Origin of the sequence: Lelliottia wanjuensis (genome assembly GCF_030238365.1) — a bacterium.
GTDB classification, from domain to species: domain Bacteria; phylum Pseudomonadota; class Gammaproteobacteria; order Enterobacterales; family Enterobacteriaceae; genus Enterobacter; species Enterobacter wanjuensis.
Map to the genome: position 1 here is coordinate 224,854 of NZ_JASSOT010000064.1, position 115,343 is coordinate 340,196.

108 protein-coding genes (2 of these 108 only partly in view) are annotated in these 115,343 nt (G+C 56.3%); 38 read left to right on the forward strand and 70 right to left on the reverse strand.

What is annotated here, in order from left to right; all coding sequences use genetic code 11:
* The 6 genes from cyoB to QQF33_RS17405 form a co-directional block, all read left to right on the forward strand.
* On the forward strand, nt 1-139 hold the final stretch of the coding sequence (cyoB, locus tag QQF33_RS17380) for a cytochrome o ubiquinol oxidase subunit I (protein ID WP_282492627.1). It extends 1,853 nt beyond the left edge of the window; 139 of the gene's 1,992 nt are visible here — the last part of the coding sequence; its start codon lies beyond the left edge, outside the window; the stop codon is at nt 137-139.
* The gene (locus tag QQF33_RS17385) at nt 129-743 is read left to right on the forward strand and encodes a cytochrome o ubiquinol oxidase subunit III (protein ID WP_285158309.1); all 615 of its coding nucleotides are present in this window, start codon (nt 129-131) and stop codon (nt 741-743) included. The genes cyoB and QQF33_RS17385 overlap by 11 nt, the downstream gene beginning before the upstream one ends.
* Nucleotides 743-1,069, forward strand: coding sequence for a cytochrome o ubiquinol oxidase subunit IV (locus QQF33_RS17390; RefSeq protein ID WP_100777410.1), 327 nt, complete (start codon nt 743-745; stop codon nt 1,067-1,069). Before QQF33_RS17385 ends, QQF33_RS17390 begins: the two co-directional genes overlap by 1 nt.
* 11 nt (nt 1,070-1,080) lie before the next feature.
* Nucleotides 1,081-1,968: a heme o synthase gene (gene cyoE, locus QQF33_RS17395; protein WP_100777411.1), complete on the forward strand. Its 888-nt coding sequence runs from the start codon at nt 1,081-1,083 to the stop codon at nt 1,966-1,968.
* Between the two features lie 481 nt (nt 1,969-2,449).
* Nucleotides 2,450-2,971 carry a fimbrial protein gene (locus QQF33_RS17400; protein ID WP_285158310.1) on the forward strand — a complete coding sequence of 174 codons (522 nt, stop codon included), beginning with the start codon at nt 2,450-2,452 and terminating at the stop codon, nt 2,969-2,971.
* Nucleotides 2,972-3,178: 207 nt separating this feature from the next.
* Nucleotides 3,179-4,540 (forward strand): MFS transporter, encoded by a 1,362-nt coding sequence (locus tag QQF33_RS17405; protein ID WP_285145215.1) that lies wholly within the window; start codon nt 3,179-3,181, stop codon nt 4,538-4,540.
* A gap of 36 nt (nt 4,541-4,576) precedes the next feature.
* On the opposite strand, the gene QQF33_RS17410 is transcribed toward QQF33_RS17405, so the two are convergent.
* Nucleotides 4,577-5,068, reverse strand: a complete 492-nt coding sequence (locus tag QQF33_RS17410; RefSeq protein WP_095280993.1) for a YajQ family cyclic di-GMP-binding protein — start codon at nt 5,066-5,068, stop codon at nt 4,577-4,579.
* 127 nt (nt 5,069-5,195) lie between these two features.
* Between QQF33_RS17410 and panE the strand changes: the two genes are divergently transcribed.
* The 5 genes from panE to QQF33_RS17435 all read left to right on the forward strand — a co-directional run bounded on the left by panE (nt 5,196) and on the right by QQF33_RS17435 (nt 10,210).
* The gene (panE, locus tag QQF33_RS17415) at nt 5,196-6,107 is read left to right on the forward strand and encodes a 2-dehydropantoate 2-reductase (RefSeq protein ID WP_285158311.1); all 912 of its coding nucleotides are present in this window, start codon (nt 5,196-5,198) and stop codon (nt 6,105-6,107) included.
* Entirely contained in the window at nt 6,070-6,663 is a 594-nt protein-coding gene (yajL, locus tag QQF33_RS17420; protein ID WP_285158312.1) for a protein deglycase YajL, read from the forward strand. Before panE ends, yajL begins: the two co-directional genes overlap by 38 nt.
* Nucleotides 6,664-6,886: 223 nt before the next feature.
* Nucleotides 6,887-8,155, forward strand: a complete 1,269-nt coding sequence (locus QQF33_RS17425; protein WP_285158313.1) for a PTS sugar transporter subunit IIC — start codon at nt 6,887-6,889, stop codon at nt 8,153-8,155.
* A gap of 12 nt (nt 8,156-8,167) precedes the next feature.
* Complete coding sequence (locus tag QQF33_RS17430; protein ID WP_285158314.1) at nt 8,168-9,478, forward strand: 6-phospho-beta-glucosidase; 1,311 nt, start codon at nt 8,168-8,170, stop codon at nt 9,476-9,478.
* Between the two features lie 9 nt (nt 9,479-9,487).
* On the forward strand, nt 9,488-10,210 hold the full coding sequence (locus tag QQF33_RS17435; RefSeq protein WP_285158315.1) for a glucosamine-6-phosphate deaminase: 723 nt from the start codon (nt 9,488-9,490) through the stop codon (nt 10,208-10,210).
* 28 nt (nt 10,211-10,238) lie between these two features.
* Here the strand turns inward: QQF33_RS17435 and QQF33_RS17440 are convergent, their stop codons facing one another.
* Complete coding sequence (locus tag QQF33_RS17440; RefSeq protein WP_285158316.1) at nt 10,239-10,964, reverse strand: GntR family transcriptional regulator; 726 nt, start codon at nt 10,962-10,964, stop codon at nt 10,239-10,241.
* A gap of 74 nt (nt 10,965-11,038) precedes the next feature.
* Nucleotides 11,039-12,487: a tRNA uracil 4-sulfurtransferase ThiI gene (gene thiI, locus QQF33_RS17445; protein ID WP_285158317.1), complete on the reverse strand. Its 1,449-nt coding sequence runs from the start codon at nt 12,485-12,487 to the stop codon at nt 11,039-11,041.
* 193 nt (nt 12,488-12,680) lie between these two features.
* Between thiI and xseB the strand changes: the two genes are divergently transcribed.
* From xseB to QQF33_RS17465, 4 genes are all read left to right on the forward strand, one after another.
* Nucleotides 12,681-12,923: an exodeoxyribonuclease VII small subunit gene (gene xseB / locus QQF33_RS17450; protein WP_100777420.1), complete on the forward strand. Its 243-nt coding sequence runs from the start codon at nt 12,681-12,683 to the stop codon at nt 12,921-12,923.
* Nucleotides 12,924-13,823: a (2E,6E)-farnesyl diphosphate synthase gene (ispA, locus tag QQF33_RS17455; protein WP_282492636.1), complete on the forward strand. Its 900-nt coding sequence runs from the start codon at nt 12,924-12,926 to the stop codon at nt 13,821-13,823. It abuts the gene before it with no gap.
* A gap of 26 nt (nt 13,824-13,849) precedes the next feature.
* Complete coding sequence (gene dxs, locus QQF33_RS17460) at nt 13,850-15,712, forward strand: 1-deoxy-D-xylulose-5-phosphate synthase (protein WP_285158318.1); 1,863 nt, start codon at nt 13,850-13,852, stop codon at nt 15,710-15,712.
* A 68-nt stretch (nt 15,713-15,780) separates the two neighbouring features.
* Complete coding sequence (locus tag QQF33_RS17465) at nt 15,781-16,755, forward strand: aldo/keto reductase (protein ID WP_285158319.1); 975 nt, start codon at nt 15,781-15,783, stop codon at nt 16,753-16,755.
* A gap of 131 nt (nt 16,756-16,886) precedes the next feature.
* On the opposite strand, the gene thiL is transcribed toward QQF33_RS17465, so the two are convergent.
* The 5 genes from thiL to nrdR form a co-directional block, all read right to left on the reverse strand.
* A complete protein-coding gene (gene thiL, locus QQF33_RS17470) occupies nt 16,887-17,858 on the reverse strand; it encodes a thiamine-phosphate kinase (RefSeq protein WP_285158320.1) in 972 nt (323 codons plus the stop codon).
* Nucleotides 17,859-17,935: 77 nt separating this feature from the next.
* Complete coding sequence (nusB, locus tag QQF33_RS17475) at nt 17,936-18,355, reverse strand: transcription antitermination factor NusB (protein WP_100777425.1); 420 nt, start codon at nt 18,353-18,355, stop codon at nt 17,936-17,938.
* Between the two features lie 21 nt (nt 18,356-18,376).
* A complete protein-coding gene (gene ribH, locus QQF33_RS17480; protein ID WP_095280979.1) occupies nt 18,377-18,847 on the reverse strand; it encodes a 6,7-dimethyl-8-ribityllumazine synthase in 471 nt (156 codons plus the stop codon).
* 87 nt (nt 18,848-18,934) lie between these two features.
* A complete protein-coding gene (ribD, locus tag QQF33_RS17485) occupies nt 18,935-20,038 on the reverse strand; it encodes a bifunctional diaminohydroxyphosphoribosylaminopyrimidine deaminase/5-amino-6-(5-phosphoribosylamino)uracil reductase RibD (RefSeq protein WP_285158321.1) in 1,104 nt (367 codons plus the stop codon).
* A 4-nt stretch (nt 20,039-20,042) separates the two neighbouring features.
* On the reverse strand, nt 20,043-20,492 hold the full coding sequence (nrdR, locus tag QQF33_RS17490; protein ID WP_064325018.1) for a transcriptional regulator NrdR: 450 nt from the start codon (nt 20,490-20,492) through the stop codon (nt 20,043-20,045).
* A 153-nt stretch (nt 20,493-20,645) separates the two neighbouring features.
* On the opposite strand from nrdR, the gene QQF33_RS17495 reads away from it, so the two are divergent.
* The gene (locus QQF33_RS17495; protein ID WP_095280977.1) at nt 20,646-21,185 is read left to right on the forward strand and encodes a SadB/YajI family lipoprotein; all 540 of its coding nucleotides are present in this window, start codon (nt 20,646-20,648) and stop codon (nt 21,183-21,185) included.
* 267 nt (nt 21,186-21,452) lie between these two features.
* Nucleotides 21,453-22,337 (forward strand): nucleoside-specific channel-forming protein Tsx, encoded by an 885-nt coding sequence (locus tag QQF33_RS17500; RefSeq protein ID WP_285145227.1) that lies wholly within the window; start codon nt 21,453-21,455, stop codon nt 22,335-22,337.
* A gap of 77 nt (nt 22,338-22,414) precedes the next feature.
* On the opposite strand, the gene QQF33_RS17505 is transcribed toward QQF33_RS17500, so the two are convergent.
* From QQF33_RS17505 to queA, 6 genes are all read right to left on the reverse strand, one after another.
* Nucleotides 22,415-23,800 carry a M24 family metallopeptidase gene (locus tag QQF33_RS17505; RefSeq protein WP_285158322.1) on the reverse strand — a complete coding sequence of 462 codons (1,386 nt, stop codon included), beginning with the start codon at nt 23,798-23,800 and terminating at the stop codon, nt 22,415-22,417.
* A 109-nt stretch (nt 23,801-23,909) separates the two neighbouring features.
* Nucleotides 23,910-24,881: a protein translocase subunit SecF gene (gene secF, locus QQF33_RS17510; RefSeq protein ID WP_282492643.1), complete on the reverse strand. Its 972-nt coding sequence runs from the start codon at nt 24,879-24,881 to the stop codon at nt 23,910-23,912.
* A 10-nt stretch (nt 24,882-24,891) separates the two neighbouring features.
* Nucleotides 24,892-26,739, reverse strand: a complete 1,848-nt coding sequence (gene secD / locus QQF33_RS17515) for a protein translocase subunit SecD (RefSeq protein WP_282492644.1) — start codon at nt 26,737-26,739, stop codon at nt 24,892-24,894.
* A 26-nt stretch (nt 26,740-26,765) separates the two neighbouring features.
* The gene (gene yajC / locus QQF33_RS17520; protein ID WP_064325012.1) at nt 26,766-27,098 is read right to left on the reverse strand and encodes a preprotein translocase subunit YajC; all 333 of its coding nucleotides are present in this window, start codon (nt 27,096-27,098) and stop codon (nt 26,766-26,768) included.
* A gap of 21 nt (nt 27,099-27,119) precedes the next feature.
* Nucleotides 27,120-28,247: a tRNA guanosine(34) transglycosylase Tgt gene (gene tgt, locus QQF33_RS17525; protein ID WP_100777432.1), complete on the reverse strand. Its 1,128-nt coding sequence runs from the start codon at nt 28,245-28,247 to the stop codon at nt 27,120-27,122.
* Nucleotides 28,248-28,301: 54 nt separating this feature from the next.
* Nucleotides 28,302-29,372, reverse strand: coding sequence for a tRNA preQ1(34) S-adenosylmethionine ribosyltransferase-isomerase QueA (gene queA, locus QQF33_RS17530; protein ID WP_285150170.1), 1,071 nt, complete (start codon nt 29,370-29,372; stop codon nt 28,302-28,304).
* A 91-nt stretch (nt 29,373-29,463) separates the two neighbouring features.
* On the opposite strand from queA, the gene acpH reads away from it, so the two are divergent.
* Both acpH and QQF33_RS17540 read left to right on the forward strand, forming a co-directional pair.
* Nucleotides 29,464-30,045, forward strand: a complete 582-nt coding sequence (gene acpH / locus QQF33_RS17535) for an ACP phosphodiesterase (protein WP_285158323.1) — start codon at nt 29,464-29,466, stop codon at nt 30,043-30,045.
* Nucleotides 30,046-30,172: 127 nt separating this feature from the next.
* Nucleotides 30,173-30,775, forward strand: a complete 603-nt coding sequence (locus QQF33_RS17540; protein ID WP_282492647.1) for a peroxiredoxin — start codon at nt 30,173-30,175, stop codon at nt 30,773-30,775.
* A gap of 170 nt (nt 30,776-30,945) precedes the next feature.
* Here the strand turns inward: QQF33_RS17540 and QQF33_RS17545 are convergent, their stop codons facing one another.
* The 8 genes from QQF33_RS17545 to phoB form a co-directional block, all read right to left on the reverse strand.
* Nucleotides 30,946-32,814, reverse strand: coding sequence for an amidohydrolase (locus QQF33_RS17545; protein ID WP_282492648.1), 1,869 nt, complete (start codon nt 32,812-32,814; stop codon nt 30,946-30,948).
* A 20-nt stretch (nt 32,815-32,834) separates the two neighbouring features.
* A complete protein-coding gene (locus tag QQF33_RS17550) occupies nt 32,835-33,380 on the reverse strand; it encodes an antibiotic biosynthesis monooxygenase (protein WP_282492649.1) in 546 nt (181 codons plus the stop codon).
* A 53-nt stretch (nt 33,381-33,433) separates the two neighbouring features.
* Nucleotides 33,434-34,075: a hydrolase gene (locus tag QQF33_RS17555; RefSeq protein ID WP_095280967.1), complete on the reverse strand. Its 642-nt coding sequence runs from the start codon at nt 34,073-34,075 to the stop codon at nt 33,434-33,436.
* Between the two features lie 200 nt (nt 34,076-34,275).
* Nucleotides 34,276-36,093: a maltodextrin glucosidase gene (gene malZ, locus QQF33_RS17560; protein WP_285158324.1), complete on the reverse strand. Its 1,818-nt coding sequence runs from the start codon at nt 36,091-36,093 to the stop codon at nt 34,276-34,278.
* Between the two features lie 186 nt (nt 36,094-36,279).
* On the reverse strand, nt 36,280-37,653 hold the full coding sequence (proY, locus tag QQF33_RS17565) for a proline-specific permease ProY (protein WP_282492651.1): 1,374 nt from the start codon (nt 37,651-37,653) through the stop codon (nt 36,280-36,282).
* 78 nt (nt 37,654-37,731) lie between these two features.
* Nucleotides 37,732-39,051, reverse strand: coding sequence for a branched-chain amino acid transporter carrier protein BrnQ (gene brnQ / locus QQF33_RS17570; RefSeq protein ID WP_282492652.1), 1,320 nt, complete (start codon nt 39,049-39,051; stop codon nt 37,732-37,734).
* A gap of 409 nt (nt 39,052-39,460) precedes the next feature.
* On the reverse strand, nt 39,461-40,756 hold the full coding sequence (phoR, locus tag QQF33_RS17575; RefSeq protein ID WP_282492653.1) for a phosphate regulon sensor histidine kinase PhoR: 1,296 nt from the start codon (nt 40,754-40,756) through the stop codon (nt 39,461-39,463).
* Between the two features lie 21 nt (nt 40,757-40,777).
* The gene (gene phoB / locus QQF33_RS17580) at nt 40,778-41,467 is read right to left on the reverse strand and encodes a phosphate response regulator transcription factor PhoB (RefSeq protein WP_095280962.1); all 690 of its coding nucleotides are present in this window, start codon (nt 41,465-41,467) and stop codon (nt 40,778-40,780) included.
* A gap of 187 nt (nt 41,468-41,654) precedes the next feature.
* Here phoB and sbcD point away from each other — a divergent pair, with 187 nt between their 5' ends.
* Nucleotides 41,655-42,860: an exonuclease subunit SbcD gene (gene sbcD, locus QQF33_RS17585; protein WP_285158325.1), complete on the forward strand. Its 1,206-nt coding sequence runs from the start codon at nt 41,655-41,657 to the stop codon at nt 42,858-42,860.
* Nucleotides 42,857-45,994, forward strand: a complete 3,138-nt coding sequence (sbcC, locus tag QQF33_RS17590; RefSeq protein WP_285158326.1) for an exonuclease subunit SbcC — start codon at nt 42,857-42,859, stop codon at nt 45,992-45,994. Before sbcD ends, sbcC begins: the two co-directional genes overlap by 4 nt.
* Nucleotides 45,995-46,128: 134 nt before the next feature.
* Here the strand turns inward: sbcC and mak are convergent, their stop codons facing one another.
* Complete coding sequence (gene mak, locus QQF33_RS17595) at nt 46,129-47,034, reverse strand: fructokinase (protein ID WP_285149908.1); 906 nt, start codon at nt 47,032-47,034, stop codon at nt 46,129-46,131.
* 123 nt (nt 47,035-47,157) lie between these two features.
* Between mak and rdgC the strand changes: the two genes are divergently transcribed.
* Nucleotides 47,158-48,072, forward strand: coding sequence for a recombination-associated protein RdgC (rdgC, locus tag QQF33_RS17600; protein ID WP_282492657.1), 915 nt, complete (start codon nt 47,158-47,160; stop codon nt 48,070-48,072).
* 48 nt (nt 48,073-48,120) lie between these two features.
* Here rdgC and ppnP read toward each other — a convergent pair whose 3' ends face one another.
* The 5 genes from ppnP to QQF33_RS17625 all read right to left on the reverse strand — a co-directional run bounded on the left by ppnP (nt 48,121) and on the right by QQF33_RS17625 (nt 50,886).
* A complete protein-coding gene (gene ppnP, locus QQF33_RS17605) occupies nt 48,121-48,408 on the reverse strand; it encodes a pyrimidine/purine nucleoside phosphorylase (protein WP_285145239.1) in 288 nt (95 codons plus the stop codon).
* 71 nt (nt 48,409-48,479) lie between these two features.
* Nucleotides 48,480-49,157 carry an AroM family protein gene (locus tag QQF33_RS17610; protein ID WP_285158327.1) on the reverse strand — a complete coding sequence of 226 codons (678 nt, stop codon included), beginning with the start codon at nt 49,155-49,157 and terminating at the stop codon, nt 48,480-48,482.
* Nucleotides 49,158-49,395: 238 nt separating this feature from the next.
* Nucleotides 49,396-49,587 (reverse strand): protein YaiA, encoded by a 192-nt coding sequence (gene yaiA / locus QQF33_RS17615; RefSeq protein ID WP_282492660.1) that lies wholly within the window; start codon nt 49,585-49,587, stop codon nt 49,396-49,398.
* Nucleotides 49,588-49,632: 45 nt separating this feature from the next.
* Nucleotides 49,633-50,157, reverse strand: coding sequence for a shikimate kinase AroL (gene aroL, locus QQF33_RS17620; protein ID WP_282492661.1), 525 nt, complete (start codon nt 50,155-50,157; stop codon nt 49,633-49,635).
* 270 nt (nt 50,158-50,427) lie between these two features.
* A complete protein-coding gene (locus tag QQF33_RS17625) occupies nt 50,428-50,886 on the reverse strand; it encodes a YaiI/YqxD family protein (RefSeq protein WP_285145240.1) in 459 nt (152 codons plus the stop codon).
* Nucleotides 50,887-50,983: 97 nt separating this feature from the next.
* On the opposite strand from QQF33_RS17625, the gene proC reads away from it, so the two are divergent.
* Complete coding sequence (proC, locus tag QQF33_RS17630) at nt 50,984-51,793, forward strand: pyrroline-5-carboxylate reductase (protein ID WP_285158328.1); 810 nt, start codon at nt 50,984-50,986, stop codon at nt 51,791-51,793.
* 16 nt (nt 51,794-51,809) lie between these two features.
* Here proC and adrA read toward each other — a convergent pair whose 3' ends face one another.
* The 6 genes from adrA to QQF33_RS17660 all read right to left on the reverse strand — a co-directional run bounded on the left by adrA (nt 51,810) and on the right by QQF33_RS17660 (nt 58,040).
* Nucleotides 51,810-52,925: a diguanylate cyclase AdrA gene (gene adrA, locus QQF33_RS17635; protein WP_285145241.1), complete on the reverse strand. Its 1,116-nt coding sequence runs from the start codon at nt 52,923-52,925 to the stop codon at nt 51,810-51,812.
* A gap of 89 nt (nt 52,926-53,014) precedes the next feature.
* Nucleotides 53,015-53,335 carry a phosphate starvation-inducible protein PsiF gene (gene psiF / locus QQF33_RS17640; protein ID WP_282492665.1) on the reverse strand — a complete coding sequence of 107 codons (321 nt, stop codon included), beginning with the start codon at nt 53,333-53,335 and terminating at the stop codon, nt 53,015-53,017.
* Between the two features lie 631 nt (nt 53,336-53,966).
* Entirely contained in the window at nt 53,967-55,382 is a 1,416-nt protein-coding gene (gene phoA, locus QQF33_RS17645) for an alkaline phosphatase (RefSeq protein WP_285153298.1), read from the reverse strand.
* 98 nt (nt 55,383-55,480) lie between these two features.
* Nucleotides 55,481-55,741 carry an anti-adapter protein IraP gene (iraP, locus tag QQF33_RS17650; protein WP_282492667.1) on the reverse strand — a complete coding sequence of 87 codons (261 nt, stop codon included), beginning with the start codon at nt 55,739-55,741 and terminating at the stop codon, nt 55,481-55,483.
* A 234-nt stretch (nt 55,742-55,975) separates the two neighbouring features.
* The gene (locus QQF33_RS17655) at nt 55,976-57,187 is read right to left on the reverse strand and encodes a multidrug efflux MFS transporter (protein ID WP_285158329.1); all 1,212 of its coding nucleotides are present in this window, start codon (nt 57,185-57,187) and stop codon (nt 55,976-55,978) included.
* Between the two features lie 169 nt (nt 57,188-57,356).
* The gene (locus QQF33_RS17660; RefSeq protein WP_285158330.1) at nt 57,357-58,040 is read right to left on the reverse strand and encodes an extensin-like domain-containing protein; all 684 of its coding nucleotides are present in this window, start codon (nt 58,038-58,040) and stop codon (nt 57,357-57,359) included.
* A 108-nt stretch (nt 58,041-58,148) separates the two neighbouring features.
* Between QQF33_RS17660 and ddlA the strand changes: the two genes are divergently transcribed.
* A complete protein-coding gene (gene ddlA, locus QQF33_RS17665) occupies nt 58,149-59,249 on the forward strand; it encodes a D-alanine--D-alanine ligase (RefSeq protein WP_285149910.1) in 1,101 nt (366 codons plus the stop codon).
* Here the strand turns inward: ddlA and QQF33_RS17670 are convergent.
* Nucleotides 59,246-59,482, reverse strand: coding sequence for a DUF2754 domain-containing protein (locus QQF33_RS17670; protein ID WP_285145244.1), 237 nt, complete (start codon nt 59,480-59,482; stop codon nt 59,246-59,248). The two genes, ddlA and QQF33_RS17670, sit on opposite strands and share 4 nt — an antisense overlap.
* A 248-nt stretch (nt 59,483-59,730) precedes the next feature.
* Between QQF33_RS17670 and QQF33_RS17675 the strand changes: the two genes are divergently transcribed.
* The gene (locus tag QQF33_RS17675; RefSeq protein WP_282492671.1) at nt 59,731-60,033 is read left to right on the forward strand and encodes a DUF2755 family protein; all 303 of its coding nucleotides are present in this window, start codon (nt 59,731-59,733) and stop codon (nt 60,031-60,033) included.
* A gap of 3 nt (nt 60,034-60,036) precedes the next feature.
* Here QQF33_RS17675 and QQF33_RS17680 read toward each other — a convergent pair whose 3' ends face one another.
* The 3 genes from QQF33_RS17680 to QQF33_RS17690 all read right to left on the reverse strand — a co-directional run bounded on the left by QQF33_RS17680 (nt 60,037) and on the right by QQF33_RS17690 (nt 63,019).
* Nucleotides 60,037-61,137, reverse strand: a complete 1,101-nt coding sequence (locus QQF33_RS17680) for a DUF1615 domain-containing protein (RefSeq protein ID WP_285158331.1) — start codon at nt 61,135-61,137, stop codon at nt 60,037-60,039.
* 38 nt (nt 61,138-61,175) lie between these two features.
* Complete coding sequence (gene sbmA, locus QQF33_RS17685) at nt 61,176-62,372, reverse strand: peptide antibiotic transporter SbmA (RefSeq protein WP_285158332.1); 1,197 nt, start codon at nt 62,370-62,372, stop codon at nt 61,176-61,178.
* Between the two features lie 113 nt (nt 62,373-62,485).
* Complete coding sequence (locus QQF33_RS17690; RefSeq protein WP_285158333.1) at nt 62,486-63,019, reverse strand: isochorismatase family protein; 534 nt, start codon at nt 63,017-63,019, stop codon at nt 62,486-62,488.
* A 203-nt stretch (nt 63,020-63,222) separates the two neighbouring features.
* Here QQF33_RS17690 and ampH point away from each other — a divergent pair, with 203 nt between their 5' ends.
* A complete protein-coding gene (gene ampH, locus QQF33_RS17695; RefSeq protein WP_285145248.1) occupies nt 63,223-64,380 on the forward strand; it encodes a D-alanyl-D-alanine-carboxypeptidase/endopeptidase AmpH in 1,158 nt (385 codons plus the stop codon).
* A gap of 4 nt (nt 64,381-64,384) precedes the next feature.
* Here the strand turns inward: ampH and QQF33_RS17700 are convergent, their stop codons facing one another.
* Nucleotides 64,385-65,011, reverse strand: coding sequence for a helix-turn-helix domain-containing protein (locus QQF33_RS17700; RefSeq protein WP_282492676.1), 627 nt, complete (start codon nt 65,009-65,011; stop codon nt 64,385-64,387).
* Between the two features lie 91 nt (nt 65,012-65,102).
* Nucleotides 65,103-67,901 (reverse strand): autotransporter outer membrane beta-barrel domain-containing protein, encoded by a 2,799-nt coding sequence (locus QQF33_RS17705; RefSeq protein ID WP_285158334.1) that lies wholly within the window; start codon nt 67,899-67,901, stop codon nt 65,103-65,105.
* A 462-nt stretch (nt 67,902-68,363) separates the two neighbouring features.
* Between QQF33_RS17705 and hemB the strand changes: the two genes are divergently transcribed.
* Nucleotides 68,364-69,338: a porphobilinogen synthase gene (gene hemB / locus QQF33_RS17710; protein ID WP_100777467.1), complete on the forward strand. Its 975-nt coding sequence runs from the start codon at nt 68,364-68,366 to the stop codon at nt 69,336-69,338.
* Nucleotides 69,339-69,469: 131 nt separating this feature from the next.
* Nucleotides 69,470-71,173 carry a lysophospholipid acyltransferase family protein gene (locus QQF33_RS17715; protein WP_285158335.1) on the forward strand — a complete coding sequence of 568 codons (1,704 nt, stop codon included), beginning with the start codon at nt 69,470-69,472 and terminating at the stop codon, nt 71,171-71,173.
* 78 nt (nt 71,174-71,251) lie between these two features.
* On the opposite strand, the gene tauD is transcribed toward QQF33_RS17715, so the two are convergent.
* From tauD to QQF33_RS17790, 15 genes are all read right to left on the reverse strand, one after another.
* The gene (tauD, locus tag QQF33_RS17720; RefSeq protein ID WP_285149896.1) at nt 71,252-72,103 is read right to left on the reverse strand and encodes a taurine dioxygenase; all 852 of its coding nucleotides are present in this window, start codon (nt 72,101-72,103) and stop codon (nt 71,252-71,254) included.
* Entirely contained in the window at nt 72,100-72,927 is an 828-nt protein-coding gene (gene tauC, locus QQF33_RS17725) for a taurine ABC transporter permease TauC (protein ID WP_285158336.1), read from the reverse strand. Before tauC ends, tauD begins: the two co-directional genes overlap by 4 nt.
* Entirely contained in the window at nt 72,924-73,691 is a 768-nt protein-coding gene (gene tauB / locus QQF33_RS17730) for a taurine ABC transporter ATP-binding subunit (RefSeq protein ID WP_282492681.1), read from the reverse strand. Before tauB ends, tauC begins: the two co-directional genes overlap by 4 nt.
* Before the next feature lie 12 nt (nt 73,692-73,703).
* Complete coding sequence (gene tauA, locus QQF33_RS17735) at nt 73,704-74,666, reverse strand: taurine ABC transporter substrate-binding protein (protein WP_095280932.1); 963 nt, start codon at nt 74,664-74,666, stop codon at nt 73,704-73,706.
* 138 nt (nt 74,667-74,804) lie between these two features.
* Complete coding sequence (locus QQF33_RS17740; protein ID WP_285158337.1) at nt 74,805-75,395, reverse strand: hypothetical protein; 591 nt, start codon at nt 75,393-75,395, stop codon at nt 74,805-74,807.
* Nucleotides 75,396-75,509: 114 nt separating this feature from the next.
* Entirely contained in the window at nt 75,510-75,995 is a 486-nt protein-coding gene (locus QQF33_RS17745; protein ID WP_285145255.1) for a hypothetical protein, read from the reverse strand.
* Entirely contained in the window at nt 75,958-76,728 is a 771-nt protein-coding gene (locus tag QQF33_RS17750) for a winged helix-turn-helix domain-containing protein (RefSeq protein ID WP_285158338.1), read from the reverse strand. The genes QQF33_RS17745 and QQF33_RS17750 overlap by 38 nt, the downstream gene beginning before the upstream one ends.
* Nucleotides 76,729-76,840: 112 nt before the next feature.
* Nucleotides 76,841-77,614, reverse strand: coding sequence for an EAL domain-containing protein (locus QQF33_RS17755; protein WP_285158339.1), 774 nt, complete (start codon nt 77,612-77,614; stop codon nt 76,841-76,843).
* Nucleotides 77,614-78,480, reverse strand: coding sequence for an MrpH family fimbial adhesin (locus QQF33_RS17760; protein WP_285158340.1), 867 nt, complete (start codon nt 78,478-78,480; stop codon nt 77,614-77,616). Before QQF33_RS17760 ends, QQF33_RS17755 begins: the two co-directional genes overlap by 1 nt.
* A gap of 13 nt (nt 78,481-78,493) precedes the next feature.
* Nucleotides 78,494-78,976, reverse strand: a complete 483-nt coding sequence (locus QQF33_RS17765) for a fimbrial protein (RefSeq protein WP_095280926.1) — start codon at nt 78,974-78,976, stop codon at nt 78,494-78,496.
* Nucleotides 78,969-79,553, reverse strand: coding sequence for a fimbrial protein (locus QQF33_RS17770; RefSeq protein ID WP_285158341.1), 585 nt, complete (start codon nt 79,551-79,553; stop codon nt 78,969-78,971). Before QQF33_RS17770 ends, QQF33_RS17765 begins: the two co-directional genes overlap by 8 nt.
* 19 nt (nt 79,554-79,572) lie before the next feature.
* The gene (locus QQF33_RS17775) at nt 79,573-80,328 is read right to left on the reverse strand and encodes a fimbria/pilus periplasmic chaperone (RefSeq protein ID WP_285158342.1); all 756 of its coding nucleotides are present in this window, start codon (nt 80,326-80,328) and stop codon (nt 79,573-79,575) included.
* 29 nt (nt 80,329-80,357) lie between these two features.
* Entirely contained in the window at nt 80,358-82,844 is a 2,487-nt protein-coding gene (locus QQF33_RS17780; RefSeq protein ID WP_285158343.1) for an outer membrane usher protein, read from the reverse strand.
* A 1-nt stretch (nt 82,845) separates the two neighbouring features.
* Entirely contained in the window at nt 82,846-83,400 is a 555-nt protein-coding gene (locus QQF33_RS17785; RefSeq protein ID WP_095280923.1) for a fimbrial protein, read from the reverse strand.
* Between the two features lie 88 nt (nt 83,401-83,488).
* On the reverse strand, nt 83,489-84,004 hold the full coding sequence (locus tag QQF33_RS17790; RefSeq protein WP_103949952.1) for a fimbrial protein: 516 nt from the start codon (nt 84,002-84,004) through the stop codon (nt 83,489-83,491).
* A 662-nt stretch (nt 84,005-84,666) separates the two neighbouring features.
* Between QQF33_RS17790 and QQF33_RS17795 the strand changes: the two genes are divergently transcribed.
* The 6 genes from QQF33_RS17795 (at nt 84,667) to fbpC (ending at nt 92,475) form a co-directional block, all read left to right on the forward strand.
* The gene (locus QQF33_RS17795) at nt 84,667-85,296 is read left to right on the forward strand and encodes a response regulator transcription factor (protein ID WP_285158344.1); all 630 of its coding nucleotides are present in this window, start codon (nt 84,667-84,669) and stop codon (nt 85,294-85,296) included.
* Nucleotides 85,296-86,837, forward strand: coding sequence for an MASE1 domain-containing sensor histidine kinase (locus tag QQF33_RS17800; protein ID WP_285158345.1), 1,542 nt, complete (start codon nt 85,296-85,298; stop codon nt 86,835-86,837). Before QQF33_RS17795 ends, QQF33_RS17800 begins: the two co-directional genes overlap by 1 nt.
* 85 nt (nt 86,838-86,922) lie before the next feature.
* Nucleotides 86,923-88,224 carry an MFS transporter family glucose-6-phosphate receptor UhpC gene (gene uhpC / locus QQF33_RS17805; RefSeq protein ID WP_285149887.1) on the forward strand — a complete coding sequence of 434 codons (1,302 nt, stop codon included), beginning with the start codon at nt 86,923-86,925 and terminating at the stop codon, nt 88,222-88,224.
* Between the two features lie 12 nt (nt 88,225-88,236).
* Nucleotides 88,237-89,268, forward strand: a complete 1,032-nt coding sequence (locus QQF33_RS17810) for an ABC transporter substrate-binding protein (RefSeq protein WP_063135461.1) — start codon at nt 88,237-88,239, stop codon at nt 89,266-89,268.
* A gap of 77 nt (nt 89,269-89,345) precedes the next feature.
* The gene (locus tag QQF33_RS17815) at nt 89,346-91,424 is read left to right on the forward strand and encodes an ABC transporter permease (protein WP_285158346.1); all 2,079 of its coding nucleotides are present in this window, start codon (nt 89,346-89,348) and stop codon (nt 91,422-91,424) included.
* A 4-nt stretch (nt 91,425-91,428) separates the two neighbouring features.
* Nucleotides 91,429-92,475: a ferric ABC transporter ATP-binding protein gene (gene fbpC, locus QQF33_RS17820; protein WP_282492695.1), complete on the forward strand. Its 1,047-nt coding sequence runs from the start codon at nt 91,429-91,431 to the stop codon at nt 92,473-92,475.
* A 207-nt stretch (nt 92,476-92,682) separates the two neighbouring features.
* On the opposite strand, the gene mmuM is transcribed toward fbpC, so the two are convergent.
* Together mmuM and mmuP are read right to left on the reverse strand one after the other, a co-directional pair.
* Entirely contained in the window at nt 92,683-93,615 is a 933-nt protein-coding gene (gene mmuM, locus QQF33_RS17825; protein ID WP_285158347.1) for a homocysteine S-methyltransferase, read from the reverse strand.
* Nucleotides 93,602-95,002, reverse strand: coding sequence for an S-methylmethionine permease (gene mmuP, locus QQF33_RS17830; RefSeq protein WP_285158348.1), 1,401 nt, complete (start codon nt 95,000-95,002; stop codon nt 93,602-93,604). Before mmuP ends, mmuM begins: the two co-directional genes overlap by 14 nt.
* A 411-nt stretch (nt 95,003-95,413) precedes the next feature.
* Here mmuP and QQF33_RS17835 point away from each other — a divergent pair, with 411 nt between their 5' ends.
* Nucleotides 95,414-96,523 (forward strand): AI-2E family transporter, encoded by a 1,110-nt coding sequence (locus tag QQF33_RS17835; RefSeq protein ID WP_282492698.1) that lies wholly within the window; start codon nt 95,414-95,416, stop codon nt 96,521-96,523.
* Nucleotides 96,524-97,269: 746 nt separating this feature from the next.
* Nucleotides 97,270-99,054, forward strand: coding sequence for a diguanylate cyclase (locus QQF33_RS17840; RefSeq protein ID WP_285149883.1), 1,785 nt, complete (start codon nt 97,270-97,272; stop codon nt 99,052-99,054).
* A 41-nt stretch (nt 99,055-99,095) separates the two neighbouring features.
* On the opposite strand, the gene QQF33_RS17845 is transcribed toward QQF33_RS17840, so the two are convergent.
* From QQF33_RS17845 to QQF33_RS17865, 5 genes are all read right to left on the reverse strand, one after another.
* Nucleotides 99,096-99,731: a hypothetical protein gene (locus tag QQF33_RS17845; protein ID WP_285149882.1), complete on the reverse strand. Its 636-nt coding sequence runs from the start codon at nt 99,729-99,731 to the stop codon at nt 99,096-99,098.
* A gap of 14 nt (nt 99,732-99,745) precedes the next feature.
* Nucleotides 99,746-100,507, reverse strand: coding sequence for a PDDEXK-like family protein (locus QQF33_RS17850; RefSeq protein ID WP_285149881.1), 762 nt, complete (start codon nt 100,505-100,507; stop codon nt 99,746-99,748).
* Nucleotides 100,508-100,570: 63 nt separating this feature from the next.
* Nucleotides 100,571-100,867: a hypothetical protein gene (locus QQF33_RS17855; RefSeq protein ID WP_285149880.1), complete on the reverse strand. Its 297-nt coding sequence runs from the start codon at nt 100,865-100,867 to the stop codon at nt 100,571-100,573.
* 99 nt (nt 100,868-100,966) lie between these two features.
* Nucleotides 100,967-101,572 carry a class I SAM-dependent DNA methyltransferase gene (locus QQF33_RS17860; RefSeq protein ID WP_285149879.1) on the reverse strand — a complete coding sequence of 202 codons (606 nt, stop codon included), beginning with the start codon at nt 101,570-101,572 and terminating at the stop codon, nt 100,967-100,969.
* Between the two features lie 110 nt (nt 101,573-101,682).
* A complete protein-coding gene (locus tag QQF33_RS17865) occupies nt 101,683-103,236 on the reverse strand; it encodes a peptide MFS transporter (protein ID WP_285145271.1) in 1,554 nt (517 codons plus the stop codon).
* A 687-nt stretch (nt 103,237-103,923) separates the two neighbouring features.
* Here QQF33_RS17865 and QQF33_RS17870 point away from each other — a divergent pair.
* Both QQF33_RS17870 and QQF33_RS17875 read left to right on the forward strand, forming a co-directional pair.
* Nucleotides 103,924-104,577 carry a helix-turn-helix transcriptional regulator gene (locus tag QQF33_RS17870; RefSeq protein WP_285158349.1) on the forward strand — a complete coding sequence of 218 codons (654 nt, stop codon included), beginning with the start codon at nt 103,924-103,926 and terminating at the stop codon, nt 104,575-104,577.
* 17 nt (nt 104,578-104,594) lie between these two features.
* Nucleotides 104,595-106,043 carry a capsule assembly Wzi family protein gene (locus tag QQF33_RS17875; protein ID WP_285158350.1) on the forward strand — a complete coding sequence of 483 codons (1,449 nt, stop codon included), beginning with the start codon at nt 104,595-104,597 and terminating at the stop codon, nt 106,041-106,043.
* 3 nt (nt 106,044-106,046) lie between these two features.
* Here QQF33_RS17875 and QQF33_RS17880 read toward each other — a convergent pair whose 3' ends face one another.
* The 8 genes from QQF33_RS17880 to QQF33_RS17915 form a co-directional block, all read right to left on the reverse strand.
* Nucleotides 106,047-107,411 carry a VasL domain-containing protein gene (locus QQF33_RS17880; protein ID WP_285158351.1) on the reverse strand — a complete coding sequence of 455 codons (1,365 nt, stop codon included), beginning with the start codon at nt 107,409-107,411 and terminating at the stop codon, nt 106,047-106,049.
* A 67-nt stretch (nt 107,412-107,478) separates the two neighbouring features.
* Complete coding sequence (locus tag QQF33_RS17885; protein WP_285158352.1) at nt 107,479-107,949, reverse strand: hypothetical protein; 471 nt, start codon at nt 107,947-107,949, stop codon at nt 107,479-107,481.
* An 8-nt stretch (nt 107,950-107,957) separates the two neighbouring features.
* Nucleotides 107,958-108,401 (reverse strand): type VI secretion system baseplate subunit TssE, encoded by a 444-nt coding sequence (tssE, locus tag QQF33_RS17890; RefSeq protein WP_285158353.1) that lies wholly within the window; start codon nt 108,399-108,401, stop codon nt 107,958-107,960.
* Nucleotide 108,402: 1 nt separating this feature from the next.
* Nucleotides 108,403-108,939 carry a type VI secretion system lipoprotein TssJ gene (tssJ, locus tag QQF33_RS17895; RefSeq protein ID WP_285145277.1) on the reverse strand — a complete coding sequence of 179 codons (537 nt, stop codon included), beginning with the start codon at nt 108,937-108,939 and terminating at the stop codon, nt 108,403-108,405.
* Nucleotides 108,920-110,023 carry a type VI secretion system baseplate subunit TssG gene (gene tssG / locus QQF33_RS17900; protein WP_285158354.1) on the reverse strand — a complete coding sequence of 368 codons (1,104 nt, stop codon included), beginning with the start codon at nt 110,021-110,023 and terminating at the stop codon, nt 108,920-108,922. Before tssG ends, tssJ begins: the two co-directional genes overlap by 20 nt.
* Nucleotides 109,978-111,741 (reverse strand): type VI secretion system baseplate subunit TssF, encoded by a 1,764-nt coding sequence (gene tssF / locus QQF33_RS17905; RefSeq protein WP_285158355.1) that lies wholly within the window; start codon nt 111,739-111,741, stop codon nt 109,978-109,980. The genes tssG and tssF overlap by 46 nt, the downstream gene beginning before the upstream one ends.
* A 19-nt stretch (nt 111,742-111,760) precedes the next feature.
* A complete protein-coding gene (gene tssA, locus QQF33_RS17910; RefSeq protein WP_285149871.1) occupies nt 111,761-113,338 on the reverse strand; it encodes a type VI secretion system protein TssA in 1,578 nt (525 codons plus the stop codon).
* Nucleotides 113,338-115,343, reverse strand: the 3' portion of a protein-coding gene (locus QQF33_RS17915) for an ImcF-related family protein (RefSeq protein WP_390888481.1). Its footprint extends 1,093 nt past the window's final position; only the last 2,006 of its 3,099 coding nucleotides appear in the window; the start codon falls outside the window, past its right edge — the gene reads right to left on this strand; the stop codon is at nt 113,338-113,340. The genes tssA and QQF33_RS17915 overlap by 1 nt, the downstream gene beginning before the upstream one ends.

Sequence of the window (115,343 nt, forward strand, 5' to 3'; positions counted from 1 at the left end):
CGCAGGCGTCATCATCAGCTGGATTGTGAAGAGCTTTGACGAGGACGTGGACTACTACGTACCAGTCCGTGAAGTCGAAAAACTGGAAAACCAGCATTTCGATGAGATTTCTAAAGCGGGGCTGAAAAATGGCAACTGATACTTTGGCGCACCCAACTGCCCATGCGCATGACCACGCGCACCACGATACAGGGCCGATGAAAGTCTTCGGCTTCTGGATCTACCTGATGAGCGACTGCATTCTGTTCTGCTGTCTGTTCGCGACCTATGCCGTTCTGATGAACGGCACAGCGGGCGGCCCGACTGGCAAGGACATTTTCGAACTGCCGTTCGTTCTGGTCGAAACCGCTCTGCTGTTGTTCAGCTCCATCACCTACGGCATGGCGGCGATCGCCATGTACAAAAACAACAAGAGCCAGGTTGTCTCCTGGCTGGCGTTGACCTGGCTGTTTGGTGCTGGATTTATCGGGATGGAACTCTATGAATTCCATCACCTGATTGCTGAAGGCATGGGCCCGGATCGCAGTGGCTTCCTGTCAGCGTTCTTCGCGCTGGTGGGTACCCACGGTCTGCACGTCACATCTGGTCTGATCTGGATGGCGGTGCTGATGTTCCAGGTTTATCGTCGCGGCCTGACCAATACTAACCGCACCCGTATCATGTGCCTGAGTCTGTTCTGGCACTTCCTGGACGTGGTGTGGATCTGCGTGTTCTCGGTTGTCTATCTGATGGGGGCGATGTAATGAGTCATACTAACGATCATGGCGCTTCCCACGGTAGCGTGAAAACCTACATGACAGGTTTCATCCTGTCGATCATCCTGACGGCACTCCCGTTCTGGATGGTGATGAGCGGAACGGCTTCTCACACGGTGATTCTGGGCACGGTCCTGATCTCCGCTGTGGTACAGATTCTGGTGCATCTGGTTTGCTTCCTGCACATGAACACCAAATCCGATGAGGGCTGGAACATGACGGCCTTCATCTTTACCGTGATTATCATCGCTATCCTGGTAGTCGGTTCCATCTGGATTATGTGGAACCTGAACTACAACATGATGGTTCACTAAGAGCGGCGAGTATGTTTAAGCAATACCTGCAAGTAACGAAACCAGGCATCATCTTTGGCAACCTGATCTCCGTGATCGGAGGGTTCCTGCTGGCCTCTAAGGGCAGCATCGATTACACCCTCTTTGCATCCACGCTGATCGGTGTGTCACTGGTGGTTGCGTCCGGTTGTGTATTTAACAACTACATCGACATGGATATCGACAGGAAGATGGAAAGGACCAAGAATCGGGTGCTTGTCAAAGGCCTGATATCTCCTGCCGTCTCGCTGGTGTACGCCACCTTGCTGGGCTTTGCTGGCTTTATGCTGCTGTGGTTTGGTGCCAACCCTCTGGCCTGCTGGCTGGGGGTGATGGGTTTCGTGGTGTATGTGGGCGTCTACAGCCTGTATATGAAACGTCACTCCGTCTACGGTACGCTGATTGGTTCTCTCTCCGGCGCTGCGCCGCCGGTGATTGGCTACTGCGCCGTCACGAACGAGTTCGACAGCGGTGCGCTGATCCTGCTGGCTATCTTTAGCCTGTGGCAGATGCCGCACTCCTATGCCATCGCGATTTTCCGCTTTAAGGATTATCAGGCAGCGAACATCCCGGTTCTGCCGGTCGTGAAAGGCATTTCGGTCGCCAAGAATCACATCACGCTGTACATCATCGCTTTCGCCGTGGCGACGCTGATGCTCTCGCTTGGCGGTTACGCCGGATATAAATATCTGGTGGTGGCAGCTGCAGTGAGCGTCTGGTGGCTCGGGATGGCGCTGCGCGGTTACAAAGTGGAAGATGACAAAGTCTGGGCACGCAAACTGTTTGTGTTCTCGATTGTCGCTATCACTTCCCTGTCCGTGATGATGTCCGTCGACTTTATGGTGCCAGATTCACACAATTTGCTGACTTACGTTTGGTAAGTCCGCAGATAAATCACATAAGCTTATAAAAAGTCCCGGTCGCGAGACCGGGACTTTTTTTTGCATTAGACTGTTAACCCAGAGAATCTGGCCAGACATCACCCTGTATCCTCCCCACGCAAACTTCAGGGTCTACTTTTAGATAGCGGCATGATTGAGCTGATCTGTCACCTGATGCAAAATCCCTCTCATCAAAAGAATACTTTTTCAATAACCGCAAATAGCATGGCATTGCTGATATCAGACAATAGGATTTCTTGATGCCATCGTTGCTTTAAGTGAAATTTATTTCTTTTTGATTCTAATTTGCGAATAAGCAATTCATTATCATATATATAAATTCCAACATGGTTTATCTATTGATAATGATTGGGAGTGCACACCTGCGCTTCATTGAAAAAATATATACCAAGGGAATGTCGGCTAGTATTGCGACAACAGGTATAGCCAGCCAAAAATATTGATAGGATTAAAATAGAAAATGAAATTTTTACGCTTATTTGTCTGGGCAGTAAGCCTGTTCAGTTTCCTCAACGTTAGCACTCATGCAGCGGATAACGTTACCATCAACGTTACCGGCAAAGTCGTTGCCAGCCCTTGTGTGATCAGCCCAGATGATGTTGTCAAAAATATCGATGTAGGCGATGCTATCCCGGCAAATGATGCAGTAGGACCAATATCTGCAACGCAAAATATTACGATAACCCTGACGAACTGCCCATCGGGTTCCAGCAGCGTAACAGCAACATTTAGCGGCTCGCAATCCGAACTTTTGCCCGACTTTATGTATAACAACACCGCGGCGACAAATGCTGCAGGGAATGTCGGGATTGTTTTGCAACGAAGCAGCTCATCGGGCTTGGGGAATGGCAAGACCTATAAAGTTGATATCGTGAAAGGGGAAAACCCGGTCTTCAATATGCAAACTTATGCTTATTCCAAAGGAAACTCCTCACCTGGTGATATCAGCACATCTATCGTGATGGCTCTGGAATATAATTAATCCTTGCAGTTGTCCTTCATTACAATCGGTGAGGGACAGTTTCCCGGGTGTTGCGAAATTTAAAAACCCGCCAATATGAAAGGTTTCTCAGCGCGTTTTTATTCATAGAATAAGGCACTCCAGCCTGTAATATTTATTAAACAACCAACCGTTTACCCCTACCTGCCCAGGCACTACACTAGTGCCTGCTTTTGATCAGAGGTGGTAATGAACGATTATAAAATGACACCAGGCGAACTGCGCGCGACCTGGGGTTTAGGGACTGTTTTCTCGCTGCGCATGCTCGGCATGTTTATGGTCCTGCCTGTTCTGACCACCTATGGTATGGCGCTTCAGGGCGCCAGCGAAGCGTTGATCGGTCTGGCGATTGGTATTTATGGCCTCGCCCAGGCGGTCTTCCAGATCCCTTTCGGACTCCTTTCCGATCGCGTTGGCCGTAAACCGCTGATCGTCGGCGGTCTGATGATCTTTGTCCTCGGCAGCATCATAGCCGCGCTGTCGGATTCTATCTGGGGTATTATTCTTGGCCGTGCGCTGCAAGGCTCAGGCGCGATTGCCGCCGCCGTCATGGCGCTGCTTTCCGATTTAACCCGCGAACAGAACCGGACCAAAGCGATGGCCTTTATCGGCGTCAGCTTTGGCATCACCTTCGCCATCGCCATGGTCCTCGGCCCGATCATTACCCATAAGCTAGGCCTGAACGCCCTGTTCTGGATGATAGCCGTGCTGGCCACCATTGGCATTGCGCTGACGATCTGGGTCGTACCAGATAGCAAAAATCACGTCCTGAACCGCGAGTCGGGGATGGTGAAAGGCTGCTTCAGCAAGGTCATCGTCGAACCGCGTCTACTGAAACTCAACTTCGGCATTATGTGTCTGCACATCCTGCTGATGTCCACCTTCGTGGCCCTGCCCGGCCAGCTGGCGGCAGCTGGTTTCCCGGCGGAAGAGCACTGGAAAATCTATCTGGTGACGATGCTGATATCCTTCGCTTCCGTCGTGCCTTTTATCATCTACGCCGAAGTGAAACGCCGCATGAAGCGCGTGTTTCTTGGGTGCGTGGCGCTGCTGTTAATCGCAGAAATTGTGCTCTGGGGCTCCGGCCCGCACTTCTGGGAGTTGGTCCTGGGCGTGCAGTTGTTCTTCCTTGCGTTCAATCTGATGGAAGCCCTGCTGCCGTCGCTGATCAGTAAAGAATCCCCTGCCGGATACAAAGGTACGGCGATGGGGATTTACTCCACCAGCCAGTTCCTGGGCGTCGCCATCGGCGGCTCGCTCGGCGGCTGGGTAGACGGATTATTTGATTCGCAGACCGTGTTTCTCGCGGGCGCGCTGCTGGCAATGGTCTGGCTGCTGGTCGCCAGCACCATGAAAGAGCCGCGCTACGTTAGCAGCCTGAGGGTGGAAATCCCGGACGGTATAGAGATAAGCGACACGCTGAAACAACGGCTGGAAGCCACAGAAGGGATAAGTGAAGTGTTAATCGTCCCGGAAGAGCGCAGCGCTTACGTCAAAATCGACAGTAAAGTCACCAACCGCTTCGAAGTGGAGCAGGCTATCAAAGCCTGAAAAAATGCCCGGCGTGTGTGCCGGGCATTTTCGTTTTTAATCGCGGAAGTTCTTAAACTGGAACGGCTGACCCAGGTCGCCGCCGCGCACCAGCGCCATGACCGCCTGCAGATCGTCGCGCGCTTTACCAGTAACACGAATCTCTTCGCCCTGAATTTGTGCCTGCACTTTCAGCTTGCTGTCTTTGATGAGCTTAACGATCTTCTTCTGCATCGCGCTCTCAATGCCCTGCTTAAGCTTGGCTTCTACAAACCAGGTTTTGCCGCTGTGCACGAACTCTTCCGGCACATCCAGAGACGTCCCTTCAATGCCGCGTTTGAGCAGCTTGGCGCGCAGAATATCCAGTAACTGATTGACCTGGAAATCGGACTCGCTCAGCACCTTGATGGTCTTATTCGCGTCGTTCAGCTCAAAACTCGCCTCTACGCCACGAAAATCGAAACGTGACTCAACTTCACGGCTGGCGTTATCCACGCCGTTGCGGACTTCCTGGATATCAACTTCTGAAACAATATCGAAAGATGGCATCTTTTCTTCTCCCTTTACTTTTGTTGCGTTGCATAATACCCGCAACGAGGCATAACTCAACAGAAGCTTAGCTGACGGCGCTATACTTAACCGACACGCCTGGCGTAGTTGCAGGTGAGGAGGAACAATGAAAATTACCGTGCTCGGATGCGGAGCCCTGGGCCAGCTTTGGCTCACCGCACTGTGCAAACATGGACACGAGGTACAAGGCTGGCTACGCGTCCCCCAGCCGTATTGCAGTGTAAACCTGATCGATGAAGATGGAAGTATCTTTAACGAATCGCTCACCGCCAACGATCCCGATTTCCTGGCGCAAAGCGACCTGCTGCTGGTCACCCTCAAGGCCTGGCAGGTCTCGGACGCCGTCAAAGCGCTGGCCGCCACCCTGCCCCGCACCACACCGATTGTGCTGGTGCATAACGGCATGGGTACCATTGACGAACTCAAAAGCATCCACCAGCCGCTGCTGATGTCAATCACCACCCATGCGGCCCGCCGTGACGGGAACATCATCGTCCACGTGGCAAGCGGCGTCACCCATATGGGGCCGGCGCGCGAGCAGGACGGCGATTACAGCTATCTCGCTGACGTGCTGCAGCACGTGCTGCCCGACGTGGCCTGGCATAACAACATTCGCCCGCAGCTGTGGCGCAAACTGGCGGTCAACTGCGTGATCAATCCGCTGACGGCGCTGCTGGACTGCCCGAACGGCGAGCTGAAAAATCATCCGCAGGAAGTGGCCGAACTGTGCGCCGAAGTCGCGGCAGTGATTGAGCGCGAGGGCATCCACACTTCGGCAGACGATATCCGCTATTACGTCGAGCAGATCATCGACAGCACCGCGGAAAACATCTCCTCGATGCTGCAGGACGTGCGCGCATTGCGGCACACGGAGATCGACTACATCACCGGATATCTGCTCAAACGCGCCCGCGCGCACGGCATTAGCGTGCCGGAAAATGTGCGCCTGTATGACATGGTTAAACGTAAGGAGAGTGAGTATGAGCGCGTCGGCACTGGTATGCCTCGCCCCTGGTAGCGAAGAGACAGAAGCGGTCACCACCATTGATTTACTGGTGCGCGGCGGGATTCAAGTGACAACGGCCAGCGTCGCCAGCGATGGCAATCTGACCATCGTCTGCTCACGCGGCGTGAAACTGCTGGCCGATGCGCCGCTGGTTGAAGTGGCTGACGGCGATTATGACGTGATTGTGCTGCCCGGCGGTCTGAAGGGTGCAGAGAACTTTCGCGACAGCCCCCTGCTGGTCGAAACCGTCCGCCAGTTTCACCTCTCCGGGCGGATTGTCGCCGCCATCTGCGCCGCGGCCGCCACCGTCCTGGTTCCGCACGATCTTTTCCCGATCGGCAATATGACCGGTTTCCCGGCGCTGAAAGACCGCATCCCGGAAGGGCAATGGGTCGATAAACGCGTGGTCTGGGACCCGCGCGTCAACCTGCTGACCAGCCAGGGGCCGGGCACCTCGATTGATTTTGCGCTCAAGATTATCGATCTGGTCGTTGGGCGTGAAAAGGCCTATGAAGTGGCGTCATCCCTGGTGATGGCGGCAGGGATCTACAACTACTACGAGGCCTAACCCCGCGCAGATTTTCCCTTCAGGCTGGCCCCGTGCCAGCCTTTCTTTTCTCTGTTCATTATTGCGGCAGTAATCACACTTCTTATCTTTCTTTCTGAGATGGCTTCTCATCGCATTCATTCCGTGAAAGACTCACTTCAACTGGCATATACCAGTTAGACACTTCGCCCCCTACCAACACAGATAACGGCGAAGAACAGAAATCTCTTCTGGAGTAAGCAATGTGATTACATTTCTTGAGAACAGAGTCATTCCTGTCCTGATTCGCGTCGGCGAAAACAAAATCCTGGTGGCGGTGCGTAACGGCATCGCCCTGACGCTCCCCTTCACCATTACCGGCAGCCTGTTTCTGATCCTCGCGAATTTACCGATTCCGGGCTGGACCGACTGGCTCGGCCCGTACGCCGAGAAACTGAGCGCGCCAGTTGCCGTGACTTTCGGCGCTATCGGGCTGATTTCCGCCATCGGCATCAGCTACAACCTGGCGAAAGAGTACAGCCTCAACGCTTTAACCTGCGCCATCGTCACGATGGTGGTTTTTTTACTGGCCCAGCTCAACGATAAGTATCAGCTCAATGTCGATAATCTGGGGGCCGCCGGGCTTTTCTCCGCCATTATTCTGTCGATTCTGACGGTGCAAATTGTCCGCATCTTCATTCATCATAACGTGGTGATAAAACTCCCCGACGGCGTTCCGCCGGCGGTCGCGCAATCTTTCGCAAGCCTGATTCCGGCGGCGGTGGCGATTACGCTTATCTGGTTCGTTAGGGTCATTCTTAACTTCGATATTAATAACTTCTTCACGCTGATTCTCAGCCCGCTGGTCACCGGCTTAGGTTCGCTCCCCGGCATGCTGGTATTAATCTTTTTAATTTCACTTTTGTGGTGCTGCGGCATTCACGGGGATAACGTCCTTTCGGGGATCACTGCGCCTATCTTCCTGAAATATATCGCTGAAAACACCCAGGCCTATTTGCACCACCAGCCGATTCCGCACATTACCGCCGACGGGTTTTATATCGTCTTTATGTGTCTCGGCGGCACCGGGGCGACGCTCGGGTTAGTGATGGCGATGATGCGCTCGCGCAGCAAGCTCTATAAATCCGTCGGCAAACTCTCTTTGCCCTCCGCGATATTTTGCATCAACGAGCCGGTGATATTTGGCTGCCCGATTGTCTTCAACCCATTGCTGATGATCCCTTTCACCCTCACCCCGATGATTCTCTGTATTTCGACCTACGCCCTGATGTATTTCGACATCATTGGCCGCCCGGTGCTGCAAATTCCCTGGACCATGCCGCCGATTTTCGCCGCGTGGTTCGTGACCGGGGGCAATATTCCTGCCGTGATTTGGTCGGTCTGTACCATTGCTATTTCAGCCCTCGTCTGGCTGCCGTTTTTCAAGCTCGCAGAACGCAAACAGTTAGAAACCGAAGCGGCGGAAGAACATTCGCGCCGTGAAGCAGAAAAACTTCCCGATCCCATCTTGTAAAAAGGATTCACGATGAAAAAGCTCAAAATTGTCACGATTGGTGGTGGCTCAAGCTATACGCCGGAATTGATCGATGGATTTATCAAACGCTATGACGAACTCCCGGTCACCGATTTCTACCTGCTGGATATCGAAGAAGGCAAAGAGAAGCTGGAGATCGTCGGCAAGCTCGCCCAGCGCATGGTGGAAGAAGCCGGTATTCCGATGAACATTCACCTGACGCTGGATCGCGAAGCAGCCCTGAAAGATGCCGATTTCGTCACCACCCAGCTGCGCGTCGGCTTCCTGGATGCGCGCATCAATGATGAGAAAATCCCGCTGAAATACGGCGTCCTCGGCCAGGAAACCACCGGCCCCGGCGGGTTTATGAAAGCTCAGCGCACTATTCCCGTGCTGCTCGATATCTGCAAAGCGATGGAAAAATGGTGCCCGAACGCGTGGCTGATTAACTTCACCAACCCGGCGGGCATCGTGACCGAAGCCATCACCCGCCACTCGGCGATCAAAACCATCGGGATTTGCAGCGGTGCCAACAGCATGATGATGGACATCGCCAAAGCCTATGACGTCAAAAAAGCGGATATTTACGCGCGCATTATCGGCCTGAACCACCTGATTTTTGCTGATAAAATTTACGTGAAAGGTGACGATCTTACCGATGATTTTATCGAGAAGCTGGCCGTCGGCAGCGCCAACAACTCGCTGAAAAACATCCCGGATATCGGCTTTACCGCGCGCTTCGCTCGCGCCCTGCACATGTATCCGATCTCCTATCTGAAGTACTACTTCCTGACCCGCGAAATGACGGAGACGGCGATCCGCGATTCAGAGAAAAAAGGCACGCGCGGCGAGCAAACCCGTGAGATTGAGAAAAAGCTGTTTGAGCTGTATCAGGACCCGAGCCTGAACCACAAACCGAAAGAGCTGGAGCAGCGCGGCGGCGCGTGGTACTCGGACACGGCCTGCTCGATCATCAGCTCAATTTTCAATGACAAGAAAGAAGTTCACGTGGTGAATACCGTTAATAACGGCGCAACGCCGGATCTGCCGGATCACGTCACCCTGGAAACCAACGCCGTGATCGATAAAAACGGGGCTCATCCGCTGGCCTACGGCAGATTGCCGGTGAAAATTCGCGGGCTGATCCAGAGTGTCAAAGCCTACGAAGAGCTCACCGTCGAGGCCGCCGTCACCGGGGATTACACCACCGCCCTGCTGGCGCTGAGCATCAACCCGATTGTGCCATCCGCCGCCATTGCCGAGCAGATCCTCGACGAGTATCTGGAAGTGAACCACGCTTATTTACCTCAGTACAAACGCTAAGGAACTGCGATGAACGTTGAAATTGTTGAAGATTACCCGGCGCTCAGCGCCACCGTGGCCCAGCGCGTGATGGATTCTGTGACACGCAAACCCGATGCCCTGATCTGCATTGCCGGGGGCGATACGCCGCTCGGCGTGTTTGATGCTCTTGTACGCGCCAGTGAAGAAGGAAAAGTCGATTTTTCCCGCGCGGCATTTGTCGGTCTGGACGAGTGGTTAGGGCTGGGCAAAGCCGATAAGGGAAGCTGTCGGGAGATGGTCTGGGGGCATTTTTTCAGCCGTCTGACGCTGCGCGATGATCAGATCTGCTTCTTTGACGGCTTAACCTCTGACCCGAAGGAGGAGTGCCGCCGCGTCGATCGTTTCATCCGCGAACACGGCGGGATCGAAACGATTGTTCTGGGCATCGGCATGAATGGGCATATCGGCTTTAACGAGCCGGGAGCGGCCATTGATACGGAGTGTCACGTGGTCGATCTGGACGAGGTTACCCAGTTGGTTTCGGTGAAATATTTCGGTCAGGCGCGCGAGGTGAAACAGGGGATTTCCCTGGGGATGAAAACAATTCTGGCGGCGAAGTCGGTAATTGTGATGGCCAGCGGGGAGAAAAAAGCCGCTATTGTGGCGCAAACCCTGCGCTCAGATATCGACGCCAGTATCCCGGCAACGCTACTAAAAAACCATCCGCAGGTGCAAATGCTGGTGGATAAAGCCGCCGCGACTCAGCTTTAATTGACTCTGGCAGGCGCATTCGCGCCTGTCATCTTTCAATGCGTAGATTCTTAACCCGGAACAGATCCGCGCGGTTATAGCTGATCGAATAGTTAAAGGCTTTCTTGTCGCTCAGGCGGGTAACTTCGGTAATTTTTAGCATCGCGTCTCCCGGTTTTATATCCAGCAGCGTGGCTAATTCGCGGTCAAAAAGCGCCGCTTCAATCAATGAATCCGCGTCGCTGATTTTTTTCCCGGTGTACTCTTCGATATAACCGTACAGCGATCCCTTTTCCAGAACAGACTGGGGAATATCCGCGATGGTTTGCACGGGAATATTGGTGTCCTCCACCAGCACGGGCTGACCGTCCAGAAGACGAACGCGGCGGATAAACCAGACGTCGTTGCCAGGTTGAATCTCAAGATGTTGTGAAAGCGCGGGATCGGCCTGAATGGTCGTAAAGGTGATTAAGCGGCTGGTGACATTTACGCGTCCCTGGAACTCGCGAGAAAAACCGAGAATGCTGTCGCTCTTTTCATTGTTAAGGATATAGATATTGCTGGCGGTATTTTTCAGCACGAACATGCCTTTGCCATGAATGCGCTCGATATACCCTTCCTGAACCAGGTTCGCCATCGCTTTTTGCACCGTCACCCGCGTCACGTTATACACGCTTGCGAGGTCACGCTCGGACGGAATGCTTTCCCCGATTTTATATTTCTGGTCGAGAATATCCTTTTTAAGCTTCTCTTTTATTTCCAGGTATTTATGCATGATTCCCTCGCGACGAGCCCAAAAAAAAGCCGGGTGGCGGCTGCGCCTTACCCGGCCTACATGGTACGCGATACTTACGGGCGATACACCTTCACATTAGTGAAGCCCTGCTCGCGCAGATAGAGCGCCTGCAGGCGGCTCATCACGCCGCGCTCGCACCACAGAAGATAGGTTTTGTCTTTCTCCAGATCGCCAAACTTAGTGCTCAGCTTGTAGAACGGCAGAGAGACAACTTCCACGCCCTCCACTTTCAGCGGGCTGGCGTCCTGCTCGTCAATGGAGCGAATATCCACGATCACGTCGTTGGCGCTGAAACCGGTGACAGTTTCCACTTCCACCACTTCCTGATCTGTCTGCTGGGCGATTTCACGGATATCGACGTTCGTCGCTTCGGCAACCACTCTTTCAAGAATGTCGAAATCGAAGTTCTGCTCTTCCGCTTCGATCTTCGCCTTCACCGCTTTCACGGTCGGGCTTTTCGAAATCACGCCGCAGTATTCCGGCATGGTACGGGCAAAATCTTCGGTGCCGATTTCGCGCGCCAGATCGATGATGTGCTCTTTGTCGTGGGAGATCAGCGGACGCAGGATCAGCGTATCGGAGACGTTATCGATCAAACGCAGGTTGGTCAGCGTCTGGCTGGAGACCTGGCCCAGGGCTTCGCCCGTCACCAGCGCCTGCACGCCGTAGCGCTCGGCCACTTTAGACGCAGCGCGCACCATCATACGTTTCAGCACCACGCCCATCTGGCCGTCGTCCACTTTTTCGAGGATTTCGCCGACCACAGGCTCGAAGTTGATCGCCACGAAACGCACGCGGTGGGAGCTGCCGAAGCGGTTCCACAGGTAATGCGCCACCTGACGAACGCCGATTTCGTGCGCGGCGCCGCCGAGGTTAAAGAAGCAGTAGTGTACGCGGCAGCCGCGACGCATCAGCATGTAGCTGGAAACGCCGGAGTCAAAACCGCCGGAGATCAGGGACAGTACGTCTTCCTGAGTCCCGATCGGATACCCGCCGATCCCTTCGTAGCGGCCTTTGACCAGCAGCAGGCGATCGTTTTCGATCTCCAGATTGACGGTCACTTCCGGGTTGGTCAGCTTCACGCGCGCGGTTTCAACGTGCTGGTTCAGACCGCCGCCGACATAGCGTTCGGCTTCGATCGAGCTGAATTCATGCTTGCCGCGACGCTTCACGCGCACGCAGAAGGTTTTGCCTTCGATCTGATCGCGGTACTGGGCCAGCGCCAGTTCAAAAATATTGTGCAGTGAGGTGAAAGGAACATCTTCCACATCCAGAATATGGTGAATACCGGGAATGCGGGTCAACGCATCGCGAATATCCAGACGCTTGTTTTCGTCTTTCGCGCGTACTTCAACATGATCCCAGTGACGAACCACGGCAAGGGTTTCGTCATAATCTTTTAAAACGTTACGAATGTTTCCGGTCAGGATTTTAATAAAGCGCAAACGCACAGATTGGCTTTTGATGGTGATTTCCGGGAACAATTTAATGATAAACTTCATGGCGGCAATGTTTCGTTGGCAAGCCGGTAAAGGCTTGTGATGGAAAAGAGTACAGCAGCCCACACCCGTGGCTGCATCCAGGCGCGGAAGTATACCACTATAGCGGTGCTCCTGTGCACATTGCGCGTTATTTGCTTATCCGCCCGAGTCCGCTACCATGACGGGGCTGAAAATAAGAGAGTCAATATTCACTATGCCGAAGAAAAATGACGCACCAGCCAGCTTCGAAACTGCGCTGAGTGAGCTGGAGCAAATTGTCACTCGTCTGGAAAGTGGCGATCTGCCGCTGGAAGACGCGCTCAATGAATTCGAACGCGGCGTGCAGCTTGCGCGCCAGGGGCAGGTTAAATTGCAGCAGGCGGAACAGCGCGTGCAGATCCTGCTCTCCGATAGCGAAGACGCTGCCACGACCCCTTTCACACCGGACGCTGAGTAAATGGATTTCACCCAAGCGCTTCAGGAATGTGTGGAACGGGCCAACGACGCGCTGCGCCGTTTTATCGAACCACAGCCTTTTCAGAACACTCCACTGGTTGAAGCCATGCACTATGGCGCACTCTTAGGTGGAAAGCGTCTGCGCCCGTTCCTCGTCTATGCGACGGGCAATATGTTTGGCATCAGCGACAGCACGCTGGATGCCCCAGCCGCCGCCGTGGAGTGTATTCACGCTTATTCGCTGATCCACGATGATTTACCGGCGATGGATGACGACGATTTACGTCGCGGCCAGCCGACCTGCCACATTAAGTTTGGCGAAGCCAATGCCATTCTGGCCGGTGATGCGTTGCAGACCCTGGCGTTCTCGATTCTGAGCGATGCGCCGATGGCCGAAGTGTCCGACCGCGACCGTCTGGCGATGGTCTCCGAACTGGCGATGGCCAGCGGGATCGCCGGAATGTGCGGCGGCCAGGCTTTAGATCTGGAGGCGGAAGGTCGTCAGGTTAATCTGGAACAGCTGGAGCGCATTCATCGCCATAAAACCGGCGCACTGATTCGGGCAGCCGTTCGCCTGGGCGCGCTGAGCGCCGGTGAGCAAGGTCGCAAAGCCCTGCCGGTTCTGGACAGATACGCCGAATCTATCGGTCTGGCTTTCCAGGTTCAGGATGACATTCTGGATGTGGTGGGCGATACTGCAACATTGGGAAAACGTCAGGGTGCAGACCAGCAGCTTGGCAAAAGTACCTACCCCGCCCTGCTGGGCCTTGAGCAAGCCCAACGTAAAGCCCGGGACCTGATCGATGATGCCCGCCAGTCTCTGAATCAGCTGGCCGCACAATCGCTCGATACCTCGGCACTGGAAGCGCTAGCGGACTATATAATCCAGCGTGATAAATAAACATACTAAATCTCGATGAGCCTTTGATGAGTTTTGATATTGCCAAATACCCGACACTGGCGTTGGTTGACTCCACCCAGGAGTTACGTCTGTTGCCGAAAGAGAGCCTGCCGAAGCTGAGCGACGAGTTGCGTCGTTATCTGCTCGACAGCGTGAGTCGTTCCAGCGGACATTTCGCCTCCGGGCTTGGCACGGTGGAGCTGACCGTTGCGCTGCACTACGTCTATAACACGCCGTTTGACCAGTTGATCTGGGATGTCGGCCATCAGGCTTATCCGCACAAAATTCTCACCGGTCGTCGCGATAAAATCGGCACCATCCGCCAGAAAGGCGGGCTGCATCCGTTCCCGTGGCGGGGTGAGAGCGAGTATGACGTGTTAAGCGTCGGCCACTCGTCCACGTCGATCTCTGCGGGCATCGGGATTGCCGTCGCGGCTGAAAAAGAGAACAAACAGCGCCGCACCGTCTGCGTGATTGGCGATGGCGCCATCACGGCGGGTATGGCGTTTGAGGCGATGAACCACGCGGGCGATATCAAGCCCGATATGCTGGTAATCCTCAACGACAACGAAATGTCGATCTCAGAAAACGTCGGGGCGCTCAACAACCACCTGGCGCAGCTGCTCTCGGGCAAACTCTACTCCAGCCTGCGCGAAGGCGGCAAAAAAGTCTTCTCTGGCGTACCGCCGATCAAAGAGCTGCTGAAACGCACCGAAGAACACATCAAAGGCATGGTGGTGCCGGGCACGCTGTTTGAAGAGCTGGGTTTTAACTACATCGGCCCGGTGGACGGGCACGACGTGCTGGGCCTGGTCACCACGCTCAAAAACATGCGCGACCTGAAAGGCCCGCAGTTCCTGCACATCATGACCAAAAAAGGGCGTGGCTACGAGCCTGCGGAAAAAGATCCGATTACCTTCCACGCCGTACCGAAATTCGACCCGACCAGCGGCTGCCTGCCGAAAAGCAGCGGCGGGATGCCGAGCTACTCTAAAATCTTCGGCGACTGGCTGTGCGAAACGGCGGCCAAAGATAACAAGCTGATGGCCGTGACTCCCGCCATGCGCGAAGGCTCCGGCATGGTCGAGTTTTCCAAAAAATTCCCGGATCAGTATTTTGACGTGGCGATTGCCGAGCAGCATGCGGTGACTTTCGCGGCCGGTCTGGCGATTGGCGGCTATAAGCCGATCGTGGCGATCTACTCCACCTTCCTGCAGCGCGCCTACGATCAGGTGATCCATGACGTGGCGATCCAGAAACTGCCGGTGCTGTTTGCTATCGACCGCGCGGGTATCGTCGGTGCCGACGGACAAACGCACCAGGGCGCTTTCGATCTCTCCTTCCTGCGCTGCATCCCGGACATGGTGGTGATGACGCCGAGCGACGAGAACGAATGCCGCCAGATGCTGTTTACCGGCTATCACTATCAGGATGGCCCGAGCGCGGTGCGTTATCCGCGCGGCAATGCGGTCGGCGTTGAGCTGGAACCGCTGGCGAAACTGCCCATCGGCAAAGGCCTCGTGAAGCGTCGCGGTGAAAAACTGGCAATCCTCAACTTCGGCACTCTGATGCCGGAAGCGGCGAAAGTCGCGGCATCCCTTAATGCCACCCTGGTGGACATGCGTTTTGTGAAGCCGCTCGATGAAGCGTTAATTCTCGAGATGGCGGCAAGCCATGATTCGCTGGTGACCCTGGAAGAAAACGCCATTATGGGCGGCGCGGGTAGCGGCGTGAACGAAGTGCTGATGGCGAATCGCAAGGTCGTTCCGGTGCTGAATCTCGGTCTGCCAGATCACTTTATTCCACAAGGCACTCAGGACGAAGCCCGCGCGGCGATTGGCCTGGATGCCGCGGGCATTGAAGCGAAAATTCTTAACTGGCTGGCGTAATATCCCCCCTCTTTTCCCTCCTGCTATGCTTAAAGGATGTGTTTTAAGCAATCAGCAGGAGTGGAAGCATGCAATACAATACATTAGGAAAAACAGATCTTAAGGTTTCCCGTCTTTGTCTGGGCTGTATGACCTTTGGTGAACCCGCACGGGGAAACCATGCCTGGACGCTCCCGGAAGAGAGCAGCCGTGTTATCATCAAACGCGCCTTTGACGGCGGCATTAACTTCTTCGATACCGCGAACAGCTATTCCGACGGCAGCAGCGAAGAGATTGTCGGCCGCGCGCTGCGTGATTTTGCCCGCCGCGACGAAGTCGTCGTCGCCACCAAAGTTTACTACCCGTCCGGCGATCTGACCGAAGGGCTTTCCCGCGCGCAAATCCTGCGCTCCATTGATGACAGCCTGAAACGCCTGAACATGGAGTATGTGGATCTGCTGCAAATCCATCGCTGGGATTACAACACGCCGATCGAAGAGACTCTGGAGGCGCTGAACGACGTGGTGAAAGCGGGTAAAGCACGCTACATCGGCGCGTCGTCGATGCATGCCTCACAGTTTGCCCAGGCGCTGGATTTGCAGGCGCAGCACGGCTGGGCGCGATTTGTCACCATGCAGGATCACTACAATCTGATCTATCGCGAAGAAGAGCGCGAGATGCTGCCGCTGTGCTATCAGGAGGGCGTGGCGGTGATCCCCTGGAGCCCGCTGGCGCGTGGGCGTTTGACCCGTCCGTGGGGGGAAACCACTGCGCGCTCGGTTTCCGATGAAGTCGGGAAGAATCTGTATAACGACACCGAAGCCAGCGATGCGCTGATCGCTGAACGTCTGGCAGGAATCGCCGAGGAGACGGGTGCAACGCGCGCGCAGGTGGCGCTGGCATGGCTTCTGAGCAAACGCGGAGTTGCGGCACCGATTATCGGTACTTCGCGCGAGGAACAGTTAGATGAGCTGTTGAATGCGGTGGATTTGACGCTAACGCCGGATCAGATCGCCGAGCTGGAGACGCCGTATCAGCAGCATCCGGTGGTGGGGTTTAAATAGTCAGGGTTGTGCGGCCTGATGCCCTCACCCCGGCCCTCTCCCACGGGGAGAGGGAGAAAACATAAAAAACGGCAACGATGTTGCCGTTTTGCTTTTACCTTGCGCCACCCGGCAACAGGCCGCACACACCATCACGCGAAGTGATCGTACCCTTTCCAGTCGAGCGTCACCGGGGCACCGTTTTGCACAAACTGCATCCCCTCGCTCTCCGGCATAATCTGCCCTATACAGGTGAACGGCGCGCCAAGGTTCCCCAGCGCCACATCCAGCGTACCGCGATTCAGCTCCGGCACGGTAAAGCACAGCTCGTAATCTTCGCCGCCGGACAGCGCCCAGCGCAGCGCCTGCTCAGGCTCGACGTGTTGACGAATCTGCTCTGAGAGCGGGAAGGTATCGAGATCGACGCGTGCACCCACACCGCTGGCCTTGAGGATATGGCCAAGATCGGAAATCAAACCATCCGACAAATCAATCGCCGAACTGGCACGCTCGCGCAGGGCCTGACCGTGCAGGATGCGCGGCGTCGGGCGCAGATGACGCTTCACCAGATACGCCGCGTCGTCCGCGTCTTTCACAGTAAGGCGGTCCTGCAAAATCGCCAGCCCCGCCGCGCTGTCGCCCGGCGTGCCGGTGACATAAATCCAGTCGCCCGGCTTCGCGCCCGAGCGTTTCAACGCGCGACCCATCGGCACATAGCCGTGGATCGCCAGCGTCATCGACAGCGGACCGGCCGTGGTATCACCGCCAATCAGCTGCATATCGTAATAGTTGAGTTGCTCAAACAGCGCGTCGCTGAAGGCTTCAAGCCAGGCTTCATCGACGTTCGGCAAGGTCAGTGCCAGCGTCAGCCACGCAGGGTCAGCCCCCATCGCCGCCAGATCGCTCACGTTAACGGCCAGCGCTTTGTACGCCAGATCCGCCGGATCGATATCCGCGAGGAAATGACGCCCGCACACTAAGGTGTCGGTGCTGATCGCGAGGGTCTGTTTTTCGGGAATATTAAGAAGTGCGCAATCGTCGCCAATGCCCGTTTCAACATCAAGACGGGAGGTACGAACACGGTCAAAATAACGGGCAATCAGGGAGAATTCGCCGCATGCCATACGTTATGCCTCAGCAAATAAAATAAAAAAACCGGAGCCGCACAGCCAGGCGGCGGTGCGAAACTCCGGTCTGCGGATCACTTTTTGTGGGGACGGATCGCAGGTGCGGCTTTATCCAGCACGCCATTCACAAATTTGTGGCTGTCTTCAGCACCGAAGGTTTTCGCCAGTTCGATAGCTTCGTTGATGGCCACTTTATAGGGCACATCCTGACGTTTAGACAGCTCAAACAGCGCAATGCGCAGCACTGCTTTCTCAACCTGGCCCAGCTCTTCGAGCAGACGGGACAGGTACGGCTTCATCAGACCGTCGAGATACGCGCTATTAGTCGCCACTCCCGACAGCAGTTCACGGAAGTACAGAACGTCAACGTCTTTGACGTCTTGTTCCGCCAGGAACTGGTATTCAACATCAGCGATGTCGTTCTGGGACAACTGCCAGGAGTAGAGCGCCTGGACGGCACACTCACGGGCGCGGCGACGAGCAGCAGGTTTCACGGAATTCCCCTTACAAAAAAATCAGGCCTTAATGGCTTTCAATACGTTGATCATTTCCAGCGCGGTCAGTGCAGCTTCTGCACCTTTGTTACCGGCTTTGGTGCCAGCGCGTTCGATGGCTTGTTCAATACTTTCGGTGGTCAGTACGCCGAATGCGACAGGGATTTCAGAATCCTGTGCCACGTGCGCCAGACCATTGCTTGCACCACCCGCCACGTATTCGAAGTGAGCAGTGCCGCCACGAATGACCGTACCCAGCGCAATCACCGCGTCGTATTTACCGGTTTTCGCCAAAGCGCCCGCTGCCAACGGCAGTTCGTAGGCACCTGGAACCCAAACAACGGTAATATTGTCATCTTTGACCTGGCCAATACGTTTCAGGGCGTCAATCGCACCGTCCAGCAGGCTGTCGTTGATGAAGTTGTTGAAACGCGCAATAGTGATGGCGACGCGAGCGTCCGGGGTAGCAACAGCAGCTTCAATAATATTCATACTCTTCCTTTACGGGTTCATTTGGCCCCGCAGGGGGGCGGATTTTATCATAATACTTCGCGCACTGCTTCTCTATTTCAGAAAGCCTCACGCAGGGGTTAAATGCAGGCACACGTCCGGGCCAACCTGCCGAATTTCGCTAAATTTGAGCTGCGGTGCGTCGACCAGTTTTTCAAGGCCGGGCAGCACAAACAGGCCGCGCGCATCGTCACCTAACAGTTTAGGCGCAACGTAGACAATCAGTTCATCCACCAGCCCTGCCTGCAACAGCGCACCGGCAAGCGTCGGGCCAGATTCGACCCAGATGCTATTCACCTGCTGTTTGCCGAGCAGCATCATCATCACCACTAAATCGATGTGGCCGTTATGCTCTGGCACCATGAAGCTGCGCACCGTTTCCGGCCATTCGCGGCCATCTTCCTGAGTGCGCGCAATCCAGGTTTCGCCCGGCTGCTGCACGATGCGGTGCGCGGGTGTGACGCGATTCTGACGATCCAACACGATGCGCAGCGGCTGGCGCAGATTCACTTGCGGATAGAGCGCCTGGGTGTCGGCGTCGAGCTCGTCCCAGCGCACGGTCATCGCCGGATCATCCGCCAGCACCGTTTCACTGCTGGTGAGGATAGCATGGCTTTGCGCGCGCAGACGTTGCACATCGCGCCTTGCCTGAGGAGAAGTAATCCACTGGCTTTCACCGCTGGCCATCGCCGTACGGCCATCGACGGATGCGCCCAGCTTCAGCTGGATGTACGGAAAACCGGTCCGCATGCGCTTGAGAAAACCTTTATTCAGCGCCTCGGCATCGTTCATCATCAGCCCGTGGCTGACGTCGATCCCCTCTTGCTGCAGGCGATACAGTCCGCGCCCCGCCACCTGCGGGTTCGGGTCCTGCATAGAGGTGACGACCCGCGCCACACCCGCCGCGATTAGCGCTTCGCAGCATGGCGGCGTGCGCCCGTGATGGCTGCAGGGCTCCAGCGTCACATAGGCCGTCGCGCCGCGGGCTTTTTCGCCCGCCATACGTAGCGCGTGAACTTCGGCATGCGGCTCACCGGCGCGATAGTGAAAACCTTCGCCGACGATCTCGCCGTCTTTGACAATGACGCAGCCAACGTTCGGGTTGGGATGGGTGGTGAATCGTCCGCGCTGCGCGAGCTTCATCGCTCGCGCCATGTAAATCTCATCCTGCATGGGCTTAATCCTGTAGGCGGGCGATCTCTTCGCCGAATTCTTTGATGTCTTCGAAGCTGCGATAGACAGACGCGAAGCGGATGTAGGCCACTTTATCGAGCTTTTTAAGCTGCTCCATCACCAGGTTGCCGATCATTTTGCTCGGCACTTCGCGTTCGCCGGTGCCACGCAGGTGCGATTTAATGTGATTAAGCGCCATTTCGACGTCATCTGCGCTGACTGGCCGTTTTTCCAGTGCTTTTAGCATCCCTCTGCGCAGTTTCTCTTCGTTGAACGGCTCGCGCACATCGTTACTTTTCACCACGCGCGGCATCACCAGCTCTGCCACCTCGAAGGTGGTGAAACGTTCGTTGCACACCAGACACTGCCGACGACGGCGGACCGAGGAGCCTTCACCTACAAGACGGGAGTCGATTACTTTGGTATCCACAGCGGAACAGAATGGGCAATGCATACGGTGTCCTGGCTATCTGGTTAACTGAACTCTATTTTACCCCGAACTGAGCCCACAACAAAGGAAGAGCGTTTTTGAGACAAAGGATCTATACCTGACGGCGTGTTCCTGACTACCATTAGGGCAATCCGTTATTTCAGGGAATTAAACGCAATGACAAGACGTTACCTAAGAATTCTCGTGGTGGGAAGTCTCTTCACCCTCAGCGCCTGCGCGCAGCAAAGCGAAGTACGCCAGATGAAACAGAGCGTGAACACGCTCAATACGGCGATGACGAAGCTGAACCAGGAGACGGTTAAGATCACCCAGCAAAACGCGCTGAATGCCAAATCCAGCAGCGGTGTGTACCTGCTGCCGGGCGCGAACACGCCTGCCCTGCTGAAAAGCCAGATCGGCACGCTGCGCATGTCGCTGGTGAACGTCGCACCAAACGCCGACGGCACGCGCGCGACGCTGCGTATTCAGGGCCAGTCCAACGATCCGCTCCCGGCGTTTAGCGGCACCGTCGAGTGGGGCCAGCTGCAGGGCACGACCGAGAGTTATCAGGAAGTGAACGTGCAGAATCAGCTGGTGACGGCTCCGGCCAGCGTGCTGGCTCCGAGCGATGTCGATATCCCGCTGCAATTGAACGGTACAACGCCGGAACAGTTAGGTTTCATCCGCATCCACGATATCCAGCCCGCCGTTCAGTAACATCTTCCAGCGGAACGTTTACCGCGTTCCGCTCCCCCTTACATTCCGCAAATATTGGCAACATGAATGATTGCCGTTACAATCCCCGCCGTTTAAAGTACGCAAACGTGAACGCAATCGATTACGCGCATGAGAGATATGTGAAACAACACATATTTTTGTGAGCAGGGATTCCTATAATAGGCTCCGCAGAAACACGAAATATTTAGAAACGCAAATCGCGCATCTTTCACATCCCGGAAGGGATTTTCAATCAGTGGCATGATTATGAAAAAAACATTATTAGCAGCCGGTGCAGTTCTGGCACTTTCTTCCTCTTTCGCTGTTAACGCAGCAGAAAATTCAAAACCTGAATATGTTTCCGACTGGTGGCACCAGAGCGTCAACGTGGTAGGCAGCTACCACACCCGCTTCGGACCACAGATCCGCAACGATACCTACCTGGAATACGAAGCTTTCGCCAAGAAAGACTGGTTTGATTTCTACGGTTACGCCGATGCCCCGGTCTTCTTCGGTGGTAACACCGACGCGAAAGGTATCTGGAACCACGGTTCTCCGCTGTTCATGGAAATTGAACCGCGCTTCTCTATCGACAAGCTGACGGGCGCAGACCTGAGCTTCGGTCCGTTCAAAGAGTGGTATGTGGCGAACAACTACATCTACGACATGGGCCGCAACAAATCCGGTCGTCAGAGCACCTGGTACATGGGTCTGGGTACGGACATCGACACCGGTCTGCCGATGAGCCTGTCCATGAACGTGTATGCAAAATACCAGTGGCAGAACTACGGTGCGTCTAACGAAAACGAGTGGGATGGCTACCGTTTCAAAGTGAAATACTTTGTGCCGATCACCCAGCTGTGGGGCGGTAACCTGAGCTATATCGGCTTCACCAACTTCGACTGGGGTTCCGATCTGGGCGATGACAACTTCATCGACAACAACGGTAAGCAGGCGCGCACCAGCAACTCTATCGCGTCCAGCCACATCCTGGCGCTGAACTACGATCACTGGCACTACTCCGTAGTTGCGCGTTACTGGCACAACGGTGGTCAGTGGAACGACGACGCAAGCCTGAACTTCGGCGACGGTGATTTCAGCGTTCGCTCTACCGGTTGGGGTGGTTACCTGGTTGTGGGTTACAACTTCTAATCCCAACCGCACGAACCGTAGGCCGGATAAGCGAAGCGCCATCCGGCATCAAAAGCCAGCTCAATGCTGGCTTTTTGCTATTTACAGACCAGCGCCCGCCCCTGCTCCAGCAGCCACGGACGCAAATAGCCCACGGTGTTAGACATCGGCAGCACCTCATCCGGCAGCTGAATACCGATATGCTCCGCAATGTACGCCCGGCGCGCCACCACCCGCTCCCACAGCGCTGGATACTCACTCGCAAGCGCCTGACGCAACGGCTCATCCGCCAGCGCCAGAGTATCCTCAATGCTTGCCCCGGCGTATCCGGCTCGGGAAGGAATAATGTCGATCTGCAGCAGCATCCCGCTTCGCAAGAGAGCATCTGATTTCGGGCCAATCGGCGAGCAGAGCCACTCTTCATCCGCCACCAGATGCCCCGGATTCAGGTGCCAGTGGTACTCGGCTTTCGGCAGAACCTGCTCAATCAGGTCATACATCTCCCCGCCGTGCATCCCGATGTGCAGATGTTCAAGCCAGGTCACCACCGCCTGGAAATAGGGCTTCGCTACCACGTCGAGATAGTCAGCAACCGCGGGCGCCAGCTCCGATGCATCCGCCACGACGTAAGCCGCCCGGCTGCTTAACCCGCCTTTGTAGCTGGCGGTGAGCGAGAATTTATCCCCGCGCTGAATAAGTTTGTCGCTGGGGTAGAGATTGGCAAACGCGAAACGATCGCCCGTCGCCGCGATCGTCACCACGTTGTTCGGCTGCCCTTCTGCCGCCAGCAGAGAAGCGATCTCTTTTTCGGTTTTACCGGGCGCGATGGCGTTTAACGCCGTAAGGATCGCCGAGGAAGCCAGGTTGGCGCCATATTCGTAGTGCGCGATTTCATTGGCATTGTTGGTTGTGCGGGCTCCGCCGTCAGGATCGATAAAAATCCCGGTAGCATTGCTCAAATGCGCAGTACCCTCACCCGCCTGGCGAATCGCATCGACGATAAACGCAGGCAGATCGAACATCTGATTCACGTCATCGCCCTTGCCCGTAAACAGCTTCCAGCCCGCCAACCCGAAGGTTTTACCCGCCGTCACGCCAGCGGATTTCAGCAGCGCCGGCAGCGACTGTTGATTATCCATCGGCTGATTCGGCAGCGAAAACCACGGCGCATGGACAACCCGATTCTCGAGTCGCGCATGAGCCGCCAGCTTGAGGTTTTCATTCCCCAGCACCAGAACCGCTTCGCCCGTAGAATGCAGCACCAGCAGCGCCTCTTCAAAGCGCGGAATAAAACCGGTGAGGTATTCAAAGTTGCCGCCGTGCTCTTTGTCGGCGTAGATAACCAGCGCGTCCAGCCCCTGCTGCTGCATGCGGAGCAATACTTTAGCTTTACGCTCACGCAAGGTTTCATCGCTTAGCGTAACGGAAGGGATGCCGTGCCAGACGGCAGGCTGGGGAACAGAAGAAAGGGTGACCATCGGCATTACTCCATGTCGTTTGACGTCTACAGGGAGAGTAACCAAATTGGTGGGGGCTGTAATAAAAAAATCCCGGCCTTGCGACCGGGATTCCGTTATCAGATTGCTGTTGCCGTTACGGCAGGATGGACGGCTGATCCGCCCCTTCCTTCTCAACTTTCTGCTGGAGCAGGTGCTCACGCTTCATGCCCAGTTTCAACGCCAGCGCGGACGCGACGTAGATAGAAGACGCCGTACCGATGGAGACACCGATCAGCATGGTCAGCGAGAAGCCTTCCAGCACCGGGCCACCGAAGAGGAACAGCATCAGGATAACCATCAAGGTCGTCCCGGAAGTGATCAACGTACGGTGCAGCGTTTGGGTCAGAGAGACGTTAAAGATTTCGTACGGCGTACCGCGACGGATCTTACGGAAGTTCTCACGAATACGGTCAGATACCACGATGCTGTCGTTCAGTGAGTAACCGATCACCGACATCAGCGACGCAACGATGGTCAGGTCAATCTCAATATGGAACAGCGACAGCACGCCCATCGTAATGACCACGTCGTGCGCCAGGGCGATAACCACCCCTGCCGCCAGACGCCATTCGAAGCGGAAACCGACGTAAACCAGAATCGAGATCAGCGCAACCAGCAGCGCCATCGCCCCTGTCTGAGCCAGATCGGCCCCAACGCTTGGGCCGACGAATTCGATACGTTTAACCGTCGCGTCCTGGCTGGTGGTTTCGTTAATGACCTTAACCACCTTGCTGCCCAGCTCCTGGCTGCCATTGGCATCATGAACCGGAGGCATACGCACCATGATGTCGCGGCTGCTGCCAAAGTTCTGCAGCAGCGGCTCTTCGAAGCCCGCTTTCTGCAGCGATTCGCGCATGTGGTCCATATCGATCGGTTTTTCCAGGGAGATTTCAATCACCGTACCACCGGTGAAATCCAGACCCCAGTTAAACCCACGGACACCGATAATGGCGATCGACACAATCAGGAGGAAACCTGAAATGCCGAAGGCCCAGTAGTCCCAGCGCATAAAGTCCCAGACTTTACGGCCATGGTTCAATTGTTCAACAGTATATTCCTGTGCCACAACGCACTCCTCAGATAGACAGCTTTTTGACGCGCTTGCCGCCATACAGCAGGTTCACGATGGCACGGGTGCCGACAATAGCGGTAAACATCGACGTTGCCACACCGATACCGGTGGTGATAGCAAAGCCTTTGATGGCGCCAGTACCCACTGCATACAGGATAAGAACCTTAATCAGTGTTGTTACGTTCGCATCGAAGATCGAGCTGAAGGCGCCTTTATAACCTTCATCGATCGCCTGTTGTACGGAGCGACCGTTACTCAGTTCTTCTTTAATACGTTCGTTTATCAATACGTTGGCATCGACCGCTACCGCAAGGGTTAGGACGATACCCGCGATACCCGGCATGGTCAGCGTTGCCCCTGGCAGCAGGGACATGATCCCGATAATCAGTACCAGGTTTGCCAGCAGCGCGGAGGTCGCAATCAGGCCAAACTTCTTGTAGAAGAACAGCATGAAGATAATCGACACCGCCAGACCGGCCAGACAGGCTTCCAGACCCTGAGTGATGTTTTGCATCCCCAGTGTTGGACCAATGGTCCGTTCTTCAACAATCTGAATTGGCGCAATCAGCGCACCGGCACGCAGCAGCAGAGAGAGCTGACGCGCTTCGTTCGGGTTGTTGATACCGGTAATACGGAAGCTGTTACCCAGGCGAGACTGGATGTTGGCGATGTTAATCACCTCTTCCTCTTTCACCAGAATCGCACGACCGTTGGCATCTTTCTTACCGCTGTCTTTGTACTCCACGAACAGGGTCGCCATCGGTTTACCGATGTTATCCTTCGTGAAGTTGGACATGATGTTACCACCCGCGCTATCCAGCGAGATGTTAACCTGCGGTTGGTTGTATTCGTCCTGATTCGAGGTGGAGTCGGTGATGTGGTCACCGGTCAGAATCACGCGTTTGTACAGCACGACTGGCTGACCTTCACGGGTCTGTTTCACTTCGGAATCACCCGGAACACGACCAGACGCCGCGGCGGATTGATCGACGTTGGTGTTCACCAGACGGAATTCCAGCGTAGCCGTCGCACCCAAAATCTCTTTGGCGCGCGCGGTGTCCTGGATACCCGGCAGCTCAACCACGATACGGTCAGCACCCTGACGCTGTACCAGCGGCTCAGCAACACCCAGCTGGTTCACACGGTTACGCAGGATATTGATGTTCTGCTGAACCGCGTATTCACGCGCTTCGCTCAGACGCACGTCGGTCATGACCGCGCGCAGCTGGTTGCTACCCTGACGAGAAATCACCATGTCGCGGTGACGACCAGTGAGATAGTCCACCGCCTGATCGCGCGCCGTGGCGTCACGGAAGGTAATGCTCAGACCGTAGTTATCTTCCTTACGCACGGTGGTGTAAGGAATGCCTTTTTCACGCAGATCGCTGCGCAGGCTATCAATGTTCTGTTCCTGCAGCTTGCCGAGCGCGGTATCCATATCCACTTCCATCAGGAAGTGAACGCCGCCACGCAGATCGAGACCGAGTTTCATCGGCTCTGCATTGATGGAGGCTAACCAACGCGGGGTTGCAGGAGCAAGGTTTAACGCCACGACATATTTGTCACCCAGCACGCCCATCAGCGCTTCACGTGCGCGGAGCTGCGTGTCGGTGGTGTCGAAGCGAGCAAGAATTGCGCCCTCTTCCAGTGCCACAGACTTAGCGGTAATTTTTTCTTCTTGTAACGTTTTCTGGACCTGGATCAGCGTTTGCTCACTGGCGGCGACACCGCGCGCGCCAGTGATTTGAACGGCCGGATCCTCACCATACAGGTTGGGAAGTGCGTACAGCAGGCCGACGATTAGCACGACGACCAGCATGATGTACTTCCACAAAGGATAACGGTTTAACACGGCAGTTCCCTTTGGGAAAAGTTGGATTACAGCGCCTTCATCGTGCCTTTCGGCAGTACGGCAGCAACGAAGTCACGTTTGATAACCACTTCAGTGGTATCGTTCAGTGCGATAGAGATGTAGCCAGTTTCCGCTACTTTCGTCACACGACCCACCAGACCGCCATTGGTCAGCACTTCATCGCCTTTCGCGATGGAGTTCATCAGGTTTTTGTGTTCTTTGGTACGTTTCTGCTGTGGGCGCAGGATCATGAAGTAGAAGATCAGACCAAACACCACCAGCATCAGAATCAGAGACATCGGGCTGCCCTGCGACGGAGCGCCAGTTGCTGCTACCGCATCAGAAATAAAAAAGCTCATTCAAATTCCCTCATTATTAAATTAGTCAACGTTCAAAGGTGGAACATCACGACCCTGACGTTGGTAAAAATCAGTCACGAAGCTCTCTAATTTACCCTCTTCGATAGCCTTACGTAAACCAGCCATTAAGCGCTGATAATAACGAAGGTTATGAATAGTATTGAGACGCGCGCCTAAAATCTCATTGCAACGATCAAGATGATACAAATATGCGCGAGAATAGTGACGACAGGTATAACAATCACACTCTGCATCCAGCGTGCTGGTGTCATTTTTATGCTTCGCGTTACGGATTTTCACCACACCGTCGGTCACAAACAGGTGGCCGTTACGCGCGTTGCGGGTTGGCATGACGCAGTCGAACATATCGATGCCGCGGCGCACACCTTCAACCAGATCTTCTGGTTTACCCACGCCCATCAGGTATCGTGGTTTATCCGCAGGGATTTGCGGGCAAACATGCTCCAGAATACGGTGCATGTCTTCCTTCGGCTCACCCACAGCCAAACCGCCGACAGCGTAGCCATCAAAACCTATCTCTACCAGACCTTTAACAGAGATATCACGTAAATCTTCGTAAACGCTGCCCTGAATAATGCCGAACAGCGCATTTTTGTTTTCCAGCCCGTCAAAGCGGTCACGGCTACGTTTTGCCCAACGCAGAGACATCTCCATTGAACGCTTCGCGTAATCCCAGTCCGCAGGATATGGCGTACATTCGTCGAAGATCATCACGATGTCGGAGCCGAGATCGTACTGAATTTCCATGGATTTTTCAGGATCGAGGAAGATCGGATCGCCGTTAATCGGGTTACGGAAGTGCACGCCCTGTTCGGTGATCTTACGGATATCGCCGAGGCTGAACACCTGGAAGCCGCCGGAGTCGGTCAGAATAGGACCTTTCCACTGCATGAAATCATGCAGGTCGCCGTGCAGTTTCATCACTTCCTGGCCCGGGCGCAGCCACAGGTGGAAGGTGTTACCGAGGATAATCTGTGCGCCAGTGGCTTCGACTTCTTCCGGCGTCATCCCTTTAACGGTGCCGTAGGTGCCGACAGGCATAAAGGCTGGCGTTTCTACCACGCCGCGATCAAACACCAGGCGGCCGCGGCGAGCGCGTCCGTCGGTGGTATCGAGTTCAAATTTCATTTTTTCTCCAGCGTCAGAAAAACAGTCCGACGTGTAAACCAGGCGCTGCGGAGCTTATTCCCCAACGCGTTCCTGAATAGCCGACGGATTGTACGTGATAAACATCGCGTCCCCGTAGCTAAAAAAGCGATAATTTTGTTCTACCGCAGCCTTGTAGGCATTCATGGTGTTCTGATAACCGGCAAACGCCGAGACCAGCATAATCAAAGTCGATTCAGGCAGATGGAAGTTGGTCACCAGCGCATCAATCACTTTGTATTGATAACCTGGGTAGATGAAAATCTGCGTGTCACCGAAGAAGGGCTCGATCAGATCTTTCTTAGCCGCCTGGGCTGCGCTCTCCAGCGAACGAACGGAAGTGGTACCGACGGCAATCACGCGGCTGTTGCGCGCTTTCGCGGCCAGCACGGCGTCAACCACCTCTTGCGGCACTTCGGCGTATTCGGAGTGCATGATGTGATCTTCGATAGAATCCACGCGCACCGGCTGGAAGGTCCCCGCGCCGACGTGCAGCGTCACGAACGCCATCTCGATGCCCTTCTCGCGCAGTTTTGCCAGCAGCGGTTCGTCAAAGTGCAGACCAGCGGTCGGTGCCGCCACGGCACCCGGTTTTTCGCTGTAAACCGTCTGGTACAGTTCGCGGTCGGCGTCTTCGTCCGGGCGATCGATATAGGGCGGGAGCGGCATGTGACCGATAGCGTTCAGAATATCCAGCACCGGGCGTTCGTCGTTGAACTCCACTTCAAACAGCGCGCCGTGACGGGCGGTCATGGTGGCGTTGATGCTTTCGTCGTCGCCCAGCAGCAGCTCGGCGCCCGGCTTCGGCGCTTTGGAGGCGCGAATATGTGCCAGAATACGTTTGTCATCGAGCATGCGCTCAACCAGCACTTCAATCTTGCCGCCGCTGGCTTTACGGCCAAACAGACGCGCCGGGATCACACGGGTGTTGTTAAAGACCAGCAGATCGCCAGGGTTGAGCTTGTCGAGCAGATCGGTGAAAGTACCGTGCGTCAGCGCGCCCGTTGGCCCGTCCAGCGACAGCAAGCGGCAACCACTGCGCTCCGGCTGCGGATAGTGGGCAATCAGGGATTCAGGTAATTCAAAGGAGAAATCGGCGACGCGCATGACTTATACTCGTGACTTAAAAACAGGCGGCTTAGTCTAGTGCTCACACCTCTTTGCTGCAACAACTAGCCGTATCCGGATACCAAAACGCATGAATTTTCTCGCTCATCTGCACCTCGCCCACCTCGCCGACAGCTCACTTTCAGGCAATTTGCTGGCCGATTTCGTTCGCGGCAACCCGGCTGATGACTATTCCGCCGAGGTGGTGGACGGTATTTTTCTGCACCGTCGCATCGACGTGATGACCGATAACCTGCCGGAAGTGAAAGAAGCCAAAGCCTGGTTTCGCCCTGAAACGCGCCGCGTCGCGCCGATCACGCTGGATGTGATGTGGGATCATTTCCTGTCGCGCCACTGGGCGCTGCTGTCGCCCGAGCTGCCGCTGCCGGAGTTTGTTCGCTACGCCCACTCGCAGGTGGCGCTGATTTTGCCCGACTCGCCGCCGCGCTTTGTTAATCTGAACGACTATCTGTGGTCCGAGCGCTGGCTGGAGCGCTACAGCGAGATGGAATTTATTCAGCGCGTGCTGAACGGCATGGCGAGCCGCCGCCCGCGACTCGATGCCCTACGCGACTCCTGGCAGGATCTGGACACCCATTATGATGCGCTGGAAGCTCGCTTCTGGCAGTTCTATCCGCGTATGATGGCGCAGGCGAAAAACAAACAACTTTAATAGAAGTGTGATTGATAGGTAAAAACTGGCTGAACGATTGTCCGTGCCTCTTTGTCTAAACCCTGAACACTCTCTATACTGGCCCGCGTTGCGTTCCAAATAACCTTAGTTACTACAGGAGAATCACATGGTTCTGGTTACTCGTCCGGCTCCGGATTTTACAGCTGCAGCAGTACTCGGCAACGGTGAGATCGTTGAAAACTTCAACTTCAAACAGCACACCAACGGTAAAGCTACCGTTCTGTTCTTCTGGCCAATGGACTTCACCTTCGTTTGCCCATCAGAACTGATCGCATTCGACAAACGTTACGAAGAGTTCCAGAAACGTGGCGTTGAAGTTGTCGGTGTTTCCTTCGACTCCGAATTTGTACACAACGCATGGCGTAACACCCCTGTCGACAAAGGCGGCATCGGTGCAGTGAAATACGCAATGGTTGCGGACATCAAACGTGAAATCCAGCAGGCATACGGTATCGAACATCCGGACGCTGGCGTGGCACTGCGCGGCTCCTTCCTGATCGACGCGAACGGCATCGTGCGTCACCAGGTAGTTAACGATCTGCCACTGGGTCGTAACATCGACGAAATGCTGCGCATGGTTGACGCGCTGCAGTTCCACGAAGAGCACGGCGAAGTGTGCCCGGCTCAGTGGGAAAAAGGTAAAGAAGGCATGAACGCGTCTCCAGACGGCGTGGCTAAATACCTGACCGAAAACGTCTCCAGCCTGTAATCGGCAACGGATGATAAAAAGGCTCGCAAATGCGAGCCTTTTTTTATGGTTCAGGGATAACCGTAGGCCCGGTAAGCGCAGCGCCACCGGGCATTTTTCCGCACCAATCCCCCCCTTGCGCCGGGTGGCGGCTTCGCCTTACCCGGCCTACAAAACCGCGAATTGTCACGCTAAAACGCGAAACACGAACATCCCAACACGCCCCAAAACGCCTGGTCATCCGATACCGGAATCCCCGACTGGCGCGCGATACCGTGCTGATGCCCATGCACGCCGCAGCTGCCGATGCACTGATGCATCTGCACCACAGCCCCCACGTTTGACGCCACCGGCGGCGCAGAGCGGTAATGCCCCGGCACTTTCACTACCGGCGACCACTCCGGCAGAACCGGGATTGGCGGCGGCGACAGCGGGCTAAACTGCCCGGCGGCGTACACCACTTTTCCGTCCACCACCGTCAGCACCGACTCGATGCCTTTGATCTCCTCTTCCGCCACGCTGAAGTAATCTTTCGACAACACCACCAGATCCGCGAGCTGTCCTTCGACGATGCGCCCTTTCTTGCCCTGCTCGCTGGAGAACCACGCGCTGCCCGCCGTCCACAGCTCCAGTGCGATATCGCGCGGCAGACGGTTGCTGTCGTCATACATCGACAGCCCGCCCACAGTGCGACCGGAGACCAGCCAGTAGAGCGCGGTCCACGGGTTGTAGCTCGCCACGCGGGTGGCGTCGGTGCCCAAACCCACGGGAACCTCGAGTTCCAGCATTTTCGCCACCGGCGGCGTATGTTTCACCGCCTCTTTACCGTAACGGTCGACAAAATACTCGCCCTGGAACGCCATGCGATGCTGCACCGCAATCCCGCCACCCAACGCTTTGACGCGCTCAATATTGCGCTCAGTGATGGTTTCAGCGTGATCGAAGAACCAGTGCAGGCCGTTAAACGGAATATCGCGGTTCACTTTCTCGAACACGTCCAGCATCCGGCTGATGGACTCGTCATACGTCGCATGCAGACGGAACGGCCAGCGCTGCTCCACCAGATGGCGCACCACGCGCTCCAGCTCGTCTTCCATCCCTTCTGGCAGATCCGGACGCGGCTGGAGGAAATCTTCGAAATCTGCCGCCGAGAAGACCAGCATCTCCCCCGCCCCGTTGGCGCGGTAGAAATCCGTCCCCTGCCCCGGTTTGAGCATATCGGTCCAGCGCTCGAAATCTTCCAGCTCCTGCTTCGGACGCTGGGTGAAGAGGTTGTAGGCGATGCGGATCGTCATCTGCGATTTGGCGTGCAGCTCTTCGATGATTTCGTAATCTTCCGGGTAATTCTGGAAACCGCCGCCCGCATCAATCGCGCTGGTTAACCCTAAGCGGTTAAGCTCGCGCATAAACTGACGCGTCGAGTTCACCTGCTGCTCCAGCGGCAGCTTCGGCCCTTTCGCCAGCGTCGAATAGAGGATCATCGCGTTTGGTTTGGCGATCAGCATCCCGGTCGGGTTGCCGTTGTTATCCCGCACGATCTCCCCGCCCGGCGGATTCGGTGTCTCTTTGGTGTAGCCGACGGCTTTCAGCGCCGCACGGTTGAGCAGCGCGCGATCGTAGAGATGCAGCACAAACACCGGCGTATCCGGCGCGGCATCATTCAGTTCCTGAATGGTCGGCATCCGCCGTTCGGCAAACTGGAATTCACTCCAGCCGCCGACCACGCGCACCCACTGGGGCGTCGGGGTCCGGTCAGCCTGCTCTTTGAGCATCCGCAGGGCATCGGCCAGGGACGGTACCCCTTCCCAGCGCAGTTCTAGGTTGTAATTCAGCCCGCCGCGAATCAGATGCAGGTGCGAATCGTTGAGGCCAGGGATCACCGTACTCCCTTTCAGATCGACAATTTGCGTGCCTTCGGTGGCGTAACTCATCACCCGATCGTGATTACCGGTGGCGAGGATCTTGCCGTTGGCGATAGCCACCGCCTCGGCGAGCGGATTTTCACGATCCAGGGTATGGATCTGACCCTTAGTTAAGATCAGTGTGGCAGTTTGAGACATAACGTACTCCTTTGAGCCGGTCAGGCTTTTTTCAGCCACCCGGCGAACAGGCGGGTCACGATGGGCATCCACAGCCAGACCACCAGCGCGACCACACAAGCATCGTTAAGCAAATGCAGGAAGAGAGACCCTTTCAGGCCTGGAAGCAACGCCCCGGTGAGTTGCGGCACCACCAGCGTGCTGGGGAAGATCACCATCAGCGTGACCAGAAACTGTTTCCACTGTTTCGGTTTACGCACGTGCGTTTCCGGCGGCGTAAACCAGAACGCGGCCTCGGTGCGCACTTCCGTTTTATCCCCTTCGGCCAGCAGCGGTTCAATCTCTTTCACCAGCACCGAACGGGTGTCGGACTGGGTCCAGGCGTATAAATGCTCGATGGTGTCGAAGCGAATAATGACTGTCCACAGATTCTGTCCTTCTGTCGGGCGAATGACGTTCGCGCCGAGATGTCCGGGGAATTCCGCGGCAACGGGCATGATTTTGCCGAGCCACTGTTCGTATCGCGCCGCCTGTCCTGCCAGCAAGGTATGGGTGATCACCAGCGTCACATGTGAGTTTTGCGCCATGAGGATGTCCAGGTCTGATGAAAATGGCGGGTCAAATCGACCCGCCGGGAGGGTTAGGCTTTACGCTCAGGCGCGCCGTGAACCAGGGTGTAGGCATAATCAACGCCCATACCGTAAGCGCCGCTGTGCTCGCGCACCAGATCCATCACCGCATCGTAGGTCTCTTTGCGAGACCAGTCGCGCTGGTACTCAAGCAGCACCTGCTGCCAGGTCACCGGAACCGCACCGGCCTGCACCATGCGGTCGATGGAGCGCTCATGGGCATCCACGGAGGTCCCGCCGGAGGTGTCGGTCACCACATACACTTCGAAGCCTTCATCCAGCGCCATCAGCGCCGGGAAGGTCAGGCACACTTCGGTCCACAGGGCCGAGATGATGAGTTTTTTGCGGCCCGTTGCTTTGACTGCCGCAACAAACGCATCATCTTCCCAGGAGTTCATCGAGGTACGCTCAATTGGTTTCACATCCGGGTGAACCGCCAGTAATTCCGGCCAGATATAACCGCTAAAACTTTTTGTTTCGACCGAGGTATAGATAACCGGCACATCAAATATTTTGCCCGCTTTCGCCAGAGCAACCGTATTATTCTTAAGGAGTTGGCGGTCAATATTCGCCACACCAAACGACATTTGCGGCTGGTGATCGATAAAAATAAGCGTCGAGTTTGATGGGTCAATCAGTTCGCGGATAGACATAAATGTACCTTTTAATCAATATGTTAAAAGAAAACTAAATGTGTGCTATATGAGGTCGGGCCCTGACTGATAAAGCAAATTGAGTATAGCGAGTATTGATTGACGGGATATTAAAGATATTTGTCCGCTCTGTTTAATTAAACAGAACAACATGGGGGAATATTCTGCAACGAGCGCGTTATGCCCGTTGCAGAAAAGCGTTAATTACCGAACCAGATAGAGGCGGAAATCGCAGGCAGCGACAGCACGCCTTCTTCTATATCGCCTTTCCCCTCTTTCAGTTGCCAGGTCTGGAGGTTAAGCAGCGGTGAATCGTCCAGCACCACTTCGCAGGCCTCACCGCGGTTAATCGCCACCAGCACGCGCTGCTGGTTAAACACACGGGCGAAGACCACCACGTTGTCGTGGGCGTACACCACCTGACAGCCGCCGTAGCGCAGGGCCTGACTGTGCTTGCGCAGCTTCGCCAGCCGCTGATAGAGCGCCAGCAGATTTTTGTCCTGCCTGTCGCTCTCCCAAGGGAAGGTCTTGCGGCAGAACGGATCGTTGTTGCCGTCCAGCCCCACTTCATCGCCGTAGTAAATGCACGGCACGCCCGGCCAGGTAAAGAGCCAGGTAACGGCCAGCGGCAGGCGCGCCACGTCTTTGCCCAACAGGGATTTAAAGCGCGCGGTATCGTGGCTGTCGAGCTGGTTAAACATCCGCAGCTGCTGCTGATGCGACAGGCTGGCGCGGTAGTTGTCCATCCACGCCATGCAGGTTTCGGCGTCAATGTGCTGCGGATCGTAAGAGATATCGGTATTGGCGAGGAAGCCCCAGATCGGGAAGGTAAAGCCGCGATAGTTCATCGAGGCATCTTCCGCATCGGCCTGCAGCCACTGGCGCGCATCGCCAAAATGCTCGCCGAAGACAAAAGCGTCGGGATTTGCCGCCTTCGCGGCATGAGTAATGCCAGTCACGTGCTGAAGATTATTCCGCGCACCGCCCGCTTCGCCAAGCATATGCACCACGTCAAGCCGCCAGCCGTCCATGTTCCACGGCGCTTTGAGCCAGTGGCGCACGATGCTGTCTTCCCCGCCGTAGATCTCCTCCACCAGCGTCGGCGACTGAAAGTCGAGTTTCGGCAGACTGGGATAACCCAGCCAGTCGAGCGCCCGGCCCTCTTCGTTAAAGCTGTACCAGTCGCGCTGGGCGGATTCCGGATTGTGACAGGCGCCGCCGGTGGCGCGATTGTGCCGGTCAAACCACGCGTGGGAGTCCCCGCTGTGGTTAAACACGCCGTCGAGGATCAGGCGCATCCCCTCGCGACGGGTGTTTTCCCGCAGACGCAGCAGGGCCGCGTCGCCACCAAACTGCTCGTCGACGTGGCGATAATCTTCGGTGTCGTATTTGTGCACACTCGGAGCTTTGAATACCGGATTGAGGTACAGCGCCGTGACGCCCAGCTTTTTCAGGTACGGCAGTTTTTCGCTGATCCCATCCAGATCGCCGCCGTAAAACGTTGAACCGCCCGCCTGCGCCGTCAGCGGTTCGTCCCAGGTTTTACGGATAATGTCGTGGCCCGCCGCGTGGTGGTAATAGACCTGATCCTGATCGACCGTGCGCTGCTGGCTTCGGGCAAAGCGATCGGGGAAGATCTGGTAGAAGACCTGATCGTTGACCCACTGCGGGCCGTGGTCCGGGTAATCGACGGCAAACTGCTCCAGCCGCGCGGGTGGAAAACGGCTAAAGCCCTGCGGCGTGAACCACAGCTGGCGGTTATTCCACAGCAGCTTAAAGCTGTACCGACGGCGCGCCTGGCCCTGAGAGAGATCGATATTCGCCCGCCAGGCGGTGACGCCCGGCTGCGGCTGCGCGCGCTGCTTGTGCATCTTCAGCGTCGTCTCTTCGTTATCCACTTCGGCGCGCAGCGTCACGCGCTCCGGCTGATTTTCTCCCGTCAGCCACAGCGTAATGACTAAATTGTCTTTGTTTTGCTTAACAAATGGGGCAACCGGAAGGTGCCAGGCGTTCAACATCACGTATCCCCTTTGATGAAATTGAGGCCACCTTGCCACAGCGTAGTGGAGGATAACTCATCATGAAAAGGTTTATTGGGGGGGGAGGTGGAGGGAGGAGGCATTTTGCCCGGCGGCGCTTCGCTTGCACGGGCCTACAAAATCGTAGGCCCGGTAAGGCAACGCCGCCACCGGGCAAGGGTCACATCATTGCGCTTCGGCTAACTGACGCTCGCGGCGGCGTTTAAACGCCCAGCCCACCAGCAGCAGGGCAATCCACGCGAAGCCCACGTACAGGGAGATACGCGTGTCCGGATGGTAGCCAATCAGGCCGATAATAAAGACCAGGAAGATCAGGCCGACGACCGTGGTCGGAACACCGCCAGGCACTTTAAACTTCAGCGCTTTCACCTCTTCCGGCGGCAGACGACGACGGAACGCAATCTGCGATACCAGGATCATGATCCACACCCAGACCGTCGCAAAGGTCGCGAGCGACGCAATCACCAGGAAGACGTTTTCCGGCATGATGTAGTTCAGATAGACCGAGAGCAGCAGCGCGACAGTCATCACCATCACCGTCACCCAAGGCGTGCCGCGACGCGAGGTTTTGGCGAACACTTTCGGCGCGTTACCCTGCTCCACCATGCCGTGCAGCATACGACCTACGCCAAACACATCGCTGTTGATGGCGGAGAACGAGGCGGTCAGCACCACAAAGTTGAGGATACTGGCGGCAAACGCGATGCCCAGATGCTGGAAGGTCAGCACGAACGGGCTGCCGTTGGTCCCCACCTGGTTCCACGGGTAGATGGACATAATCACGAACAGGGTGCCCACATAGAACACCAGGATACGCATCGGCACGGAGTTGATGGCGCGCGGAATAGACTTCTCCGGGTCTTTGGCTTCACCCGCGGTGATACCGATGATTTCGATACCGCCGTAGGCGAACATCACCATCTGCAGCGACATCACCATCCCAAGCCAGCCGTTGCTGAAGAACCCGCCGTTGCTCCACAGGTTATGGATCCCGGTCGGTTGCCCGCCGTTGCCAATCCCCCAGATGATGATGCCAAAACCCGCCACAATCATGATGATGATGGTCGCGACTTTGAAGAAGGAGAACCAGAACTCCAGCTCACCGAACACTTTCACGCTCATCAGGTTGACGGCGCAGATGATCAGCACCACGCTCAGCACCCATATCCAGTGCGGCACCAGCGGGAACCAGACGCCCATGTAGATGCCGAACGCCGTCACGTCGGCAATCGCCACGATCAGGATTTCAAAGCAGTAGGTCCAGCCGGTGATGTAGCCCGCCAGCGGGCCGAGGTTTTCCTGGGCGTAGCGTGAGAAAGAACTCGCGGATGGATTGTGTACCGACATCTCGCCCAGCGCGCGCATGATGATATAGGCCGCGACGCCGCCGATGATGTACGCCAGCAGGACGCTGGGTCCGGCCATTTTAATGGCATCTGCCGAGCCATAAAAAAGGCCTGTCCCGATTGCCGAGCCAAGCGCCATAAAGCGGATGTGGCGGGTGCTTAGCCCACGTTTTAGTTTGTTCGTGCTTTCCATTTAAATCTTGCCATTCAACTCGAAAAAAACAAAAAACCACGGGGCCATAAGCCCCGTGGTTACACAATTTGTCGTTGATTAATGCGCGCTGGAAGTGACCTGACGCCCTGCTGCTCGGTCCCAGATAATCGCCAGAACCATCGCAACAACGGTCGGCATTAACCAGGCCAGGCCTTGCTCTGACAGCGGCAGACGCTGTGTCCAGTCAGGCAGGATCCCACTGAAGGCGGATGCTTTAATCCCGTCAAGGATACCAAAAAGCAGGCTGATAAACATCGTTGGGGCAATAATTCGCGAGGAATTGTTCCACCACGGACGGGTAAAGCTCAGCACCACCAGCACGATGCACGGCGGATAGATCGCAGTCAGCACCGGAATGGAGACCTGAATCAGGTGGCTCAGACCGAGGTTAGAAACCGCCATCGAGAAGCCGCCGAGGATGAACACCAGCGTGCGATAGGAGAGCGGAACGTACTGAGCGAAGAACTCGGCACAGGCGCAGGTCAGGCCAACCGCGGTCACCAGACAGGCCAGGAAAATCAGTACCGCCAGCAGGAAGCTACCCGCACCGCCGAAGGTGTGCTGCACGTAAGCATGCAGAATGGCTGCACCGTTAGCATTTTGATCGACCAGGGTCGCGCTATCAGAACCCAGGCGGAACAGCGCCAGATACAGCAGCGTCAGACCGACACCGGCCATCAGGCCAGCCCAGATGGTGTAGCGGGTCAGAAGACGCGCTTCGGTCACCCCGCGAGAACGCGCGGCGTTGACGATAACGATACCAAAGACCATCGCGCCCATGGTGTCCATGGTCAGATAGCCGTTCACAAATCCGTTGGAGAAGGCCGCCGTTTTGTAGGCGTCCAGCGATTCGCTGATAGGACCGGCAGGCCACATAACTGCCGCCACGGCCAGCACGATCAGCGCCAGAATTTTCATTGGTGCCAGGAAGTTACCCACGGTATCCAGCAGTTTGCCCGGATAGAGGGAGACCAGAATCACCAGTGCGAAGTAGACCAGGCTGTAGATCAGCAGCGGCAGCGCGCCGTCGCCGGTGAGCGGTGCAATCCCGACTTCAAAGGAGACCGTTGCGGTACGTGGAGTCGCGAACAGCGGACCGACCGCCAGATAGCAGACCGTCGCCAGCAGAATACCCGCTACTTTACCGATCGGGGTGCTGAGGCTATCCACACCGCCGCCGACTTTCGCCAGCGCGACCACGGTCAGCACCGGCAGGCCCACGGCGGTAATCAGGAAGCCAATAGCCGCCGTCCAGACGTGTTCACCCGCCTGCAGGCCAACCATAGGAGGAAAAATGATGTTACCTGCGCCGACGAACAGCGCAAAAGTCATAAAGCCCAGCGCGATGATGTCACGCGATTTTAAATGATGGGTCATAGAACCTTACTGCCTGTGGATGTGGTGTTGAAAACGTTGAGATTTTCGCCATCCCAAATGGGACGATACAGCGGAAAATTTACTCAATTTCAGCGGGATATGCTCCCGTCATGCCGTGGCGAAGAATAGTTTTTCGATTTACCACGCAAATACAGTTGGTATGACACTGTATGGGGCGCAATTTAAACGCTTATAACGTTTAAAGGCAAGGAGCGATCTGAAAACCAGAACAATATGCCAGCATGAAAATTGAGACCAGAACAATCCTCTAAGGTTAAGAAAAACTCATGGCTAATCATGCGAACAAAAAAGCAACAACCGTATAAAATTCATTCGCGTTTCGCTTGACTGCAAAGCAAACAGGCCAGCAATCGCTGGCCTGTGGAAAGGAAGGCTGACACGCGCCCTGTCAGGCGCTTTTTTTGGCAATCAAACGTTCCGGGATGACAAAACTGAATCGTGTGCCTTTCCCCGGCGTGCTCTGAATATCGAGGCGGCTGTCGTGATGATTCACAGCGTGCTTCACAATCGCCAGCCCCAGGCCGCTTCCGCCTGTCTGCCGCGAGCGCGCTTTGTCCACGCGATAGAAACGCTCGGTCAGACGCGGAATATGCTCCGGCCCAATCCCCGGCCCGTTGTCCTCCACGCTGAACTCCGCGCCCGTCGGGACGTGCTGCCAGCGCACGGTAATGTGCGTCCCCTCAGGCGTATGATTCACCGCGTTGTAGACCAGGTTCGAAATCGCACTGCGCAGCTCGTCTTCGCTGCCCAGCACCTTCAGAGTGCTGTCCAGCTCGAAGGTGAACTGATGTTTTTTGTGGCTCAGGGTCTGCGCTTCGCGCTCTACCACCCGCAGCATCATCGGCACGTCGATGGTTTCGTTCAGCGCCAGTGTCGGCGCGGCTTCGATTTTCGACAGCGTCAGCAGCTGTTTCACCAGTCCCTCCATGCGATGCGTTTGCTCGCGCATGGTGTGCAGCGCTTTCTCGCGCGGCGCACCCTCGAGCGTCTGCTCCTGCATCATCTCCAGGTAGCCCTGCAGCACCGTCAGCGGCGTGCGCAGCTCATGGCTGACGTTGGCGAAGAAGTTCCGCCGCGCCCCTTCAAGCTGGTGCATCTGAGTCACATCGCGCGCCACCATCAGCCACTGCTGATCGCTGTACGGCATCACGCGGATCTCAAGATGACGACCATTGTTCAGCACCAGATTGTGCGGGCGCGTAAAGTCGCGTTTTTTCAGGTAGTGGGTGAATTCGGGGTAACGCAGGAGGTTCAGAATATTTTGACCGTTATCGTCCGGCCAACGCAGCCCGAGCAGCTGTTGCGCCAGGCCGTTACACCAGAAAATGGTCCCTTCTTCGGTGGTCAGAATGACGGCATCCGGCAGCGACTCCGCCCCGCTGCGAAAGCGTTTGATCAGGCTTCCCAGCTCGCGACGACGCTTTTTATTACGCATTTGCATCTGATGTAAGCCGTACAACAGCGGCTCCCAGCTGCCGCTACCCGGCGGCGGCGTCATGCTGCGGTCGACCCACAGCCACCAGGAAAGACGCAGTAAATTCCAGAAATGCCAGACCAGTAGCCCGGTCACTGCCGCCAGTAAAAACCACGGCAGATGACCAAAAATCGCCCCCAAAATGGCGGCGGGAATACAACATAAGATCAGTTCAAAAACGAGCCTTTTCCATGACAGACGTTCCAGCACGCGTCACACTCCTGTCATTGTTCAGAAACGGGTCGAAAAACGATAACCCGTACCGCGGACCGTCTGCACCATACGATCGTGGCCGCTGTGTTCCAGCGCTTTACGCAAGCGGCGAATATGTACATCTACCGTTCTGTCTTCGACATAGACGTTAGTCCCCCAGACGTTATTCAGCAACTGTTCGCGGCTGTAAACACGTTCCGGGTGGGTCATAAAGAAGTGCAAAAGTTTGAATTCTGTCGGGCCCATATCCAGCGGGTTTTCGCCGGTCATCACCCGATGTGAGGTCGGATCGAGGCTTAACCCCTGCATTTCGATCACCTCTTCCACCGCCATCGGTGAAATACGGCGCATCACGGCTTTGATACGCGCCACCAGCTCTTTCGGCGAGAACGGCTTGGTGATGTAATCATCCGCGCCGGTCTCCAGACCGCGCACGCGATCCTCTTCTTCACCGCGCGCCGTCAGCATGACCACCGGGATATCGCGGGTCATCGCTTCGCGTTTAATGTGCTTGATAAATTGCAGGCCAGAACCGCCGGGCAACATCCAGTCAAGCAGAATCAAATCGGGCCAGGGTTCGTTCAGTTGATTCACCGCGCTGTCATAATCTTCCGCCTCAACCGGCTGGAAGCCATTTTGTTCGAGCACGAAGCACACCATTTCGCGAATCGGAGCTTCATCTTCTACGACCAGAATACGTCTCGCCATACTTTGCCCTGTCTTATTAATGTATTAGTTTGGAATGCGGCGCCATTATGCGTCAGATTTATGACAGATTTATGAAAAACATTACCACCATGAATGGCAAACTGTTGTTTTATTACAGCGGTTATTTTCTCGTCCCTGAAAGCTTATAATCCCCTCCACTCTTTTTTGCCACGGATACGGATCTGCTATGCGCATACTTCACACCTCGGACTGGCATCTGGGTCAAAATTTTTACAGTAAAAGTCGCGCCGCCGAACATGAGGCCTTCCTGAACTGGCTGCTGGAGACCGCGCAGGAGCAGGAGGTGGACGCCATCATCGTCGCCGGGGACATTTTTGATACCGGATCGCCGCCAAGCTATGCGCGAGAACTCTACAACCGCTTCGTGGTGAATCTGCAGCAGACGGGCTGTCATCTGGTGATTGTCGCGGGCAACCACGACTCCGTCGCCACGCTCAACGAATCCCGGGACATTCTCGCGTTTCTGAATACCACTGTAGTGGCAAACGCCGGGCATGCCCCACAAATCCTGAAAAAACGCGACGGGACGCCGGGCGCGGTGCTCTGCCCGATCCCCTTCCTGCGCCCACGCGATATCGTTCAAAGCCAGGCCGGGCTTTCCGGCGGCGAAAAGCAGCAGCATCTGTTACAGGCGATCACCGATTATTATCAGCAGCAATATGCGGACGCCTGCGCGCTGCGCGGTGACGCGGCGCTGCCGGTCATCGCCACCGGACATTTGACCACCGTCGGGGCCAGCAAAAGTGACGCGGTGCGCGAGATTTACATCGGCACGCTCGACGCCTTCCCGGCGCAAAATTTCCCGCCTGCCGACTATATTGCCCTCGGGCATATTCACCGCGCACAGGTCATCGGCGGGTGCGAGCATATTCGCTACTGCGGCTCGCCGATCTCCCTCAGCTTTGATGAGACCGGTAAAGGCAAAAGCGTTCATCTGGTGAGTTTTAACGACGGCAAACTGAGCGCCGTCGAGACGCTCACGGTTCCGGTGACACAGCCGCTGGCGATGCTCAAGGGCGATCTCGCCGCTATTGCCGCGCAGCTTGAACAGTGGCGCGACGTGGAACAATCCCCCCCCGTGTGGCTGGATATCGAAATCAGCACCGATGAATACCTGCACGATATGCAGCGCAAAATCCAGACCCTGACAGAAGAGCTACCGGTTGAAGTCTTGCTGGTACGCCGCAGCCGCGAACAGCGCGAGAAAATTCTCTTAAGTGCGCAACGCGAAACCCTCAGCGAGTTAAAAGTCGAAGAGGTGTTTGAACGCCGCCTGGCGCAGGAGGAGATCGACGATGCGCAGCGCGCCCGACTTAACGAGCTATTCACCCATACCCTGCACGCGCTGCATGACGAGGAACACAACGCATGAAAATTCTCAGCCTGCGTCTGAAAAACCTCAACTCCCTGAAGGGCGAATGGAAAATCGACTTCACCGCCGAGCCGTTTGCCAGCAACGGATTGTTCGCCATCACCGGTGCAACCGGGGCAGGCAAAACCACCCTGCTCGACGCCATCTGCCTCGCGCTGTATCACGAGACGCCGCGCCTGAACACGGTGTCGCAGTCGCAAAACGATCTGATGACCCGCGACACGGCAGAGTGCCTGGCCGAGGTAGAATTTGAGGTTAAAGGCGTGGCCTATCGCGCATTCTGGAGCCAGAACCGCGCCCGCAACCAGCCGGACGGGAACTTACAGGCACCGCGCGTGGAGCTGGCCCAGTGCGAAGACGGCAAAATTCTCGCCGATAAGGTGAAAGATAAACTCGATCTCACCGCCTCGCTGACCGGGCTGGATTATGGCCGTTTTACCCGCTCAATGCTCCTTTCCCAGGGCCAGTTTGCGGCCTTTTTGAACGCCAAACCGAAAGAGCGCGCTGAGCTGCTGGAAGAACTGACCGGCACGGAAATCTACGGCCAAATCTCCGCCATGGTGTTTGAGAAGCACAAAACGGCGCGAACTGAACTGGAGATGCGTGAAGCCCAGGCCGCAGGCGTGGTACTCCTGAGCGAAGAGCAGCAACAGCAGCTGCAACAAGGTTTGCAAGCACTGACTGACGAAGAGAAAACGCTGCTGAACGAGCAGCAACAACGTCAGGCACAGCATCAATGGCTGACGCGCCGCGATGAACTCTTACGCGAACAGCAGCGTGCCCATTCCGCGCATCAGCAGGCCATCCTGGCGCAAACCGACGCCCAGCCTGAGCTGGCAAAACTGCAGCAGGCCCAGCCTGCGCTAACTCTGCGACCGCTCTGGGACCGACAGCAGGAGCAGGCCGCCACGCTCACCCGCACCCGGCAGCAGATTACTGAAGTAAACACTCGCTTACTGTCGCGCAAGGCCCAGCGGGCGCGGATCCGCAACGGCGCAATGCGGGATGACGCGCAGCTCCAGTCCCGACACAAAGAGGTCGCCCTCTGGCTGGAGGAACATCGTCGCTTCGAACAGTGGAGCCAGCACATCGGCGGCTGGCGGGCGCTGTTTGCTCAGCAGCAGCGGGACAAATCACAATCCGCAACCCTGAGTCAGCGCCTTGCCGAGTTCCAGCAAAAACTGGCCGCGCTGCCGCCTAGCTCCCTGACGTTATCTGCGGATGAGACGGCGCAGGCGCTCGAGCAGCAGGTGCAATATCGCCCGGCGCGTCAACGTCTGGCGACGCTACAGGCCCGCTATCAGCCTCTGCAAAAACGGCTGAAACAGACACGTGACGCGCAGGAAAAAGATCAGGCCACCCAGACGGGGCTTGAGCAAACCCTGGCCGCTCGCCGTCAGCAGTACAAAGAGAAAAACCAGCACTACCTGGATCTGAAAACCCTGTGCGAGCAGGAAGCATTAATCAAGGGTCTGGAAGCGCATCGCGCCAGCCTGGAAGCGGGAAAACCCTGCCCGCTGTGCGGCGCCACGGAACACCCTGCCGTGGCGCAATATCAGGCCCTGGAGCTCAGCGCCAACCAGCGTCGCCGCGACGAACTGCATGCCGAAGTGAAGCGTCTCGAAGAAGAGGGACAGCTGGTGCGCGGGCAGTTGAATGCCCTGGTCGCCCAGCGTGAGCGCGACGCCGCAGAAACCCTGACACTCACCCAGGAGGAGCAAGCGCTCACTCAAGAGTGGCAGACGGTATGCGCCTCCCTGAACGTCAGCCTGACGATTCAGGACGATATCGCCGCCTGGCTGGATGAGCAGGAGCAGTACGAGCGCCAGCTGTATCAGCTCAGCCAGCGCCAGGTGCTGCAAAATCAGCTCAACGAGCTGGAACAGCAGGTTCAACAGCTTGGGCAGCAGATCGAGGCGCAGCGCCAGTCGTTGCTGAGCACGTTAACCCCGCTCGGACTAAACACACCAGAAGACGGCGAGGAAAACGCGTGGCTGATGCAGCGCGAAAGCGAAGCTCACGACTGGCAGGAAAAACAGAAACAATTATCCGCACTTCAGGAACGTATCAACGCGCTGAAACCGCTGCTTGAAACCCTTCCGCCATCGGAAGAGGAAACCGCAGACGAGCCGGTACCGGACAACTGGCGTGAGATCCACAGCGACTGTATCTCCCTGCAAAGCCAGCTCACCACCCTGCAACAGCAGGAGCAGAGCGACCGCGAACGGCTGGCCCAACTGCAAACACAATTTGCTGCCGCGCTTCAGGAGAGCAGTTTTGCCAGTGAAGAAGCGTTCCTCGCAGCGCTGCTCGATGGCGACACCGTGCGCAAGCTGGAGCAGCTCCGGCACACGCTGGAACAGCAGCTCCAGCAATCTTCCGCGCTGGCCGCACAGGCGGATCAGCAGTTCCTGGAACACCATGGACGGCAACCGGAAGCACTTCCGGAGGATCTGGATGTGCAAACGTTGCAGGAACAATTACAGCGACTGGCGCTTCAACTGCGCGAAAACACCACACGTCAGGGTGAGATCCGTCAGCAGCTCAAGCAGGACAGCGACAATCGTCTTCATCAGCAGGGTTTGATGCAGCAGATCGAAGACGCCGCGCGTCTGGCGGACGACTGGGGATATCTGAACTCGCTCATTGGCTCCAGCACCGGCGATCGCTTCCGCAAATTTGCCCAGGGGCTGACCCTCGACAATCTGGTATGGCTGGCGAACCAGCAGCTGAACCGTCTGCACGGGCGCTATCTGCTGCAACGCAAAGCCAGCGACGCGCTGGAGCTGGAAGTGGTCGATACCTGGCAGGCCGATGCGGTGCGCGATACGCGTACGCTTTCCGGGGGCGAGAGCTTCCTGGTGAGTCTGGCCCTGGCGCTGGCGCTCTCTGACCTCGTCAGCCATAAAACACGGATTGATTCTCTGTTCCTTGATGAAGGGTTTGGCACCCTGGACAGCGAGACGCTGGATACGGCGCTCGACGCGCTGGATGCCCTGAACGCGACGGGCAAAACCATCGGCGTGATCAGCCACGTTGAGGCGATGAAAGAGCGCATTCCGGTGCAGATTAAAGTGAAGAAAATTAACGGGCTGGGGTATAGCAAGTTGGATCGGGAGTTTGCGGTGGAGTAGGTGCGGTCTGGGCCCCTCACCCTAACCCTCTCCCTAAAAGGGAGAGGGGACCGTTCGTGCCGATATTAACTTGTTTTGTAGGCCGGGTAAGGCGAAGCCGCCACCCGGCAGCAAACGCGCTCGGGCCATTTTACCTACTGCGGCCACAACCATGCCGCGCCGCGAACGCCGCTGGAATCACCGTGCACCGCTTTGCGGATCGGCGTTTCGCACTCCCCGCCGAACACCCACTGTTTCACCAGTTGCGGAACCGTGGTGTAAATCCGGTCGACGTTGCTCATGCCGCCGCCCAGCACGATCACATCCGGGTCGAGAATATTGACCACGTGCGCCAGAGATTTCGCCAGGCGCATTTCGTAACGGCTCAGCGCCAGCTCGGCCACGGCGTCCTGCTCTTCCACCAGACGCATAATCTCGTTGCCTTTGAGAGGCTTTCCGCTCAGGCGATGGTAGTCGGTGGCGAAACCGGTTCCGGAGATAAAGGTTTCGATGCAGCCCTGTTTCCCGCAGTAGCACGGCACTTCGGCGCGGTATTTGAGTTCGTCTTCATCCATCCAGGGTAAGGGGTTGTGCCCCCACTCGCCCGCCGTGCCGTTGCCGCCAATGTGCGCGCGACCGTTGAGCGCCACGCCCGCGCCGCAGCCGGTGCCGATGATCACCGCAAACACGGTCTGTGCGCCTGCCGCCGCGCCGTCGATCGCTTCCGAGACCGCCAGGCAGTTGGCGTCATTCGCCAGCCGCACTTCGCGGTTCAGGCGCGCGCTCAAATCTTTATCAAATGGTTGCCCGTTGAGCCACGTCGAGTTGGCATTTTTCACCACGCCGGTGTACGGCGAAATCGAGCCAGGAATCCCCATCCCGACCGAGCCGGTCTGCCCTGTGGCTTTTTCTGCCATCTCCACCAGCTGTGCGATGGTTTCGATAGTCTGCTGGTAGTCGTCGCGCGGTGTCGGCAGGCGGTGGCGAAAGAGCTGCTCGCCGCGATCGCTTAGCGCAATGACTTCTGTTTTGGTGCCGCCCAAATCAATACCAATACGCACAGGACTCTCCTCATTATTTTGATTATCAACAGAGTAGAAGCAGGCTACCCGATTAGCAATGCAAGCGCTGCCACAATTCGTTATCATGCCCGCTGATTTAACGACAAGGCCGTGGAAATTATCATGCTGTGGTTCAAAAATTTGATGGTTTACCGTCTCAGCCGCGACGTTTCGCTGCGTGCGGAAGAGATGGAAAAACAGTTAGCCGCTTACACCTTTACCCCATGCGGTAGCCAGGATATGGCAAAAACCGGTTGGGTTTCTCCGATGGGTTCTCAAAGCGATGCGCTGACCCACTCGACAACCAATGGTCAAATCATTCTTTGCGCGCGTCAGGAACAGAAAATCCTGCCGTCACCGGTGGTGAAGCAGGCGCTGGAAGCGAAGATCTTCAAGCTCGAGGCTGAACAGGGCCGCAAGCTGAAAAAAACCGAAAAAGATTCCCTGAAGGACGAAGTGCTGCACTCCCTGCTGCCGCGCGCCTTTAGCCGTTTCAGCCAGACCATGATGTGGATCGACACCGTCAACGGTCTGATCATGGTGGACTGCGCCAGCGCCAAGAAAGCCGAAGATACGCTGGCCCTGCTGCGTAAGAGCCTGGGCTCCCTGCCGGTGGTTCCGCTGGCGATGGAAAATCCGATCGAACTGACGCTGACCGAATGGGTTCGCAGCGGCAGCCCGGCGCAAGGGTTCCAGCTGCTGGATGAGGCCGAGCTGAAAGCGATGCTCGAAGATGGCGGCGTGATCCGCGCGAAGAAACAGGATCTGGTCTGCGACGAGATCGCGGTCCATATCGAAGCGGGCAAACTGGTGACCAAGCTGGCCCTCGACTGGCAGCAGCGCATTCAGTTCGTGATGTGCGACGACGGTTCGATTAAACGTCTGAAGTTCTGCGATGAGTTGCGCGATCAAAACGAAGATATCGATCGCGAAGATTTTGCCCAGCGTTTTGACGCGGACTTCATCCTGATGACGGGTGAACTGGCGGCGTTGATTCAGAATCTGGTGGAAGGTTTAGGCGGCGAAGCGCAGCGCTAAAACGTGAAGAAAAAGGCCGGGTGAGCGTTAACGCTACCCGGCCTTTTTTTATTTCAGATAACGACACAGATAAGAAGTCGGCTCGGCAACCTGCAGGTTAAATTCGCTGTGGCCAGGGACGTTGAAAACTTCTCCCGCGGTGTACACCTTCCACTCGGTTTCGCCAGGCAACAGCACGTTCAGCGCGCCACTGACGACCGTCATCTCTTCAGCCTCTGCGGTACCAAAGGTGTATTCCCCTTCAGCCATCACGCCGACACTGGCACGGCCAGTACTGCTGCTGGTAAAACCAATGGATTTCACTTTACCGGAAAAGTATTCGTTACTTTGAAGCATGAACTGGCCCTTATGTCTTTGGATAAAAATCCACTATAGGGGCCAGCCTCCGTGCCTGTCACGCAAAATCATCAGGCCAGTAATTCGGACGCCAGGCGCGTGACCAGTACGTTTGAGAGCAGCACCGGAACATCGAGCGCTTTTTGCAGGAGATCGCGGTGATGCTGGTGAAAACCGAGGCAATCCAGCATCAAGACGTCCGCGCCCTGCTCCAGCAGTTCACGCCCCGCTGAAATCAGTTTGGCTTCGCTGTCCCAAATCGGATTCGCCAGCGCAAACAGCGGCGTGCGTTGTAGAACTCTCCATTTGGCGATCTGATTAGCGAGAAGTTCTTCAATCGGCACAATCACCCCGACCTGATGCCCATCTACAATCGAGGCCACCAGCGGAGGAATGATTCGCATCGGTTCAAGGAGGATAGAATTTCGTGCCATAAGACCGGAAATCGGAGCGGTGCTCATCAACAGGATCACGTCATATCCCTGGTTATCGAGCACTTCAATGACACCCTGTAATGCACGTTCGATTTTGTGATGTGAAACGTGCGCTAGTTTACCGTCGCTTAACAATGTCGGCAGCGTCACCTCATCGGCGACGGGTGCGTAGTCTTCCATGACCTCTTCCCGACTCATCTTGCCCAGCAGGCTCAGATGGGTGATTTGTTGTTCAGAGACATGCTCCGTCAGGAGCGGTAAAACTTCGCTGACAGGGACCACTCCGATGGTGAGGATCGCCAATGTTGCCTTCATCTTTTTCGCCTTTCTTCACTACCACTGCGATAATACAGGCACAAGCTCAATACGCTGCGCGGTTCTTGTTTCAGCTTAAACAGGACAAAAGCGTAGCAGCATATCTCCACACCGAAATGTAAAGATCGAACGCCCGTTCTGAATCCCACTGTAATAACTAAATATTAACCCTCACTTAACATTATCGTTGAGTTAAAAGTGTGATTCAGACACGGTTATGGTGGATTTCAGATTTGTATCAGGACTTATCGGGATCTTCGTAGCGGCGTTTGGCATCCAGGGCTTCCTGCTCGCTTTCGTGTTCGCTGATCAGGGAATCGGGTTTGGGATGATCCGCACGCAATTGATACCAGGTCACGGTTTGGGTACCGGTGCCTTTTTCAACAGTGACAATGCGTGCTTCGCGTGGGTATGGCGGTCTGGTTGGCATAGTTCATCCTTTTTACGAGGGCTAAACTATGAGTATAGACGCCAGTTAGCTGGCGCAAGCCAGACGCAGGGCGGTAACAATCTGATTTACGACCTGTTCCGGCGAGAGCGAAGCGTCGATCACGTGGTGCGCCGCTTCGCGGTACAGGGCGTCGCGCTCGGCGAGAATTTCGCTCACCTCTTCGCTGATGGGCTTTCCGGTGAGCGTCGGGCGCTGCCCCTCTTCCGGGAAAGCTTCCAGGCGCTCTACCAGCGTAGAAACTGGCGCACACAGGTAAATCACAATCCCTTTCTCGCGCATAAACTGGCGATTACGTTCTGCGAGGATGATCCCACCGCCGGTGGCGACAATGGTCGAAGGTGCGGTGACAGCTTCCAGGGTTTCAGACTCACGCGTGCGGAAACTCTCCCAGCCTTCTTTTTCGACGATCTCTGCGATGGTCTGACGAGCGTGCGTTTGCAGCCAGTGATCGGTATCGACAAACTGGCTGTCACTCACGCGCGCCAGTTCGAGGCCTACGGTTGTTTTTCCGCAGCCACGGGGGCCAACTAAAAAGATGGGTTGGGTCATAGCCTGGTGTTCCCCTTGATACCGCGAGGTTGCGGCGAGTGATGTCAAAAAACGAGCAATAATACCATTAAACTAGTACGCAAGGTAACTGTAAAAATTGGATTACAACAAGAATATGTTTGCATGACAGAGAGCGTGATGAGTGAGTTTAGCGCGTAGTCTCTGTAAAGAAATCATTGCATAAGCGGGTGCGTCAACTTTACTGCAAAGCATCAGGCGATGACAACCCTGCGGTTGCCACACTATACCATAAATCAGCAATGCTTATCATTACGCGTTGCGGCGCTTCACTTCCAGCAGCCACTTATCCAGCTCAGCGGCGAATTGCTGGCGGTCACGTTGCGAGAGCGAATCCGGCCCACCGGTCTGCACACCGCTCGCGCGCAGGGTATCCATAAAATCGCGCATCGTCAGTTTTTGGCGGATCGTGGAGGGCGAGTAACGTTCACCGCGCGGATTCAGCGCCGCTGCGCCTTTCTCCAGCACTTCTGCTGCGAGAGGAATATCGGCGGTGATCACCAAATCTTCAGGGCTGCACAGGCGCACAATTTCGTTATCCGCCACGTCGAACCCGGCCGGAACGCGCATTGAACGAATAAATTTCGACGGCGGAATGCGCAAATTCTGGTTTGCGACCAGCGTCAACGGCATCTGCACGCGCTCGGCCGCGCGGAATAAAATCTCTTTAATGACATTCGGACACGCATCCGCATCCACCCAAATCGCCATAGTTTCTCCCCTGGATGACATTGGTGGCTATTGTCGCCTGCTTTTCGTTGTTAAGCTATAAATCAGAACTCACAACGCATCATAACGGAGAGACGTGATGGACAAAAAAATCGGTTTTATCGGCTGCGGCAATATGGGAAAAGCCATTCTCGGCGGTCTGATCGCCAGCGGCCAGGTGTTGCCAGGGCAGATTTGGGTCTACACCCCGTCACCGGATAAAGTCGCCGCGCTGCGTGATGAATACGGAATTAATGCTGCCGAAAGCGCACAGGAAGTTGCCCAGATTGCGGATATCGTCTTTGGCGCCGTTAAACCTAACATCATGATCAAGGTTCTGAGCGACATCACCTCCAGCCTGAACAAAGAGACCCTGGTGGTCTCCATCGCCGCGGGCGTGACCCTCGATCAGCTCGCGCGCGCCCTCGGCCACGATCGCAAAATTGTCCGCGCCATGCCAAACACTCCGTCGCTGGTGAATGCAGGGATGACTTCCGTGACGCCGAACGCGCTGGTGACGCCAGAAGACGTGGCCGACGTGCTGAACATTTTCCGCTGCTTAGGCGAAGCCGAAGTGATTGCCGAAGCGATGATCCATCCGGTGGTGGGCGTCAGCGGCTCTGCGCCCGCGTATGTCTTCATGTTTATCGAAGCGATGGCCGATGCCGCCGTGCTCGGCGGAATGCCGCGCGCGCAGGCCTATAAATTTGCCGCCCAGGCGGTGATGGGCTCCGCGAAAATGGTGCTGGAAACGGGCAAACATCCGGGCGAACTGAAAGATATGGTCTGTTCACCGGGCGGCACCACCATCGAAGCCGTGCGCGTTCTGGAAGAGCGTGGATTCCGCTCGGCGGTGATTGAAGCGATGAACAAGTGCATGGAAAAATCAGAGCAACTCAGTAAGTCCTGATGAAACGCGCCGGGCGTCAGGCCGCCACTTCGGTGCGGTTGCGTCCGGCATTTTTCGCTTTGTACAACGCCACATCCGCCGCTTTTAACCACTCCCGATAGTGACAAAACTCTTCCGTTAGCGGGGCCACCCCGACGCTGATCCGCAGTCGCACCTGCGGCGCGCAGGGCAGCGTTAAGACCGCCAGCCGCTCATGCACACGAGACATCGCCGCGATGGCACTTTCCGCCGGCGTGCCGCTCATGATCACCGCAAATTCATCTCCGCCGAAGCGCCCAATCATATCCCCGGCGCGCAGGGTTAACTGCAGCTGTCGCGTGACGGCGATAATCGCCTCGTCGCCCACGTCGTGGCCCCAGGTGTCGTTGATACTCTTGAAATGATCGATATCGATAATCAGGATCGCCGCTTCGCGATGAGCGCGCCGACAGGTGTCGTACTCATTGCGTAACAGGATCTCCCAGTGGCGGCGGTTGAACACCCCGGTCATGCCATCGCGGGTGCTCATCAACTCCAGACGGCGCTTGTGCTCTGCCAGCCGAATCGCCGTCTGGTAGCTCACCCAGGCAAAAAACAGCGGGTAGAGCACCATCACCGGCAACGCCAGCCAGAGTTCCAGCGGGGTAAGCGTAAAACCAGGAGAGACGCCGGTAAGCTGTAGCGTCACCAGGGCTGCAATCGTCGTCATGATTGCACCAGCAGTGAACAACCGGATCCCGCCCGCCCCCATCGTATTCATGCCGATCAGAATGATGAGAGCCGCGGTGGGCAGCACATTCACCCCTGTCAGCCCAATCCAGACGCCTGCGACTATGGCATCAGCCTTCAGGTTGTTCATCTCACTGACGCGCGGATCGGCGGCGCGATAGGCCAGCTGCCAGGCCAGATGCGGCCAGACAAACGCCCATCCGACCAGCAGTAACCACCAGCCTCCAGGCGGAGCTTGCGCCACCAGCGCCCCGGCGATCGGGAAAAACATGGCCGCCAGCCCGAAGATACGCGGCAGTCGAACGCGCCGCGCAAACCGGATACCGGAACGGTGATGGTCATCCTGAGAAAGGCCCTGCTGCCACTCTTCTCGCGTGACGTCTTTATTGTAAAAGTTTTCGTCATTCATAATTTTTGGGAACATTCTGAAACATTTCCCAAATTATAGAGAGGGGTGTTGCGGGGAAAGTATGAAATTTCGGGTGAGTCGGCGTGGCCGCTCACCCGTTAGGACTACGCCGCTTTCTTCAGGCAGGCGCTCATAAACTTGCTGCGGTCTTCGCCTTTGAGGGACTGTTGCGTGGCGAGGCCATTACATTCACGCATCTTTTGCTGCTGGGGCGTCAGGCTCTTTTCGCCCGGTTTCGAAGCGCTGTTTTTCAGGCAATCACTCATGTAGGTTTTGCGCGCATCGCCTTTCAGCGTCTGGGCTGTCGCCTGTTGATTGCAGCTGGTCATCCGTTGCTGCTGAGGCGTAAGCGTTCTCTCGGCGGCAGACGCGACAGACATCAGAAGCAGAGAAGAAAGCAGGGTTACAGCGAGGGTCAGTTTCATAGCACCATCCTTTTGTGAAGATTCACATTAAGTCTGGTTCGTGGCGGGAAAAATACCACCCGGCGGAAGTAATACTGGTCAGTTAAGCATCTGAGGTTATTCCGTTCACCTTATGTTCAGCAGAATATAAAACCTGTATCACCTGTGAACGTGACAAGGGGGCTGCGCGGCCCCCTTGCCATCTGACCTCCGGTTCGCCGATTTCTTCGGGGACCCACACCGGTACCACATTCAGGCGGTCGTGAAGCTGGAGGGATCGGGAGTCCGGCTGAAAATCGCCGAAGCGTTTCCTGGAGGCCGGGTCGAGGCGCAGGGAAGCGCCGAGAGGGGGCGACCTGCATGGATGCAGGATCGCGCCCGACCCGATAGCCGCAAGGAATAAGCTGAGGGCACCGCGAAGCGGCGATTTTCTTTGCCGGGAGCCCGGGTTGCCAGGGTGGTGGCGATTGAGCCACCCTGGCACGTTCACCGCAGAGTGATAGACCGGAAGCAGAGGAACGAAAGTGAACGGAACAATTCCACTGATGCCATAAAGGTCCTGGAGCAAGCAACATAATGAATTTAAATTCATTATGTTGCTTAACTGACTGGTATTACACCCGGCGGAAGGGGATTTCCGCCGGGCAATAGGTTATTTCAGACCGAGAGCGGCTTTCATGGTGTAGAACAGATCCGTTTGATCCGTCAGGCCCACCACGTTCGCAGCATGCGGGCCATACGCGGCGATACGCAACTGCGTTCCGGTATGTTCCATTGAATCGCCTTCTGAGTTGCCGTAGCTCATCACCATCACCGCACCGTCTTTGGTGTTCAGCGCCTGGGTCAGGCCCGGAGCTTTGGTATCAGGCGCCACAATCTGGCTGGCGTGGGCGTGGTCAGCGGTGACGACGACAAGGGTGTTGCCATCTTTCTTCGCGAACTCCAGCGCCTTCTGCACGGCTTCGTCGAGATCGACGGTTTCGCCAATCTGACCGCACGGATTGGCCGCGTGATCCTGTTTATCAATCGACGCCCCTTCCACCTGCAGGAAGAAACCTTTCTCACCCTTGCTCAGCAGGGAGATGGCTTTATCGGTCATCTGCGCCAGCGTAGGGACGCTGTCGTCACGTTTCGGGTTTGGCGTACAGGTGACAGCAGGTTTGTCGATGTTGCCGTGGTAAGAGGCTTTTGGCCCTTCCCAGCGCACCGGCATATTGCCGTCCGAGAACAGACCGAGCAGCGGCTTATCCTGACCCGCTTCGGTGATAGCCGCCAGCGAAGCGGCATCGCTCACCAGCTGATAACCGCGCGCCTGCGCCTGTTCACGCAGGGTTTTGCCCTGCCACTCGCCCGCCGTCGCGGTTTCCGCGAAGGTTTTCGCCCCGCCGCCGAGCGTGACATCCGCGCGGGCGTTCAGCAGCTGTTCGGTGATGGACCCTTTACCACCCTTTTCCAGCGCGTTGGTCGGGCATTTTTCGCTGGTGACGGACGGGCCATAGCATTTACGCGAGGTTACGTGCGAGACCAGTGCGGCTGGCGTGGCATCCTGCAGTTCGGCGGTAGAGACGTTGCCCGTTGCCAGCCCGGCGGCTTTCGCCATCTCGAGAATGGTCTGGTGATCTTTTTCGTGAATATCGACGCCCAGCGCGCCGTTATAGGTTTTGACGCCGGTGGTCCAGGCCGTGGCGGAGGCGGCGGAATCGGTGACGTAATCCGGTTTACCGGTTTTTTTATCCAGCGCGTAGTGGGTGTATTGTCCGGTCAACGGCAATGCATCGATGCCTTTAAAAAAGCCACCGGCCCCTTCGGCATAATTTCGCGCGGCGGTGATTTCGGAATCACCCATCCCGTCGCCAATCAGCAGAATAATATTTTTAGCGGGTTTGTCATTCAGGGATGCACGCAGCGCTTCGGTTTGATCCTCTGTCAGGCGGCGCGCGCCACCCGGCTGCGTGATATCACCCTGGGCTGCACGATTATCCAGCACGTGGGTATTCGCGGTGTCAGCATAAATGGCAGGGGTAAATAATAACGGCATTAATGCGATGAAAAGTGCGCTCTGTTTCACTTTATTTTCTCCATGTACAAATACATAAAAAATAAACAGAGCGACTATAGGCATACCAGATGACAAATCTATGACAGGCTTTTAGATTCTGTGACAGATTAACTGCGTGGATGCCGCAACAACTTTTTTACGTATTGCTGTAGCATTTCGCTATCCTGAACCGGCACTTGAGAGTCGGGCCTGGCATCCTCCAGTGCGCCCTCGATACTTCGGATCAGCGTCTGCTGATCGTGCTGCGCCATTTGCCGTAACAGGGCTGTGACGACGATTTCCAGCGCTTCAACCTGGGCAACCAGTTCTTTTGACTCTTCTTCCTTTTGGGCAAGCTTAACCAGCAACTCTGCAATGAGATTTTTCATCGAGCTATTTCCTTATCAGGTTTTTGCTGACGGTATCATTACGGTTGAATAATGCAAAGAGGCGAAAAGTATTATCTTTATGAAAAAACACGCTATGTCGCAAATAACGATGATTTAATGCCAGCGAAACGTTTTGCTATTATAAAAAGTGATTGCCTGGCGGCGAATTATTAGAAAGCAGACGCCATTATTTTTGATAACAATGGCCATGTCTGCTTAATACATAATATATCTTCAGTTTGCACTATTCGCCGCTTTCTGACGGCGGCGGCGCAAGGCAATTGCCAGCTGAATCACGTTGATCAGCACCACCACGGCTGTCGCCGCAAATACCCAGCGGAATCCTGCCATCGCCGAGACGGTCGCGCCCATCAACGGACCGGCAACATTCCCCAGATACATAAAGGACTGGTTATAGCCGAAGATGCGCCCGGTCACCTGATCGCTTGAGTATTTCACCAGCAGAGTTTGTACCGCGGGCAGCATCGCCCCATCGGCAAAGCCGAGCAGGAAGCGCAGGACGCCGAGCTGGAACGGCGAGGTGACGAAGGACATCGCGAAAAACAGCACCACGGCGATAATCAGCGTCGCCATTAATATCCGCGCCGTGCCGATGCGATCCCCGAGCTTGCCCAGGCGCGGGGCCGAGATCAGCGCCGAGACACCGGGCACGGCGGCAATCATGCCGCTGAGAAAGGCGATATTGTTACTGTCCGGCGCCATGGATTTAATAAACAGCGCCAGAATCGGCCCGATCGATCCGTTGCACAGCTGAATCACCATGGTGGTGATAAACAGGCTAATCATCAGGCCGGGATACGGCAGCGTGGCGAAGACCGCTTTGCCGCTCAGACGATCGGCTTTGCTGACGGTCGGCCGCACGCCCTCTTTAATCAGGAAGAATGTCACCAGGAAACTCACCACCAGCAGCATCGCGGTGATGAAAAAGACCGCCCGCAAACCCACGTGGTCAGCCAGAAAACCGCCCATCAGCGGGCCGCCAATCACGCCGCTGATCTGCGCGGTCGAAAGGGTACTGATCGCCCAGCCGCTGCGCTCGCGCGGAACCTGCGAGGCCACCAGCGCCATGGCGTTAGGAATATAGCCGGAGGTCAGGCCCATCAGGCCGCGCAGTAAAAAGAGCTGCCAGACGTTGGTCGCGTAAGCCTGGAGCAGGATCGCAATCGACATCCCGAGTGAAGCGCGCAGGAGCATCAGCTTGCGTCCTTTGCGATCCGCGAGGCTGCCCCACATGGGCGAGACTATGGCGGAAACCAGGAAAGTAATACTGAAGGTCAGACCGGACCACATCGACAGCGCTTCGTGCGACGTCACGCCGAGCTGGGAAACATACAGCGGCAGAAAGGGCAAAATCTGGCTGATGGCAAGGCCGGTGAAAAAACAGCCAAACCAGACCGAAATGAGGTTTACTTTCCAGGATTCCATAAGCGGCACAATCTTCATTTTTAGGCGAATTCGCCGACAGATTAGCAAGTTACGTCACATGACGTGGAACCAGAGATGCGACGGCGCACATTTTGGTGTTTTATCTCCCCAGTCATCATATTTGTGAAATAAGTCACAAAGTATCCTCTTTCGACTGGTGAAATATGCTTTAACGACAGAGGCCAAACCCGCGCATGCCGAGATGAAAATGGTTGGCGTGCGCGGCGTTATACTCCGGGCCTAACCCGTTGCCGTAATAGTCACAGCTGGCGCTGAGCAACGCCTGCAGCCAGGGCTGCGTTTTTTCGTTTCGCCAGCCGGACAGGACCGTCACCCGCTGGCCATCCGCCAGCTGAAAGCCGCTGATATCCAGCGCATCGGCGCTGGCATGTTCGCTGCGGCGCGCATCAGGCCGGTGATAGATATTACGACAGGCAAAACTCCCGAGGTGCTCAACGCGCGCCAGTTCGCTGCCCATCATCGTTTTGGTCAGAGGCCGCGCCTGCTGCTGGATAAACAGCGCGGAGCTCAGGGCCAGCGGACAGCTGGCGATAAAACTGCTGCTTAGCGTCACGGGGCCAAAATTGCGCACCCGCACCACGTCGCTCAGAGGGCAATCCCCTGCGCTGTTGGCCATCGCCTGCGTCTGAATCAGCCGTCTCTGATTCGCCTCTGACAGCAAACGAGTGCAAGCCTCGGGCGTCAGGCGACGCAGCTTAAACTGGCTGATTTTCCCCGGCGGATCGTCGAGACTCAGCGGCACAAAAGGATTGTAATACGACGGTAGCCAGCGATACCCCATCACCGCCGCTCCCGCGAGAATCACACAGATAAGCAGACTTTTCCCTCGCACATTCCCTCCTCTTTTCCACCTCAAAACATTATGGCAGAAGGCGGGGAAACCCACCGGGCATCGTGGTATGTTATAGGCTTTGATGAGTCGGACTGGAATAAAGTGAAGATGGCGAAGCAGCGGGTAGGAATTGTTTTTGGGGGAAAATCGGCAGAACACGAAGTGTCACTGCAATCGGCCAAAAATATCGTTGATGCGATTGATAAGAGCCGTTTTGATGTCGTTTTGCTGGGCATTGATAAACAGGGCCAGTGGCACGTAAACGATGCCAGCCAGTACCTGTTAAATGCCGACGATCCGGCACATATCGCGCTCAATCCATCGGAAATCAGCGTCGCCACCGTACCGGGCGTGGTGCAGGGCCAGCTGATTAACGCGGGCAATGCCCAGGCGCTTTCGCAGATTGACGTCGTCTTCCCGATAGTCCACGGCACGCTGGGCGAAGACGGTTCCCTGCAGGGGATGCTGCGCATGGCGAATCTGCCATTTGTCGGTTCGGATGTTCTCGGCTCCGCCGCCTGTATGGATAAAGACGTGACCAAACGCCTGCTGCGCGATGCCGGCCTGAACATCGCGCCATTTGTGACGCTCACCCGCGCTAATCGTCAGCAGCACAGCTTTGCCCAAATCACTTCCCAGCTTGGTCTGCCGTTATTCGTAAAACCGGCAAACCAGGGCTCTTCCGTTGGCGTCAGCAAAGTGACCAGTGAAGCGCAGTTCACCGAAGCCGTGCGTCTGGCGTTTGAATTTGACCACAAAGTGGTGGTTGAACAAGGGATTAAAGGCCGTGAAATCGAATGCGCCGTGCTGGGCAACGATTTCCCGCAGGCCAGTACCTGCGGCGAAGTGGTGCTGAACAGCGATTTCTACTCCTACGACACCAAATACATTGATGACAAAGGGGCACAGGTTGTGGTCCCGGCGGTGCTGGATCCCGAAATCAATGACAAGATCCGTGCGATCGCCATCGAGGCCTATCAGGCGCTCGGCTGCGGCGGCATGGCGCGCGTCGACGTGTTCCTGACGGCGGAGAATGAGGTGATTATCAACGAAATCAATACGCTGCCTGGCTTCACCAATATCAGCATGTATCCAAAACTATGGCAGGCCAGCGGTATCAGCTACCCGGATTTGATTACTCGCCTGATCGAACTGGCGCTGGAGCGTCACGCCGCTGACAGCGCCCTGAAAAGCTCGGTAAACGGTTAATCCGCTTTATCGGCGCTCTCAATACTTTCCGTCGTCGGCTCTTGTGGTCGACGGCGGATAATGAATCCCGCCAGCCAGAAACTGATAACCCAGGTCACCAGCCCTACCGCATAGGTTTGCCAGCCTTTCGCTTCAAATCCCAGCAGCCCGACAATACCGTTAAGAATAAAAATCAGGCCAATCGCAAAGGCGTAATAGTGCCAGTCGCGGCGTAGTTTGGCAGACAGGTTCATGGCAACTCCGACAGAATAAAAAGATATCCTCTCACAGTTTTCACACGCGGTCTGTGGCGGATACGGAAATTCTTAAATGCGAATCAATTTAACTTAAGTCAGTAAACTGTGACGCAGGACAGAAATCGATAAACCAGGAGAATTCCCTGGGCCAAATTACCACGATTCTGATATTGACAAATGTGATGACCTGTCAGACTTCACTTTGTACGACTGCAGATGGTCAGAGTGAGATATCGGAGGTTTTTATGGCAGACTTTACACTGGCGAAGCCGATTTTTGGTGATAAAAAACCAGGAACCTCCACGTCGGGAAACATCGCCTACGCCCTGTTCGTGCTGTTCTGCTTCTGGGCGGGTTCACAGCTGCTGAACATTCTGGTGCATGCCCCCGGCGTTTATGAACACCTGATGCAGGTCCAGGATACGGGCCGACCGCGTGTGGATATCGGCTTCGGCGTGAGCACCATTTTTGGTTTAGTGCCCTTCCTCGCCGGATGCGCAATCCTCGGCATCGTCGCCCTTGTTCTGCGCTGGCGCCGCTACCACTGACGCTTAGTTCAGTGACATACAGCGAGCCCGACGATCGTCGACGCGTTTTGCGAACCACGCCGTGGTGAGATTACGCGTGATCTTCGGGCTTTCGAGCTGAATGCCCGGCAAAATTTCTCGCGGCAAAGCCTTACCACTCTTCTGCTCCGCCAGCTTATAAACCTGCTGGTAAAGCTCCGTTTTCTCAAACGCCAGGCTGTCCCCTTTCTCCAGCTGATGGCGAATCTCGCTGTTGCTCATATCCAGTTTGGTGGCCAGCTTACGCACCGCCTGTTCTGTCGTGCCCGCTTCGCTGCTGCCGTAGGCAATCAGATCGCCATCCAGGGCCAGTTTCGCCCCCGTTGCGCGGTTTACCGCATTCTGGAATGCGGCGTTACGACTGGCGTACCATCCGGCGTTGAAATCGGCAAAACGATACAGCGGCGCGCTGTAGTTGGCCGGGTAGTTCAGGAGATGATAAGTACCGAACCACAATCCACCGCGCAGGGAGAACACCTCCTGGCGCACGGTGCCGTCGATTTTCCACGGATAGCCGCTGGTGTGTTTCTCGGCAAAGTCGATGCTGACCTGCATTGGGCCGCCCGTATGCACCGGATTGAGCGAGCCAAACAGCTTCTGCCCCATCGGCACCATATCGATAAAATCATCGAAAATGGCGCTCAGCTGTTTCTCGGTTTTCACCGTATCCAGCCGGTCGCTGTAGCTTTTGCCGTTCGGCGAGGTGATTTTGAGTGCCGTATGCACCAGAAAGACCGGGATGTGCATTTTTTCCGCACGCCGGTCGATCTCTTTCCAGGCAATTTTGTTGAGCCCTGGTACCGCCGGATCGGACTGATACATGGACTCCTGCTGCGCCACCGCCAGCACCGAGCAGATATTCTCCTCGGTCGGGGCGATTTTCTGACTCTCGAATGTCTTCGCAAGCACAATCGCCCAGTCGTCGCGATCTTTCACGCTGGCGGGCATTTTCTGACGCACCACGCTTGCCACATCGACAGGCTTTTCGCCCTTTTTCAGCGGCGCGGCCCCTTTCTCGGCGCATCCGGCCAGCACGAAGGCGGCCAGCAGTGATAACGGTAACGCGCGTGGTACGGCAAATGGCATAGCAACTCCCTGTTTTACCCTAATGTGTTGGTCACTTCCTACAGGTTCTGATCGTCCAACTCGCGTTCGAAGCTGCGCAGACGTTTGTAGATCGACATCAGCTCAACCAGCGTAGTCCATGAGGCAATCAGATACTGGAACGAGCCGCGAACCTGACCGAAAACGTTAGTGATCTGGGTCATCAGACCGAGCGTAATCGTACCCGCAACAATCGACGGGAACAGCAGGAACAAACCGAAAACGTTATCGACCTGCAAATATAAAATGCGCGCAATATTAAAATACATGTAGTGGAAATAGAGACGGAAATAGTTGCGACGCACTGCGCCAAACAGTTCGCGAACGGTCGGCGGCGAGGCGCGTTCCGCGTCATCTTCACCGTAGACCAGCTCTTTACGATAGGCAGCTTCCACGCGCTGGTTTTTAAATTCCAGTCCCGGCAGTTTTATCCCAACAACCGCCAGAAGACCAGTCCCCATCAGCGACCAGACGAGGGCGGCAATCACCAGGCCGTACGGCAGGTGGCCGACAATCGGCAGATCCGGCACATGGGCCGAGAGTGTGACCAGAACGGGAAGGAACGCGATGAGCGTCATGATGGCGTTAATAAAGCTCACGCCCATATCTTCCAGGGTCGAGGCAAAACGCATCGTATCTTCCTGCACACGCTGGGCGGCACCCTCGATATGACGCAGCTGCTGCCAGTGCGCCATATAGTGTTCGTTCATGGCGGTACGCCAGCGGAACACGTAGTGGCTGACGAAGAAGTTATTCATCACCCCAATAATCACCGCAATCAGCGCGATGCCGAGGAAAACACCCACTTCGTGATAGAACTGATTGATGGTGACTTTATGTGGCGAACTGAGCGCGGTCTGAATGAGATCGTAGAATGGCGCATACCAGGCGTTGACCGCGACACCCACTTCCACCAGGAACCAGGTGACAAAGACAATCAACGAGGTCCCAAGAATCGACCAGTATTGCCAGCGATGCGGCGCATAAGTGAACCAGAAAAGAGCAAAGATGCCCACGCACAAGGCGTAATACGCGTAAAACAGCAGATAGCTGCGCGACCAGAATCGCGCTGCGCTGATCGGCACATCTCCCGTTGCACCGGCCAGGCGCTCAATCCACGCGCCGCCGCCCGCCTGCCAGAACACGACGGCGATCAGCGCCCAAATAAATGCCGAGAGGAAAAAAGGCCCCGGCTTTGGGAAAAAAGACTTAAACATTGTGCTTCCTTCTTGTTGTTATGGCGTTGCTGTGTTCAACAAAATACCACACGAAAATGCCGCCACGAGCCGCTCACCGGCTCGTGCGAAAAAATAGACCTGCGGTTTATAGGTTAGTTCGCCTGCCACTCGGCGAGAATTGTTTCGGTGAGTTTCACACGCGGCGGGTTGTCCGGCGCGATGAAGGTTCGCCAGACATCGTTATAGTGGTTAATCAGTACCTGAGCCTCTGCCGCCGGGCGATGAGCGGTGGTGTGCGCGTCCTGTGGGACGGTGATGTGATATCCCCGACTGACACCGTTTTTGATCGTGGTATCGACGCAATAGTCGGTCGCGCAGCCGCAGATGACGAACTGCTTAATATTCAGTTCCGTTAACAACGCGTCCAGCGACGTGCGATAGAACGCATCGCAGGCGGTTTTGGTGACATAAAACGCGCCCTCAGGCTGATGCAGTTCAGGCAGCAGCGCAAAACCTTCGCTCCCCTCTTCCAGCCCGCCCGCCTCGGTATGCTGAATAAAAATGACCGTATCCGCGCTACGCGTGAGCTGATTGATTCGTGAAACGCATTGCTCGCGCTGAATCCGCGGGGTGGCGAACACACCCTGCTGCATATCGACCACCATGACCACTCGTTTATCCGACATCGCCGTCTCCAAAAATTGAGGAACACCTGCTCCTATCATAAGCCCGATGTCACAAAACTGGAGACAGAGTGCAACGAAATTGTTCTTATTTACCCGTGGTTACGTTTTTCACGCTATCGTTATGCAATTCGGCCCATTGCACCGCGCCGTTTAGTAGTATAAATACGCATTACTTCCTTCATTCACTTCATGGATGCTTTTCGTTGAAACGTTGTCTGCTCTCTTTCGCCGCGCTGTGTGCGGTGAGCCTAACTTCTGTCCAGGCCGCACAGCCGCTGACAGCACCCGCTTTTGCTTCTGATATTGCAGATCGCTACGCCAATCTTATTTACTACGGCAGTGGCGCAACGGGTATGGCGCTGGTCGTTATTGATGGCAATCAGCGCGTGTTTCGCAGTTTTGGTGAAACACGTCCAGGCAGCAATGTCCACCCACAGCTGGATTCGGTTATCCGCATTGCATCTCTGACTAAGCTGATGACCAGTGAAATGCTGGTGAAATTGCTGGATCAGGGTGTGGTGAAGCTCAACGATCCGTTAAGCAAATACGCACCGCAAGGCGCCCACGTGCCCACTTATCAGGGTACGCCTATCACGCTGGTGAATCTGGCGACCCATACCAGCGCCCTGCCGCGTGAACAGCCCGGCGGCGCGGCGCATCGCCCTGTGTTTGTCTGGCCCACGCGCGAGCAGCGCTGGAACTATCTGACGACCGCCACGCTGAAATCAGCGCCGGGTGCGCAGGCAGCGTATTCGAATCTGGCGTTTGATCTGCTGGCCGATGCGCTGTCTACGGCATCGGGTAAGCCTTATACCCAGCTGTTTGAAGAGCAAATTACTCGTCCGCTGGGGATGAAGGACACGACGTTTACCCCATCCCCCGATCAGTGCAAACGCCTGATGGTGGCAGAGAAAGGAGCCAGCCCGTGCAATAACACGCTCGCGGCGATTGGCAGCGGCGGGGTTTACTCCACGCCAGGCGATATGATGCGCTGGATGCAGCAATTCCTGTCGTCCGATTTCTACGCGCGAAGCAATCAGGCCGACCGTATGCAAACCCTCATCTATAAACGCACACAGCTTCATCGCGTGATTGGGATGGATGTCCCGGGCAAAGCCGATGCACTCGGTATGGGCTGGGTTTATATGGCCCCTAAAGATGGACGTCCGGGTATTATTCAGAAAACGGGCGGTGGCGGCGGGTTTATCACCTATATGGCCATGATCCCACAGTCGAATGTCGGCGCATTTGTGGTCGTGACCCGCTCGCCAAATACACGATTCATCAATATGAGTGACGGTATTAATAATCTTGTCACCGAACTGAGCGAAAACAAAGCTCAGGTCGTTCCCGCTTCCTGATTGTTTAATATTCCGCGGGCAAACGGTTGATGCTGACCAGTTTGCCCCGGTTCATATTAATATAATTCCCCTGACGTAATGCCGATAAAACTTCCGCCACGACGGAACGTGAAATACGCGTACTTCGCTGAATATGATTCATCACACCGATTTTAGCGCGCAAGCTTTCATCCCATTCCGCCATATCCAACAGCATCGCACGAATCTGACTGTAGGAATTATTCCCTACTAACTGCATATTTCGCTTCGCTAATATTCGGTTTATCCATGACAGCCAACAAAATGCGTCCTGCCAAAGATCAGATTGCTGAATAAGTTGGCGAGCTGTTGTCGCGGGAAGATAAAAACCGCTGCTGGATGACTGGGAAATTATCGTATATTTCTGCTGATGCTCCGTCATTCCCGCTGCTAAACCAAATATAAAAGGGTTAGTTACGATCCCGAGCAGAAGATCGTCTGGTTGACGATGAATAGCCACAATGCCTGTTTGTATAACAAAGGTGTATTGCTCTTTATCGAAGCATTCATGATAAATAATATTCTGCGCAGAGGCTTTAAAGGGTGTGCTTTCGGCTTTCAGACAGTGTTCGAGCCGTTTAAATTCAGAAAGGGGTTTCGCATCCGGGTTCATTCAGACCTCAAGCTATCCGTACTTATCGGTTCTGTTTCATTATTATCGTTATAAAAAAAGCGGGGAGATCACTCCCCCCGCGATTCAGGCATTACCAGGTATATTTCACACCCAGATTTGCGCCCCAGTTTTGGTCAACATCACCGCCACCGAGATAGTTAGCTTCCGTGTAGGTGCTGAAGTTTTTGGTGAAGCTGAACTGAGTGCCCAGGCCTACGCGAACAGCAGAGCCTTTCACACCATTGTCGATGCTGTCACCGTTAACGTTCGCATCGTTGCTGGAGTCGTCATAAACGTACGCCAGGGTGAAGTGCGGAGTCAGGGCCTGATCGCCACCGTAGTTGAAGGTGTAACCCGCATCAATACCCGTTTCATAACGCATGCTGTCGTATGACTGACCGTCCATACGCATGTCGTTGCTGAGCTGGTAACTGTCGCCAGACTGGAACAGACCCGACACGGCAGCGTACGGAGTCACATAACCAGAGGTGTTTGGTTTCCAGTCATAACCCAGTTTCAGACCAAAGCCCCAGGCGTCAGAGGTGGTGTTACCGTCCACGTACTGACCGTTGCTCATGGTTGCGGAGAGATCGTTATTGAAGCGAGTGTAGTTCAAGGAGCCATCAACAAAGACATTGTTAGCAAAGTACGCGGATGAGTAGATCATCGCCGTCTGGCTATCCTGATCAACCTGACCAGAGTGATCGCTCACATCGCCTTTTGCGAAGCCTGCCGCACCACCGAGGATCCATTTCGCATTGTTACCGTCAATCTGCGTATCCAGACCGACCATCACGCCGTTAACATCCTGATCGTAGTTGATTACGCCGTTATCGCCGTCGAAGTTGCCACCGAAGTAGCTCACCCATGCGCCGCCTTTATCTGCCAGGCCATGACGGCTGTTGGTCAGACGGTTGCCCACGGCATCCTGCTCCAGGTTCCAGATATTGGTGTTGGCAGAAGGAATGCTCAGCGCCATGTTGGCGTAGTCAGTCAGCTCTTCCTGATGCAGAACCACGGTGTCGCCCTGCTGCTGCGCCTGATAGGTATAAGCGCCCAGATCGGCTTTGTTGGCTGCGGTGAAGGTAGCCTGAGTATCGGCATTGTTGTCATAAACGCGAATGACTTCGTTGCCTTTATAATCAGCAACCTTACCTGCGCCTGTCGCATTATCGATACGCACTTTGTAGTTGCCAGCGACTTCGCCGTTCACCGCCAGGTGACCGTCGGAGTTCAGCGCAACCACGCCGTAGTCGTATTCAGCTTTGCTCTTATCGTTGGTGGTATTGCGTGCGTTGTTCAGATCGGAGTTCAGCACATAATCACGGCTGGCCACGTTCAGCACACCGCCATCGGTCAGCACCATTTTGTGGGTATCCACCTGGCCCAGACCCAGCGCCAGTTCGGCACCGTTATCCACGGTGATGGTGTTGGCGTAGAGTTCAGCGGTCTCTTCGGTCAGCGCAGCATGGCTGCCACTATCCAGATAGAGGCTGTTTGTTTTCACGATACCGGCATCACCAATGTTCAGTGATGAGTCGTTGGTCAGCGTGATGCTGTCAGCCTTCAGGCGAGAGCTTTCTACATTGACCTGAGACTGGTTATTTACCGCCAGCTTATCAATGTTGGAGTCATTACGCGTGTCCCACTCAGACCCATTGTCTAGCGTGACGTTGAACAGGCCGCTCTGATAAACCTGATTGCTCAGGATATGATCGTTAATAGTACTGTTAAGAGGATCAGGCCAGATGCTGTTCGGTGACAGAGTCGTCAAGTCAACGCCGGTATAACCGAGACCATACATTTGTTCAGTGGAGATATGTTCAACCTCTGAAACTGCTGCCCCCACCCACTTGCTGCCGTTGGTTAAGGTGACATCCAGTTTATCGGTACCATCCCAGCCATTGGTAGTTGGGTTATAGACGCCATCGTCCGTCGTGTTAGTCGCCGGGTCGCCGTTTACGTAGAAGTTTTTATCGAAGGTGCTCTTAAACAGAATATCGCCGGTAACCGTTGAATGATCAAACGTCGCTGTAGTTTGCATCGCGTTGTCAAAGCGGTTATCTGGATCGGTTTGAGTTCCTGATGAAACAATTAAAGCCGCATTGTCTTGCGCCGTGGCATTAGTTTCACCGTAGTCACTCGGCTTCGCGCTTTGGCCATAAAAACCGTCGGTTCCAAGATCGCTATAAGCGCCAGAAGTCAGCACCGAATCTTTAACCACCAGCGTGTCGGTAAAGACGTGGCTGCTATTGGCAACGCCCACAGTACTGTCATAAGGCGTGTTATCCGGGTAATTATAGCCCTGAGCCAGCGTAATACCCGCTACATGCGAATTATTCTGGATAACGATATCGGACTCAGTGTCCAGCGTAATGGCGTTACCCAGCGCGTAGGTATCAATATAATGAGTTTCGGTTTTATCACCATTCACTACGTCATAAGCAAAATGCTCATAGGTATCGTTAATGGTGGAATTATCTACCGTCAGGCTGAAACGATCGTATTGCTTGTGGTCAGTACCGTCCGAGTTCTGAACTTCATTGCAGTAGCCCGGCAGGCACTGGGAAGTGATCATCCCATTGACCTTGCTGTTAGAAATGCTCAGCGCATTCGCACGGCCATTGATTCCATCGTCCAGGTTGTACGTGGAAATAACACCGTTAACGATCGATTTATTGATAACCGGATAAATGTCGCCATTGTGCGCGCTGCCTGAGTAATCCCAGTCAGCGTAGCCGTTATACCAGGGGGTTGTAACGGTATTATCGTAACCGTAAGTATTGTACGTGGTGCCGGAAATATCTTTAGCATTAGCCTGAGAAGCGATAGCCAACGTGCACGCTAATGCAATTTGAGATACAACGAGTTTCTTTTTCCATGTTTGCATTGAGTCATCCCTCCTCAGGGACGTAAGCAAGTTTGTCCGTCAAAACACAAGTGCAACAAAATATATTGCGGAGCGAATTATGCAGTCTCCATTCAAAAAGGTTCAATGAATGATTCGATTAAGTCCGTTTCCAGACAATTATGTGCAATAGCCACTGAAAACATTAATAAATAAGCAAAAGACATTATAATTGCAATGAATCACAGAATGAGAAAACCTTATTAATTAATATATTTCCATGAGATATAATACTTTGAAAAATACAACCAGGAGAAACAAGAAACACCATGAATAAATTAATGAAATCGTACGGCTGTCTTTAAATATAAATAGAGCCCCAGCTGCGACATTCCGCGGCACAGACTTCATCACCTCTGCCAGCAAAACCACCACTTTCGTAAAACAGCTCAGGGCCATTTCAGGTACAATACTGCCCATTGTTCTCCAGACATCAGGCATCCCATGACCGATTTAATTGCACGTCCCCGCCGCCTGCGCAAATCCCCTGCGCTGCGCGCTATGTTTGAAGAGACAACACTCAGCTTAAACGACCTGGTGTTGCCGATTTTTGTGGAAGAAGAGATCGATGACTACAAAGCCATCGACGCCATGCCAGGCGTGATGCGCATTCCGGAAAAACACCTGGCGCGTGAGATTGAACGCATCGCCAACGCCGGTATCCGCTCGGTGATGACCTTCGGGATCTCGCACCATACGGACGCGACCGGCAGCGACGCTCTGAAAGAGAACGGTCTGGTCGCGCGCATGTCCCGCATCTGCAAAGAGGCGGTGCCGGAAATGATCGTCATGTCCGACACCTGCTTCTGCGAATACACCTCCCACGGCCACTGCGGCGTACTGTGCGATCACGGCGTGGATAACGACGCAACCCTGATAAACCTCGGCAAACAGGCAGTGGTTGCCGCCGCAGCCGGCGCCGATTTCATCGCGCCATCGGCGGCGATGGACGGGCAAGTGCAGGCGATTCGCCAGGCGCTGGACGCGGCCGGTTTCACCGACACCGCTATCATGTCCTACTCCACCAAATTCGCCTCTTCGTTCTATGGCCCGTTCCGCGAAGCCGCAGGCACGGCGCTGAAGGGCGATCGCAAAACCTATCAGATGAACCCGCTCAACCGCCGGGAGGCGATCCGCGAATCCCTGCTGGACGAAGCCCAGGGCGCCGATTGCCTGATGGTGAAACCTGCCGGGGCGTACCTGGATATCCTGCGCGACATCCGCGAGCGTACCGAGCTGCCGCTGGGTGCCTACCAGGTGAGCGGTGAGTACGCGATGATCAAATTCGCCGCACAGGCGGGTGCCATTGACGAAGAGAAAGTGATCCTCGAAAGCCTGGGAGCGATCAAACGCGCCGGTGCGGATCTGATCTTCAGCTACTTCGCACTCGATCTGGCCGAGAAGAAAATCCTGCGTTAATACGCCGGTGTGCCGGGTAGCGGTTTCGCCCTACCCGGCCTGCATTCCCACCCCACTAAACTTCACCGAACTGCAATACAAACGACATCTGGAACTTCTACTGTCTGGGCAAGAGGACAGGAGAAACCACTATGTTTAGTCTCGATAGCGTTCTTGATGATCTTTGGCCTCAGGCGAGGCCCGCACCCTGGCAAAAAAGCCTGTTAAAACGACTGTTTTACGAAGAAGAGTTTCAGCAGTTCGCCGCAAAAAACCGCCACCTGAAAGGACTCGACATGGTGGAGCAGGTTCTGGAACATCTGGATATTCTCTGCACCACCTCCGCGCACGATCTCGAACAAATCCCCGAACACGGTCCACTGGTGATTATCGCCAACCACCCCACCGGCACGCTGGATGGCCTGGCACTGCTGTATGCAGTTTCCCGCGTCCGTCGGGATGTCAAAGTGGTCACCAACCGGATGCTGACGCACCTTGAACCACTCAGCTCACTGTTTATCCCGGTGGATAACATGGGTGGTAAAACAGCGAAATCGTCGCTCTTACAGATGGAAAACCACCTGCAAGACGGCGGCGTGCTGATCTTCTTCCCGGCGGGCGAAGTCTCGCGCCCGACGCGCAAAGGGATCCGCGATAAAAAGTGGCATTCCGGCTTTATCAAACTGGCCAGCAAGCTGCGAGCGCCGCTGCTGCCGGTCCATATTCAGGCGCACAACAGCCTGCTGTTTTATGCCAGCACGCTGGTCTCGCCGACGCTCTCGATGCTGCTGCTCATGCAGCAGATGTTCCGGCGTCGTCACAGCACCTTGCCGATCAAAATCGGCCAGCAGATTGCCTTTAGCCACTGGTTTAGCGCCTCCCTTTCGTCGCGTGACATGGCCGAGCGGTGCCGCCAGCACGTGATCCGTCTTGGCAAGGGATTGCCGGGCCTGTTCAAAACCCAGTGCGCCATCGCCCGTCCGGAAGACAGAGCGACACTGAAACGCGAGCTGGCGCAGACCGAATGCCTCGGTAAAACCGCTGATGGCAAAGGGATTTATCTGTGGCAACGCAACGGGCAAGAGGATGCGCCGCTTCTGCGCGAGCTGGGACGCTTACGTGAGATCGCCTTTCGCGCCGTCGATGAGGGGAGCGGCAAACGCCGCGACACCGACGGCTATGACGATGACTATCTGCATCTGATTTTGTGGGATGAAGAGGATCTGGAGATCGTCGGCGCTTACCGCTTTATGCCGACCGCCCGACAGATCGAACAGCGCGGGCTGGACGGCCTGTACAGCTATAGCCTCTTCCACTACGACGACAACATGCAGGACGTGCTGGAGCACGGCATTGAACTGGGCCGCAGTTTTATTCAGCCGCGCTACTGGGGCCGTCGGGGTCTGGATTATCTCTGGTCCGGGATTGGGGCGTATCTGGCGCGCTATCCGCAGTATCGCTATCTGTTCGGCCCGGTCTCGATTTCCGGCGGGCTACCTCCCGACGCGCGGGACCTGCTGGTGGCGTTTTACCGCCTGTGGTTCCCGGCAAGTCATCCTCTGGCCGCGTCGCGTCAGCCTTATCCGGCGTCGTTACCCGACGTGCTGGCGCAGTTTGGCGGCGTGGATTATGTCGAGGATCTGACAAAGCTGAAATCCCTGCTCGGCAATCTGGGCTGCGGCATCCCCCCGCTCTACAAGCAGTATTCCGAACTATGCGAGCCCGGCGGCGTGCAGTTTATCGATTTCGGCAGCGATCCGGCGTTCAACAACTGCGTGGATGGGCTGGTGCTGGTGGATTTATGCTATCTGAAGGCGAACCGGTATCAGCGGTATATAGAGGTGCATTTGCGGTGATTTTTCGCCCGGTGGCGCTGCGCTTACCGGGCCTACAAAACCGTAGGTCGGGTAAGGCGTAGCCGCCACCCGACGCCCTTACCCCGCACGATAAAACGGCTTATCCCCCAAAATCGTCGCCCGCTGCATAATCCTGCGCTGCGGCAGGTAATCCGCATTGGCGTAATGCTGCGTCACGCGGTTATCCCAGATCGCCAGATCGTTTTGCTGCCAGCGCCAGCGCACCTGGAACTCCGGTTTCGTGATATGCGCAAACAGGAACCCTAACAGCGCCTCGCTCTCTTTCTCGGCCAGATCCACAATCCGCGTGGTAAATCCTTCGTTGACGAACAGCGCCTGTTTGCCCGTCACCGGATGGGTGCGCACCACCGGATGCAGCAGCGGCGGGTGTTTCGCCACCGCCTCCTGCCAGCGCTGATGCTCTTCCTCGCTTTTGCGGTACTTATATTCCTGGAAAGATTTCTTGAAATCGTGCTCCGCGCGCAAACCGCTCAGCAGCTGTTTAAGCGGGGCTGACAGCGCATCAAACGCCGCAATCCCGCTGGTCCACAGCGTATCGCCCCCGGTATCCGGCAGCAGCTTGGCCGCCAGAATCGCGCCTGCGGGCGGCGTCTCGATAAAGGTCACATCGGTGTGCCAGTTGTCGTTATCCGGCGGATTATCGTTGTGGGTATCCAGCACGATAATCTCCTCCACCCCTTCGGCATGCGGATAGACCGGGTGAATGTGCAGATCGCCAAAACGCAGCGCCAGGGCGCGTTGCTGGTGCGGCGTCACCGCCTGCTCGCGCAGGAACACCACCTGATGGCGCAGCACCGCGTGATACAGCTGCTCAAACTGGTTGTCACTCAGCGGGCGCGTCACGTCGAGGCCCGAAATTTGCGCGCCAATGTACGGCCCCAGCGGGGTAATGGTCAGACGTTCACTCATTGTATCTCTCCATGCCAGGGCGTCAGGCGGCGCTGTAACGCGCGCAGCCCCAGTTCTAAACTAAAGGCAATCACGGCGATCACCGCGATCCCTGCCAGCACCACATCCGTCGCCAGAAATTCGCCTGCCGACTGCACCATAAATCCAAGCCCGCGCGTGGCGGCAATCAGCTCCGCCGCCACCAGCGTCGACCAGCCCACGCCTAAACCAATGCGCAAACCGGTTAAAATCTCCGGCAGCGCGCCGGGTAAAATCACAAACCACAGCACCTGTGCGCGGCTGGCGCCAAGCGACTGCGCCGCGCGGATCCGCACCTGCTGGGCGCTCTTCACCCCGGCCAACGCCGACATGGCGACAGGGGCAAAAATCGCCAGATAGATCAGTAAGATCTTCGAGGTCTCCCCGATGCCAAACCAGATCACCATCAGCGGCAGATAGGCCAGCGGCGGTACCGGGCGGTAAAGCTCAATCAGCGGATCGAGGATGCCGCGCACCGTCGGGCTGAGCCCCATCGCAATCCCCACCGGGATACCGATGCTCACCGCCGCCAGCAGCGCCACCAGAATGCGCCCCAGGCTCGCCGCCAGATGCTGCCATAAGGTCGCATCCATAAAGCCCTGCGGCCCGGCGATGGAGATCAGTTTTGTCAGCACCTGAGCAGGCGGCGGCAGAAACAGCGGGCTGACCCACTGCTGCGCCGCGACGGCCCACCAGATCGCCAGCAGCACCAGCAGCGTGCCTGCGCTCAGGGTAATCTGACGAGAAAATGGCCAGCGGAAGGTGAAACGTTTTCCGGCCCGTTTTTCGCTAAAGACGATGCTCATGAGAACGCCTCCCGCTGCTCAAACACCCGGCTCAACACATATTCGCGCTGAGCGATAAACTGCGGATCGGATTTGATGCTGCGCACCGGCTCTCCTGCGACAAAGCGACGGGCAAAGTCCAGCGGCAGGCGCTCCAGCACCCGGCCCGGCCCCGGCGAAAGCAGCACCAGCTCGGTCGCCATAAACACGGCTTCTTCGATGTCATGGGTTATCAGCAGCACCTGCTTGCCGGTCTCGTGCCACAGGCGCAGGAGCAGGGTTTGCATCTGTTCGCGAGTGAAGGCGTCCAGCGCGCCGAAAGGTTCATCCAGCAGCAACAGCTGAGGGTTGGCCGCCAGCGCACGAGCAATCCCCACGCGCTGACGCTGCCCGCCTGAGAGCTGCCAGATGAAGCGTTTTTCCGCCCCTTCCAGCCCCACTTTTTTCAGCATCTGGCGCGCCGTTTCAAGGCGCTGCGCGCGCTCGGTCCCCGCCAGTTGCAGACCGAAAGCGACGTTCTCCTGCACGTTGCGCCAGGGCAGTAACCCTTCGCTCTGGAAGACCACGCCGCGCTCCGCTCCGGGGCCTTCCACCCGTTTACCTTCCAGATGAATGGTGCCGTGCTGATACGGAACAAACCCGGCGATCAGATTAAGCAGCGTGGTTTTCCCGCAGCCGGACGGCCCAAGCACCACCAGCAGCTCTCCGCTGTCCAGCGTCAGATTGATATCCTCCAGCGCGGGTTTCCCGCCGTAGCTGGCGGACAGGTTTGTTATTTGCAGCATCACGGCCTCCCGTTACTTCACAAAGCGATCGGTCACGAACTGGCTGTAATCCGCCGCTACCGCAGGCACTTTGCCCTGTTCTTTCAGGAACCCGGCAGTGTCGACAATCGCCTTATTCACCGGGCCAGACAGCTGCTGCACCTGTTGCGCAGGCGTCAGGTAGGTATTGCCTTTCACCAGCCCCGGCACGTCGGATTCAGGGACGCCGCTCAGGCGCGAGAGTTTTTCCAGATTCGCCGGCTGTTTCAGCCATTCGTCCGGATTTTCGATGTACGGCTGCTGGGCGTCGATGGCGCTTTTGGCGAAGGCTTTCACCACTTCAGGATGCTTCTCGGCAAAGTCCTTGCGAACCACCCAGACGTCCAGCGTCGGCGCGCCCCACTGGCCCACTTTTTCCGAGTCGGTCAGCACGGTGCCGTCTTTTTCCAGTTCGTTCACTGCCGGAGCCCAGACGTAGGCCCCGTCGATATCCCCGCGCTGCCAGGCGGCGATAATCGCCGGTGGCTGCAGGTTCAGAATCTGCACCTGACCGGGTTTGATCCCCCAGTGTTTGAGGGCCGCCAGCAGGCTGTAATGGGTGGTGGAGATAAAGGGCACCGCGATGCGCTTGCCGATCAGATCTTCCGGTTTGGTGATGTTTTTCTTCACCACCAGCGCTTCGGAGTTCCCGAGCTGCGAGGCGAGAAGGAAGACTTCAATCGGCACCTGCTGGCTGGCCGCTACCGCCAGCGGGCTTGAGCCGAGGTTGCCGATCTGCACATCGCCCGATGCCAGTGCCCGGACGATGCTCGCGCCGCTGTCGAACTTGCGCCAGTCAACTTTTGCGCCGCTCTCTTTGGCAAAGGTGTTGTCCGCCTGCGCGACTTTCGCCGGTTCCGCGGAGGTTTGATACGCGACGGTCACATCGACCGCCTGCGCCTGAAATGCCCACAGCGCCAGTGCGCCGAGTAAGGTAATACGCGATGAAATTGCCATAGTGTCTGCTCCCCTCTTGTTATGGGAGCAGTATTTCTGGCGCAGGAATTTTGATAAAGGAATAAAAAAGAATCTTTCATTCCAAACAGTTTTTAGATAAAGAAGTGCAAAGCAAAGTGAAAAAACGGATAACCCGATTTATCCGCGCAGCCAGGTGGTGGGGAGAAGGTATTCCCGGTTAAGCAGGTCGTGGCGAAACACATACAGGCAGACCATATAGAAGTGTTTGGCATTTAACCTCTGGCACATTTTGTCGCGTAATTTATAGACCTGCTTATAAGAGCAACACAGCCGTTGGGCGATCTCCTCAACGTCTATATCTGCCAGTAAGCTCCTGATTAACGTCGTCTCGCGCTCATTGATTTCAACATAAATTTTCCGCTGCCATTTATCGGCAGAAAACGTTTCAAGCTCGCTCAAAATGTCGCAGGCGATCTGTTCCCCGGGGGATTTCATATCGACGGCGTTATGTCGTCTTGGCATGGGCGATACCTGACAGGTTTCGCTCTCCATTTTCAGGACCAGCGCTTTGGTTTTATCGAACAGGGCGGATAACCATACATAAACATCTTCGAGATAACGTAAAGAAACCCGGCTATCTATTAACACCAAACATTCGCTGGCATGTTCTTTGGAATAGATAATCTCCTGCAAACGACGAACCGGCAGGAATTGCTTTATTCCATTATACAAATAGTTATCTTTTGTTACTAACACCATAGAAGACATTCGATTACACCATCAAGCTTATATCAGTCAGAAAAAGGCACAGGAAAACGCTGGCCCGTGATATTCACAGGGCCAGGACAGGCAATTATCAATGAAAACTAATGAGATACCGCGTTATTCAGTTTTAGCGCACACCAGTACGGTTCGCCGTAAATCGCTAATACTCCAGATTTCGTTGTGTAATTTCCTTACTTTAAAGAAAAACACTTTTTGTGCCGAGGTGAGTTTTTGTGACAGAAACTCAGGCAAGGTTTCGCCACTGTTTTTATCAATTCCTTCGCGCTGAAATTCGACAAAATTGTGGTTACTGTCATCGGAATATCGTAGCCGCACATAGCGATCGACGATATAGCGTTTGTCACCGTAATTCACTACCCCATACTCGGTAATATAGCTGCGCGCATCCGGGACAAAATGGACCACGAGATGAATTCGGGCATCCAGTTTTTCCTCGTTACTGTCCATCGTGAGATGGATATCGGCAGTACAATCGAGATCGCTTTTACTCTTCGGTACGTAAAGCAGCGCCCCCACAAACAAGACAATCAACAGCGCAACAAGACTAATCACCTTTAGTCGTGATGTAGTTTTTACATTCACCCAGAGCCCCTTTCACATCCAGCGTGCATTTTGCGACAATGATTTCAAGAAGGTCCGTTTTTTCATGGAGCTTACTGTCATCGTAATAGATATTATGTGGGGTGGCGCATTTCTGTAATAACCTTACGCCTTTACCTTCCGCGAAATAGCGTTCGACACGATCCACATTGACGTTATTGAAATAGTAAATTTTGCACGCATTCACTTGTTTGTAAAAAATGACCTCTTCACGCTTAGTAAAAAAATTGAGATACAGCGCGACCACGACGGCAATAATCATCACCAGCGTCGCACCCGCACCTATCAGCCAGCTCTTATTGACACCCGGCTCCTTATCTGGCTGAGAAATGGCCTGCATCACCATATAGTCTCTGGATTTCTCATTAAATTGCAGATCGTCAAGCATTAAGGCAAACCCCTGTTTGGGGATGGTTTTCAGGACATCGTTAATGTCGAATTCTGAAAAAATCTTGCGCAGTATGCTGACATTATTGTTCAGACTATTGCTCGAGGGCGTCAATCCAAAATCTCCCCACACCTTCTGCAAGAGATCCTCTCGCGTCATGAGCTTATTATTATTCTCCAGAAGTACCAGTAAAAGCCGACACGCCGGATTGGAAAGCAAATGCTGATCTTTATCATCCGAAATCGTCCTCTCCGCCACCTTGAAAGAGACCTTTTTGTTTATTATAAAATGCATAGCACTGTCACCAGCTCCAATATTAATCCACACTTTTTATGGCGATAATGCCAATAACCATTTTAGCGTATATGAATAAGGGTGACAAAACACCAGAAAATCAACCAAACTAATAAACCACATTGTTCCGATGGTAATATTCAATTCAGACCGCAAGGTATTGTTGTAATTGCGTTTTACTTAATGCATTTGAAAATAGATAGCCCTGTTGGATCTGAATTCCCATTTCACACAGTGCCTGCGACTGGCACGCTGTTTCAACGCCTTCGGCGATGACATCCATTTTTTGCGACTGGGCAAGACTGGCAATCAGGGAAATAATCGACGCGGAACGCGCGCCTGACGATAATCCTTCGACAAATAAGCGGTCGATTTTTAATCCATCGACATTGAATTGTTCAATGCAATTCAGGTTTGCACAGCCGGTGCCAAAATCATCAAAATAGACGGCGACATCCGCCAGCTGTAATTTCAGGATCGTCCCCGCCACTTCTGGCGTATTCGCCAGGGGCTGCGATTCGGTCACTTCCACCACCAGGCGATATTTCTCCAGCGGCAGGGCGGCAAGAAACGACAGCGTATCGAAAACAAAACCGGGCTTTTCAATTTGCGCCGGGCTGGCGTTAAAAGAGAGATGTAACCCGTCCGGCAGCAGCGCATCCAGTTCATTAATATCTTCCGCCACCTGGCGCAGCAGATGCTGGGTCATCTCTGGCATCAGCCCCTGCTCTTCAAACGCGGCAATCAGATCGACGGGCGTTGAGTCCACGTCGGCCAGCGCCCAGCGCATCAGCACTTCCAGCCCGTGAAGGGATTGGGTTCCGGCGTCAATCACCGGCTGATAATAGGGAACAATCTCCCCCATCATCAGGGCGCAGTAGAGATCGACACTGCTTAAAGACGATTCAGGATTTTTCATTATTCCACCGTGATCAGCATAATCGTTGAGCCCGAAAACTCGCCCGCTTCCGGCGTGCCATTGATGCGCAGTACCGACTTCACGACCACGTTATCCTGGGCTTCCACATCCAGGGTAAAGCCCGAGGTGCCGAGCACGTTGTCGTTCATGTAGAGCTCTGAGTAGAGACTGCCGTCGTCGCGCAGTTCCACTTTGTCGGCGGAGTAGATGTAGAGTTTCAGCGTTTGCGAGGTCGTGCAGCTGATGCTCACATTTTCACTGACTGCATGCCCTTCCAGCTCCTTGCGACTCAGCATGCCGTGATCGAGGGTCAGTACGTCCTGGTCGAAATCGCAGGAGCCGCTCGGGGCGGGGGCCGCGCCGCAGATACTGCCGGGCATGAGCGGGTAGCCCTCAAAGGTCGTCGAGTTCACCTCCGAAGAGTTGCTGCCGAGGTTTTTTCCGGCGGCATAAAAGAACCCGACGCACTCTTCGGTGGCGACCGTACTTCCGCTATGACGCGTAGTGGAGGAGTAAGGCATCGGGAAGATGGCTTTCATCTCTTTGCCGAGATCGCCCAGCGTCTGTGCCGTCAATAAAAACGGATAGACACCCGCCCCCCATGAACGGTGGGTACGCGGGCCAGACGTCCCGGCCGCGTTGTGCCGGTGACCGACAAAAATCGTGCATGCCGTTAAGCCGTAGCAGGGATTGGGGGTGGAATCCTCCTCATCCCAGTCGGCAAGGGTAAAGCTGTAGTCGTAGCAGTAGGTCGCGGTGCTTGAGCAGGTCGCAAGACTGTCAATCCAGGTCCAGATCGACGCAGACGCAGCCTGGCTAAAGGCCAGCCCTCCCAGCAACATGATGGCGTACAGCAATCGTTTCATCAGAATGTGTCCCTTACTGGTACTGAATTTTCAGCGTGGCGGAGGCGGTAAAGACCCCGGTTTCCACCTCGGTCGCGTCATCTTTCATCGGTGCGGCCTGCAACACCGGCACTTCCGGCCAGGTGAACGGCATCCAGGTGTTGAGCGGCATCGACTCGCCGTTCATGTACAGCTTGATGCCCAGCCCTTCCCGGTCGGTAGCGAGATAATCGTCGCTGAACGAAGTGGCTGTGCCTTCAAACTGCATCTCCAGATCGTTGGAGGTCAGATCCTCGCAGGCCAGCGAGTAGTCGATGTTCTGCATAAAATGCTCGCCATCGATCTGCTTCGACTGCAGGTTATTGCCGAAATCCACGTGAATGGTCTCGCCGTTGTTGATCTCGCAGACCCCTTCCACGATCACCCCTGTCACGTTCACCGTCAGGGCGGCAAAACAGACGGGTGTCAGCAAGAGCGCAGATGCGCCTGAAAGCAGGCGAAGAAAGAAACTAGTCATAGTTGAGCCTGAAGTGGATCAGCGCATGCCACGCGCCCGCCACCAGCGGGGCAGCGGTACGTTCCGGCGCGATATAGTAGAAAAGCGTGTTGCCGCCCGGCTCGAGCAGCAGCGGCTGCCCTTCGCTTCCCAGACGCACATCACGGTGATAGCGATCGGTCAGGCGCAGCGACACGCCGCTCGTCCCGGAGACTTTTACCAGGCCGGGATTCAACACCTCGCCCGGTGCCACAAAGCTGACGGTGACGGAGGGCTGATCGCGGCTCCAGAGCAGATCCCCGCTCCAGGCATCGCGGATCGTCGCGGGTGACGGGAGACAATCTTCCAGGCGGATCGCGACGCGTACCGGCGTGCCCTGATCGCCCGGTTTTTTCAGCTCACCGGTGGCGATGGTGCCCATGTCGATCTCCTGCCACGCCGACTCCATCGCCAGCCGACAGGCGCTCTCGGTCAATGCGCCATAAACCTGCAGCAGCCCGTACTCGCCGTCCACCAGCGCCACGTCATCGGCGGCGGCGGGTCCTGCGGCGAGGAGCAGCGCCAGCGCGCCCCCGTTTTTCCAGTCTCTGAATTTCATTCAGCCCTCCCGAAATCGCTTACTTTTTCTTTTCCTGCGGGACGGCTTTACACGCGTTGCCCCCGCAGCTAAAGACCAGCTTCGCTCGTCCACCAAAGTCGTTCACATAGGTCAGGACCGGCGCGCCGCCGAGTGCCGATGCGGCAGGCGCAAGAACCAGCTGCCCTTTCGGTTCGACCATCACCGGTTTAAACCCGGCCGCGGCTTTGCCGGTCAGCGTCGACGACGCATTCACCAGCGAGATGTAATACGGCGTCGGATTGGTGATGCGGTACTTATCCCCTTCGCGCGTCAGGGTGAGCTGTTCCTGGAACGGCGTGGCGTAATCCGTGCGCTTCACCTCGAGGGCCGACGGGCGATAGAACAGCTTGATACGCGTCTGGAGCGCCAGCTGCAGGGTGTTTGGTTTGGTGCTTTTTGGCGGGATCTCGCGCAGGTTGAAGTAGAACAGCGACTCCCGATCCTGAGGCAGACGCTGGATCGCGGCGGTGGATTGCACCTTGATCTGGCTCTGCTCGCCCGGCTCGATGCGCTGAACCGGCGGGAGCAACACCAGCGGATCGGTGATCTTTTTGCCCTGAGGGTCTTCCACCCAGCCCTGCGCCAGATACGGCAGGGTTTTGTTTTCGTTAGTGATCCGCAGGCTGACGGATTTCGCCGCGCCGTCGAAAATCACCCGGGTACGGTCCAGCGCCACGGCGGCGTTGGCCTGGTGCGCAATAGCGCTAAACGCCAGCGCGATGCCCGCCAGGGCATGCAATCGTACATTCGTCATCTCAAAGCTCATCTCTTGTTCGGGCCGGTTCATTCCGGCGCACAGGTTAAAAGCAGGTTATCCAGTACCTGCGGAAGAACAGGTGGCAGGTTCACCACGCAGCGGGCTTTGCCATCCCATTTCACGGTCATTTTTCCATTGGCCTGGATGCCGCTCAGCCAAACGCTCCCTTCGTCGTTCACGACGCCGGTTTCCTGATTTTTGTCATTCACGACGGAGGCGCCAAACGGCGGGTAGCTCCCGTCGGCTTTACGGATAAAGGCCATCGCTTTGCCCCCGGCAATCACATCAAACTGGCGGTAGCCGATGGCCCCTTCGGTGAGCGTGGCCTGAGAAACGGAGCGGGTGACGTCGGCGTTCTCGTCCAGTTTGTCGACGTCGATGCGGATCGGATTGCGGTAGTAGCTGTTCACATCCGCAATCACCGCCTTGCCGAAGCGGTTGGTTTTGACCGATGCGCCAAAGCCTTTCACCGGCACGCCGCTGACGCCTGCGGTATCCACCAGCACCCGGCTTCCGCCGCGCGCGTTGGAGCGATGCGCCGCCCCGCCCTCTGTGGTCATGGTCAGACCGCCGTTGAGGGTCATCCCCAGGGCGCTGTAGCTGCCGGCCTGGTAGCTGGCGTTGGCCTGCACCTGGGTGCTGTCGCCCTGCCAGGTGTAGTAGCCGTAGCCCGTCGGCCCGCTGCGCGACAGCCCGCTGCTCACCTGGAAGCTATTGTGCTCATCCAGACGACCGTAATAGCTGACGCGATGGGTGTTATCCGTGCGGTTGACGGTGGCGCCGTAGCTCAGGGAAGTGCCGTTGCCAATCGGGAGGGAAATCGACACATACGCCCCGTCGTCCTTCAGGGAGTAGTACTCGCTGCGGTACACCGACAGGGAGACGCTCATGTTTTTGAACGGCCCGACGTCGAGGTAACGCGACATCGAAAGCGTCAGGCGATCGTTGTCGGCGCTGTTCCAGTAGGTCTGGTGGCTGTAGTTCAGATAGGTGCTCAGCCCCAGCTCACGAAAGCGCTTGTTGAAGGAGAGCGTGTATTTCTCTTTCGGGCTGTGGGACGCCCCGCTGCCGTAGCGCGCGTCGAGATATTCCGACATGCTCATAAAGTCGCGCTCGGAGAAGCGATACCCCGCGAAGGTCACCTGGCTGTCGTATTCGTCGAAGGTTTTGGAGTAGCTGACCCGATAAGAGGTGCCGGAGAGCGTGCCGTCAGACGGGAGCGAGGCGCGCGACTGGGTGATATCCGCCGCCACGGCGCCCAGCAGGTAGAGGTCACGACCGATCCCCATCGACAGGGCGTTGTAGTCCCCGCCGATGACCGTACCGCCGTACAGCGTCCAGCCGTTGGCGATCCCCCAGGAAGCTTCCCCGGAGGTAAACAGCGGCCCGGTCATGCTGTGCTCCCACTCGGAGGGCTTACCCGCCGCAAGTTTGTAGCGCACCGCACCGGGACGCGTCAGATAAGGCACCGACGCCGTCGTCACCTGGAAGGTCTGCACGCTGCCATCCAGCTCATCCACGCGCACGTCCAGGGTGCCGGAGACCGCGTCATTCAGCTCCTGAATGCGAAACGGCCCCGCCGCCACCTGGGTTTCGTACAGCACGCGCCCCTGCTGGCTGATGGTCACTTTCCCGCCGGAGCGGGCGATGCCCGTCACTTCCGGGGCATAGCCGCGCAGGCTCGGTGGGAGCATGCTGAGATCCGAGTTCAGACTGACGCCGCTAAAGCGGAAAGTGTCGAATATGTCCGAGCTCAGATAGTCCTCGCCCACGGTCAGCTTGGCTTTTAGCGACGGGATGGCGCGATAGAGGTAGTAGCGGCTAAAGCTGAAATCTTTGTCGGTATTGCCGTTGCGCTTGTCCCAGTTGGTCTGCCAGTCGGCGCGGGCGCGCCACGGCCCGAGGTTGGCCCCGAACACGCCGGTTCCGCTCAGGCTCTGGCTGTCGGACGAATTGACCGAGTGCTGGGTCTGCACGTTGAGGTTGTAGTCGGCAATCCCCCCTGGTATTCCCTCATCCCAGCGCGACGGCGGGTCCCAGTTCGGGGCGGTGAATTCGAGGTAAGCCTGCGGGATCGCCAGATAGAGGGTATCTTTCGCCAGATCGACGCGCATCTCCAGCCCCTCGAGGCTGGCTTTATCCAGACACTGGCCGTCACGCAGCCAGCTTAACTCTCGCATGGCGCTGGCTTTCAGCGTCAGGCGTGAAACCAGCTCAGGTGAGAGGCAGATCAGGCTCTCCTGGCCATTTTCGCCGACCGGATAAACCACGATTTGTTCTTCTTTCAGGCTCTCCTTGTTTACCATAATGGTGAAGGTGTAGTCGCCTGGCATGACATAGCCGCGATGGGAGAAATGGCTGAGATCGATGTTGTCTTTATCCTGAGTATCCAGCACATCGGTATTGAACTGGATCTCGTCATCGGCCCAGGACGCTGAAACCGGCAGCAGCATTCCCAGAATGAGCAAACTGAGGGTCGAGCGTCTGAATCGTGGCGGAGTCTGTTTATTCATCTCAGTAATAATCCATTCTGAAGCGAATCAGCGACTGATATGTCCCTGATTTCAGCGGCTGGCCGTCGCTTACCATCTGCAGCGCATAGTGAAGATCGATATTTCCCCGGGTGACCTCTTTCGCCGGAAGCGCCACGCCGGGCACCGCGAGATTGCCGTCGGTATCGCGAATGGTGAGTTCAATGCCCTCGGCTTCACCGCGAATGGCAAAACGTTCCGTTCCGGTCATGGGATCAAAGGTGATTTGGTAATACTCAGAGTCGAACTGGCTGTTCCCTGGTGAGGGCAGCATCAGGCAATTGATTAAACGAACGGTAAAATGACGCGTTGGGCCATAGCCTTTGGTGGCTATTTCGGCGACGGGGGTTTCTCCCATATCAATCGTCTGGTCGCGGCTATCAAGATCAATGGCGCAGGGGGTATAAAGCACCTCCCCTTTAATGAATATCGCGCCGTCCCCCTGGTTTGCCGCCAGTAATGGCAGGCAATAACCAGACAGGAGAAAAAGGAAGATTTTCACGATCGGCGGTGTCGATGTAGATAATAAAAAATGCATCGCAATCCCTTTTCTCTTATTCGGTCAGAGTGGAATATCAGACGGCCAGAAAGGCCGCCTGAATAACATCGTGGAATAAGGGGAAACCTTATTCGTATGCCAGAGTCCAGTTCGTCACACCGGTGAAATCACCTTCGGTTGGCGCTTCGCCACCGATGATGTAGGCGGAGTACGCCAGGGTGTTGTCGCCGTTCTGAATGGTCTGGCCTACGGTCGCTTCACCCAGGGTGATCGCGTTGCTGTCGCCGTCGGTCATCACGATGCCCACGTCGGTTGCAGAGCCAGTCACGCCCAGTACCGCGCCGTCAACGCTGGAATCCGCGCCGGTAAAGGTGGTGGAGACGGTGTTAGCCGTATCCACAGAGCAGTTTTCCAGGTGGATGTAGAAAGGAACCGGCGTAGAGGTGCCGCCGTTTGCCACTGCGGAGCTGGAAACCTGGCCCAGATCGATGGTCTGATCGTCATCGCCCGCTGCCACGGAGCATGGCGCGTCAATCACGGAGCCGGTGAAGGTCACCACGCCGCTACCTTGATCGGCCTGAGCGCCAAATGCAGTTAAACCTGAAGCCAATACCAGAGCAGAAAAAACGTTATTCAGTTTCATAAAAGTGGTCCTGTAATTTAAGGAAATGACACACAAATAAGATTTTTGATTAATGAATCTTGAGCAAAACTCTCCCGAGCCAGATAAATGCCCTGGCTTAATTTCCTCATCAATCAAAAAACCTCTAAACATATTCACCAGCAAGTTCAAACCTGATTGCGTATTTCGGCCTGCGCCTCGCTGATGCAATAAATAGTAACCCGTAATGACTGAAAAAAAAGGCGAAATAGCCCTTCTAGTCAATAACAAACAACTCCAACAAATAAGAGATTAAATTAGAATAATAAATACAGCAGAACCGAGAATTAGATTTTAATACTAACGAAACATGAAATAATAGGTTATTGAACCACAAGATAATGATTATGCCGCGGCAGGCAGAGGTAAAATCACTATTCGCAGCAGCAATGCGTTACATCTCCGTCACCTGTTTTCACACCATGTCAATAAACAGACAAATTGATTCATATATTAACGTGCCTCTGTTTCCGCCCACTGAAAAAGACAATACCCACGCCCTGCCCTGATATCGGCAGGGATATTGGCAAAGGTTTTTAATTTATTGCATTTTTGTTACACAGGTTACATAACCGCGCTCAGCTTATTGCCACGCCCGGCGCAACAGGCATCATGGATATCAACTTCGGTAAGAGAAATAAGCAATGATCAAAGTGGTGCTGGTGGATGACCATGTGGTAGTGCGGTCTGGTTTTGCGCAGCTTTTAAATCTGGAAGACGACCTGGTGGTCGAAGGCCAGTACAGCTGCGCGGCCGACGCCTGGCCTGCATTAACGCACAGTGATATTGACGTCGCGGTGCTGGATGTCGCCATGCCCGATGAAAACGGGCTGAGCCTGCTCAAACGTCTGCGCCAGCAGCGCCCGGCGTTTCGCGCCATCATTCTGAGCATCTATGACACCCCCGCCTTTGTGCAAAGCGCACTCGACGCCGGGGCCAGCGGATATCTCACCAAACGTTGCGGCCCGGAAGAGCTGGTGCAGGCGGTGCGCTCCGTCGGCATGGGCGGCCACTATCTCTGCGCCGACGCGGTGAAAGCCCTGCGCGGCGGCCAGCCGGTGTCGAAAGTGCTGGATGTCCTCACCCCGCGCGAGCGGGAAGTGTTCGACCTGCTGGTGAAAGGCGAAAGCGTCAAAGCCATCGCCTTTACTCTCGAGCTGAGCCATAAAACCGTTCACGTGCATCGCGCCAACGTGCTGGGGAAATTACAGTGCAGCAGCACTATTGAGCTGGTGCATTTCGCCCTCGACCATCAGCTGCTGACGGGCCACTGATGCGGCGCTCCCTGCGGCACATTGTCCTCTCCCTGTTCATTATGCTGGCCTGGGGAACCGGCTGGCTGATGCTGTGGACGCTGAGTTTTTATCTCACCCACAACGGCCAGCAGGCGGTGCTGTTCCTGCCGCAGGGCGTCTATCTGGCGCTATTAATTCTTCTCTCGCGCCGCTTCTGGCCTGCGGTGGTGTTGCCGACGCTGGCCGCGATGTTGTGGCTGCACAGTGAGCAATTACTGACCAGCTATCTGATGCTGGCCGCCCCTGTGCTCGGGCTGTTCCCGGCTTACGCCGTGCAACGCTACTGGCGCCGTTTTCCCCTTTACTGGCAGCGGCTGTCGCTGCTGATTGCGGCGGTGAGCGTCAACGCCCTGCTGCAAACTCTGCTCCTCGCGCCGTTTCTGCAAAGCCCCGCCACGCTGCTCGGGCTGGCGTCGTTTACCGGCGGCGTTCTGCTGACGCCCTTTGTCTATCTGGTGTTTGAATTTTTACGCCAGCAGCACCGGTATCATCTCCTCAGGCTGGACACCACCAACCCGCCCCTGCGCACCTCGCTGATCATCTGGTGCAGCCTGTTTTTCATCATCGGTATTGGCACGCAGATGGTGCTCTCCCCCGCTCTGGAGCGGCTGCTGCTGATTGTGGTCTTCCTGCCGAACGTGGTGATGGCGTGGAAATTTGGCTGGCAGGGCGGCGTGCTCTCCGGGCTGCTCGGCAGCATGATGATCACCATTGCCCGTCAGGTGGGCGTCGGGTTTACGGATCTGCTGGAGCTGGAGATTTTTCTCGCCACCCAGTCGCTGCTCGGGATTGGGCTGGGGATCGCCATCAGCCGCCAGCAGCAGCTGGCGCTGAATCTCGACCACTATCGCCGCAGGCTGGAAGCGGAGCTGCAGGCCCGGCGTGAGCTCACCGAAAAGCTGATCCACACCGAAGAGGACACCCGCAAGCACCTGGCCCGCGAGCTGCACGACGAAATCGGCCAGAACATCACGGCGATTCAGATCCAGTCCCAGCTGGTGAAACGCGCGGGAGATACCCCGCTGGCGGTCGAAGCCGCCGGGCAGATCAACGAGCTGGCGCGGCGTATTCACCACTCCACCCGCCAGCTGTTGCGCCAGCTGCGTCCACCGGTGCTCGACGAGCTGTCGCTGAAAGAGGCGTTGCACCATCTGGTGAACGAATTCGCCTTCCCTGAGCGCGGCATTACCTGCCGTTTTGACTGGCAGCTGGACGCCCCGCCGCAAAACGAAACCCTGGTCTTTACCCTCTATCGCCTGCTGCAGGAGCTGCTGAATAACGTCAGCAAACACGCGGACGCCAGCGAAGTGAGGATCGTACTGCGCCAGCAAAATCATCGTCTGATCCTCGACGTGTCGGACAACGGCAGCGGCATTCAGCCGGATAACACGCCCGGCTTTGGCATTCAGGGGATGCGCGAGCGCGTTCACGCTCTCGGCGGGGAATTCACGCTGGAATCCCAGGGCGGCACCCGCGTAATTGTTAACCTGCCCACAATTTTGCAACAAACACCGCGCTAACCAGGAAAAAGTCTTAGCCACTCCAGACTTTCTCTCATCCCTTTTGCCTTGCACTTCCCTACAGTCAGCTCAAACGGAGAACGCCATGCACGCACTGTCTGCTGAAGAGATTTCTCAACGCTATCGGGCCCTGCGCCCACGCCTGTTGCTGTGCATGGCCGTCGGCTACGCGGCGTTTTACCTGACGCGCAAAAGCGTCAACTACATCCTGCCCGCGCTGCAAATGGATTTGGGGCTGAGCAAAAGCGACATCGGGCTTATCGGCTCGCTGTTTTATCTGAGCTACGGACTGTCGAAATTTGCCGCCGGACTGTGGCACGACCGCCACGGACAGCGGGCGTTTATGGGGATCGGCCTGCTGGCCACCGGCGTGCTGAACGTGCTGTTTACCTTCAGCGATTCGTTTGGCCTGCTGCTGTTCATCTGGACGCTGAACGGATTCTTTCAGGGATGGGGCTGGCCGCCCTGCGCGCGCCTGCTCACCCACTGGTATTCGCGCAACGAGCGCGGCTTCTGGTGGGGATGCTGGAATACCTCCATCAATATCGGTGGGGCGATTATTCCGCTGATTTGTGCCCTTGCCGCCCATCTCTGGGGCTGGCAGGCCGCGATGCTGACACCGGGGATTATCAGCATTGTGCTCGGCATTTGGCTGACCACACAGCTGCGGGGGACACCGCAGGAAGAGGGTCTGCCAACGGTCGGGGAGTGGCGCAACGATCCGCTGGAGTTGCGCCAGGAGCAGCAAAGTCCGCCGATGGGTTTGTGGCAGATGTTACGCACCACCATGCTGCAAAATCCGATGATCTGGCTGCTCGGCGCGTCCTATGTGCTGGTGTATCTGATCCGCATTGCGCTCAACGACTGGGGCAACATCTGGCTGTCGGAAAGCCACGGCGTCAATCTGCTCAGCGCCAACGCGACGGTGATGCTGTTTGAGGTCGGCGGTTTGCTCGGCGCGCTGTTCGCCGGATGGGGGTCGGATCTGCTGTTCAGCGGGCAACGTGCGCCGATGATTTTGCTCTTCACGCTGGGCCTGATGGTCTCCGTCGCCGCCCTCTGGCTGGCGCCGGTTCACCACTACGCCCTGCTGGCGATGTGCTTTTTTGCGGTCGGATTTTTTGTCTTCGGCCCGCAAATGCTGATTGGTCTTGCCGCCGTCGAATGCGGGCATAAACAGGCGGCAGGCTCGATCACCGGTTTTCTCGGCGTCTTTGCCTATCTGGGAGCGTCGCTGGCCGGATGGCCTCTGTCGCTGGTGATTGAACGTTACGGCTGGTCGGGGATGTTCAGTTTGCTCTCCATCGCCGCCGTATTGATGGGTTTATTACTGATGCCGCTGCTGATGTCGGGCATCACCGCTTCTCGCAGTCACATAACGTCTTAAAAGGGCTGAATAATGAAAACAACGCTTCTCTCTACCCTCATTGCTTCCGGGATCGCGCTCGCCACCTTAACCGGTGCCGCGCAGGCCAAAGGCCGTCTGGTGGTTTACTGCAGCGCCACCAACGAAATGTGCGAGGCCGAAACCAAAGCCTTCGGCGATAAGTACGACGTCAAAACCTCATTCATCCGCAACGGCTCCGGCAGTACGCTGGCGAAAGTCGATGCTGAGAAGAAAAACCCGCAGGCGGACGTCTGGTACGGCGGCACGCTGGACCCGCAGTCTCAGGCCGGTGAAATGGGGCTGTTGCAGCCGTACAAATCGAAAAATCTTGAGCAGATCATGGAGAAATTCCGCGATCCGGCCAAGGTGAAAGGCAACCTCTCCTCCGCCGTTTACGTCGGTATTCTGGGCTTTGGCGTCAACACCCAGCGCCTGAAAGAGAAAAACCTGCCGGTACCGAAGTGCTGGAAAGATCTGACCAAACCGGAATACAAGGGCGAGATCCAGATCGCCGATCCGCAAAGCTCCGGCACCGCTTATACAGCGCTTGCAACCTTCGTGCAGCTGTGGGGAGAAGATCAGGCGTTCGACTACCTGAAACAGCTTAACGGCAACGTCTCTCAGTACACCAAATCCGGCATCGCCCCGGCGCGTAACGCCGCACGCGGTGAAACGGCTATCGGCATTGGCTTCCTGCACGACTACTCGCTGGAAAAAGAACAGGGCGCCCCGCTGGAGCTGATCTCGCCGTGCGAAGGTACCGGGTATGAGATCGGCGGCGTCAGCATCCTGAAAGGCGCGCGCAACGAAGAGAACGCGAAGCTGTTCGTCGACTGGGTGCTGTCGAAAGAGGCTCAGGAGCTGGCGTGGAAGAAAGGCAAGTCTTACCAGATCCTGACCAATACCACCGCCGAGACCTCGCCGAACTCCCTCAAGCTCGACGACCTGAAGCTGATCAGCTACGACATGGACAAGTACGGCTCAACGGATGTGCGCAAGGCTCTGATCAACAAATGGGTCAGCGACGTGAAGATGGGTAAATAAGCCTGCGATAAGTGGTCAATGCCGGGTGGCGGCTGCGCCTTACCCGGCCTACATTTTCCTCAACACCCGGAAAACTTATGTCACACACACTCGCTCTTCATCCCGTCAAAAAACGGGATGCGGTATTCCTTTGGGTTTTACTTGGCTGGGTGGCGTTTGCGCTGCTGCCAAGCTGGAGCCTGGATTACGGCCTGCTGGAGTCGACGCGCGAAGAAATTCTCGACGCCTACAGCTGGTCCCACTTCAATATCAGTTGGCTGTGGTATCTGTTGCCGAGCCTGCTGCTGGTGCGGCCGTTTAACGAAGCGAAGCGCGAGCAGCGTAGCCGCCACTACCTCGACGCGGGCTGGGCGCTGCTGTGCATGGCCTTTATCGTCATCAGCGCGACGGTGGAAGGACGCGGTTTAGGTTTTGCCACTATCGTGCTGTTCGTGGCTCTCGGCGCGATCATGACCCTGGCGCTGACGCGGCTGGAGTGGCTGGGCGGCGACCGCTTTGTGATTGGCTCGCTGATTACCATCGTGGCGCTGATCGGCATCTTTATCGTCTGGCCGAGTATCGCCATTTTCATTCCGATGTTCACCAACGACGCGGGCGAGTTCGCCCCGCTGGCCTTTATGACCGTGCTGTCGCAGGCGCACATCGTGCAGGTGATCATCAACTCGGTGCTGCTGTCGATTGCCGTTGGCATCGGCTGTACCTTCTTCGGGCTGGTGCTGGCGATTTACACCACCCGCATCGCCAAACGCAGCGCCATCATCGGGCGCATCTTCTCGATCCTGCCGATCGTCACCCCGCCGTTCGTGGTCGGCTTAGGCGTGACGCTGATGATGGGCCGCTCCGGGTATGTCACCGAGCTGATGGTCGACTGGTTCGGCCTGACCAACACCAACTGGCTGTACGGCTTCACCGGCATCTGGCTGGCGCAGGTGCTGGCGTTCACCCCGATGGCGTTTATGATCCTCGACGGGGCGATCAAAACCATTCATCCCTCGCTGGAAGAGGCCTCTTACACCCTGCGCGCCAGCCGCTGGCAGACCTTTAACGGCGTCTTCGTCCCGCTGCTGAAACCGGCGCTGGCGAATGCGTTTTTGATCGTGATCGTCCAGTCGCTCGCCGACTTCAGTAACCCGCTGGTGCTTGGCGGCAACTTCGACGTCTTAGCGACGCAAATCTACTTCTACATCACCGGCTCGCAGCTGGATTATCAGGCCGCCAGTACCCTCGGCGCGTTCCTGCTGGTCTTCTCGCTGCTGGTGTTCTGCATCCAGTACATGTGGATCGGCAAACGGTCGTACGTCACCGTCTCCGGTAAATCCTACCGTGGCGACGTGCAACCGCTGCCGGTGACGCTGGTGTGGAGCGTGGTCGCCCTGCTGGCGGTGTGGATCGTCTTTAACGCCCTGCTCTACGGCAGCATTTTCTACGGCAGCTTCACCGTTAACTGGGGCGTGGATTACACCCTGACGCTGGATAACTTTATCAAGCTGTTCGGCCAGGGAATGAGCGACGGCGCATGGCCTTCGCTGCTCGACACCCTGCTTTACGCCGGGATTGCCGCGCCGATCACCGCCGGTTTTGGCCTGCTGATCGCCTGGGTGGTGGTGCGCCAGCAGTTTAAAGGCAAAAAGACCATCGAGTTCACCACCATGCTGTGCTTCGCCGTACCGGGCACGGTAGCGGGTGTCTCTTATATTCTGGCCTTTAACAGCGCGCCGGTTTACCTCACCGGTACCGCGGCGATTGTGATTATTTCGATGGTGATGCGTAACGTGCCGGTCGGCATTCGCGCCGGGATTGCGGGATTAGGTCAGATCGATAAGTCGCTGGACGAGGCATCCCTCAGCCTGCGCGCCGGATCCCTGCGCACCATTACCCACATTCTGCTGCCGCTGCTGCGCCCGGCGATCCTGTCGGCGCTGATCTACAGCTTCGTGCGCGCCATTACCACCGTCAGCGCCATTGTGTTCCTCGTCACGCCGGATACCCGAGTGGCGACAGCCTACATCCTGAACCGCGTGGAAGACGGCGAATATGGCGTGGCGATTGCCTACGGCTCGATCCTGATTGTGGTCATGCTGGCGATCATTTTCCTCTTTGACTGGCTGATCGGCGAGGCACGCACCTCCCGCTCTAAAGCCAAAAACCAGGCGTAACACTATGACTCAGAAACATTTCGTTGAACTGCGCAATGTCACCAAGCGCTTCGGGACTAATACCGTTATCGAGAACATCAACCTGGCAATCCCGCAGGGACAGATGGTGACGCTCCTCGGCCCGTCCGGGTGCGGCAAAACCACCGTCCTGCGCCTGGTCGCCGGGCTGGAAAAACCGACGGAAGGGCAGATTCTGATTGATGGCGAGGATGTGACGCACCGTTCCATCCAGCAGCGTGATATCTGCATGGTGTTCCAGTCTTACGCCCTGTTCCCGCACATGTCGCTCGGTGAGAACGTCGGCTACGGGCTGAAAATGCTCGGCGTGTCGCGCGCAGAAACCAAAGCGCGGGTGAAAGAGGCGCTGGCGATGGTCGATCTGGAGGGGTTTGAAGATCGCTACGTCGATCAGATCTCCGGCGGCCAGCAGCAGCGCGTGGCCCTGGCGCGCGCCCTGATCCTGAAACCGAAAGTGCTGCTTTTTGATGAGCCGCTGAGCAACCTCGACGCCAACCTGCGCCGCAGCATGCGCGACAAGATCCGCGAGCTGCAAAAGCAGTTCAACATCACCTCGCTGTACGTGACCCACGATCAGAGCGAGGCGTTTGCGGTGTCGGATACGGTGCTGGTGATGAACAAAGGCAACATCATGCAGATCGGTTCGCCGCAGGATCTCTATCGCCAGCCCGCGTCACGCTTCATGGCGAGCTTTATGGGCGACGCCAACCTGTTCCCGGCGCGTTTTAGCGAGGATTTCGTCGAGATCCACGGGTATCGTCTGCCGCGTCCGATGCATTTTGCGCAAGACGGAGAAGGCTCCGTCGGCGTACGCCCGGAGGCGATCACTCTGAGCGAGCGTGGCGAAGAGAGCCAGCGCTGCACTATCCGGCACGTCGCCTACATGGGACCGCAGTACGAGGTGATTGTGGAGTGGCACGGGCAGGAGATTTTGCTGCAGGTCAACGCCACGCGTCTGCAGCCGAACGAAGGGGAAAATTATTACCTGGAGATCCATCCGTACGGGATGTTTGTTTTGGCGGATGCGGCCTAGGGTTTGCTCCCTCTCCCTGTGGGAGAGGGCCGGGGTGAGGGCACCAGCGCGCACCTTCCCCCTCACCCTAACCCTCTCCCCATAGGGGAGAGGGGACTGTTCGGTGCGGCCTTCTTACCTGTAGGCCGGGTAAGGCGTAGCCGCCACCCGGCGATGTTCAGCGCAGTTTTGTAGGCCGGGTAAGGCGCAGCCGCCACCCGGCGATGTTCAGCGCAAAGCTTTAAGCTCAGCAATATCCTTCGGCGTCGTGCGACAGCACCCGCCGATCAGCTTCGCTCCTGCTGCAACCCACTGCGGCAAATACCCCGCCAGCGTCTCACAAGCCTCACCGTGATGGTGCCAGGTTTTACTCACCGCGTCGTAATGCTCACCGGAATTTGGATAGACCACCAGCGGCAGCGCAGTCAGGGTGTGCAGATGTTCTATCGCCGCCGTGGTGTTTTCCAGGGCGATACAGTTAATCCCCAGCGCCACAATCTGCGGATAATCTGCAAGCGTTGCCACCACGTCACGCAGCGGCGTACCGTCGCTCAGATGCTCGCTGTCGCGCAGGGTAAACGAAAACCACGCCTTCGCGCGCGGATAGCCAGTCAGCAGTTCCGCCAGGGCTTTGATCTCCGCAAAGGACGGCAGGGTTTCGCAGGCCAGCAGATCGGCCCCGGCGTCCAGCAGGGCTTCCACTCGCGAACGATGAAACTCACTAAACTCCGCCGCACTGCGAACGTAATCCCCGCGATACTCCGAACCGTCCGCCAGATACGCACCGTACGGCCCGACCGATCCGGCTACCAGCAGCGTGCCCGCCTGCGGATTTTCCGCCAGATACGCTTCCCGTGCCTTGCGCGCCAGCTCCACGCTTTTGCCGATCAGCGCACGAGATTGCGCCTCGTCATAGCCGCGTGCGGCAAAACCCGCCGCCGTCGCCTGATAGCTGGCGGTGATCGCCACCTGCGCCCCGGCGCGGAAGTAGTCGAGATGCACTTCGCGGATAAGCTCCGGGTTTTCCACCAGCACTTTGGCGGACCACAGGCTGTCGGCCAGGTGGCAACCGCGCGCTTCCAGCTCCGTCGCCATCGCTCCGTCCAGCACGATAAATGGCTGTGTTTCAAGGAGGGCGGTAAGCGGATTATTCTGCGACATGTTCAGGCTCCTGGGTTTTCGGGGTTTGAGTCAGGTAGTACGCACCATAACACAACGCGACAAACGGCAGCCCGCAGTAAAGGGCGATGCGCTGGGTCGGGTCAAACGCCAGCCCGATGCAGGCCACCAGGCACAGCACAAATCCCAGTACCGGCACCAGGGGATACCAGGGCGCGCGATACTGTATATCAGCCAGCGGTTTCCCGGCCTGAAGATGACGGCGGCGGAACATAAAATGCGAGGCGCAGATGCTTATCCACACTGCCACCACCGCAAAACCGGAAATGGCAGAGAGCGCGACAAACACCGTGTCTGGCGCGATGACGCTGGAGAACAGCGCCAGCACGCCGCCGAGCATACTCACGGAAATCGCCGTCAGCGGGACGCCGTTTTTATTGACGCGGGCAAAGCAGCGCGGCAGCGTCTTTTCATTGGAGAGCGACCACAACATGCGCCCCGACGCATACAAACCCGAGTTGGCCGCCGAGAGGATCGCCGTCAGGATCACGAAGTTAAAAATATCCGCCGCATAGGGAATGCCGACTTTCTCGAACACCAGTACGAACGGGCTTTTTTCGACGCCCGCCTGCTGCATCGGGATCAGCGCCGCCAGCACAAACACGGTGCCGATAAAGAAAATGATTAAGCGCGCGATGGTAGTGCGGATGGCCACCGGGATCACCTTGTGCGGGTTCTGCGTTTCACCCGCCGCGATGCCGATAAGCTCGGTCCCGGAGAAGGCAAAGTTAACCGCCACCATGGTCATCAGGATCGGCAAACCGCCGTGCGGGAACCAGCCTTCCGCGGTGAGGTTCGCCAGCCCCGGCGCGGGTGAGCCGTCCTGCATTGGGATAAAGCCAAAGATTGCCGCCCCGCCGAGAATAATAAAGGCGATGATGGTGATGACTTTCACCAGCGAGAACCAGAATTCCCCTTCGGCAAAAAAGCGCGTGGAGATGACGTTGAGGGCAAAAATGACGGCGCAGAACACCACGCACCAGATCCATACCGGCACCTGCGGGAACCAGTACTGCATACAAAATCCGGCGGCGGTAAAGCTCGAGCCAAGCGCCACTGTCCAGGTGAGCCAGTACAGCCACGCCACCGTATACCCGGTCGCCGGACCGAGATAGCGCGCGGCATAGACGTGAAACGCCCCGGTCTCCGGCATCGCCACGGAGAGTTCGCCCAGGCACTGCATCACCAGCCACACCACCAGCGCGCCGATGAGATACGCCAGCAGCGTCCCGGCGGCTCCGGTGGTGGAAATGATGTAACCCGTATTGAAAAACAACCCTGTCCCAATCACGCCACCCAGCGAAAGCATAATCAGGTGGCGGGTTTTCATGGTGCGTTTTAGCTGCCCATTGTCTTGTTCTGTTTTCATATTACCTTCTAAACGTATGGACATCTAAACATCCAAAGAAGGTTCGTTATACCGTGATTGTTAACAAAAAGCTAGCCGTGAACCAGCCGCAGCCGGGCGCGCCGCGCGCTGAGACGAGGGTGATTCGTGAGAATGACGTAGAGAATCGGTCGCCAGGCCATAAGCACCTCCACAGGCAGATACTTACAGCATGGCGCGAGGTGCTGACCTCTTCGGTCAGTCGAAAGTGGTATCTGCAGGCGATGAACTCATGCGCTCGTTGCCGGGCCTGCGGATTGACCGGGTTTGGTAGGCCGGGTAAGGCGCAGCCCGGCTTCTTTCACGGCAGCAATGTGATCCACCCAACAAAATTGGTAAATCTGCCAAAGGGTTCTATAGTCGACTCTGTTTCTTAGCCACCAGGACTCGCTAATGCGCTTTAACGGACTGACTAAAGGTTTCTTCATTCTTATTCTCGCCATTGTCTCAGTGGCTTTCTTTGACATCCTCGCGCCCTACTTCTCCGCCGTGCTCTGGGCGTCGATTCTGGCCGTGATTTTCCATCCGGTGAAAAACAAACTGCGCGGCTGGGTTGGCGAGCGCAACGGCGTGGCGTCGCTGCTTACGCTGGTGGTGATCTGCCTGATCGTCTTTACGCCGCTGGTGGTGATCCTCTCGTCGCTGGCCATCGAGCTGAACGTGGTGTACACCAAGCTTCAGCACACCAACCCGCAGTTCCCGGAGGTGGTGGCGAGCCTGTTTGCCCATCTGCCGGACTGGGCGCGGAACTTCCTCGTCGAGCACAATCTGGATAACGCGGCCCAGATCCAGCAAAAGCTGTCTGACGTCGCCCTGAAAGGCGGACAGTATCTGGCAGGCAGCGCCTTCCTGATCGGCAAAGGGACGTTTGGCTTTGCGGTGAGCTTCGGCGTGATGATCTACCTGCTGTTTTTCCTGCTTAAAGACGGGCCGTGGCTGGTGCGCCAGATCCTCGATTCGCTGCCGCTGTCGGATTTTGTTAAGCAGCATCTGTTTGCCAAATTCGCCGCCGTCTCGCGTGCCACCGTCAAAGGCACCGCCGTGGTAGCGGTCGTTCAGGGGATTCTGGGCGGGATCGCCTTCTACATTGCCGGCATCGACGGCAGCGTACTGTGGGGCGCGCTGATGGCGTTCCTGTCGCTCATCCCCGCCGTCGGCTCGGCGATTATCTGGGTGCCCGCCGCCATCTTCCTGTTCGCCACCCAGCAGCTGTGGCAAGGGTTCTTTATCGTCGGCTTCTTCGTGATTATCGTCGGGCTGGTGGATAACATCCTGCGTCCGCTGCTGGTCGGGAAAGACACCAAAATGCCGGACTACCTGATCCTGATCTCGACTCTCGGCGGGATGGAAATCTACGGCATCAACGGATTTGTCATCGGCCCGCTGGTGGCGGCGCTGTTTATCGCCTGCTGGAATTTGCTCTCCGGGCGCGACCACGCGGGGAACGTAGACGAAATCGATGAGGCTTTCATCGAAGAAGGGAGAAATCCTCCCGATCTGTGAATCCCGGATGATAAATAGCAAACAGGCGGCCATTGGCCTATTGCTTGCCCAAGATCTTTAGGGCATCGGTGGAATCGTTCCGTTCACTTTCATTCCTCTGCTTCCGGTCCATCTCTCTGCGGTGAACGTGCCAGGGTGGCTCAATCGCCACCACCCTGGCAACCCCGGCTCCCGGCAAAGAAAATCGCCGCTTCGCGGTGCCTTCGTCTTATTCCTTCCGGCTGACGGGGACGGGCGCAGGTAACATCCCTGTAAGTCGCGCCCTCGACGCACATCCCTGTGCGTCGCCCCTACCTCCAGTCAACGCCTCAGCGATTTTCAGCCGGACTCCCGCTCCCTCAACCTTCACAGCTGTCTGAATGTGGCACCGGTGTGGGTCCCCGCTGAAATCGGCGAACCGAAGGCCGGATGACAAGGGCTGGACGCCAGGGATGGCGGCCAGAGGCGAAACGAGACAGGAAGTCGAGTCGAGCCGACCGCAGGCAGCGGGCCGGGAGGTGAGCGCAGTGCGAAGCACCGATTTCATGGCGGGGCGCGGGGATTGCAAAGGGGGCCGCGTAGCCCCCTTTGCACGTTCACAGGTTGTGACGCGATTATATTCTGCTAAACATAAGGTGAACGGAACAACCTCAGATACTTAACTGACCAGCAATAGCCACAGGCCACCTTTTTTTGTCACGCAAAATCAGGCGTTTCCTATAATTCCAGTAACGCTATCCCACTTATGGCTGAAAAGGATCCAACAGGTGCGAATTGCCACCATAACCAACTGGGCCTACGGTGCCACGGTGTGCCTGACACTCGCCTCCGGCGTGGTCATGCTGATGGCCTCGAATGCCGATAACGCCGAGCGTCGGGCCGTTGAGCAGCGGCAGATTTTCGATCAGCTGACCGAGGAGGTCGAAACCGACGCCTGGTCGCTGTCCGATCTGGCGCGCCTGTACGTCGTGAATAAAGATCCTGATGCGCTGAAGGAGTATCAGCAGAAAGAACAATCACTTAAAGGTATCGATCAGCGCCTTTTGCGGCTCAAAGATAACGGTGCCACCGGCGAAGAGCTGGCGCTGCTGCATGAAGGATTACAGGTTGCCGATGAGCTGCAGGATGAGCAGCAGGCCGCGCTCGCCAGCATGGCGCGCGGCGAGGAGAGGCAGGCCGTCATTCTGCTGTACGGCAAGCCCTACGAGCAGGAGCTGGATCGGGTGCAGAATCAGATCGACCATTTCCGCCTGATCCTGGATCGCCGCGCCCAGAATGCCGTGGAACAGGCAACGAAAGCGTCCCGCACCCTGCGTACCCTGTCAGAAGTGATGGTCGGCCTGACCGCCCTGCTGTTTTTGTTCGTGCTCGGTTTTATTTTGAAGCGCCGCGTGCTGCGCCCGGTGGTGCGGCTCAGCGATGTCGTGCATCGACTGGCATCGCAGGATTACGCCGTGGAAACGCCGAACTTTAACCAGATCGACGAGATCGGCGATATGGCGCAGGCGATCCGTATCTTCCGCGAGAACGGCCTGGTACGGCAGCAGCTGGAGAAAGAGCGCGACGCCGACTGGGCGATCCGCGAGCTGCTGGCGCGCATGACTCAGCGCCTGCAGGGCTGTGAAAATTTCGCCGACGTAATTAACGTCGCCCAGCTTTTCGCCCCCAACATCGCGCCGGGCATTGGCGGGCAGCTCTATATCCTCGACCGCGATCCCTGGCAGATGCGCTGCGTCGCGCAGTGGCTGATCGACGATGAGAAACAGCTCCCGTTCCACCCGGACGAGTGCTGGGCCGTGCGTCGCGGTCAGAGCCATCCGCCGGTGAACGGCGAACCGGATATCACCTGCTATCATCTGCCGGAATCAGCGGCGAATCAGTCGCTGTGCGTGCCGCTGATCGCTCAGGGCGAGGCCATCGGTTTGCTCTCGTTCCAGAACATCACCCCGGAGACCGCGCCGTCCCGCGCCTATCTGGAGCTGATGGCCGAAGCGCTCGGGCTGGCGCTGGCGAATCAGCGTCTGCGCGACGCCCTGCTGGAAAAAGCGCTGTACGACCCGTTAACCGGCCTGCGTAACCGCCATCATCTGGAAGACAAAATGCAGACCCTGATGAGTCAGGCGCTGCGCAATGACGAACCGGTAAGCTGCCTGATGATCGATATCGACCACTTCAAGAGCATTAACGACCGGTTTGGTCACGAGGCGGGCGATCAGGTGATCAAAAGCGTGGCGGCGATTGTGCAGCGCGCCGTCAGCGACAACGGCATCGCCTTCCGCTACGGCGGGGAAGAGTTTCTGGCGCTACTGGCCGGGATCAGTGAAGAAGGTGCCCACGCCTGCGCCACGGAGATTTACGAAGGGGTTCGCGCGTTGTCGTTGCGCTACGGCCTGGCGGAGATTGGCCCGGTCGATGTGTCGATCGGCATCGCCAGCTATCCGCAGCACGCCCAGAGCGACAACCTGCTGCGCGCGGCAGACGTGGCGCTGTATCGCGCCAAAGAGCTGGGGCGTTCGCGGATTGTGAGTTTTGGGATGCTGGAGGCGGGGTAAAGGTGCGCCCGAACGTACGATCAATCGGGCGACAAGCGTGTTCAGTCCTTTTGCAGCGGTACCAGGATCTCGTCGAAAAGCGGCACAGCGTCTTTCAGTTTTGTCAGCACGTCAGTCAGCGGATCGAACAAAGGATGTTCCGCTGGGAATTTGCCATATTCCAGCCAACACTCTGAGAGTTGCCCAACATCCAGACAGAGCGGGAGAAAGAAATTGCCCTTCCCGTGATCTTCAAAACCCATGGCGGCTAATTTCTCGAGCACTGGGCGAGTCTTTTCATTCGCATAGTGCTTCAAATTACGCACACCGCCGTAAATACTGTTATCCAGTGTCAGACGAAAACCATATGTCGTTTTTTCGGTCGCATTATGGGTCAATACTGCCAGGAGATAGTCCTCTTCCCGGCAATCAGTCTGATAATTTTCGAACCAGCACTTACATTTGTCTTCAGACACATACCAACTTGCAGGAGAAATCCAGAGATAATTATTGTCTTCAATGTTTGATTCCCCATGCCATCCGCTTGCCAGAACAAACTGTTTGACGCGCTGATCAAATCCTTTGCAGAACGCAGGGGTTATATGATTTTCAAAAACCACAGCTGCCTGATTGAACATCTTCAGCTGAGAAAAAAGCAGCGCACCCGCCTGACGTTCCTCATCATTGTAATAGGTCATTTTGATATCCTTATTTAGAGTTGATTCATGTGATTGATAAAACTGATTGCCGAACAGGCCGCCATTAAACGTGCCGTTGATACTGGCTGCGCTGAAGCTATTTCCTGATATGTTTCAGATACTGCAGTATCAAAAGCCAAACCAAGCTGTCGCCATGAAATTGCCGGGGTATGTTCAGGTAAAACGTCAGGTCCAACCGTTTGTGATGCCCCGCCATGAGGGGTCAAATACACCACAGCCCAAGGGCGAATTCCCGCCCTTACGGCAGCCTCTTCACAGTAGCGTTGCATTTGGTTTTCCTGTTCACCCGCCCGAATTTTGACCTCGATTAACAGGAAAAATGCATCGCTATCTATTTCGATATCGACACGATTACGAGTATCACCGGTCGGATTTGTTTCAACCTGAACCCGACAATAGCGATTGAATTTGGCGGGGAATTTACCCTCACTTCGTTTGTGGAGTATTTCCAATAATGCACCCAGTGGGCCATCACCCAAGCCATGACTCCCTGCGGGGTCCAATAACCATGCTAATAGCGTCGAATTGCGGACTTCGTTGTGACCAATTCCCGCGACTTGCCACGGTTCAAAACGGAATGAATCGTGGCGTAACGCGAGGAGCGGCTTATCCAGTCTGGTAAAAAAATGCTGCAGAGCACCTGGCTCTGGAAATATGACGGGTGTTGAGCGGATATCCGATAAAAGCAGATCCTTTGGCCACTGCTGAAAAAAGGACATTAACTTCCCCGCTAAACCATGAGGGATTTGTTCCATTAAATATATTATCCGTAATAATGGTTTATATTAATGTATCGGCAAAACATCTTTAAATCTTAATTAGCTCTCGTTCTGCTCACGCCATTGTTTCACCATCTCATCCGTAACTTCATTTTTATAACAGATTGGTGCATACCCTCCGGCCTTGCTCCATGCACTGCGGCGACCGCATGAGCTTCCGTTCCTTGCCCGATTAAAAGGACAAGCACAAACACTGGGATAAGAGGCGATGGATTCTGTAATGATATTTTCTTTAACAGTCGCATCCGATACGTTATTGCTTTTCGCCATTACGCTGCCCGTCATAAAGACGCAGCACGTAGCCAAAAGCACCATCAAAAATGGTCTCGTTTTCATCTACATTGCTCATTGAAAGAAAGTGATCAGGTACACATTAGGACCAGAATGCTCAAGAAGTTATGACGTAAAACAATAAAAATTATCTGATGATCAATTTCAACTTCGCTGGCACAGCCAGACCGAATGCCCGCCGCACTCCGGATCTTCAAACATCACCTCAATGACCGTGAAGCCGTTATCCGCCAGCCGTTGCCGGTATTCATCCGGCGACAGGCTGGCGTGGTACAGCGGCTGGCCCTCAAATTCCCCCATCGCGATACCGTTATCCGTCCCGCTGGTGAACATCAACACGCTGCCTGAGTGGCTGTGACGGGCGAAAATGGGGAACATCTGACGCTGATCGTCGTGTGAGAGGTGGAAAAAACTGTCCCAGGCGATCAGCCCGTCGAAGGTCTCATTGAGCGCCATCTGGCGCATATCCAGATTCAACCAGCGCTGTTCGGGAAACGCCTGCTGCGCGCGCGCCAGCATACCGGGTGCGCCATCGAAGCCCGTTAGCTGGTAGCCGTGGCGGATAAAATGCTCCGCGATCGGCACCCCGTTACCGCAGCCGATATCCAGAATCGTCCCCTCCTCCCCGACCAGCCGGGTGAATTTATCCAGCCAGCTTTTCTCCATCAGATGACGGGAGCGCAGCTTCGCAAACGCACCGGCATGGGTGTCGTAAATCGTGAGGATGTTTTTCGCGGCGGCATCAGACATGTTGAGTCTCATTTATGCGGGTTTCTGGAATGTTTATACCCTACTCGCCAGGCTCAAAACAAAAAAACCGGCGCAGAGGCGCCGGTTTGTGAGTGCGAATAGCGTGCTTATCAGGCGTTGGTCACCGGTTTCGGCTCAGTTTTGCTCTGAGCGTTTTCCAGCATACGACGCACCGGCACAATCAGCACCGCCAGTACCGCGGCGCAGATCAGCAGCGCGATGGAGCAGCGCGCGAAGAGATCCGGCAGCATATCCAGTTGGTCAGCTTTCACGTGGCCGCCAATCAGGCCCGCCGCGAGGTTACCCAGCGCGCTGGCGCAGAACCACAGGCCCATCATCTGACCGCGCATTCTTTCCGGGGCCAGCAGGGTCATGGTCGCCAGACCAATCGGGCTCAGGCACAGCTCGCCAAGAGTCAGCATCAGAATACTGCCCACCAGCCACATCGGGGAGACGCCCGCGCCGCCGTTGCTCAGGACATTTTCCGCCGCCAGCATCATCAGGCCAAAGCCCGCCGCCGCGCACAGAATACCGATTACGAACTTAGTGATACTGCTCAGGCGCACGCCTTTCTGGGCCATCATCGGCCAGGCCCAGCTAAAGACCGGTGCCAGCAGAATGATAAACAGGGCGTTGATCGACTGGAACCACACGGCCGGGATTTCAAAATCGCCGATCATGCGGTTGGTGTAGTCGTTCGCGAACAGGTTGAAGGAGGTCGGCTTCTGCTCAAACGCAGACCAGAAGAACGCCGCTGAAACCAGCAGGATAAAGCAGACCAGCAGTCGCGCGCGCTCTTTGCGGTTCAGCCCGGCAAAGACGAAAAGATAGATGAAGTACAGCGCCACGGAAGCCGCAATGATGTACACCAGCGTGCTGGCCACCGCGACCGGGTTGATCACAATGATGCCCTGGGCAATCAGCGTCACGACGACCGCCACACCGACGGCCAGCGCCAGCAGCCACGCGCCAACGCCGTTTTTCTTCGCCACCGGGTTGTTCCAGGTGGAGTCCAGACCAACTTCGCTGTCGTAGCGTTTCATCGACGGGACGGCAAAAAGGCGGAAGATCACCAGCGCCACCAGCATCCCGATACCGCCGATGCCAAAGCCCCAGTGCCAGCCGTGAGTTTTAATCAGCCAGCCGGAGATCAGCGGCGCGATAAACGACCCCATGTTGATGCCCATGTAGAACAGCGAAAAGCCGCCGTCACGGCGCGCATCGCCTTTCTTGTAGAGCGTACCGACCATCACCGAGATACAGGTTTTGAACAAACCGGAACCAAGAACGATAAACATCAGGCCGATAAAGAACAGGTTGTTGCCCATAAACGCGGAGAGCGCGATCGACAGGTGGCCGAGCGCAATCAGGATCGAGCCGTACCACACCGCACGCTGCTGGCCGAGCCAGTTATCCGCCAGCCAGCCGCCCGGCAGTGCCGCCAGGTACATGCTACCCGCGAAGATACCGACGATCGCCGAGGCGTTTTCACGCGCCAGCCCCATGCCGCCGTCGTAGACGGTCGCAGCCATGAACAGGATCAGTAGCGGACGAATGCCGTAGAACGAGAAGCGCTCCCACATTTCCGTGAAGAACAGCGAGCCAAGGGGATAAGGATGACCGAAGAAAGTTCGACTTTCTTTTTGATTAACAGAGGATTGCATAATTCTCCCGAAGAGGTGTGTCGTGTTGCAAATCACCACCAGATTGTTTGCCGACCCTCAATCCTGAGAGCCGAACCGTTACATCCAGCGAAATATTATTTAACCATTTGATAACCGGACGGTGGTTTTGTCTAGTGCCCGGAGGGGGACTTTAAGATGAAAATTCGACAGATGTCTAGTTTTGTAGACTTTTAGTTTGATGAGAAAGGGTAAAGATTGACAAGAATGCAGAAGGCACGACCTGATTTTCGTCCCAAAATAACCTCTTCATGTCCACCCTTTCTCAAGAGATTTCCGGGTTATTTTCTTACGTTTTCCATCTTCAATAAACGCAAAATCGCCAGCAGAGTTAAAAGCGAAAAATAACTCGCCCGTGCGTTTAAGTGCAACCTGTCGGGTTATATGCGAAAAATCTCACACCAGATAGATTAATTCCCATCAGGTCTACAGTTAGACCCAGATAAAACTTGAGCAAAAGATGCCCCGTGGTTAAAAATCCTCTGTCACTCTAAGAAAAAAACCAAGGATAAAAGCATGTATCTTTTATCAAAAATAATGAAAGTCATAATCGTATTGATATTGATTAGTTCGGTTGTCTGGGCATTTATTCCTGAAGCAGAAGCCGCTATTTATTTACACTATCCGTGAGCGTCGTCATCTGGGATCGACTCTCTTTTCAGGTTTACTATGATAAATATTATTCTCAATGACCGTGATAGTTTTTATCGCCTCGGCATGCAGACGCTGTTTAGCGCCCTTTTTCCGGACGAATTTGATAATCGTATCGCCTTCACTCATGACCTGAACCCACAAAGCGTGGCGGTCGCTGATGTGATTGTGATGGGGCTTTCCCATGGGGAAATCAGCATCTGCCATCCCGTGCTTCATGCCCGCAAGCAAAACAGCCTGATAATCGGCCTGTATGAAGGGAATGCGCCCCCGCACTGCGACCCACTCCCACTCTGTTTTAAGAATATTATTTTCGTCAATCGTACAGAACCCTTGCCCGAGATTAAAAAGCGGTTTTTACGCAGTTGGGAAAATTGTCGTATTCTGCCGATGATACCCCGGCAATGGAAATGTCAGGATTGTCGTCATAAAACACTTTCACCACAGCAAATTAACGTCGCCAATCATTATTATCAGGGTGCCACCGCCGAGCAAATCTCGCAAATTCTGTGTATCAGTATCAAAACGGTATTTACTCATAAGCGAATGATCATGGGTAAATTTAATTTACATTCAGACTTTCAACTCTTCACGTTATTTAACGTGATAAAAGCGCTGAATAACGACACCCCAGATTTCCTCACGGCACACCGGGAGCTGAAGCGGGCATAATATCGCAGAGGATGCGTATGAAATACGTCAAAAACGGGCTCCGGGCATGCTTCATTTTATGTCTGGCCAGTGGCCCATGGCACGTCTATGCCGGGGGAATTGTATTAAGCGATAATCAGCTTCGAAGCGATCTCACATGGCTGAATAACAATAATATTATTGCCATTAATCTCTCCACCTGGCCGCTCAGCCAGGATGACATTGCCCGGGCCCTCGCCGGGGCAAAGCACAGCGACAACCTGATGGCCGGACAGGTCATCAACCGGATGCAGCATCGACTTCGCGAAATAAAATCGCCGGTCAGAGTGAAAACCTGGGCGCAGTCGATCCAATCCGCATTACCGCCTGGGTTTAGTGATTCCAGAGCCAGCGCCCACGGTGTCAGCGCGGCGCTGGAAATGGGCGGAGAAGCCTGGGACATTAATCTGCAGGGACAACAGGAGCATCACCAGTACATCAACGATGTGACCCATGGGAATCTGAACGGAGCTTACGCCGGAATAAACCTCTTCAACCAATGGATCGCCTTCGGCGAGATCCCGCAGTGGTGGGGGCCGGGCAATGACGGGAGCCTGATTCGCTCTGACGCAGCGCGACCGGTGGTGGGGTTTTTAATGCAACGGGCAGAGCAGTCGCCGTTTGATACTCCGTGGCTTGCCTGGCTGGGAAGCTGGCAGTACCAGCTTTCCGCCGGACAACTGCGCCAGTATCACAGCCCCGAAGAGGCCAAACTGATGGGAGCGCGCGTGACGTTCGCGCCTGCCGCCTCTCTTGAAACGGGCTTTTCGAGCATGTTGATGTGGGGAGGAAAAGGTCGGCCAAACCATCTGGCGTCGTTTCGGGATGCCTTCCTGGGACGTGACAATACCGGCAGCCGGGATCGCGATCCGGGGAATCAGATGGCTGGTTTCGACGTTAACTGGAAACTCTTTAGCCTCACCGGGCTGCCGATCGCGTTTTACGGGCAGGCGATCGGAGACGATCAGGCGGGTGTTTTACCCTCGCACAACGCGTTCTTAGCCGGTTTGCAGGGCAATCATTCCTGGGGCAATCAGCAGGTTAACTGGTACGTGGAAGGCGCAGATACACGCGCGGGGATGAAAACCACGGGGAACACCTACTATCACTATTGCTACCACGAAGGTTACTACCAGCAAGGGGCTTCCCTGGGGGACGCGATGGGCGGAGACGGTACGCGCTATTCGGTAAAAACTGACGTCGTACTGGAAAATGAACAGCACCTGAGCGCCAGGCTAATGTGGGCCAGAGTCAACCGCGACTCGCTGCGGATTAACAAAGCCTATCCACAGGCGGATACGCTGAAAGGTGCAGAGCTGGGGTGGTCGGTGCCTGTATCGCCACGGGTAACCGTCGGGAGTACCGTCTGGTTTACGGACCGCGACTCCGCCAGTCTCGATACCGGAGTCGCGGTCACACTCAGCTTTTTCTCCGGAGAAATTCGCTAGAGCTTATTTCGGCTGGGCGTCTACCCCCTCCAGCTGCGAATAAGAGACAATCGATCGTTTCAGATGCTCTTCAACTCTCTGACGCTGGGCGATGCTATCCGCGCCTTGCGTCGGAGAACTCGCGGCCTGGCGGAGCTGTTCTTCCACCGGAACCGTCTGGCGAAAACTGTTCATCATCTCGTAAACGTTTGATTTCAACTCGCTCACGGTAATGTATTTCCCTTTCTGCCCGTCCAGCGCATTGAGCCGATCTGCCAGCATCTGAAGCCGCTGCATGCCCTCGTACCAGCCGGTCAGTGAATTCGCGGGAAGCGTATTGGCCGCGAGACGCTGCTGCCAGTTTTTTTGCATCTGCCCCATTTCCGGGTTTTCCGGCCAGAGGGTTTTCCCCTGATTCAGCAGCGCGTTGCCATATTGAACTGTCCAGCCGGGCGGCAATGCAGCCAGGGCATCAAGCTGCTCCGACGCGCGTTTTAACCAGCGCGCCGGATCGCCGTTAACGCGATCAGGCTGGCGCAAACCCTGGATTTGATCCGGCGTGAGTGCCTGGGGTAATGGCGCGACAGAAGCCTGCAGCGCGAGCGACAGTTCATCCGCCCGATGGGCAAAATTCCAGCCCCACAACGCCATCGCGCCAACCACCAGCGACGAGCAGGCTCCGGCGAGAAACACGGGCCAGCGTCTGGGCGGCGGCAGCGTTTCGTGGATGACTTCGACATTCACCTCCGGCTCAGGACGAATCACATACACCAGGCGGCTCACCGGCGCAGATTCCGCATTTGCAGGCAGTGACGCCAGGGCCTGAGCGGGAAGCGTAATGGCGGGCGACAGGCTCTCCTGCGATGAACTGTTTTCCAGCCGGGTCAGCGCAGCGCGCACCTGCTGCATCAGCGGTGCCGTCTGACAGGCGTGCTTCAGTGCCTGCCGCGCCAGAATATCGTCCATCGCCTCAATCAGCTTCTCAGCCTGCTCCAGCGCGATAAGATCGGCCGGGTTGAGCGAGTAAGTGCGAAATATTTTCTGTAAGCGCTGGAACAATCCGTTGAGGATCTCGGCGCGGGCATGGACCGGCTGCGGCCAGAGTTGGGTCCACTGATGGCTGAGCAGCGCATTCAGGATCGCCAGCCCTTCATTGATCCCGTTGACGCGCGCCAGATGGCTCCGCGCCAGGGTATACCATGCTCCGGTCTGCAGTTCGACGCCGTTTATCTCGAATAATGAAAGGGATAGTGCTTCGACCTGTTTCCAGTTTACGTCCGGACGCGCGGGATGGGTCAGCTTCGCCATCTCCTCACGCAGGGCGATAAAGTCAGGAAGCGCCCGCGGATCGTGCCCCGTTTTTACCGGGCGAGGGTGTACATCGTGCATAGTGGTTTCATCCCTGAGGGAAAGAGTGGCGGAGAAGCGATGCTCGTCCGCCGGGGATATTTATCGATCAGGGAAGCAGATTCCCGATCATTTCAAAGAACACATCTTCGTTAAAGGTTTTGCGAGGCGACGCGACGCCGCCATAAACGCTGTATGACCAGTTGACGTCATCGCTGGAGCGCATAAACAGGCGGTACAGCGAAGTGCTCTTGCCGTCGCCGTACAGCGTCACGTCGACGCCGCCCGTCACGCCCTGCCCGTATAAAAATTCCGGCGTGAACTTTATCTTCCGATTTTCGTAGCCCAACGCCAGGCCGGGAACAGTGAACGAACTTCCCCCGGCAAAAAGGTCAAGTACGGAAACGGACTCACTCTCAATCTGAATGCCCGTTCCCGCCAACCAGTCGTCCATCGCGCCCTGAAGAAGCGTCATTCGTGTGCAGAACTCGGCAATATCCGCCTCACTTTTGCTGCTAAACGGGCGGGGATGAGGCTGTTGATCCTGAAGTTTTTTTAGAAAGCGTGCTTTTGCTGACATGTGCGGCCTTACATCCGGGATTTGTTATCAAGGTAGTGTTGTTGTTTGAGGTGGCGGATCAGCACCCGCCCTTCGGGCATAAAATCGGTTCCATAGCGCACCAGCCCGATGCCTTTCAGCTCCGCATCAATGGCATAGCGCAGCTCGCCGGGGACTTCCTGATCCTGTAGCACCACGTTGATGCTTTTCAGGCGCGGCTCGTACTTGAGCAATACCTCTGAAAACGTGGTCATCAGCTGATGCGCGGTGCCGGGCATGCCCTGCAGGATTTTGGTCATGTCCGGCAGACCGTAGTCGGGCAGATGCGCCAGCGTGCCCGCGCGGCAGTTGAGGAGCCGTTGCATGTTATCGAGTACGGACAGGATCACCTGGTTGGGCTCGTTGACCTGATGAAGGTCGAGACCGCCGGTGAAGTTGCCGTAGAGGGTTTCGTAGAGGGAGGGGCGCGGCATTTTACTTATCCTTGACCGCGACCAGCGTCAGCTGGTTGTTGCCCGCCTCGATCACCCGAGCTTTATCCGGATCGAGGTCGTCACGGGAAAGCACCACCCGCCAGGTATCTTTCGCCAGATCCGGTGAGATGAACATCCCGGCAATAGCCACATATTGCGCGCTTTCATCCATCGGCATATCCACCGTTACTGCGCCGCCAGGCTGCAGGCGAACATCCTTTTCTGCCACCAGGTCGGCCTTAATCGCCTGACTGTCGGTGGCAAACAGCGACGGGTAGTCCGTGCTGTCGAAGGTTTTCCGGTCTTTCAGCTGATAGATACGCACTATCGTCGACAGGGCGACGCCACCCGCGTTGCTGTTCACCGCCTCACGGGCGCGGATATCGAGATGCAGGGTTTTCACCTGCTTATAAAAAATCGACTTTGTCATCGACACGGTGCCGTCCGTGACCTTCTGGGTCAGGCCACAGCCTGCCAGCATCATCGCGACGCCCGACGCCAGTACGAGCATCGCGGTTTTACCAGTGGTAATTGCCATCTTCATCGGTCTCCCTGCGGTGATGGTTCTCCTGAACGCGCTCATAGCGGCCAAGATTGATGGTGATTGTTTTAGGGTGTGTCGTGGTGTTCGACGAATTGAGCGGCCGCAATATCGCCGTGCGCCCGAGCTGGACATCACCGGCGCGCGGCTGGCTTTGCATCGTCGCATCAGGCAGTAGACGGCGGTCAACCTGCAGCTGCAGCCTGACATCCAGACGCGAGCCCAGGTACACATGCAGCAGCGCCATCAGGTCGGTATGAAGGTCACCGCCCGGCAGCCAGCCGTGCACTTCATCCCGGTTCGTCGTCGACAGTTGCATCAGCACCTGGCTGTTCACGTCCGTCGCATAAGCGCCCATCACGGGGCGGCCTTTCAACATGGTGGGGTGGCGAACACTCATCGCCAGCGGTTTTTTAAGCGGGATCCGACGTCTGTCGTGATGCCAGATTTTCGCCTGCGTGTCCGGGGCCAGCAGTCGCACCAGTGACGCCATGCCTTCAGCCGTGCGGCCCGGCAGTAGCATAACCGGCAGCAGCGCCAGGAAACGGGACGCTGGTGTGGCAATGGTGTCAGTACAACCGTCGATACCCAGCCCCGCCAGGCCCAGCAAATACTGCGAAGTTTTATCTTTCCCGCCTTCAGCAAAGGTCGCCGGGTAAGAGTATTTCCGCCAGATACGGTAATACTGGGCCACCAGCCGATGGTTGAAGATATCGAGAAAATCCGCCGTGGCTTCATAGCCTTCCCGGCGCTGGGTGATGTCGTCGATATAGTGCGTCGGCAGGGGCGATTCCACCCCGTAAAGCCCCATAAAGGTAATGCGAACGGTCGGGGGCAGATGCGGATGATCCGCAGCTTCCACCGCTTTAATTTCCGAAGCGGGAAAGCCCATCCCAGGGTGTGGACGAAAGCGCACCGGCTCGTGGCGAACCTGCCAGGTGCTGCCGATGACGGGCTTATCCGGCTGGCTTTGTTCCAGCAACTGGCAGAAGCGATAAAAGTTGGTATAGGGCAACCGGTCGCCCAGTTGTGCCATCAGCCGGGCAGGCGCGGACTGTGATTCTCTTTCCACCGGATGCATTTTCCTTCAGGCTGAACGATAAGGGTGAGCTGATTAAACTGGTTCATGTCGGCGTAGAGGGCAAAGAACCGGTTGAGTAGTTCACCGAACAGATGCACGTCCCCGTCACCCGTAAAACCGCTGCTGTCGAGGGTCACTTCGACATCCAGGCCGCGCAGCAAAAAGCCATCTTCGAAACGCTGAATACGGTGGTGCTCAACCCGCTGAATGGCATCGAGGCGGCGGTTGTTCAGCTCGTCCTCCTGCCAGTTGTACAGCGCCAACGTGCCGCGCAGCACTTCCGCGCTGCTCATCATGTTCAGAAAACCGGAGCCGAGATGGCTCAACACGCGCCAGTGAAAACGATCTTCGGCGGGCGGATAGACCGGCAGCGTCGGTTTGCAGAGGCTTTTAACGGTCATTTTCGTCTGCACCACCTGCTCGCAGCGATCCAGCAACGTGCTCTGGAGCGCCCGACGCGGCAGCTGGCCGTTAGTCCCGGTGATTTGCAGCGACACGGTTTCGCGGGCAAAGCTGCGGTCATCTTCCCACTGCATCCCGCCGAGGATCAGCCAGGTGTCGTGCAGCCCGGTGACGCCGCGCTTCACCCGCGTGTGGTAGTAACGGGGTGGAGCCTGTCGGCGCATCATCCCGCCTTTATGGCGGAAACTGCTGAACGGCACATATTCGGCATCACTGGTGCGGCTGGAACCGGTCACAGAGTCCACCGAGTAAATCTCCGTATGCCCGTCCTGCAGACGCTTTGGACGCAGAAGATATTCACTTTCCAGCCCGGAAATCGTCAGCGGGTCAGCTTCCAGGGTGAACAGGTTGATCACGGGGACGCAGTGCAGCCGCATGACGTCATCGGTGACGGGCAGATCCGACGGCCACTGCTGATTAAACACCACTTCAAGATCGAAATAGTCCGTCCCGGCAGGCGGGGTAATGCCCTCCAGGCCATGAAGGTGGACGAACATGAATTTCTCACGGAAGGTGAAATACTCCAGCAGCAGCTGATAGCCACTGAACCCGGTGTCACCTTTTGGCCAGAGTCCATCGTCCTCATCAAAACCACCGGGAGTGAACCTCCCCTCCAGCTTAATGCGATCGGTCTGGCCGGGCAGACGCATATACAGCGCAGCCTGACGACGAGTGAGCATCAGATGCAGCTGGCTGCTGATCGGCGCTTCCGCACCGAGATAAAAACTCAACCGACTGAGCTCCGCCTGCGACCAGTCCGCCTGGCCGCTACAGGCCAGTCGCAGGCGCAACATTGAACGCCCGTCCGGCTCAGTAGACATGGTCACTCCCGATACACTCAGTGGATTGAGCATCATCTCGCGAGTGGTGCGATAGCGGCAGACGGTATTCTTTGGCCCTACTGGGCGCGAGTAAACCTCAACGCCTGCGTGCACAATTTCGGCCATTTTCATGGCATGCAGATCCGGCGTGAACGCCACAATCGACAGGGACGGAATGGTGCGCAGATAGTGCGGCCAGAGCATGCTGACCAGCCCTTCGGTCAGCTCCGGAAGATCGTCATCAATCTTCTCGCGCAGCCGCCCCATTGAGAAGGCAAAGCCTTCAAACAGGCGCTCAACGTATGGGTCGGGGGTACCAGCTTTGTCCAGATCGAGCATTGCGGCGCGATCCGGGTGAGTTTGAGCGAACTCTTTCGCCGCTTCGCGGAGATAGCGCATTTCCGCGTCGTAATAGCGCAGGGTTAAATCTTTCATTATTTTTTTTCCCGTCAAATCAACTGCACAGCACCGCAGCTCGCGCCGGATCAAGCTGAATCAGCCCCGCCAGCAGTTGCTCCATCACCGGGCCAAGGCGCGCTTTATCCGCTTCACTGCGCCCCGCTTTCAGGCGCAAGAGTTTGAGATGCCGCGCCCGGACTTCAAACAACAATCCCGGTTCCCACTGGGCTAACGTGATGTCACCAGCCTGCGCACCTAGTTCGCTGAGCAAATGCGTCGCCAGTTCGTTTTTGCCATATTGTTCGGCAACCCGCGCCATCAGCAGACGCAGCAGCCATTTCTGCCGCACCGTCGTGATGCCGGGGCGATTCTGTAGCCAGGTCAGGGCCGCTTCGGGGCCGTCGCTGTCTGCCACGGCTACGGCTTCAGGCTCGAGCGCCAGAATGTCATCTTCAATCGCCCCTGCCGAGATCTCTTCCCCCCAGCCGCCGACCGTATCCATTACGCTCTGCTGGATCCAGTTGGTCGTCACTTCATCGGCGAACGGCGTGCCGTCGCTGAATGCGAGGCTTTCCAGCCCGGTCAGGCGGGAGAGTAACCCTTTCAGGTCGGCGGTGATGATATCGGCGAGCCTGTCTTTGCCCAGTTTCAGCAGCGCCTGGTGGACATACCACTGCAAATCCAGCCACAGATGGTTGGCTCCGCGGGAGAACAGGCTGTCGGCCTGCTCCAGCATTTCGCTCCAGCTTTGTTGCAGATAAAGCCGTTTAAGGAGCGCACGCTGATCGGGTTTTGGCGCTTCGATGCGAGTCCGGCCATCGCCCGTCAAGGCGGGCAGTTGTTGCAGGGTGTCGTGACGCACGCTTTTCATCAGATGGTGGGCTGACAGCCAGCCGTCTGGCTGCTCGCGCAGGTACTCTGTCAACGTGCGCGCCTGGGCCAGTAAATCCTGACCGGAGGTCACGCGGCTCATTTCAGGGGCATCGCTTCTTGCGACAGGCGCGTTGTCGCTGACGTTCTGCGGCACCACCGCATCCACGCCGCCCGCTTTTTGCAGCCGCGATTCCAGAGCGCTGTAAAGCGCACCGAGTTCCGGTCGCATTTCATCCGGCTCCGGCTCGATAATCTGGGCGATTTGTAACAGCGCCCCGACTGTACGCAGCGCCTCTTCCCGGACCACTTCCGGGTACAGAGAGAGGCTGTCGATCATGCGCGAACTCGCCAGCCACTCCAGCGCGGCTTTGCGACTGCGTTCGCGCTGCGGGTGAAGCTGTGAGCCAAAACGTTCCAGCAAACCGGCCAGCAGTTCCAGACCATCGGCCAGGCCACGTTCGCCCTCCCGGTGCAGTTTCGCCCAGCAGTAATAGGTCGCCACGCGGATATCTTTCGCGCTGGTGGTCAGCAGTTTCTCAGCCAGCTGGCAGACCAGCTCCGTATCCGCCCCGGACAACTTATTGACCTCTTCTCGCATTTGCTGGAAGTCATCGTCATACCCCGGATCGGTTCCCGTCGGGGCAATGTCGCTAATCGGAAGTAACCAGCTTTCCCAGAGCACGATACGCTCGCGGGCCTGCTGCTGTAACGTCTCCGGCTCAGTCTGACAAGCCGTGAGTAACATATTTAGTGATGACATCAGTAATCCTCCCCGGCGTCAGCCTCAGGAGTGCCTGTCAGCGACGCCTGAACCTGCGTGGCGTCCACGCTGAAAATAGCCGTCGGGAGACGGAAGTGACGTAATTTAAGCAATGCCAGGGGGCCTTCTCCTGCCTCGGTGCGTAGAGTGTAATTGAGTGAGCGTCCGTCCTGCGCTTTCCAGCTCAGGCTGTAGCTGCTGCCGACGCCCGGATAAGCGCTGATCGCGGCAGTATCCAGCAGGCGTATGAATCCCCAGGAGCCAGGTACATCGGCGTACTGGCGCGTGCCCGCCTGAGTGCTGATCCAGCTCAGGGATGCTCCCGGCGCTTCGGTGTCCGCAGGCCAGGTGATGCGCTTCCACTGCGGCATCTGGTTGACATACTTCAGCTTCTGGCTGTCGATGATCATGTCGGTCTGCATCACCCCTTCGGCAGTACCAGGGCGTAATTCGAAGCTCATCCCCGCATTGCCCTGAGTGAAAGCGACATCGGAGATATGACTCAGAGTGTTCATCGCAGCGAGGAATTCCGGGTTAAAGGTCAAGCCCTGGGCGTTAATGGTATCCGGCACCCAATGGCTGCCCTCACGATGCAGTACGCCATTCAGACGGGTTTGCAGGAACTGGGCGATGCGCCCGGAATCGGCGTTGAGGTATTTTGCGAGTAACGGCAAAGAGACATCGCTGTTGGCATCGTTAAACGGATAACGCCCGCCAAAGGCGCTGTTCCACTCGCTGACCACCGCCTGCTGCCACTGCGCATTCAGGCTATCCGCCGCCGGGGCGAGTACTTGCTGCCAGGCCTGCTCCATCGGGTTCACAAACACCGTGCGGCCAAAACCGCTCCACTCCTGGCCCAGTCCGGCGGCAATCAGGCTGCCGTAGTCGCGGGTTTCGGTCAGGTCCACGGCTTTGCCCTGGAACACGGTCTGCGCCAGCGTCTGGGTCATCGCCTGCGGATCGGCAGCGTTGGTCACCTGCTGCAGACGCAGGCGCACCTGAGTGACACGGGTCAGATAGGACTGCAGACTTTGGGCCTGCGAGCCGGTGCGAGTTTTGTCCATCAGCGCCAGCAGCGGACCAAAGGTCGCATCCAGCGGCCCCTGCTCGCTGGCGCTCTGATCGATGGCGTCTTTGTCATCCTTGCCGAGCAGATTTTTCGCCGATTTCACCAGTGAATCGGAAATGGCTTCCCCGGTCTGCCCGGTGCGCCCCTGTGTATTCAGCGTATTCATCAGCGCCACCAGCGGTGACTGGCGCACATCCGCCATCAGGGTCAACTGGTCGATAGAATCCGACAACGTCTCAGCCCGGTTCCAGCGCAGACTGTTAAGAAACCCGAGCCATGCCCCGCCGAAATCGGCAAAGTAACGCTCGGTCAGCCGGTTTTTGAGTTGTTCCGGTGAGCCTTCCTGCACAGCTTTTTGCTTGCTGTCGGTCAGGACCCAGTCCATCTCGTCGCGGCGCTCTTTCACCACTTTCTCAATCGCGGGCTGAACGGCCTGTTCCCAGGCCTGACGGGTGAACATCCCCGGCACGATCTCGTCGGTACTGAACAGACGCGCCGCATCGGTCTCCCCAGTCATGTCCTCAAGGCGCATGTCCACGTAAAGATGCGCCACCTGAGAGAGCATTTTCTGGTACAGCGTCGATTCACTGTTACGCATCCCCATCAGGCGCACCAGCAGGGAGCGGGACTGAGAGACCATGCTTTCATCGGCGCGTAAACGCCACTGCGGATGGGCGATCAGTTGTGCGCCATAGAATGTCAGCAGCGACGGAGCCACACCCTGCCAGATACTGGTTGTGACACCAGCACGCTGCGGCCACGCCTGCAACAGCGACGCGCTGAACCAGGCCGCGTCCATGTGCTCCGGGCGAGCCAGCATCAGGTAGAGCTTAAGCTGGTCGTAGGTGGCTTTCGCCATCTGCTCACGCAGTGGGCTGTCCGGTGGCAGGGCATTAAAGGCGTTGAGTTGCTTTTGCAGATGAGCGGCGGCGGCAT

Excerpts from the sequence above, each read along its gene's own strand:
- QQF33_RS17810 (WP_063135461.1), top strand. The coding sequence starts at position 88,237 with ATGAAAACAACGCTTCTCTCTACCCTCATTGCTTCCGGGATCGCGCTC.
- tssJ (WP_285145277.1), bottom strand. The coding sequence starts at position 108,939 with ATGGCAATTACCACTGGTAAAACCGCGATGCTCGTACTGGCGTCGGGC.
- queA (WP_285150170.1), bottom strand. The coding sequence starts at position 29,372 with ATGCGCGTCGCCGATTTCTCCTTTGAATTACCTGAATCCCTGATTGCC.
- QQF33_RS17785 (WP_095280923.1), bottom strand. The coding sequence starts at position 83,400 with ATGCATTTTTTATTATCTACATCGACACCGCCGATCGTGAAAATCTTC.
- xseB (WP_100777420.1), top strand. The coding sequence starts at position 12,681 with ATGCCGAAGAAAAATGACGCACCAGCCAGCTTCGAAACTGCGCTGAGT.
- psiF (WP_282492665.1), bottom strand. The coding sequence starts at position 53,335 with ATGAAACTGACCCTCGCTGTAACCCTGCTTTCTTCTCTGCTTCTGATG.
- tauD (WP_285149896.1), bottom strand. The coding sequence starts at position 72,103 with ATGAGTGAACGTCTGACCATTACCCCGCTGGGGCCGTACATTGGCGCG.
- acpH (WP_285158323.1), top strand. The coding sequence starts at position 29,464 with ATGAATTTTCTCGCTCATCTGCACCTCGCCCACCTCGCCGACAGCTCA.
- sbmA (WP_285158332.1), bottom strand. The coding sequence starts at position 62,372 with ATGTTTAAGTCTTTTTTCCCAAAGCCGGGGCCTTTTTTCCTCTCGGCA.
- QQF33_RS17770 (WP_285158341.1), bottom strand. The coding sequence starts at position 79,553 with ATGAAATTCAGAGACTGGAAAAACGGGGGCGCGCTGGCGCTGCTCCTC.
- tgt (WP_100777432.1), bottom strand. The coding sequence starts at position 28,247 with ATGAAATTTGAACTCGATACCACCGACGGACGCGCTCGCCGCGGCCGC.
- QQF33_RS17500 (WP_285145227.1), top strand. The coding sequence starts at position 21,453 with ATGAAAAAAACATTATTAGCAGCCGGTGCAGTTCTGGCACTTTCTTCC.
- adrA (WP_285145241.1), bottom strand. The coding sequence starts at position 52,925 with ATGTTCCCAAAAATTATGAATGACGAAAACTTTTACAATAAAGACGTC.
- ppnP (WP_285145239.1), bottom strand. The coding sequence starts at position 48,408 with ATGCTTCAAAGTAACGAATACTTTTCCGGTAAAGTGAAATCCATTGGT.
- QQF33_RS17860 (WP_285149879.1), bottom strand. The coding sequence starts at position 101,572 with ATGTCTGATGCCGCCGCGAAAAACATCCTCACGATTTACGACACCCAT.
- QQF33_RS17400 (WP_285158310.1), top strand. The coding sequence starts at position 2,450 with ATGAAATTTTTACGCTTATTTGTCTGGGCAGTAAGCCTGTTCAGTTTC.
- ribD (WP_285158321.1), bottom strand. The coding sequence starts at position 20,038 with ATGCAGGATGAGATTTACATGGCGCGAGCGATGAAGCTCGCGCAGCGC.
- QQF33_RS17715 (WP_285158335.1), top strand. The coding sequence starts at position 69,470 with ATGTTTAGTCTCGATAGCGTTCTTGATGATCTTTGGCCTCAGGCGAGG.
- QQF33_RS17880 (WP_285158351.1), bottom strand. The coding sequence starts at position 107,411 with ATGCACGATGTACACCCTCGCCCGGTAAAAACGGGGCACGATCCGCGG.
- QQF33_RS17835 (WP_282492698.1), top strand. The coding sequence starts at position 95,414 with ATGCGCTTTAACGGACTGACTAAAGGTTTCTTCATTCTTATTCTCGCC.
- QQF33_RS17780 (WP_285158343.1), bottom strand. The coding sequence starts at position 82,844 with ATGAATAAACAGACTCCGCCACGATTCAGACGCTCGACCCTCAGTTTG.
- QQF33_RS17410 (WP_095280993.1), bottom strand. The coding sequence starts at position 5,068 with ATGCCATCTTTCGATATTGTTTCAGAAGTTGATATCCAGGAAGTCCGC.
- QQF33_RS17505 (WP_285158322.1), bottom strand. The coding sequence starts at position 23,800 with ATGCCGATGGTCACCCTTTCTTCTGTTCCCCAGCCTGCCGTCTGGCAC.
- QQF33_RS17435 (WP_285158315.1), top strand. The coding sequence starts at position 9,488 with ATGAACGTTGAAATTGTTGAAGATTACCCGGCGCTCAGCGCCACCGTG.
- ribH (WP_095280979.1), bottom strand. The coding sequence starts at position 18,847 with ATGAATATTATTGAAGCTGCTGTTGCTACCCCGGACGCTCGCGTCGCC.
- yajL (WP_285158312.1), top strand. The coding sequence starts at position 6,070 with ATGAGCGCGTCGGCACTGGTATGCCTCGCCCCTGGTAGCGAAGAGACA.
- QQF33_RS17680 (WP_285158331.1), bottom strand. The coding sequence starts at position 61,137 with ATGCCATTTGCCGTACCACGCGCGTTACCGTTATCACTGCTGGCCGCC.
- proY (WP_282492651.1), bottom strand. The coding sequence starts at position 37,653 with ATGGAAAGCACGAACAAACTAAAACGTGGGCTAAGCACCCGCCACATC.
- QQF33_RS17795 (WP_285158344.1), top strand. The coding sequence starts at position 84,667 with ATGATCAAAGTGGTGCTGGTGGATGACCATGTGGTAGTGCGGTCTGGT.
- QQF33_RS17555 (WP_095280967.1), bottom strand. The coding sequence starts at position 34,075 with ATGTCTATCCGCGAACTGATTGACCCATCAAACTCGACGCTTATTTTT.
- QQF33_RS17705 (WP_285158334.1), bottom strand. The coding sequence starts at position 67,901 with ATGCAAACATGGAAAAAGAAACTCGTTGTATCTCAAATTGCATTAGCG.
- rdgC (WP_282492657.1), top strand. The coding sequence starts at position 47,158 with ATGCTGTGGTTCAAAAATTTGATGGTTTACCGTCTCAGCCGCGACGTT.
- QQF33_RS17675 (WP_282492671.1), top strand. The coding sequence starts at position 59,731 with ATGGCAGACTTTACACTGGCGAAGCCGATTTTTGGTGATAAAAAACCA.
- tssA (WP_285149871.1), bottom strand. The coding sequence starts at position 113,338 with ATGTCATCACTAAATATGTTACTCACGGCTTGTCAGACTGAGCCGGAG.
- tssE (WP_285158353.1), bottom strand. The coding sequence starts at position 108,401 with ATGCCGCGCCCCTCCCTCTACGAAACCCTCTACGGCAACTTCACCGGC.
- QQF33_RS17390 (WP_100777410.1), top strand. The coding sequence starts at position 743 with ATGAGTCATACTAACGATCATGGCGCTTCCCACGGTAGCGTGAAAACC.
- tauA (WP_095280932.1), bottom strand. The coding sequence starts at position 74,666 with ATGGCAATTTCATCGCGTATTACCTTACTCGGCGCACTGGCGCTGTGG.
- QQF33_RS17465 (WP_285158319.1), top strand. The coding sequence starts at position 15,781 with ATGCAATACAATACATTAGGAAAAACAGATCTTAAGGTTTCCCGTCTT.
- fbpC (WP_282492695.1), top strand. The coding sequence starts at position 91,429 with ATGACTCAGAAACATTTCGTTGAACTGCGCAATGTCACCAAGCGCTTC.
- QQF33_RS17625 (WP_285145240.1), bottom strand. The coding sequence starts at position 50,886 with ATGGCGATTTGGGTGGATGCGGATGCGTGTCCGAATGTCATTAAAGAG.
- proC (WP_285158328.1), top strand. The coding sequence starts at position 50,984 with ATGGACAAAAAAATCGGTTTTATCGGCTGCGGCAATATGGGAAAAGCC.
- tauB (WP_282492681.1), bottom strand. The coding sequence starts at position 73,691 with ATGCTGCAAATAACAAACCTGTCCGCCAGCTACGGCGGGAAACCCGCG.
- QQF33_RS17700 (WP_282492676.1), bottom strand. The coding sequence starts at position 65,011 with ATGAACCCGGATGCGAAACCCCTTTCTGAATTTAAACGGCTCGAACAC.
- QQF33_RS17885 (WP_285158352.1), bottom strand. The coding sequence starts at position 107,949 with ATGTCAGCAAAAGCACGCTTTCTAAAAAAACTTCAGGATCAACAGCCT.
- mmuP (WP_285158348.1), bottom strand. The coding sequence starts at position 95,002 with ATGAAAACAGAACAAGACAATGGGCAGCTAAAACGCACCATGAAAACC.
- brnQ (WP_282492652.1), bottom strand. The coding sequence starts at position 39,051 with ATGACCCATCATTTAAAATCGCGTGACATCATCGCGCTGGGCTTTATG.
- QQF33_RS17550 (WP_282492649.1), bottom strand. The coding sequence starts at position 33,380 with ATGGCGCAAAACTCACATGTGACGCTGGTGATCACCCATACCTTGCTG.
- QQF33_RS17755 (WP_285158339.1), bottom strand. The coding sequence starts at position 77,614 with ATGAAAAATCCTGAATCGTCTTTAAGCAGTGTCGATCTCTACTGCGCC.
- QQF33_RS17845 (WP_285149882.1), bottom strand. The coding sequence starts at position 99,731 with ATGACCTATTACAATGATGAGGAACGTCAGGCGGGTGCGCTGCTTTTT.
- yaiA (WP_282492660.1), bottom strand. The coding sequence starts at position 49,587 with ATGCCAACCAGACCGCCATACCCACGCGAAGCACGCATTGTCACTGTT.
- tauC (WP_285158336.1), bottom strand. The coding sequence starts at position 72,927 with ATGAGCATCGTCTTTAGCGAAAAACGGGCCGGAAAACGTTTCACCTTC.
- mmuM (WP_285158347.1), bottom strand. The coding sequence starts at position 93,615 with ATGTCGCAGAATAATCCGCTTACCGCCCTCCTTGAAACACAGCCATTT.
- cyoE (WP_100777411.1), top strand. The coding sequence starts at position 1,081 with ATGTTTAAGCAATACCTGCAAGTAACGAAACCAGGCATCATCTTTGGC.
- QQF33_RS17855 (WP_285149880.1), bottom strand. The coding sequence starts at position 100,867 with ATGAAAACGAGACCATTTTTGATGGTGCTTTTGGCTACGTGCTGCGTC.
- tssG (WP_285158354.1), bottom strand. The coding sequence starts at position 110,023 with ATGCATCCGGTGGAAAGAGAATCACAGTCCGCGCCTGCCCGGCTGATG.
- QQF33_RS17740 (WP_285158337.1), bottom strand. The coding sequence starts at position 75,395 with ATGTCTTCTATGGTGTTAGTAACAAAAGATAACTATTTGTATAATGGA.
- QQF33_RS17495 (WP_095280977.1), top strand. The coding sequence starts at position 20,646 with ATGACAAGACGTTACCTAAGAATTCTCGTGGTGGGAAGTCTCTTCACC.
- QQF33_RS17815 (WP_285158346.1), top strand. The coding sequence starts at position 89,346 with ATGTCACACACACTCGCTCTTCATCCCGTCAAAAAACGGGATGCGGTA.
- nrdR (WP_064325018.1), bottom strand. The coding sequence starts at position 20,492 with ATGCATTGCCCATTCTGTTCCGCTGTGGATACCAAAGTAATCGACTCC.
- thiI (WP_285158317.1), bottom strand. The coding sequence starts at position 12,487 with ATGAAGTTTATCATTAAATTGTTCCCGGAAATCACCATCAAAAGCCAA.
- QQF33_RS17670 (WP_285145244.1), bottom strand. The coding sequence starts at position 59,482 with ATGAACCTGTCTGCCAAACTACGCCGCGACTGGCACTATTACGCCTTT.
- iraP (WP_282492667.1), bottom strand. The coding sequence starts at position 55,741 with ATGAAAAATCTCATTGCAGAGTTGCTGGTTAAGCTTGCCCAAAAGGAA.
- QQF33_RS17800 (WP_285158345.1), top strand. The coding sequence starts at position 85,296 with ATGCGGCGCTCCCTGCGGCACATTGTCCTCTCCCTGTTCATTATGCTG.
- ddlA (WP_285149910.1), top strand. The coding sequence starts at position 58,149 with ATGGCGAAGCAGCGGGTAGGAATTGTTTTTGGGGGAAAATCGGCAGAA.
- tssF (WP_285158355.1), bottom strand. The coding sequence starts at position 111,741 with ATGAAAGATTTAACCCTGCGCTATTACGACGCGGAAATGCGCTATCTC.
- QQF33_RS17865 (WP_285145271.1), bottom strand. The coding sequence starts at position 103,236 with ATGCAATCCTCTGTTAATCAAAAAGAAAGTCGAACTTTCTTCGGTCAT.
- QQF33_RS17405 (WP_285145215.1), top strand. The coding sequence starts at position 3,179 with ATGAACGATTATAAAATGACACCAGGCGAACTGCGCGCGACCTGGGGT.
- yajC (WP_064325012.1), bottom strand. The coding sequence starts at position 27,098 with ATGAGCTTTTTTATTTCTGATGCGGTAGCAGCAACTGGCGCTCCGTCG.
- QQF33_RS17545 (WP_282492648.1), bottom strand. The coding sequence starts at position 32,814 with ATGTCTCAAACTGCCACACTGATCTTAACTAAGGGTCAGATCCATACC.
- QQF33_RS17760 (WP_285158340.1), bottom strand. The coding sequence starts at position 78,480 with ATGAAACGATTGCTGTACGCCATCATGTTGCTGGGAGGGCTGGCCTTT.
- QQF33_RS17440 (WP_285158316.1), bottom strand. The coding sequence starts at position 10,964 with ATGCATAAATACCTGGAAATAAAAGAGAAGCTTAAAAAGGATATTCTC.
- aroL (WP_282492661.1), bottom strand. The coding sequence starts at position 50,157 with ATGACCCAACCCATCTTTTTAGTTGGCCCCCGTGGCTGCGGAAAAACA.
- QQF33_RS17875 (WP_285158350.1), top strand. The coding sequence starts at position 104,595 with ATGAAATACGTCAAAAACGGGCTCCGGGCATGCTTCATTTTATGTCTG.
- QQF33_RS17850 (WP_285149881.1), bottom strand. The coding sequence starts at position 100,507 with ATGGAACAAATCCCTCATGGTTTAGCGGGGAAGTTAATGTCCTTTTTT.
- thiL (WP_285158320.1), bottom strand. The coding sequence starts at position 17,858 with ATGGCATGCGGCGAATTCTCCCTGATTGCCCGTTATTTTGACCGTGTT.
- phoB (WP_095280962.1), bottom strand. The coding sequence starts at position 41,467 with ATGGCGAGACGTATTCTGGTCGTAGAAGATGAAGCTCCGATTCGCGAA.
- QQF33_RS17690 (WP_285158333.1), bottom strand. The coding sequence starts at position 63,019 with ATGTCGGATAAACGAGTGGTCATGGTGGTCGATATGCAGCAGGGTGTG.
- dxs (WP_285158318.1), top strand. The coding sequence starts at position 13,850 with ATGAGTTTTGATATTGCCAAATACCCGACACTGGCGTTGGTTGACTCC.
- QQF33_RS17430 (WP_285158314.1), top strand. The coding sequence starts at position 8,168 with ATGAAAAAGCTCAAAATTGTCACGATTGGTGGTGGCTCAAGCTATACG.
- ispA (WP_282492636.1), top strand. The coding sequence starts at position 12,924 with ATGGATTTCACCCAAGCGCTTCAGGAATGTGTGGAACGGGCCAACGAC.
- sbcD (WP_285158325.1), top strand. The coding sequence starts at position 41,655 with ATGCGCATACTTCACACCTCGGACTGGCATCTGGGTCAAAATTTTTAC.
- panE (WP_285158311.1), top strand. The coding sequence starts at position 5,196 with ATGAAAATTACCGTGCTCGGATGCGGAGCCCTGGGCCAGCTTTGGCTC.
- QQF33_RS17655 (WP_285158329.1), bottom strand. The coding sequence starts at position 57,187 with ATGGAATCCTGGAAAGTAAACCTCATTTCGGTCTGGTTTGGCTGTTTT.
- sbcC (WP_285158326.1), top strand. The coding sequence starts at position 42,857 with ATGAAAATTCTCAGCCTGCGTCTGAAAAACCTCAACTCCCTGAAGGGC.
- QQF33_RS17790 (WP_103949952.1), bottom strand. The coding sequence starts at position 84,004 with ATGAAACTGAATAACGTTTTTTCTGCTCTGGTATTGGCTTCAGGTTTA.
- hemB (WP_100777467.1), top strand. The coding sequence starts at position 68,364 with ATGACCGATTTAATTGCACGTCCCCGCCGCCTGCGCAAATCCCCTGCG.
- QQF33_RS17610 (WP_285158327.1), bottom strand. The coding sequence starts at position 49,157 with ATGAAGGCAACATTGGCGATCCTCACCATCGGAGTGGTCCCTGTCAGC.
- QQF33_RS17540 (WP_282492647.1), top strand. The coding sequence starts at position 30,173 with ATGGTTCTGGTTACTCGTCCGGCTCCGGATTTTACAGCTGCAGCAGTA.
- uhpC (WP_285149887.1), top strand. The coding sequence starts at position 86,923 with ATGCACGCACTGTCTGCTGAAGAGATTTCTCAACGCTATCGGGCCCTG.
- malZ (WP_285158324.1), bottom strand. The coding sequence starts at position 36,093 with ATGTTGAACGCCTGGCACCTTCCGGTTGCCCCATTTGTTAAGCAAAAC.
- QQF33_RS17765 (WP_095280926.1), bottom strand. The coding sequence starts at position 78,976 with ATGACTAGTTTCTTTCTTCGCCTGCTTTCAGGCGCATCTGCGCTCTTG.
- QQF33_RS17775 (WP_285158342.1), bottom strand. The coding sequence starts at position 80,328 with ATGACGAATGTACGATTGCATGCCCTGGCGGGCATCGCGCTGGCGTTT.
- QQF33_RS17870 (WP_285158349.1), top strand. The coding sequence starts at position 103,924 with ATGATAAATATTATTCTCAATGACCGTGATAGTTTTTATCGCCTCGGC.
- QQF33_RS17385 (WP_285158309.1), top strand. The coding sequence starts at position 129 with ATGGCAACTGATACTTTGGCGCACCCAACTGCCCATGCGCATGACCAC.